114 protein-coding genes, 1 tRNA gene, 1 other RNA gene and 1 riboswitch (1 of these 117 running past the window's edge) are annotated in these 115,343 nt (G+C 35.6%); of the genes, 34 read left to right on the top strand and 82 right to left on the bottom strand.

Annotation, left to right across the window (positions count from 1 at the left end):
- A protein-coding gene (locus K332_RS0100600) for a M20 metallopeptidase family protein (RefSeq protein WP_026905676.1) crosses the window boundary here: on the top strand, positions 1-610 show its 3' portion. The gene continues 557 nt to the left of window position 1, outside the view; the window shows 610 of its 1,167 coding nt (coding positions 558-1,167); its start codon lies off the left edge, out of view; the stop codon is at positions 608-610.
- A gap of 43 nt (positions 611-653) precedes the next feature.
- Here K332_RS0100600 and K332_RS0100595 read toward each other — a convergent pair whose 3' ends face one another.
- Positions 654-1,868: an ABC transporter permease gene (locus K332_RS0100595; RefSeq protein ID WP_026905675.1), complete on the bottom strand. Its 1,215-nt coding sequence runs from the start codon at positions 1,866-1,868 to the stop codon at positions 654-656.
- Positions 1,861-2,604 (bottom strand): ABC transporter ATP-binding protein, encoded by a 744-nt coding sequence (locus tag K332_RS0100590; RefSeq protein WP_026905674.1) that lies wholly within the window; start codon positions 2,602-2,604, stop codon positions 1,861-1,863. Before K332_RS0100590 ends, K332_RS0100595 begins: the two co-directional genes overlap by 8 nt.
- A gap of 610 nt (positions 2,605-3,214) precedes the next feature.
- On the opposite strand from K332_RS0100590, the gene K332_RS0100585 reads away from it, so the two are divergent.
- The 3 genes from K332_RS0100585 (at position 3,215) to K332_RS0100575 (ending at position 4,827) form a co-directional block, all read left to right on the top strand.
- Entirely contained in the window at positions 3,215-3,643 is a 429-nt protein-coding gene (locus tag K332_RS0100585) for an HIT family protein (protein ID WP_026905673.1), read from the top strand.
- 150 nt (positions 3,644-3,793) lie between these two features.
- Positions 3,794-4,306, top strand: a complete 513-nt coding sequence (locus tag K332_RS0100580; protein ID WP_026905672.1) for a tryptophan transporter — start codon at positions 3,794-3,796, stop codon at positions 4,304-4,306.
- Positions 4,307-4,452: 146 nt separating this feature from the next.
- Positions 4,453-4,827 carry a YtxH domain-containing protein gene (locus K332_RS0100575; RefSeq protein ID WP_026905671.1) on the top strand — a complete coding sequence of 125 codons (375 nt, stop codon included), beginning with the start codon at positions 4,453-4,455 and terminating at the stop codon, positions 4,825-4,827.
- Positions 4,828-5,408: 581 nt separating this feature from the next.
- Here the strand turns inward: K332_RS0100575 and K332_RS0100570 are convergent.
- The 4 genes from K332_RS0100570 to K332_RS0100555 all read right to left on the bottom strand — a co-directional run bounded on the left by K332_RS0100570 (position 5,409) and on the right by K332_RS0100555 (position 9,502).
- Positions 5,409-6,308, bottom strand: a complete 900-nt coding sequence (locus K332_RS0100570; protein ID WP_036687752.1) for a glycine betaine ABC transporter substrate-binding protein — start codon at positions 6,306-6,308, stop codon at positions 5,409-5,411.
- A 130-nt stretch (positions 6,309-6,438) separates the two neighbouring features.
- Positions 6,439-7,362, bottom strand: coding sequence for a glycine betaine ABC transporter substrate-binding protein (locus tag K332_RS0100565; protein WP_026905669.1), 924 nt, complete (start codon positions 7,360-7,362; stop codon positions 6,439-6,441).
- A 96-nt stretch (positions 7,363-7,458) separates the two neighbouring features.
- The gene (locus tag K332_RS0100560) at positions 7,459-8,310 is read right to left on the bottom strand and encodes an ABC transporter permease (protein WP_026905668.1); all 852 of its coding nucleotides are present in this window, start codon (positions 8,308-8,310) and stop codon (positions 7,459-7,461) included.
- The gene (locus K332_RS0100555; protein WP_026905667.1) at positions 8,303-9,502 is read right to left on the bottom strand and encodes a quaternary amine ABC transporter ATP-binding protein; all 1,200 of its coding nucleotides are present in this window, start codon (positions 9,500-9,502) and stop codon (positions 8,303-8,305) included. Before K332_RS0100555 ends, K332_RS0100560 begins: the two co-directional genes overlap by 8 nt.
- Positions 9,503-9,790: 288 nt before the next feature.
- Here K332_RS0100555 and K332_RS0100550 point away from each other — a divergent pair, with 288 nt between their 5' ends.
- Complete coding sequence (locus K332_RS0100550; RefSeq protein ID WP_425414434.1) at positions 9,791-10,282, top strand: GbsR/MarR family transcriptional regulator; 492 nt, start codon at positions 9,791-9,793, stop codon at positions 10,280-10,282.
- A 12-nt stretch (positions 10,283-10,294) separates the two neighbouring features.
- Here K332_RS0100550 and K332_RS0100545 read toward each other — a convergent pair whose 3' ends face one another.
- The gene (locus K332_RS0100545; protein WP_036687749.1) at positions 10,295-10,630 is read right to left on the bottom strand and encodes a DUF1878 family protein; all 336 of its coding nucleotides are present in this window, start codon (positions 10,628-10,630) and stop codon (positions 10,295-10,297) included.
- Between the two features lie 193 nt (positions 10,631-10,823).
- Here K332_RS0100545 and K332_RS0100540 point away from each other — a divergent pair, with 193 nt between their 5' ends.
- The 3 genes from K332_RS0100540 (at position 10,824) to K332_RS0100530 (ending at position 12,720) form a co-directional block, all read left to right on the top strand.
- Positions 10,824-11,363 carry a DUF3267 domain-containing protein gene (locus K332_RS0100540; RefSeq protein WP_026905664.1) on the top strand — a complete coding sequence of 180 codons (540 nt, stop codon included), beginning with the start codon at positions 10,824-10,826 and terminating at the stop codon, positions 11,361-11,363.
- A 172-nt stretch (positions 11,364-11,535) separates the two neighbouring features.
- Positions 11,536-11,721, top strand: a complete 186-nt coding sequence (locus K332_RS0100535; protein WP_026905663.1) for a hypothetical protein — start codon at positions 11,536-11,538, stop codon at positions 11,719-11,721.
- Between the two features lie 120 nt (positions 11,722-11,841).
- Complete coding sequence (locus tag K332_RS0100530) at positions 11,842-12,720, top strand: peptidylprolyl isomerase (protein ID WP_026905662.1); 879 nt, start codon at positions 11,842-11,844, stop codon at positions 12,718-12,720.
- A 94-nt stretch (positions 12,721-12,814) separates the two neighbouring features.
- Here K332_RS0100530 and K332_RS0100525 read toward each other — a convergent pair whose 3' ends face one another.
- From K332_RS0100525 to K332_RS0100485, 9 genes are all read right to left on the bottom strand, one after another.
- A complete protein-coding gene (locus K332_RS0100525; protein ID WP_026905661.1) occupies positions 12,815-13,006 on the bottom strand; it encodes a sporulation YhaL family protein in 192 nt (63 codons plus the stop codon).
- A 73-nt stretch (positions 13,007-13,079) separates the two neighbouring features.
- A complete protein-coding gene (gene yhaM / locus K332_RS0100520; protein ID WP_026905660.1) occupies positions 13,080-14,024 on the bottom strand; it encodes a 3'-5' exoribonuclease YhaM in 945 nt (314 codons plus the stop codon).
- A 78-nt stretch (positions 14,025-14,102) separates the two neighbouring features.
- On the bottom strand, positions 14,103-14,648 hold the full coding sequence (locus K332_RS0100515; RefSeq protein WP_026905659.1) for a GbsR/MarR family transcriptional regulator: 546 nt from the start codon (positions 14,646-14,648) through the stop codon (positions 14,103-14,105).
- A 114-nt stretch (positions 14,649-14,762) separates the two neighbouring features.
- Positions 14,763-17,741 carry an ATP-binding protein gene (locus tag K332_RS0100510; protein WP_026905658.1) on the bottom strand — a complete coding sequence of 993 codons (2,979 nt, stop codon included), beginning with the start codon at positions 17,739-17,741 and terminating at the stop codon, positions 14,763-14,765.
- Positions 17,742-17,750: 9 nt separating this feature from the next.
- Complete coding sequence (locus tag K332_RS0100505; RefSeq protein ID WP_026905657.1) at positions 17,751-18,974, bottom strand: metallophosphoesterase family protein; 1,224 nt, start codon at positions 18,972-18,974, stop codon at positions 17,751-17,753.
- Positions 18,975-19,761: 787 nt separating this feature from the next.
- Entirely contained in the window at positions 19,762-21,003 is a 1,242-nt protein-coding gene (locus K332_RS0100500) for an ABC transporter permease (RefSeq protein ID WP_026905656.1), read from the bottom strand.
- Positions 20,996-21,895: an ABC transporter ATP-binding protein gene (locus K332_RS0100495; RefSeq protein ID WP_026905655.1), complete on the bottom strand. Its 900-nt coding sequence runs from the start codon at positions 21,893-21,895 to the stop codon at positions 20,996-20,998. Before K332_RS0100495 ends, K332_RS0100500 begins: the two co-directional genes overlap by 8 nt.
- Before the next feature lie 14 nt (positions 21,896-21,909).
- Complete coding sequence (locus K332_RS21730; protein ID WP_051359301.1) at positions 21,910-22,227, bottom strand: DUF2178 domain-containing protein; 318 nt, start codon at positions 22,225-22,227, stop codon at positions 21,910-21,912.
- Between the two features lie 36 nt (positions 22,228-22,263).
- A complete protein-coding gene (locus K332_RS0100485) occupies positions 22,264-22,482 on the bottom strand; it encodes a helix-turn-helix transcriptional regulator (RefSeq protein ID WP_026905654.1) in 219 nt (72 codons plus the stop codon).
- 171 nt (positions 22,483-22,653) lie between these two features.
- Here K332_RS0100485 and K332_RS0100480 point away from each other — a divergent pair, with 171 nt between their 5' ends.
- A complete protein-coding gene (locus tag K332_RS0100480; protein WP_026905653.1) occupies positions 22,654-22,839 on the top strand; it encodes a YhzD family protein in 186 nt (61 codons plus the stop codon).
- Between the two features lie 96 nt (positions 22,840-22,935).
- Here the strand turns inward: K332_RS0100480 and K332_RS0100475 are convergent, their stop codons facing one another.
- Both K332_RS0100475 and K332_RS0100470 read right to left on the bottom strand, forming a co-directional pair.
- Positions 22,936-23,709, bottom strand: coding sequence for an enoyl-CoA hydratase-related protein (locus K332_RS0100475; RefSeq protein WP_026905652.1), 774 nt, complete (start codon positions 23,707-23,709; stop codon positions 22,936-22,938).
- A gap of 236 nt (positions 23,710-23,945) precedes the next feature.
- Entirely contained in the window at positions 23,946-24,296 is a 351-nt protein-coding gene (locus K332_RS0100470) for a YlbF/YmcA family competence regulator (RefSeq protein ID WP_026905651.1), read from the bottom strand.
- Positions 24,297-24,563: 267 nt separating this feature from the next.
- Between K332_RS0100470 and K332_RS0100465 the strand changes: the two genes are divergently transcribed.
- Together K332_RS0100465 and K332_RS0100460 are read left to right on the top strand one after the other, a co-directional pair.
- Positions 24,564-25,445, top strand: coding sequence for a PucR family transcriptional regulator (locus tag K332_RS0100465; RefSeq protein ID WP_026905650.1), 882 nt, complete (start codon positions 24,564-24,566; stop codon positions 25,443-25,445).
- A 128-nt stretch (positions 25,446-25,573) separates the two neighbouring features.
- Positions 25,574-26,671, top strand: coding sequence for an ABC transporter ATP-binding protein (locus K332_RS0100460; RefSeq protein ID WP_026905649.1), 1,098 nt, complete (start codon positions 25,574-25,576; stop codon positions 26,669-26,671).
- Between the two features lie 199 nt (positions 26,672-26,870).
- On the opposite strand, the gene K332_RS0100455 is transcribed toward K332_RS0100460, so the two are convergent.
- From K332_RS0100455 to fumC, 4 genes are all read right to left on the bottom strand, one after another.
- Complete coding sequence (locus tag K332_RS0100455) at positions 26,871-27,065, bottom strand: alpha/beta-type small acid-soluble spore protein (RefSeq protein WP_026905648.1); 195 nt, start codon at positions 27,063-27,065, stop codon at positions 26,871-26,873.
- An 82-nt stretch (positions 27,066-27,147) separates the two neighbouring features.
- On the bottom strand, positions 27,148-27,342 hold the full coding sequence (locus tag K332_RS0100450) for an alpha/beta-type small acid-soluble spore protein (RefSeq protein ID WP_026905647.1): 195 nt from the start codon (positions 27,340-27,342) through the stop codon (positions 27,148-27,150).
- Between the two features lie 248 nt (positions 27,343-27,590).
- The gene (locus K332_RS0100445; RefSeq protein WP_026905646.1) at positions 27,591-27,785 is read right to left on the bottom strand and encodes an alpha/beta-type small acid-soluble spore protein; all 195 of its coding nucleotides are present in this window, start codon (positions 27,783-27,785) and stop codon (positions 27,591-27,593) included.
- A gap of 202 nt (positions 27,786-27,987) precedes the next feature.
- Positions 27,988-29,373, bottom strand: coding sequence for a class II fumarate hydratase (gene fumC / locus K332_RS0100440; protein ID WP_026905645.1), 1,386 nt, complete (start codon positions 29,371-29,373; stop codon positions 27,988-27,990).
- Between the two features lie 210 nt (positions 29,374-29,583).
- On the opposite strand from fumC, the gene K332_RS0100435 reads away from it, so the two are divergent.
- Positions 29,584-30,495 carry a zinc dependent phospholipase C family protein gene (locus tag K332_RS0100435; protein ID WP_026905644.1) on the top strand — a complete coding sequence of 304 codons (912 nt, stop codon included), beginning with the start codon at positions 29,584-29,586 and terminating at the stop codon, positions 30,493-30,495.
- A 26-nt stretch (positions 30,496-30,521) separates the two neighbouring features.
- Here the strand turns inward: K332_RS0100435 and K332_RS0100430 are convergent, their stop codons facing one another.
- The 5 genes from K332_RS0100430 to K332_RS0100405 form a co-directional block, all read right to left on the bottom strand.
- Positions 30,522-30,746 (bottom strand): hypothetical protein, encoded by a 225-nt coding sequence (locus K332_RS0100430; RefSeq protein ID WP_026905643.1) that lies wholly within the window; start codon positions 30,744-30,746, stop codon positions 30,522-30,524.
- A gap of 169 nt (positions 30,747-30,915) precedes the next feature.
- A complete protein-coding gene (locus K332_RS0100420) occupies positions 30,916-31,479 on the bottom strand; it encodes an AAA family ATPase (RefSeq protein ID WP_026905642.1) in 564 nt (187 codons plus the stop codon).
- A 70-nt stretch (positions 31,480-31,549) separates the two neighbouring features.
- A complete protein-coding gene (locus K332_RS0100415; protein WP_084287594.1) occupies positions 31,550-32,821 on the bottom strand; it encodes an MFS transporter in 1,272 nt (423 codons plus the stop codon).
- A 71-nt stretch (positions 32,822-32,892) separates the two neighbouring features.
- Complete coding sequence (locus tag K332_RS0100410) at positions 32,893-34,353, bottom strand: methyl-accepting chemotaxis protein (protein WP_026905640.1); 1,461 nt, start codon at positions 34,351-34,353, stop codon at positions 32,893-32,895.
- 189 nt (positions 34,354-34,542) lie between these two features.
- Complete coding sequence (locus tag K332_RS0100405) at positions 34,543-34,776, bottom strand: IDEAL domain-containing protein (RefSeq protein ID WP_026905639.1); 234 nt, start codon at positions 34,774-34,776, stop codon at positions 34,543-34,545.
- Between the two features lie 228 nt (positions 34,777-35,004).
- Between K332_RS0100405 and K332_RS0100400 the strand changes: the two genes are divergently transcribed.
- The gene (locus K332_RS0100400; protein ID WP_026905638.1) at positions 35,005-35,874 is read left to right on the top strand and encodes a cation diffusion facilitator family transporter; all 870 of its coding nucleotides are present in this window, start codon (positions 35,005-35,007) and stop codon (positions 35,872-35,874) included.
- Between the two features lie 51 nt (positions 35,875-35,925).
- Here the strand turns inward: K332_RS0100400 and K332_RS0100395 are convergent, their stop codons facing one another.
- From K332_RS0100395 to map, 3 genes are all read right to left on the bottom strand, one after another.
- Positions 35,926-36,222, bottom strand: a complete 297-nt coding sequence (locus tag K332_RS0100395) for an AzlD domain-containing protein (RefSeq protein ID WP_026905637.1) — start codon at positions 36,220-36,222, stop codon at positions 35,926-35,928.
- Entirely contained in the window at positions 36,222-36,950 is a 729-nt protein-coding gene (locus K332_RS0100390; RefSeq protein ID WP_026905636.1) for an AzlC family ABC transporter permease, read from the bottom strand. The genes K332_RS0100395 and K332_RS0100390 overlap by 1 nt, the downstream gene beginning before the upstream one ends.
- A gap of 562 nt (positions 36,951-37,512) precedes the next feature.
- On the bottom strand, positions 37,513-38,265 hold the full coding sequence (gene map, locus K332_RS0100385) for a type I methionyl aminopeptidase (RefSeq protein WP_026905635.1): 753 nt from the start codon (positions 38,263-38,265) through the stop codon (positions 37,513-37,515).
- 201 nt (positions 38,266-38,466) lie between these two features.
- Here map and K332_RS24640 point away from each other — a divergent pair, with 201 nt between their 5' ends.
- Both K332_RS24640 and K332_RS23485 read left to right on the top strand, forming a co-directional pair.
- Positions 38,467-38,604, top strand: a complete 138-nt coding sequence (locus K332_RS24640) for a YjcZ family sporulation protein (RefSeq protein ID WP_084287591.1) — start codon at positions 38,467-38,469, stop codon at positions 38,602-38,604.
- A gap of 43 nt (positions 38,605-38,647) precedes the next feature.
- Positions 38,648-38,746: a YjcZ family sporulation protein gene (locus K332_RS23485; RefSeq protein WP_084287590.1), complete on the top strand. Its 99-nt coding sequence runs from the start codon at positions 38,648-38,650 to the stop codon at positions 38,744-38,746.
- A 67-nt stretch (positions 38,747-38,813) separates the two neighbouring features.
- Here K332_RS23485 and K332_RS0100370 read toward each other — a convergent pair whose 3' ends face one another.
- The 8 genes from K332_RS0100370 to K332_RS0100335 form a co-directional block, all read right to left on the bottom strand.
- Positions 38,814-39,572 (bottom strand): (S)-benzoin forming benzil reductase, encoded by a 759-nt coding sequence (locus K332_RS0100370; RefSeq protein WP_026905634.1) that lies wholly within the window; start codon positions 39,570-39,572, stop codon positions 38,814-38,816.
- A 21-nt stretch (positions 39,573-39,593) separates the two neighbouring features.
- A complete protein-coding gene (locus K332_RS0100365; RefSeq protein WP_026905633.1) occupies positions 39,594-40,574 on the bottom strand; it encodes a phosphotransferase enzyme family protein in 981 nt (326 codons plus the stop codon).
- 58 nt (positions 40,575-40,632) lie between these two features.
- On the bottom strand, positions 40,633-42,003 hold the full coding sequence (locus K332_RS0100360; protein ID WP_026905632.1) for a dipeptidase: 1,371 nt from the start codon (positions 42,001-42,003) through the stop codon (positions 40,633-40,635).
- Between the two features lie 319 nt (positions 42,004-42,322).
- Positions 42,323-43,459: a bifunctional cystathionine gamma-lyase/homocysteine desulfhydrase gene (locus K332_RS0100355; protein WP_026905631.1), complete on the bottom strand. Its 1,137-nt coding sequence runs from the start codon at positions 43,457-43,459 to the stop codon at positions 42,323-42,325.
- 1 nt (position 43,460) lies between these two features.
- Positions 43,461-44,396: a PLP-dependent cysteine synthase family protein gene (locus K332_RS0100350; RefSeq protein WP_026905630.1), complete on the bottom strand. Its 936-nt coding sequence runs from the start codon at positions 44,394-44,396 to the stop codon at positions 43,461-43,463.
- A 16-nt stretch (positions 44,397-44,412) separates the two neighbouring features.
- Complete coding sequence (locus K332_RS0100345; protein ID WP_026905629.1) at positions 44,413-44,871, bottom strand: S-ribosylhomocysteine lyase; 459 nt, start codon at positions 44,869-44,871, stop codon at positions 44,413-44,415.
- Positions 44,872-45,017: 146 nt separating this feature from the next.
- Entirely contained in the window at positions 45,018-45,662 is a 645-nt protein-coding gene (locus K332_RS0100340; protein WP_026905628.1) for a class I SAM-dependent methyltransferase, read from the bottom strand.
- 193 nt (positions 45,663-45,855) lie between these two features.
- On the bottom strand, positions 45,856-46,488 hold the full coding sequence (locus tag K332_RS0100335; RefSeq protein WP_026905627.1) for a YhcN/YlaJ family sporulation lipoprotein: 633 nt from the start codon (positions 46,486-46,488) through the stop codon (positions 45,856-45,858).
- 172 nt (positions 46,489-46,660) lie between these two features.
- Here K332_RS0100335 and K332_RS0100330 point away from each other — a divergent pair, with 172 nt between their 5' ends.
- Complete coding sequence (locus K332_RS0100330; RefSeq protein ID WP_026905626.1) at positions 46,661-46,897, top strand: YhdB family protein; 237 nt, start codon at positions 46,661-46,663, stop codon at positions 46,895-46,897.
- A gap of 39 nt (positions 46,898-46,936) precedes the next feature.
- Here the strand turns inward: K332_RS0100330 and K332_RS0100325 are convergent, their stop codons facing one another.
- The 5 genes from K332_RS0100325 to K332_RS0100300 all read right to left on the bottom strand — a co-directional run bounded on the left by K332_RS0100325 (position 46,937) and on the right by K332_RS0100300 (position 53,865).
- Positions 46,937-48,124, bottom strand: coding sequence for an anti-sigma-I factor RsgI family protein (locus K332_RS0100325; protein ID WP_026905625.1), 1,188 nt, complete (start codon positions 48,122-48,124; stop codon positions 46,937-46,939).
- On the bottom strand, positions 48,121-48,849 hold the full coding sequence (sigI, locus tag K332_RS0100320) for an RNA polymerase sigma-I factor (protein ID WP_026905624.1): 729 nt from the start codon (positions 48,847-48,849) through the stop codon (positions 48,121-48,123). Before sigI ends, K332_RS0100325 begins: the two co-directional genes overlap by 4 nt.
- 386 nt (positions 48,850-49,235) lie before the next feature.
- Positions 49,236-50,057 (bottom strand): S1 family peptidase, encoded by an 822-nt coding sequence (locus K332_RS0100310; protein ID WP_026905623.1) that lies wholly within the window; start codon positions 50,055-50,057, stop codon positions 49,236-49,238.
- A 23-nt stretch (positions 50,058-50,080) separates the two neighbouring features.
- On the bottom strand, positions 50,081-52,117 hold the full coding sequence (locus K332_RS0100305) for an ABC transporter ATP-binding protein (RefSeq protein WP_026905622.1): 2,037 nt from the start codon (positions 52,115-52,117) through the stop codon (positions 50,081-50,083).
- Positions 52,117-53,865 carry an ABC transporter ATP-binding protein gene (locus K332_RS0100300; RefSeq protein ID WP_026905621.1) on the bottom strand — a complete coding sequence of 583 codons (1,749 nt, stop codon included), beginning with the start codon at positions 53,863-53,865 and terminating at the stop codon, positions 52,117-52,119. The genes K332_RS0100305 and K332_RS0100300 overlap by 1 nt, the downstream gene beginning before the upstream one ends.
- A 934-nt stretch (positions 53,866-54,799) precedes the next feature.
- On the opposite strand from K332_RS0100300, the gene K332_RS0100285 reads away from it, so the two are divergent.
- From K332_RS0100285 to K332_RS0100270, 4 genes are all read left to right on the top strand, one after another.
- Positions 54,800-55,354, top strand: coding sequence for a beta-class carbonic anhydrase (locus tag K332_RS0100285; protein ID WP_026905619.1), 555 nt, complete (start codon positions 54,800-54,802; stop codon positions 55,352-55,354).
- A gap of 107 nt (positions 55,355-55,461) precedes the next feature.
- Complete coding sequence (locus K332_RS0100280; RefSeq protein WP_026905618.1) at positions 55,462-56,988, top strand: spore germination protein; 1,527 nt, start codon at positions 55,462-55,464, stop codon at positions 56,986-56,988.
- A 7-nt stretch (positions 56,989-56,995) separates the two neighbouring features.
- Positions 56,996-58,111 (top strand): GerAB/ArcD/ProY family transporter, encoded by a 1,116-nt coding sequence (locus K332_RS0100275; RefSeq protein ID WP_026905617.1) that lies wholly within the window; start codon positions 56,996-56,998, stop codon positions 58,109-58,111.
- Entirely contained in the window at positions 58,108-59,247 is a 1,140-nt protein-coding gene (locus K332_RS0100270) for a Ger(x)C family spore germination protein (protein ID WP_026905616.1), read from the top strand. Before K332_RS0100275 ends, K332_RS0100270 begins: the two co-directional genes overlap by 4 nt.
- Positions 59,248-59,290: 43 nt before the next feature.
- Here K332_RS0100270 and K332_RS0100265 read toward each other — a convergent pair whose 3' ends face one another.
- The 3 genes from K332_RS0100265 to K332_RS0100255 all read right to left on the bottom strand — a co-directional run bounded on the left by K332_RS0100265 (position 59,291) and on the right by K332_RS0100255 (position 62,439).
- Complete coding sequence (locus tag K332_RS0100265) at positions 59,291-60,499, bottom strand: quaternary amine ABC transporter ATP-binding protein (protein ID WP_026905615.1); 1,209 nt, start codon at positions 60,497-60,499, stop codon at positions 59,291-59,293.
- Positions 60,499-61,350 carry an ABC transporter permease gene (locus K332_RS0100260; RefSeq protein WP_026905614.1) on the bottom strand — a complete coding sequence of 284 codons (852 nt, stop codon included), beginning with the start codon at positions 61,348-61,350 and terminating at the stop codon, positions 60,499-60,501. Before K332_RS0100260 ends, K332_RS0100265 begins: the two co-directional genes overlap by 1 nt.
- Positions 61,351-61,446: 96 nt before the next feature.
- The gene (locus K332_RS0100255) at positions 61,447-62,439 is read right to left on the bottom strand and encodes an ABC transporter substrate-binding protein (RefSeq protein WP_026905613.1); all 993 of its coding nucleotides are present in this window, start codon (positions 62,437-62,439) and stop codon (positions 61,447-61,449) included.
- A gap of 545 nt (positions 62,440-62,984) precedes the next feature.
- On the opposite strand from K332_RS0100255, the gene K332_RS0100250 reads away from it, so the two are divergent.
- From K332_RS0100250 to K332_RS0100235, 3 genes are all read left to right on the top strand, one after another.
- A complete protein-coding gene (locus K332_RS0100250; protein ID WP_026905612.1) occupies positions 62,985-63,425 on the top strand; it encodes a MarR family winged helix-turn-helix transcriptional regulator in 441 nt (146 codons plus the stop codon).
- A gap of 4 nt (positions 63,426-63,429) precedes the next feature.
- Entirely contained in the window at positions 63,430-66,570 is a 3,141-nt protein-coding gene (locus tag K332_RS0100245) for an MMPL family transporter (RefSeq protein ID WP_026905611.1), read from the top strand.
- A 204-nt stretch (positions 66,571-66,774) separates the two neighbouring features.
- The gene (locus K332_RS0100235; protein ID WP_026905610.1) at positions 66,775-67,317 is read left to right on the top strand and encodes a hypothetical protein; all 543 of its coding nucleotides are present in this window, start codon (positions 66,775-66,777) and stop codon (positions 67,315-67,317) included.
- A gap of 235 nt (positions 67,318-67,552) precedes the next feature.
- Here the strand turns inward: K332_RS0100235 and K332_RS0100230 are convergent, their stop codons facing one another.
- Positions 67,553-68,563, bottom strand: a complete 1,011-nt coding sequence (locus K332_RS0100230; RefSeq protein ID WP_026905609.1) for a DUF3231 family protein — start codon at positions 68,561-68,563, stop codon at positions 67,553-67,555.
- 135 nt (positions 68,564-68,698) lie between these two features.
- Positions 68,699-69,769: an undecaprenyldiphospho-muramoylpentapeptide beta-N-acetylglucosaminyltransferase gene (locus tag K332_RS0100225; RefSeq protein WP_026905608.1), complete on the bottom strand. Its 1,071-nt coding sequence runs from the start codon at positions 69,767-69,769 to the stop codon at positions 68,699-68,701.
- A gap of 116 nt (positions 69,770-69,885) precedes the next feature.
- Between K332_RS0100225 and K332_RS0100220 the strand changes: the two genes are divergently transcribed.
- The gene (locus K332_RS0100220) at positions 69,886-71,262 is read left to right on the top strand and encodes an MATE family efflux transporter (RefSeq protein ID WP_026905607.1); all 1,377 of its coding nucleotides are present in this window, start codon (positions 69,886-69,888) and stop codon (positions 71,260-71,262) included.
- Positions 71,263-71,325: 63 nt separating this feature from the next.
- On the opposite strand, the gene K332_RS0100215 is transcribed toward K332_RS0100220, so the two are convergent.
- From K332_RS0100215 to K332_RS0100175, 8 genes are all read right to left on the bottom strand, one after another.
- Positions 71,326-72,513 carry a NupC/NupG family nucleoside CNT transporter gene (locus K332_RS0100215; protein ID WP_026905606.1) on the bottom strand — a complete coding sequence of 396 codons (1,188 nt, stop codon included), beginning with the start codon at positions 72,511-72,513 and terminating at the stop codon, positions 71,326-71,328.
- Between the two features lie 480 nt (positions 72,514-72,993).
- Entirely contained in the window at positions 72,994-74,241 is a 1,248-nt protein-coding gene (gene odhB / locus K332_RS0100210; protein ID WP_026905605.1) for a 2-oxoglutarate dehydrogenase complex dihydrolipoyllysine-residue succinyltransferase, read from the bottom strand.
- The gene (locus tag K332_RS0100205) at positions 74,238-77,093 is read right to left on the bottom strand and encodes a 2-oxoglutarate dehydrogenase E1 component (protein ID WP_026905604.1); all 2,856 of its coding nucleotides are present in this window, start codon (positions 77,091-77,093) and stop codon (positions 74,238-74,240) included. Before K332_RS0100205 ends, odhB begins: the two co-directional genes overlap by 4 nt.
- A 616-nt stretch (positions 77,094-77,709) precedes the next feature.
- Complete coding sequence (locus K332_RS0100195; protein WP_026905603.1) at positions 77,710-78,183, bottom strand: tRNA (cytidine(34)-2'-O)-methyltransferase; 474 nt, start codon at positions 78,181-78,183, stop codon at positions 77,710-77,712.
- A gap of 54 nt (positions 78,184-78,237) precedes the next feature.
- On the bottom strand, positions 78,238-79,083 hold the full coding sequence (locus tag K332_RS0100190; RefSeq protein ID WP_026905602.1) for an amidase domain-containing protein: 846 nt from the start codon (positions 79,081-79,083) through the stop codon (positions 78,238-78,240).
- Positions 79,084-79,125: 42 nt separating this feature from the next.
- Positions 79,126-79,638: a methylated-DNA--[protein]-cysteine S-methyltransferase gene (locus K332_RS0100185; protein ID WP_026905601.1), complete on the bottom strand. Its 513-nt coding sequence runs from the start codon at positions 79,636-79,638 to the stop codon at positions 79,126-79,128.
- 12 nt (positions 79,639-79,650) lie between these two features.
- Positions 79,651-80,802 carry a tRNA epoxyqueuosine(34) reductase QueG gene (gene queG, locus K332_RS0100180; protein ID WP_026905600.1) on the bottom strand — a complete coding sequence of 384 codons (1,152 nt, stop codon included), beginning with the start codon at positions 80,800-80,802 and terminating at the stop codon, positions 79,651-79,653.
- 149 nt (positions 80,803-80,951) lie between these two features.
- Positions 80,952-81,025: transfer RNA gene (locus K332_RS0100175), tRNA-Gly, on the bottom strand.
- Positions 81,026-81,378: 353 nt separating this feature from the next.
- Between K332_RS0100175 and dat the strand changes: the two genes are divergently transcribed.
- From dat to K332_RS0100160, 3 genes are all read left to right on the top strand, one after another.
- Entirely contained in the window at positions 81,379-82,251 is an 873-nt protein-coding gene (gene dat, locus K332_RS0100170; RefSeq protein WP_026905599.1) for a D-amino-acid transaminase, read from the top strand.
- Positions 82,252-82,342: 91 nt separating this feature from the next.
- A complete protein-coding gene (locus K332_RS0100165) occupies positions 82,343-82,861 on the top strand; it encodes an AAA family ATPase (RefSeq protein WP_026905598.1) in 519 nt (172 codons plus the stop codon).
- A gap of 84 nt (positions 82,862-82,945) precedes the next feature.
- Positions 82,946-84,943, top strand: coding sequence for a S9 family peptidase (locus tag K332_RS0100160; RefSeq protein WP_026905597.1), 1,998 nt, complete (start codon positions 82,946-82,948; stop codon positions 84,941-84,943).
- Between the two features lie 479 nt (positions 84,944-85,422).
- Here the strand turns inward: K332_RS0100160 and K332_RS0100155 are convergent, their stop codons facing one another.
- The 7 genes from K332_RS0100155 to K332_RS0100125 form a co-directional block, all read right to left on the bottom strand.
- Positions 85,423-86,379: an alpha/beta hydrolase gene (locus K332_RS0100155; RefSeq protein ID WP_026905596.1), complete on the bottom strand. Its 957-nt coding sequence runs from the start codon at positions 86,377-86,379 to the stop codon at positions 85,423-85,425.
- Positions 86,380-86,518: 139 nt separating this feature from the next.
- Entirely contained in the window at positions 86,519-87,628 is a 1,110-nt protein-coding gene (locus tag K332_RS0100150; RefSeq protein ID WP_026905595.1) for an ABC transporter permease, read from the bottom strand.
- On the bottom strand, positions 87,625-88,881 hold the full coding sequence (locus tag K332_RS0100145) for an ABC transporter permease (protein WP_026905594.1): 1,257 nt from the start codon (positions 88,879-88,881) through the stop codon (positions 87,625-87,627). The genes K332_RS0100150 and K332_RS0100145 overlap by 4 nt, the downstream gene beginning before the upstream one ends.
- A 13-nt stretch (positions 88,882-88,894) precedes the next feature.
- On the bottom strand, positions 88,895-89,827 hold the full coding sequence (locus K332_RS0100140; RefSeq protein ID WP_026905593.1) for an ABC transporter ATP-binding protein: 933 nt from the start codon (positions 89,825-89,827) through the stop codon (positions 88,895-88,897).
- Positions 89,828-89,984: 157 nt separating this feature from the next.
- On the bottom strand, positions 89,985-90,794 hold the full coding sequence (locus tag K332_RS0100135; protein WP_026905592.1) for a cytochrome c oxidase assembly protein: 810 nt from the start codon (positions 90,792-90,794) through the stop codon (positions 89,985-89,987).
- A gap of 107 nt (positions 90,795-90,901) precedes the next feature.
- Entirely contained in the window at positions 90,902-91,531 is a 630-nt protein-coding gene (locus K332_RS0100130; RefSeq protein WP_026905591.1) for a response regulator transcription factor, read from the bottom strand.
- A gap of 3 nt (positions 91,532-91,534) precedes the next feature.
- Positions 91,535-92,623 (bottom strand): sensor histidine kinase, encoded by a 1,089-nt coding sequence (locus K332_RS0100125; RefSeq protein ID WP_026905590.1) that lies wholly within the window; start codon positions 92,621-92,623, stop codon positions 91,535-91,537.
- 142 nt (positions 92,624-92,765) lie between these two features.
- Here K332_RS0100125 and K332_RS0100120 point away from each other — a divergent pair, with 142 nt between their 5' ends.
- Entirely contained in the window at positions 92,766-93,866 is a 1,101-nt protein-coding gene (locus tag K332_RS0100120; RefSeq protein WP_026905589.1) for an SDR family oxidoreductase, read from the top strand.
- Positions 93,867-93,958: 92 nt separating this feature from the next.
- Positions 93,959-94,159: a hypothetical protein gene (locus K332_RS0100115; RefSeq protein ID WP_026905588.1), complete on the top strand. Its 201-nt coding sequence runs from the start codon at positions 93,959-93,961 to the stop codon at positions 94,157-94,159.
- Positions 94,160-94,230: 71 nt separating this feature from the next.
- Here the strand turns inward: K332_RS0100115 and K332_RS0100110 are convergent, their stop codons facing one another.
- From K332_RS0100110 to K332_RS0100095, 4 genes are all read right to left on the bottom strand, one after another.
- Positions 94,231-95,112 carry a TIGR01777 family oxidoreductase gene (locus K332_RS0100110; protein ID WP_026905587.1) on the bottom strand — a complete coding sequence of 294 codons (882 nt, stop codon included), beginning with the start codon at positions 95,110-95,112 and terminating at the stop codon, positions 94,231-94,233.
- A gap of 567 nt (positions 95,113-95,679) precedes the next feature.
- On the bottom strand, positions 95,680-96,183 hold the full coding sequence (locus K332_RS0100105; protein WP_026905586.1) for a DNA-deoxyinosine glycosylase: 504 nt from the start codon (positions 96,181-96,183) through the stop codon (positions 95,680-95,682).
- 5 nt (positions 96,184-96,188) lie between these two features.
- Complete coding sequence (locus K332_RS0100100; RefSeq protein WP_026905585.1) at positions 96,189-96,755, bottom strand: DJ-1/PfpI family protein; 567 nt, start codon at positions 96,753-96,755, stop codon at positions 96,189-96,191.
- A gap of 139 nt (positions 96,756-96,894) precedes the next feature.
- Complete coding sequence (locus K332_RS0100095) at positions 96,895-97,173, bottom strand: DUF4190 domain-containing protein (RefSeq protein ID WP_051359300.1); 279 nt, start codon at positions 97,171-97,173, stop codon at positions 96,895-96,897.
- 142 nt (positions 97,174-97,315) lie between these two features.
- On the opposite strand from K332_RS0100095, the gene K332_RS0100090 reads away from it, so the two are divergent.
- The 3 genes from K332_RS0100090 to K332_RS0100080 are packed head-to-tail and all read left to right on the top strand — an operon-like array spanning position 97,316 to position 99,017.
- Entirely contained in the window at positions 97,316-97,924 is a 609-nt protein-coding gene (locus K332_RS0100090; protein WP_051359299.1) for a Maf family protein, read from the top strand.
- 51 nt (positions 97,925-97,975) lie between these two features.
- Complete coding sequence (locus tag K332_RS0100085) at positions 97,976-98,542, top strand: nucleotidyltransferase family protein (RefSeq protein ID WP_026905582.1); 567 nt, start codon at positions 97,976-97,978, stop codon at positions 98,540-98,542.
- 10 nt (positions 98,543-98,552) lie between these two features.
- Positions 98,553-99,017 (top strand): GNAT family N-acetyltransferase, encoded by a 465-nt coding sequence (locus tag K332_RS0100080; RefSeq protein WP_026905581.1) that lies wholly within the window; start codon positions 98,553-98,555, stop codon positions 99,015-99,017.
- Between the two features lie 269 nt (positions 99,018-99,286).
- Here the strand turns inward: K332_RS0100080 and K332_RS0100075 are convergent, their stop codons facing one another.
- The 6 genes from K332_RS0100075 to K332_RS0100060 all read right to left on the bottom strand — a co-directional run bounded on the left by K332_RS0100075 (position 99,287) and on the right by K332_RS0100060 (position 102,636).
- A complete protein-coding gene (locus tag K332_RS0100075; protein WP_026905580.1) occupies positions 99,287-99,721 on the bottom strand; it encodes a VOC family protein in 435 nt (144 codons plus the stop codon).
- A gap of 139 nt (positions 99,722-99,860) precedes the next feature.
- Entirely contained in the window at positions 99,861-100,364 is a 504-nt protein-coding gene (locus K332_RS21725) for a histidine phosphatase family protein (RefSeq protein ID WP_245604611.1), read from the bottom strand.
- Positions 100,361-100,813: a GNAT family N-acetyltransferase gene (locus K332_RS23165; protein ID WP_051359297.1), complete on the bottom strand. Its 453-nt coding sequence runs from the start codon at positions 100,811-100,813 to the stop codon at positions 100,361-100,363. Before K332_RS23165 ends, K332_RS21725 begins: the two co-directional genes overlap by 4 nt.
- Positions 100,814-100,955: 142 nt before the next feature.
- The gene (locus K332_RS0100065) at positions 100,956-101,912 is read right to left on the bottom strand and encodes an alpha/beta hydrolase (protein WP_036687901.1); all 957 of its coding nucleotides are present in this window, start codon (positions 101,910-101,912) and stop codon (positions 100,956-100,958) included.
- 99 nt (positions 101,913-102,011) lie between these two features.
- Positions 102,012-102,137, bottom strand: a complete 126-nt coding sequence (locus tag K332_RS24635; protein ID WP_281170882.1) for a hypothetical protein — start codon at positions 102,135-102,137, stop codon at positions 102,012-102,014.
- 130 nt (positions 102,138-102,267) lie between these two features.
- Positions 102,268-102,636 carry a VOC family protein gene (locus tag K332_RS0100060; RefSeq protein WP_026905578.1) on the bottom strand — a complete coding sequence of 123 codons (369 nt, stop codon included), beginning with the start codon at positions 102,634-102,636 and terminating at the stop codon, positions 102,268-102,270.
- A 148-nt stretch (positions 102,637-102,784) separates the two neighbouring features.
- Between K332_RS0100060 and K332_RS0100055 the strand changes: the two genes are divergently transcribed.
- Positions 102,785-103,561 (top strand): alpha/beta fold hydrolase, encoded by a 777-nt coding sequence (locus K332_RS0100055; protein WP_026905577.1) that lies wholly within the window; start codon positions 102,785-102,787, stop codon positions 103,559-103,561.
- A 48-nt stretch (positions 103,562-103,609) separates the two neighbouring features.
- Here K332_RS0100055 and ssrS read toward each other — a convergent pair.
- The 9 genes from ssrS to K332_RS0100015 all read right to left on the bottom strand — a co-directional run bounded on the left by ssrS (position 103,610) and on the right by K332_RS0100015 (position 113,895).
- Positions 103,610-103,795: non-coding RNA, 6S RNA (ssrS, locus tag K332_RS23480), on the bottom strand.
- Positions 103,796-103,877: 82 nt separating this feature from the next.
- The gene (locus K332_RS0100050) at positions 103,878-104,126 is read right to left on the bottom strand and encodes a hypothetical protein (RefSeq protein WP_026905576.1); all 249 of its coding nucleotides are present in this window, start codon (positions 104,124-104,126) and stop codon (positions 103,878-103,880) included.
- Positions 104,127-104,140: 14 nt separating this feature from the next.
- Entirely contained in the window at positions 104,141-104,281 is a 141-nt protein-coding gene (gene sspL, locus K332_RS23475) for a small, acid-soluble spore protein L (RefSeq protein ID WP_084287587.1), read from the bottom strand.
- Between the two features lie 314 nt (positions 104,282-104,595).
- Positions 104,596-106,209, bottom strand: coding sequence for a fatty acyl-CoA synthetase (locus tag K332_RS0100040; RefSeq protein ID WP_026905575.1), 1,614 nt, complete (start codon positions 106,207-106,209; stop codon positions 104,596-104,598).
- 323 nt (positions 106,210-106,532) lie between these two features.
- On the bottom strand, positions 106,533-106,997 hold the full coding sequence (locus K332_RS0100035) for an RDD family protein (protein WP_036687735.1): 465 nt from the start codon (positions 106,995-106,997) through the stop codon (positions 106,533-106,535).
- A 12-nt stretch (positions 106,998-107,009) separates the two neighbouring features.
- On the bottom strand, positions 107,010-108,002 hold the full coding sequence (gene sppA, locus K332_RS0100030) for a signal peptide peptidase SppA (RefSeq protein ID WP_026905573.1): 993 nt from the start codon (positions 108,000-108,002) through the stop codon (positions 107,010-107,012).
- Positions 108,003-108,301: 299 nt separating this feature from the next.
- Positions 108,302-108,913 (bottom strand): 3'-5' exonuclease, encoded by a 612-nt coding sequence (locus K332_RS0100025; protein ID WP_026905572.1) that lies wholly within the window; start codon positions 108,911-108,913, stop codon positions 108,302-108,304.
- 112 nt (positions 108,914-109,025) lie between these two features.
- Positions 109,026-109,802, bottom strand: a complete 777-nt coding sequence (locus K332_RS0100020; RefSeq protein WP_026905571.1) for a Cof-type HAD-IIB family hydrolase — start codon at positions 109,800-109,802, stop codon at positions 109,026-109,028.
- Positions 109,803-110,415: 613 nt separating this feature from the next.
- Positions 110,416-113,895, bottom strand: a complete 3,480-nt coding sequence (locus K332_RS0100015) for a hypothetical protein (RefSeq protein WP_051359296.1) — start codon at positions 113,893-113,895, stop codon at positions 110,416-110,418.
- A gap of 148 nt (positions 113,896-114,043) precedes the next feature.
- A riboswitch (SAM riboswitch) is annotated at positions 114,044-114,146 on the top strand.
- 105 nt (positions 114,147-114,251) lie between these two features.
- On the opposite strand from K332_RS0100015, the gene K332_RS0100005 reads away from it, so the two are divergent.
- Positions 114,252-114,989 (top strand): cyclase family protein, encoded by a 738-nt coding sequence (locus K332_RS0100005; RefSeq protein ID WP_026905569.1) that lies wholly within the window; start codon positions 114,252-114,254, stop codon positions 114,987-114,989.
- Positions 114,990-115,343: the final 354 nt, after the last annotated feature.

Raw genomic sequence — 115,343 nt, 5'->3', positions numbered from 1 at the left:
CAGATTCGAGATTATTATCCAAGGTCAAGGTGGACACGGCGCTTACCCGCATGAGACAAAGGATTCCATTGTTATAGGTTCTCAAATCGTAACCCAACTCCAACAAATAGTTAGTAGAAGACTCGACCCACTCGAAACTGCAGTAATCACAGTCGGTATGTTTGAAGCAGGTAATGCGTTTAATATAATTGCTGATACCGCTAAGTTAGTTGGTACTGTACGTCACCTGAATACTGAAATACAAGAAAAGGTAATCCAGGAAATGGAAAAGATTATTAAAGGTGTTTGTCTGGCTAATGAATGTACGTATACCTTTAATTATGATAAAGGTTACCCTCCTCTTGTAAATCACCCTGCTGAAGCAGAACTTGTCATGGAAGTCAGTAGCAAAGTACCTGAGGTGGAAAAAGTAGAAGATATTATCCCGGTAATGGGTGGTGAAGACTTTGCTTATTATATGCAAGAAAAACCAGGAGCATTTTTCTTTACAGGCGCAGAAAAAGAAGGAAATCACTATCCACATCATCATCCCAATTTTGACTTTGACGAAAGAGCAATGCTTATAGCAGCAAAGACATTAATCGGAGCGTACTTTGCTTATCAAGATTAAATAATTAAAGGGGTCACTGGAATGCTTCCAATGACCCCTTTCTCTATGCCAACTTCTGCTTTACATACCCATTTGTAAAAAGATAAGTAAATAGAATTCCACCTACTAATGTAACGACAAATCCCAAGTATGCCCCAGTAACCAAAAATACAATTGCATATATAATAGTTTGTATAATCGCCAACTGCACCAACCATTTTATTAATGCTTTCCTTCTACTTTCTACTTCCACTGGGTACAAATCTAACCACATAATCGTCCTATGATGTTGATACAACGTCATCATTTGAAAACTACTCATATACACAAAAAGGATAGCAAAGATTACTTTTATCCATATATTTGGAATGAAGTATATAAATAATCCACCTAATACAATTAATCTAAGATACATGGATAAGTAATCCCCACCACGTATAAACGTAATTCTGTATAAGTAATCGTACGTATTTTTTCTATCAAATGGAATTCGTTTGTTTATAATAGATACTAACCAGTGACGGGATTTTATTCGATTTTTCAGATGTGGTACATCCGTAAATAAATTAGCAAAACGATAAAATGACTGCGCACGATTTTGGTCCTTTTCAAGAAGTAATTCCCATGCAAGTCCTGTTTGTTTACGTGATAGGCTTAGGTCATATAAAAAAACAATGACAAATAAAATCGTCGTAATTCCAGCTACTAGCACTTCTCCACTAATAAGGAAATAAATTACGGCTATATTTAAAAGTAACCTCGCAATTTGATCAATGGTACGAATACTTTTTTCCCGAATTCTTAACATCCACCAATTCGCTATTAGATTCCACAGTTTAAAAATAAGAACTACAGCAATCGTCAGCAAATATGTATCACCAGAGCGTTCTGGATAAGAAGCAAAGTATAGTGGACCAAACGCCGCTACAACAATTGCAACCATATAGAGTTGAATGACAAAACTATAAATAAGCGCATTCCGAAAATAGGCACCCATTTTATGCTCCGCTGGAATAAGGAATACTAAATCCGGCTCTTTTAATAAGGTACGAACAGGACTATAGCTAACAACTATCCCTAAAACAATTCCCATGATCCATGCCGTTGGAAAATTTTCTGGTAGTGTGGATAACCACTGCTGATAGTAATAAGCAAGTGCCGCAATAAAAAACAACATAGCAAACGCAATATGGCCATTGAATATATACTTTAAGTACCTACTCATATCCTTTAAATGCGTGTTAAAACGTTTCATAAATAGGTCATGTGAATTAAACATGGCTATCTTCCTTTGTTAGCTGCACATAAAGATCATCCAGTGTGGCCTGCGGCATATCAAACTGCTCTCTTAATTCCTCTAACGTTCCAAGTGCTCTTACTTCCCCATCATGAAGAATAACAAATCGATCACAATACCGTTCTGCTGTTGCCAGGATATGAGTTGACATTAGTATTCCAGACCCATTCTGTTTCATTTCATCCATTAATTGCAAATAAGACTGGATTCCAAGTGGATCTAATCCAACAAAAGGCTCGTCCACAATATAAAGTGGTGGTTCAATTAAGAATGCACACATAATCATTACCTTTTGCCGCATTCCTTTTGAGAAATGAACTGGGAACCACTTTAATTTCTTTTCTAGACGAAATTCTTTTAATAGTACTTGAAGTCTTTTTTCAAAGACATCCTCTGGAATATTGTAAGCCATCGCAGTTAAACGAAGATGCTCATATAATGTTAATTCATCGTAAAGAATTGGCATCTCTGGTATGTATGCTAACTGATTACGGTATTCTGATGGGTTTTCTTTAAATGTTTTCCCATTTACTGAAATGGAGCCTTTTTTCGGTTGCATTAATCCAATAACATGCTTAATGGTAGTACTTTTACCGGCACCATTCAGACCGATTAATCCAACAATCTCGTTAGCATTTACATCAAATGAAACACCATGGAGAACATTTTTATGGGTATAGCCCCCAACCAGATCTTTAATATGTAATAACGGTTCCACAAGCTTTCCCCCTACATTTTTCACTTGTTTAAAATTTTATCATTTAAGTGTACAAATTCCAAAGGAAACTCTCATACGATTTTCGACACTTTTTTAAAAAGTTGTGTATAGAAATTTTAAATTGGCTCAAAATACTAGTGTAGGGTCGAGGAAGCAACTAACCAATTGTTAGACACAAATGAGGTGTTAGTGTTGGAAAATGATGATGCTAAACTTAAAATGTGTTAAAAAAACAAATGGGGTGTTGACGAAAGATAATCTAATGAAATAAAACCCTTTTGTTAGAAGATATCTCAACGCCAAGGGATACTAACAAAAAGGTTTTTGTAAACCAGTTAAATTGCAATAAGCGAGATAACGGTAATTACAAGTCCCCACATTAGTTTATGACCTCGGCTCTATAACAGGCTCGTCCTATGGACGATGCCTGTTTTTTTGTATTTCACTTTTTATTTTATTAGAACCGACACATGTGTTTTAGATTTATGGGCTCACGAGTCGAACTTATGCATGAAACATGACTGTACTACTATCTCAGTAATTAACATATAACTTTACATCCAACTCCCCAACTATATACAATAGAAGAAAATGTTAGGAGCTGACGACAATGGCACATGAAGATTGTATTTTTTGTAAAATAATTGCTGGAGAAATTCCATCAGCTAAAGTGTATGAAGATGATCAAGTGTATGCGTTCCTAGATATTAGCCAAGTAACGAAAGGACATACATTGGTTATTCCTAAAAAACATGTAAAGAATATTTACGAAACACCTAGTGAAGTCGCTAGTGAATTATTTGCACGTGTTCCTCGAATTGCGAATGCTATTAAAGCAGCATATCAACCTGTAGGGATGAACCTACTTAATAATAATGAAGCACCTGCTGACCAGTCCGTTTTCCATATTCATATCCACCTTATTCCACGTTATGGAAAAGGAGATGGATTTTCTTCTAATTGGAAGGTACATACAGAAGATTATACATCTGAAGATTTAAAAGTAATTGCAGCTGATATTTCCAATGAAATGAAGTAGTCCAAAAAAACAAACAATTTATAAATAAGTTCTTTTTATTTCATATAATGTTTGTTATACTAAAGTTAAGTTCCTGCAACTGACAACGAGTGTACAGTTGAGGTACTAAACTATAAGAGCTTAGTAAAGCTTAGCCGAGGAGAGGTATAAATGAATACAAGGATTTTAGTCATTCTGTCACTACTTGTGGGGATGGGTGCTGTGTTGCACTTTGTCATGCCACCAATCTACGGAGTAACTCCAGATATGATGTTGGCAATGATGTTTATAGGAATTATGTTATTCCCTAAGTTAAAGTATGTGGTTGTTTTAGCAATAGCTACTGGCTTATTATCAGGACTACTTACAAACGCACCAGGTGGTCAAATCGCTAACATAGTCGAAAAGCCGATTACAGCTTTAATTTTTTTCGCCCTATTCTTATTAGTTAACAATAGAGTAGACACTAAGATTAGTGTTCCTTTTTTAACTGCAATTGGAACAATGATTAGTGGTTCGATTTTCTTAACATTAGTTTTTTATGTAATTGGTTCAATGGAAGGTGCATTACTCTTAGCCTTTCCTGCTGTAGTACTAGCAGCAGTCTTAAATACCATTTTATTGGTTATCATTTACCCCATTGTTCAACAAATATTAAAAAGATCGAATCCAATTACTGTCTAAAGAATGATATAATAAAGTCCTCTGGCATGGTCTGTCAGAGGATTTTTTAAACTAGTTAATCCACAATTTCCTTAGGATTAACAACATACATAAAAATAGAGAAAACAAGGAAAAACTATAGTAAGTGGGAAAGGAGCGGGATTATTTTGGCAAGTGGGAAATCATTCGCTTTAGGTATTATAGTTGGAGGTGTAGTCGGGGCCACCGCAACATTATTAAGTACTCCAACATCCGGAAGAGAACTGAGAACGAAAGTAAAAGATCAAAGTTTAGAATGGAAAGAGTTACTAGAAAATCTTAAACTAGATGGGCTACGCTTAAAGAATCAAATTGCAGCTACATCTAAAGAAGGGGTTTCATTAATTAAGGATTTAACGCATGAAATGAAAAGTTCAATTGTAGAATGGAAAGAATCAGTAGAGCCTCATCAAAAGAATATCCATCAATATCTTGAGCAAATTGAATCCAGTTTAAAGGACTTAGAAGAAAAAGTTAATGAAAACAAGAATAAAGAAGCTTAATTTAAAACACCAACACTTGATAAGTGTTGGTGTTTTTGTGGATCAATTCTATAAGAATATATGGTACTAATATATATTTCAACAATAATTGATATTGTTATTTTTAATTTAAAGGTTGTATTCTGAAAGATTGTTGATAATTAACAATTTGTATAAAGTGCGCATAAATCGGGCCCATGATTTGCATGGAAGGTCTAATGTTTTCCTGAATCGGTCGCATGTCCTGACTGTGAGGGCCCATGTTTTCCTGAATCGGTTACATGCTCTGACTGTGAGGGCCCATGTTTTCCCGAATCGGTCGCATGTTCTGGCTGTGAGGTCTCATGTTTTCCTGAATCGGTTACATGCTCAGTATAAGAGGGATCATGTTTTCCTGATTTAGTTGCATGGTCTTGCGCGCCCTTAGACCTAAACAGCGGAAATCTGTATTTTTATAGGGAAATTTCAGCTGAAAAATGATTAGTAGTTACTTCACACTTTCCATCAACTGCGAAATTAAAAAGCAACAAACTTTACGAAAACAGCCAATTTTAAAAGGATTTTCCGGCGCTATTCCCCAAGAAAACCTTTTACACTTATTATTATTTCGCTTCAAGATCTTCTATCGAATCAATCTCCATATAAGCTGGAACCACAAGACCAATTTTTGCACCTTCTAAGTTCGCACCTAGGTCTATAAAATCATTTTGGTAGCTCTCATAGAAATCTTTATGTGTTATCGGCATCCATGGGGCTAATGACGCGTCACCATCTCCATTAGCAATGGATTCAAAAACAACAGCAACATCTACTGGTGTAACGGTCACTTTAAAGCCTTTCTGCTCCATTGCATACTTTACAACATTTGCTGAAGCCCGTTCAGAATCCCATGGTGTAGATACAAGTTCTATTTCAACACCATCTACATCATTAACTCCTTCTAACCATTCATCAACTTTGCTTTGATTATCCGCTACCCACTGTTCAGCAACCGCAGCAATATCGTCACCTGATTCCTTTGATTCATACATTATCCATTCCATATCTTCTACTTCCCAATTAAACTGATCGAGCAGCTTAAATGCCTCTGGCTTTTCTTCTTCTAGACCTTTTCGAGCTATAGTTTTAATTTCTTCTACGTCACCATATACACCTTTTGTATCCTCTAAATATTTCATGTCAGGATATTTAGCGAATGTCCAATGAGGATTCCACCCGGTAATAATGATGGGTTCTTCATTTTCCATTGCTTTATCTAATTCTGCTGCCATCGCTGCCGTAGAGGATAATTCGACCGTCCAGCCGCTTAAAGACTCATATTCTTCTATTGCCTTTTCTGTTGTAACACTGATACCTGCTCCAGGCTCAATCCCAATAATCGTATGGTCAACCGCCTCACTATAACTTGTTTCACCATTTTCTACTTGATCTGAAGAATCATTACTACAACCTGCTAAAGCCAGTGCAGTAGTCAATCCGATTGTCAGTAAAATCTTTTTCATATTTATGAAAACCCCTTTATTTTATTATTTCATTGACACCATCTTACAAACTAACTGATAATTAATAGTTTTCTATTAATTATTCCAATAATAAAAGCAGGCATGAAAAATGCCTGCTCTTTTATTGTCATTACTTAGCTTCTAAATCTTCAATAGAATCAATATCCATATAAGCTGGAACAACTAAACCAATTTTTGCACCCTCTAGATTTGCACCAAGATCTACTAATTGATCCTTATATTCCTCATATAAGTCACCATGTGTTCCAGGCAACCATGCAGCTACCATACCATCAGCTTCCCCACTTGCAATAGCTTGCCACATAACACCGTTATCTAGTGGCGTAACAGTTACCTTAAAACCAAGGTCCTCTAACACTTTAGCTACAACATTGGTAGATGCAACCTCAGTATCCCACTCAACATATACTAATTCGATTTCTTTACCATCAACTTCTTCAACACCATCTGTCCACTCTGCAATCTTCTCAGGGTTTTCTTCTACCCAAGATGCAGCAACATCACTTGGAGTTCCACCATTAGAGATTTCTAACATAACATCGTTCATATCTTGTTCTGTCCAGAAGAATTGATCCAACACTTTATATGCATTTGGCATATCTTCCTCTAACCCTTGACGAACCATTGTACCAATAATTTCTGCGTCACCGAAAGTTCCTTTTGGATCTTCTAGATATTTTAAGTCATACTTAGCAAATTTCCAGTGTGGTGACCAACCAGTAACAATAATAGGTTCTTCATTTTCAATTGCCTCTCCTAATGCTGTTGCCATAGCACCACTTGAAGAAGCTGCAACTTTCCAGCCATCAAGACCATATTCCTCAACAACTCTTTCAGATGCCTGGAATACTCCTGCACCTGCTTCAATACCCGTAATCGTATAATCTACTGCTTCACTGTAATTTACTTCCCCATTACCTTCAGTTGATGATCCATCAGATGAACCTTCATCATCCGATCCACATCCTGCTGCAAATAATGTTAATGAAAGTCCTAGAGTTAAACCAAGACGTTTCCAATTATGCTTTAACATATACTATTTCTCTCCCTTTTTAATGATATATATATGGAACTTCTCATCAAAGAAAAGGTACCAACTTAATAAAGAAATCTTTTAAAACAAATGATTTTATTGTTCCTTTTTCGAATTGGCACTTTGTGTAAAACGATCAATTATAATTGCCAAAATAACAATACCAATACCAGCTACAAACCCTGTTCCTACTTGGGCACGTTGTAAGGATGATAGTACTTCTCGTCCAAGACCTGGTGCCCCAATCATAGAAGCAATAACTACCATTGACAAAGCAAGCATAACGGTTTGGTTAATTCCTGCCATAATCGTAGCTTTGGCCATTGGTAATTCTACTTTTAATAACTTCTGAGTTCCGGTACTTCCAAATGCCTCGGATGCTTCAACAAGCTCTTTAGAAACTTGGCGAATACCTAAGTTTGTAAAACGCACTGTTGGTGGTGTTGCAAAAATCAGTGACGCAAATATACCAGGTACCATCCCAATTCCAAAGAAAGCAACCGCCGGAATTAGATATACGAATGCAGGCATTGTCTGCATAAAATCTAATATCGGTTTAAAAATAGCTTCAGCAGTTTTACTTTTAGACATAAGAATCCCGATAGGAACGCCAATAATTACAGATAATAAACTAGCAATTAATACTAAGGTAAACGTGCTAATTAAATGTTCCCAATAGCCTTGATTATCAATTAGCCATAAACCTACAACGGAAAAGGCTGCGAGTCCTAGCTTCTTTCCACTTAAAAAGAATGCAATTATTGCAACAACAATTATAATAACGATAGGCGGAACTAGCATTAATGTTTCAGACGAAAAGTCCAAGAAATTACCAAAATGTTCTTTTATCGGATCGAATAAAAATGCAAATGTTTTAGTTATTAAATCTGTTACCCATTCCGTACCTTCTGCAATCGGTATTCCCTCTGTAAACCATTCCTTAAGCATGGTCTAAATTCACCTCACTATCTCCTGCAAGTGCAGCAATGACAGCACCCCGTACAATAATACCTACTAGCTTTTCATTTTCCACAACTGCAACAGGTATCGGTGAACCATTGATTACATTAAATATTTCTTGCATGGATGTTTCTTTATCTACTTTCTTAATATCTGTTCGTAATATTTCTTTAAGATCACGAATTTCTTTCTTTCTTGCATCTGAAGCATCATCAGCAGTGACATATCCCTTCAGATTTCGTTTACTGTCCACCACTAAAATACTTGATATTCCAGTTTCCTTCATTCGTTCTAACGCAACACGTGGACCATGTTTCTCAATATTAATCGTCTCTGGGCGTTTCATAATATGCTGTGCAGTTAGAACCTTCGAACGGTCAACATCCTCAACAAAGCGTTCAACATAATCATTTGCTGGATTCATTAAGATTTCTTCAGGTGTACCAATCTGTACAATTGAACCGTCTTTCATCAACGCGATTCGATCACCTAAACGTAATGCCTCATCTAAATCATGCGTAATAAAAATAATCGTCTTTTTCATAGTAGATTGTAGATCAATTAATTCATCTTGCATGTCCTTGCGAATTAACGGGTCAAGCGCAGAAAACGCCTCATCCATTAATAACACTTCTGGGTCATTAGCTAAAGCTCTCGCTAATCCTACACGTTGCTGCATACCACCAGATAGTTGATCTGGCTTTTGTTCTAGATACCCTTCTAAGCCAACCATTTTTAGTGCTTCGGTTGCTTTCTTTGTTCTTTCCTCTTTTGGTACCTTTTGGATTTCTAAGCCATATTCCGTATTTGCAAGGACAGTTCGATTAGGAAATAGCGCAAAACGCTGAAACACCATTCCAAGTTTTTCACGACGAACTTGACGTAATGATGGTTTATCCATTTTCGCTAAATCCTGACCATTAATTAAAATACTACCCATCGTTGGTTCGATTAGTCGGTTGATAAGTCTAACCAATGTTGACTTACCACTACCAGATAATCCCATAATTACGAAGATTTCACCTGGTTCAACTGTAAAAGATGCTCTATTTACACCAACTGTACTTCCTGTTTTCTTTAATATTTCTTCTTTGGATAATCCTTTATCCAAAAGTTCTATTGCCTGTTTTGAATTTTTACCAAAAACCTTCGTGAGGTTTTTCGCTTCTATTATTGGCAAATTCTTCACCTCTTTCGTCATACATGTAAATTGTAGATTCATAGATTGTATGAAAACGAACCGTACCGCATGGCTTACTTGTAATACTATACACCTTTTTATATGAACTGGACAAACTTTGTATTCCTTTATTTTCGATTATATTTTTTATACAGTTTAAACTGTACGAATCAAACGGGTGTTTTCCTTATAAATACTCCATATTACTCCAAAATGCCTATCAACTATCCATTTTTCAATATTGGATGACTATTGTAACCTTATAGTAGGAGAGTTTAGGAGGTTTATGTGTTGGATAACAGCAATGTAAAGGTAAAAAATGGAATGTTACTAGAATTTGCAAAAACCGTTGAATTATTTGATTTAACTCCAATCGAGGCAAGAGTTTTTGCCTATCTATATGTAGAGGGAACACCTTTAACATTAGATGAATTGAGTGAAGAACTAGGAAAAAGTAAAACCTCGATAAGTACAAGTATGCGTAGTTTAGTAGAATTAAACCTCGTAAAACGAGTATGGAAAAAAGGGGTTCGAAAGGATTTATATCAAGCAAATAATCATTTATATAAACAATTTTTAAGCTTCTATACGAAGAAATGGAAAGATGCTACTGAAAATCGGAAAGAATCCTTGTTGGAATTAAAAAACGAATTTGACCAAATACAAAACGATATAAAGGATCCCCAAATTCAGAATAAACTTGATGATTTACTAGATTTTCATAATAGATTAGATTGCTTCTTTAAAGAAGCATCCGAAATCAAAAAAGATGGCTTGTAGGATAGTACATATCTACAAGCCATCTTTTTCTAGTAATTTGATAAACTCTGCTAATAAATCAGGATAATAACCTTCTTTATGTAATGCAAAGATTGTTACTGTTGGATCTAACTTTTCGTTTAACATTCCCGCGAACTTTACTAAGTTGGATGAATAATTAAGCAATCCCTCTTCCTTTTGTTGTACATATTCTTGATTTGTGACTTCTAATAAGGTAAAAAGATCATTATATTCATCTTCTGTCAACTTATACTCCATAACAAGCCTGGTAAAAGGGTATTTATTGATGTCGATTATTTTAGATAATAATTGTAATTGAAACGTAGCTAAATTGTTATCCCAAGCCATGTACAACATCCTCCTTTACCCCATCCGAATAATGATTATCAGAATATTATTCATTATAAACAGTATTGTAAAATATATTTTTTCAGTAAAAAGTATTGCATTTTTCTTAGCAAGATACTATCATCAATAAGGCTTTAAAAAATGCAACTGATTTTCTAAAAAATTTCTTTGAAAGAATAGGAGGGACAATGAGATGAACTGCTGGAAATCTGTTAACTTAGATAAACAATATGGATTAAAATGGATCAACCTAATATCTATATTTACAGCATTATTGTCATTTATTATATTAAACGTACCATTTTCTATATTCCATCAAGTAAACCAGGTTAACGATTCAGGTATTATCCTGTTTTTATTGGCAATCATTTTATTGCCAACCCTTCATTCTTTTATGCATATTCTACCATTATTTTTGTTTAAAAGACGAATAAATTTAATTATACTAAGAAAAAAAGCGTTACCAGTGTTTACTTTCTATACCGATACTCATATTAGTAAGAATGCTTTTATCATTTCAGCATTGGCACCAACATTGATAATAACTATACCAGGATTAATTGCTACATTAGTATTTCCAAATATCTATATCTATTTTCTTTTAATTACATCATTAAATATTGGGATATCCTTTTTAGATTATCTAACTATTTTTCACCTTATCAAAGCACCTAAAAACGCATTTATTGAAAATGGTAATGAAGGTTTTGATATCCTACTTAAAGCAAATTAGAAGGAGTGTTTAAAACACTCCTTCTTTTTTTACTATCCATAAAATGAATTTTTTGTTACAGTATTTTATAGGTAACTAGTTTGCTAGTTTTAACTCAGTTGCATGATATTTATGTATTCTGCATAAATATCTCTGTTAGAATATTTAGGTTCCTTTAGGAGGTTGATAAGATATGATTATTATTTTTCTATTTTATGCATTCATCATTTTATTCATTTTCAATACGTTAGCAGATAAATTTTGTAAGAAGTTAGAAATGAATGCAACCAAACAAGCAAGGGTATTCCGTGTAATCAATGTAATGATGCTTATCTTACTGGTCTCCTCCTATATAAAAGTATTAAATGTCATGGTTTGATGACGAACAATAAATGTGTAAAATGTAAGTAATTCACCATTAAGCTATTATTTTTCATCAAAACTGTGGTATATTAATCAATAGCCAAGAGGTAACAATATGATTAGGAGTGTGGCTTAAATGAAAAAATTATCAATTGCAGCAACAATCACAGCTGGGGCTTTACTACTTTCTGCATGTACTGCCGATAATGATGAATCTAAAGCAGATTCAGAAGTAATCGTAGAAACAAAAGTAGGAGACGTAACTAAAGGAGATTTCTATGCTGAGATGAAGGACTATATTGGTGAAAGTGCACTTTACAATATGGTTGTTATTAAGGTATTAGAAGATAAATACGAAGTTACAGATGAGGAATTAGATAAAGCTATTCAAGATGCGAAAGACGCACAGGGTGAAATGTTCTCCATGTGGTTAATGCAACAAGGTTACCCTGACGAAGATGCATTCCGTGAACAAACGTACCAAAGACTACTTCAAGAAAAACTTGTATATGAAGATATTGATGTTTCAGATGAAGATGTAGAAAAGAAATTCAACGAGAAGAAAGAAAATGGTGAACTTGAAATCCGTGCAAGTCACATCCTAGTTGAAGATGAAGCAAAAGCTAAAGATTTAAAGAAACAACTTGATGAAGGTGCTGACTTTGCTGAGCTAGCAAAGGAAAACTCTACTGATGGTTCCGCTTCTCAAGGTGGAGACCTAGGTTTCTTTGCTAAAGGTAAGATGGTTAAAGAATTTGAAGATACTGCATTTGGCCTTGGAGAAGGAGAAATTAGTGAACCTGTTAAATCCGAATTTGGATATCACATCATTCAAGTTACAGAAATTCCAACTCTAGAAGATAAGAAAGAAGATATCCGTAAAGAAATAGCAACGGAACAAGTTGATTATGCAGCTGTTCAGGAAAAAATGGACAAACTTTTAGAAGATGCAAAAATTGACGTTAAACTAGATGAATTCAAAGATCTTTTCACAAAACCTGAAGCACAAGGTTAATTTTAAAGAGATGGACAAGGGTCTGATTCCCAAATTAGGGGATCAGACCCTTTTACGTTTAGATTAACTCGGAGTAGGTACTTTCTAGTAAAAATTAATTCGTTGCTTCATTTTTATGTCGTTCTTCACGCTCTTCTTCCATTCTCTCTATATATACTTGGCCTTCTCGCTCAATATAGTGTCTTTCAAGTTCCCTTTCTGCGCGCATTGCACGAAAAGACATATAACCACTAAAGAAAATGAATAAGATCATCATGAAAACCCACCATGGCATTCCCAAAATCATGTTTTTAACCCCCTTGTCCATAACTACTTATTTCATGTATATGTACAAGGAATTTGAATCATTACAGGAAAAATTATTCTTCAAATGTAGGCTTATAGAAAGAACGATTATCCATCGCAAATAAGCGATCCGTAAACTCTCCAGGCTTCACTTTATCTAAAGCTCGATTCAACATATTCATTTTTGCATCAATTAAATCAATAAAGTGTAATAATTCGGCCTCTCTAACTAATGGTGGTGTTGGACTTCCCCATTCTGCCTTTCCATGATGACTCAGAACCAAATGCTGTAATATTAATACTTCTTCCCCTTCAACTTTTAACTCTCTTGCCATCTGGCCAATTTCTTCTACCATAATTGGGATATGACCTAATAATTTCCCTTCCAATGTATAGGTTGTAGATATAACACCAGAAAGTTCTTTTAACTTCCCGATATCATGTAATATAACCCCCGCATATAATAAGTCCTTATTAACTTGAGGATACAACTGACATAGCTCACTAGCAATTTTCAACATGCTTACAACGTGATGTGCTAGGCCCGAAACATATTCGTGATGATTTCTAGTTGCAGCTGGATATAATAGCAATGGTTCCTGATATTTTTTGATAATCGCTCTAACAATTCGTTGTATCGTAGGATTTTTCATTTCAAAAATAGCTTCGGTTAACTTTACCATTAATTCTTCCCGTTCAATCGGTGCCTTTTCAATAAAGTCAGATACTTGTACACCGTCCGTTGTTTGTGCTAAACGAATCGAACTAATTCTCATTTGGGCTTTGCCGCGAAACTGATTTAGTTCCCCAGTAATTCGAATAATTTGTTCTTGAATAAACGTCGTCTCATCTTCCTCCGTTATATCCCATAACTTTGCATCAATTTCTCCGGTAGAGTCGCGTAGTATTAACGTTAAAAAAGGCTTTCCATTACTTGTCGTTCCTTTTGTTGACTCTTTAATGAGAACGAATCCTTCAAAGGCATCGCCAATTTGATGATTTCCAATACCACTCTTCATAAACTGTTCCTCCCCATTAACAGAAATGAGATTGACTTACTCTAATTAGCGATCAGTCAATCTCATGCTGCATATTAATTATTTATTTTTTGGTATATATTCAAATATCTTTCCAGATTCAATAACCTGAATAAATTTTATCAACCAATCATAATAATTTTCCGCATATTCTAATCGTTCCATGTCACGAGTTATACGCTCTTTTAATTCTTCATCATCTGTTTTGTCTAAGATTTTTTGCAATTCTTCCATTGCTTCATCTGCTTCCTCGATATTCGATTCTGTCTGCCTTCTCCAGCGTCCCCCAAATAAAGAGGTAAATGACTTGTACCAATCTTCTTCAGAAGTGTAAAGGTCCTTACGGATTCCTTTTTTATACGTAGATTCAACCATCTTCATATCGGAAAGTGTTCTAACCCCTGTTGACATACTCGTTTTGCTCATTTCAAGCGCATCTCGCATATCATCTAGTGTCATTGGTTCATCAGAGAAATATAGTACACCATATAATCTACCTATCGATGATGTAACACCATACAAACTCATATTTTTAGCAATGGTTTGGATAAACTTTTCAATGGTTTCTTCGTGTTTTTCCCATTCTTTGCTCTTTTTATTTTCCATCCAAGGATGCCCCTCCATTAGCTAGATGTACAAAACCTTAAATACGTATATTTGCTATATCACTTCAAGTATTTTCGTACAATCCAGTTCACTACAGAAAAATTACTTTTTCATTTACCACTCATTTTCTACTAATGGTAGCCTGTTTGTCAACTGGTGTAGGCTTTTGTCATGAATTTCTTCTAAAACCTCCTGCTTACAAGTAAATAAGAGGACTTGATGACGCTTAGCTATTTCTTCTAAAATAGTCATGATTCGTTTTCTTCGGGTATCATCAAAATGAACAAATGCATCATCAATCATAAACGGAAGATGCATCGATTCACTCATTACCTCACTAACTGCTAATCGTAATGAAACATATAATTGATTTATTGTTCCTTGTGACAATTCTTGAACAGTAAAACGAAACTGATCATCCCGCTCCACTGTAAAAGGTTTGTCACCAATCGGAGGATCAACTTTGGTATAATTACCACCTGTAATCTGTTTGAAAAAGTAATTTGTTTTTGCAATAACTTTTGATAAATACTTATTACGATAATTAACCTTTGTCACCGCTAGTAAATCCCTCGCCGTTTTATACACTGCCCACTGCCTTGATAATGTAGTTAACTTTTCTTTTTCCAATTGAAACTTATGTACCATTTTAGAGTAGGTTTCAGAGGATTCTAGACTTTGAAACTCCACTGTTATATTCGCTAGTTTTTGTCGGTTCCTATCCTGGCTTTCTTCCAACTCTCTAATTTCATTTTTTATCTCATTTATTTCAAGTTCTAAAGTACTTTTCTTAGGAGGAGCCATAACAAGATTCTCCCACTCTTCTTTTGAAAAATAACTAGAGTACTTACTAAAAATTTTCTCTGACGAAACACGCAATTCAGCTTGAATTTTTAATTCTTTTGCCCTTTGGTAAAATTCTTCTTCATTTTGAACGTTAGCAAAATCAAACAAGGCTTTAATTTCCTTTTCTACTATTTCACATTTCGTCAATAGTTCTTTAAGTTGTTTAGAAGTATCATCCAACATTTTAGTAGTCTTCGAAATTTCCTTTTCTCGACCTAGATAAGCATTAATTTCAAATTCAAGGAAGTCTAGTTTACTAACTAAAGATTTTGCGTTATTTTCAAATCCATAATCCTGTAAAAAGGTGTCAATATTATTGTGATATCCTGTTAATTCCGCTTTAAGCTCGGCTTCTTTTATTTGCAAGTCAGCAATATTCTTACCTAATTGCAATAGTACTTTTAATGAACGATAAAGCTCCGGCCAAAAAACAACATCTACACTTTCTAAAAAGGAGTAATTTATCCTTTGTTCCGATATTCTTCTTTGTAAATCTGCTTCTCTTTCAACTAATAGTAACTTTTGATCGTGTAATGTTCTCAATTGAATAGAAATATCTTTAAGTTTATTCTCTAAAAACTCTATTTCACGAGTACTTTCCTGATCAATACGAAGGTGATGTTCTGCTCTCTCGATTTCATCCTCTGTTACTAGTTCTACTGTTTGAGGAGTTGAGGATTCTTTAAGCATAGTCTCCATACTTTTAATAGACTTCTTCCCCAACATCCATTGAGTAATTCCAAGAACGATAGCTACTGCAGAGATATTAATCATAAATGGTATTTCTAGAAGTAAGCCAATTACTCCAAATACGATACCTATTAGAATACTAGCGCCAAGCCATAATCCGATTCTCTTAGTCGTTTGTTCTCTTGTCCTGGTCCATTTTTTATGTTTATGAGAATTTTCCTGTTGCAAAGCTTCTAATAATTTATTTTCCTTATAGGTATCAATTCGTTTCTTAAGTTCCAATCTTTTCTCATTCGATAATACACTTACCTCGATGTGCTCCAATTCTTTTTCAATGCGATTATTTTCGGATTGTTGTAATTGGGTGTTTTCATTGTTGGTTAATCGATCATGCTTGATTTCCTCAAATTCCCTTTTAAAATCCTCCCATTGCTTTTCCAGATTAAAAGGAAGGTATATGTCTTCTATAACCTCTTTATCTAAACTGATATTCAATGCCATAATTTCCATATTCAATGTTTTATCTTGTTCATTAATTTGTTTTTGAATACGAAGGAGTTCTCGCTCATTTTCCTGGTAGTTAGTATATTGCGCATAAATAGTTCTAGCTTCATTTAGCGGGAAAATATTATTTTCGGCTTCCAGTTCCTTTTTTTCCTCTATGAAATTATTTTTATTGTTTATTCTTAGCTTAATATCACTTTTCAACGGTAAGAGTTTTCCTTTTAAAACTTCATAGCGGTTCATACCATCTTCCGGAAAAGAAATACGGTCAGGGAATGCTTTAAGTCGAGTTTGGTAATTAATATACTCCTCCACTTCAGGTAATGATTGAATCACTTTTTCTAATTGATATTCTCTTCCTTTTTCACTCTTTATTCTTCCTGTAAGTAATTCAATTTCGGATTCTAATTCTAAAATAGCATTCTTTTTTACCCGATAAGTTGACTCTTCTTGTTTAAGCTCCAATAATTCACGCTGGAGTTCATTTAGTTTAGCAAGTTGTTCATTTATGATGGGAATTTTCCCATTCGGTTTAAAGTAATCACCAAGCCTTTGATCGAGTTTTTTTTCAGCTGTATGTATTCGAGTTGAACCAGTTAGACCAATTCCTAATAACACTTCACTTATATCTTCCTCTTTAACGTCTTGTAATTTACTTAAGTCAAGTGCGGAAAAAGAAAAAATAGACCGATATGTTTTTTCATCTATCCCAGAAAGTCTCGAGCGAAGCCAGGATTCCTCATATTCTTCCCCATCTGGGGTGTAACATTGTGCTGCACCATTTCGTGTATCTCCTAGTCTTTCAATAGTATACTCGCCTATTTCATCATCTTGAATGGTTAATCGTCCACCCATTTTGCTACTGTTCTTAGGCTGATAAAACTTCCGTTGTCTTGGTGGCATTCCAAAAAGTATAAATAACAAGAAACGCTGGATAGTTGTTTTACCAGATTCATTTTCCCCATATATTGCTATAAATGATTGATTAGAAAAGTCAATATCGTAATCCACCCATTTTCCAAATCCATAAATAGTTGCCCGAAGTAGTTTCATAGTGTCACCTCATTCCTTTAAAAGTTCGTGCAATAGTAGTTGCTTTGCTTCATTCTTTATTAACTCTTCCTCTTCTATTGAAAGGGAATCAATATAAATTCTTGCTTGCTTATGTTGAAATAAATCACTTATATGGTCGCGAATAGGAGATTCCTCTAAATTTGCTATTAACTCTCCTATAAAATGTTCACCCATTAAACTACTATCCTCTATTGTAAATGTCTCAATAATTGTAGTTCTAAATATGTGGAGCCAGTTTTTTTGGCTTTGAAAACTATCATTAACGATTTCAATGATTTCTTCTAATAAATTCTCTGTTTTCCACCCTACTAAATTGGATTCTTTCCCTTTAAGGGTAACGTCCAATAATTGTGGAACTATTGAATGTAAATTTCTTAACTCTTCCGTAATGACTAGTTCAACTTGATGGATTGTTTCACAATTAGAAACGTCTATCGTTAATTGATTGTATTCAATAGCTTGAAGTGGGATAAATTCAACAGTCTGTTTTCCTTCAGCCATTTCCACGAAATAACAACCTTTTTCACCTAACTCTTTCCGGCTTCTTCCTTGAATATTCCCCGGATAGATAATAAATGGATTTTCTTTTAGTATTTCTCGTTTATGTATATGGCCTAATGCCCAGTAGTCAAAGTCTGAATCCATCAGTTCGCCCACCTGAAATGGTGCGTATGTATCATGCTCCGTATTACTTTCAAGACTTCCATGAAGAGTTGCAATATGGAATGGGATATCTCTATTAATCTTCTTATATTCATACACCTTTTTTGAAGTCACAGCTCGATTCTCATAACTAAAGCCATAAATTGCTGCTAACGGACCATTCTCTTTTTCAAAAGTAAAGGAACGAACCTGCTCATCTGGAAAAACATGAACATTCTCAGGATAGACAATTGGATAAATATTACCTTCTATATAATCATGATTACCATAGGATAAATACACTTTAATACCATGTCGTTGTAATTCTTCAAAGGCATTTCGCAAACTGATTTGTGCTTTCAAGCTTTGTTTCTCATTATCAAATAAGTCTCCAACTAGTAATACAAAATCTACTTTTTTCTTAATTGCTGTTTTTACTAAGTTGTCCAGAGCATTGAATGTGCTCTTCCTTATTTCTTGAAAAAGTGATTCGCCAATATTTGATAAGCCTTTAAATGGACTGTCCAAGTGTAAGTCTGCTGCATGAATAAAGGTTATTTTTTTCTCCATCATTATCCCTCCTCTTTTGTTTTATTTTACCAGAAACGCATTACGAATGCACGTTCGTTCCACTGCTATAAGTTAGGCTTTATTCTAAAAGAATATTGTTAACTTTGCAGTTTGTATAGACTGTGCGGTAACTACTGTATAATGCCGTTCGAATTTAATGAATGGAGTGGATGAACTGCTATGCTACCGCTCCGGCAGAATACTCCGCTTTCCACGGGCACGGCCTCAGCCTCCTCGCGGAAAGTTCGCCGCTGCGGGGTCTTCGGACACGTGCTGTTCCCGTAGGAGTCTACGTATTCTGCCTGCGCTAGTTAGAGTTTCCTAATTATGTATTGTTTTATCACATGGTTTCATTAATAAGTGCTTTCAATCTTTTTCAATATACATCAGCGGGGGAAATACACGTAGACTCCTGTGGGAGGACAGGCCTAGGTGAGACCCCGCAACGACGAAGGAGTGAGGAGGCTCTCCAGCCGCCCACGGAAAGCGAAGTGTATTTCCCCCGCGGGTGCGTTGCTCAACTAAAAATAATTAGTTACCGCGCAGTTTCCATCAACTATGAAAATAAAAAATAACTTTCATCAAGTAAACAATCTTAAGTTAACTATCTGCACCTACAAATCTTACTAAATCTTCCTAGTTAAAATTAGAGCCCGAATACACTTCACTTTCAGCAGGTGGCTCATGAACCTCCCACTGGTGTCTACGTGTATTCGGGCTACTCAGTGCTAATATATACTTTTCTTATCTATTTTTCGTTAGTTTAAATCATAGCATTGTGAAAACATTAATCTTTTTTCGTTAATTGTACTGCTTTCTTAATATCCTTAAACGGATTAGAATTTCCGTATAACAGTACACCGCCTTTATATACTTTCGCCCCAATAATAGCTAATAGAATAATCGTCCCTACTAGAATTCCTACCGAGATTAATACTTCCCAGATAGGGACGTCTACAAGTCCTACACGGAGAAACATTAAAAGTGGTGCAAAGAATGGAATATATGATGTTATAATAACAATCTGTGATTCAGGTGCATTCATTCCAAATATCGCTAAGAAAAACCCAATTGCAATTAAAAAAATGATTGGGGTAACAATTTGGTTTGCCTCTTCCACACGACTAACAAGAGATCCTAGCATTGCAGCTAGTGTTGCATATAGGAAGAAACCAAGTAAAAAGAATAAAACTCCATATAATATAATAGATATGGATGCATTATCGAGACCAAACGATACAATCAAGCCACCAATTTGTTCGGATTTAGATTGTAACATAATAAACGCAACCACTATTAAAATACCAATCTGTGTTAATCCTAACAAAGCAATCCCAATTATCTTAGCAAACATATGTGTTATTGGTGGAGCACTAGAAACTAATATTTCCATGACTCTTGAAGATTTTTCAGTTGCTACGTCTGTTGCAATCATGGAACCATACATCATCACAAACACATACAGTAATAGCAGCATGGCATATACAATTCCCATGGCCTGATTCCGTTCTTCTTCTGTCTTTACATTTTCATCTAGAGCCACTTTATGAATAGTGATAGGAGAAAAAACCTCATGTATAGCAGCTTGATCTATCCCTAACTGTGATGAAGCAAGTGTAACTTTTACCTGTTGTAGCTGTTGTTGAATACTTAATTGCAGCTCTGAATCTGTTATATTCTTCGAAAAAAATGTTGCTTCTGGTAATCCCTCGTCATTTAATTTAACTGTAACAAGAGCTTCATATTCATCCTCTATTACTAGAGATTTAGCATCCTCAACTGAATCCGAAAATGGTTCTAGTATTAATTCACTATCACTAGTCTGTAAGTTTATATAATTGAGTAGTTCACCAGATTCATCGATGATAGCTACTTTTTGTTCTTCTTCACCACCAAATGCTTTAATAATAGATTCGAAGTTTACCATCACCAATAAAAATGCAAGAATTAAAACCGTGCTAATATAGAATACCTTAGTTCTTAACTTGGATAGATAAGTATGTGTCATAATAATCCAAAACTTATTCATAACTCGCACCCACTTTCTCAATAAAGATATCATTTAAGGAAGGTTCTTCTAATTCAAATTTCCGAACAAATCCTTTTCCTTGTAGTTCATGAAAAATCTCTTGAGAAATATTTTCATTTGAAATCTGCAAAATACACCCATTCATTGTTTGTTTAAATTTCGTAACACCTTCAAAAGTCTTTAAAAAGTCCAGTGGCATATCAGCATGAATAAGAAGATTTTTCTTACCAAATGAACGTTTTATTTCACGTAAAGATCCTTGAACTACCGGATTTCCTTTTTGTAAAATACATAAGTGTTCACATAATTCTTCAACATGTTCCATTCGATGAGAAGAAAATACGATCGATGTACCTTGATTTTTCAGGTCGATAACTGCTTCTTTTAACATCTCAACATTGATCGGATCTAATCCTGAAAATGGTTCATCTAAGATTAGAAGCTCTGGTTTATGAATGACTGCTGAAATAAATTGGATTTTTTGCTGATTTCCTTTAGATAGTTCCTCAACCCTTTTATCCATATATTCTGGAACCTTAAAACGTTCCAGCCACTTTTCCAGTTCTCCTACTACTTCCTTTCTTTCCATTCCACGTAAACGCGCTAAATAGATGATCTGTTCTTTTACTTTTAATTTCGGATAAAGACCACGTTCCTCAGGTAAGTATCCTATAATTCTACTTTTTCCATAATTTATTTTTTCTCCATTCCAAGTTATCTCACCTGAAGTCTTTTCCAACAACCCAAGAATCATTCGAAAGGTTGTTGTTTTGCCTGCACCATTTCCCCCTAAAAATCCAAACATTTCATTTTCTGGGATTTCTAAAGATAGGTTATTTACTGCAACATTTTTTCCAAATTGTTTTGTTAAATTTTTTAATTTTAATGTCATTTCTTTACCCCTTTCTATTCCTTACTATCATAATAAGCAGCTGCAAATCCCCAAATCGAAACATGTAAGATATAAAGAATATTCAAAAAGAAAAATGCAAACTTTATTCCATCGAATATAATAACTATCGGATTAGCAATTAACATGATAACAAGCATAATATCCCAGGTACGTCCTTTTGCACGGTTATGTACATTATAATATCGCTCGTCATATCGATAGTTTTTCTTACCAACTCTTCTCTGGATATAAAATAGTGCCAGCAAAAAGAGATAGTTTCCGATTAATATCAAGATAACCCATGGTGATTCCAAAAATGATTCGCTAAACATGATATTCCCCCTGTACTTGAGATTGTAGATACGCTATCAGTGTAATCCCTGAATATTTTCATCGCCCTCAAAAATAAATAAATCTTCTATACTACATTCAAAAATCTGTGATAATTTATGTGCAAGAACAAGTGATGGCTTATATTTTCCTTTTTCCAACGAGATAATGGTTTGCCGTGATACTTGTAATGCTTGCGATAACTCTTCTTGTGTCATATTTTTCTCGGTTCGTTTTTCACGGATTAACGTTTTCATTTTATCTCCTACTTTTTTGTAAAGTTAACTTTACGTAAAGCTTACTATACATATACATCGCATGTCAAGGTTACTTTACATATATTTTTGTTATTTACAAAGAAGGATTTTCTTGAAAAAGGTCGAATATAACCAATAAGAACGATCATTACTTCTGGAGGTAATCAAAATATGAAAACGTATGTATTAACAGTTTTTGAAAAATCTGGGGAAACATTATTGGATGAATCATTCCAAGCAGCTAATGACCAAGAAGCTAAGAAGCTAGGAGAAGAACGATTAGCTAAGGAAGGCTATCTTGAACATACCCATCGATGTGTGTCACCAGAGGCAAAGTTAGTTTTATTCCACCGATAATAAAAGGGCTGTCATTTAGGTTAATAAGCCTATTGACAGCCACTTTTCTAATTAGGGGAATAAATTTCCTAACTTAGCCCCATAAATATAAGCATATTATTTCCCTTTAAAACTTGGCTTTCTTTTTTCTAAAAATGCATGAACACCCTCTTGATGATCTTCTGAATACCTGAGTTCCCATTGGTTTTGTTTTTCTTTTTGAAGGAAATAATTCAACTTTTCTAATCTCTCTTCATGATAAGTCATTTTTGTTTTTAACATAGCTTCTAAAGGGGAGGCTAATAACATTTGCCCTAACTTTCCGGCCTCTTGAACAACATCTTCGCCCGTGAGTAAATCAACTAAACCCATATGTTTCGCTTCTTCACCTTTTACCTGCCTTGGATTTCCCCAAATAAACTGTTTTGCCCGTTGTATACCAAGACGTTGCTCAGCCCAGAAGTGCCCACCACCATCAGGCGCAAGCCCTACACCAATAAATAACATTCCAAATTTAGCTTCTTGATGTGCAACCACATAATCTGCTGTTAGAGCTAGACTAAGCCCTAATCCTGCTGCTGAACCTTGCACCGCAGAAATAACTAACTTTGGCATCATATAAAGCTTGCGGACAATACCAGCTATCGAATCCATAACAGAATCAAAAAATTCTTTATTTCCAAAGTCCTTCATCATGGCGATATCTCCACCAGCACAAAATGCGTTACCTTCTCCACGAAGTACTACGATACGATCTTCATTTTTATCAACCATATCCACTACGTCATATAGCTCTTCTAACATTTCTTTGTTAAGAGCATTATAGCGGTCTGGACGATTCAGACTTATGAATGAAATTCCATTATTACTTTCATGTTTTACAAAGTTCAAACTAACTCCCCCTTAATTTAATTTCTCCACCTGAATATATTCGATATGGAAATACATAATTCCTTCTTATCATTACTTATAAGGATTATGGGTGATTTCATAACTTGGAAGTTTTGAACAGCGTTATCTGTTTTCAAACCGAAACCTCGAGCATGCGGTTAAGAACGTACAGAATGGAGTGTGCTAAGGACAACAAAAAAGCACAAGGAAATGATATCCTTGTGCTTCCTATGTATTTACCCTTGATGGGATCCGTACAGTTCCTCTAAAGGTTTTGTAATAATTTGACTTAATTCATTAATTACCATGTTCAAGCGTTGTTCTTGTTCCATTAGAGAAGATATCGCTTCATGCTGTTGAACAAGCTCTACCACTTGACGAGCGTTTTCAACTTCTTCTTCCGTGATGTCTTCACCCTGCATTTGTTTTTGTTGAAGTTCCATTTGAGTGTCACGGAAATCTTCAAATGTTTTCTTTGCTGTTGGGTCGCTCATTACTGCTTCAAATGCAGCTTTTAATCCTTTAAACTCTTCACTTTCTCGAATTGCCTTTTCTAAATCATAGGCACTATCAAACATATTTGACAAAACAAATTCCTCCTTGGATAGGTTACTACACACTATAACAAACGAAATGCTTGATGTACACTGATAGCAATCACCTTTACAATAACTTTTCTTATATAATCCATATTGAATACACCTCGCTTTTAAACAAAATGACAGAAGCAATAGTTATTCTATAGGCGTGAAAAGATTTTTTATACTTTCCTAGCCGTCTGACGTACACTTACTTTATAAAATAGTATATCTATTGCTATAATGAAAAAAACACTATTAAAAGAGGTTTTCCTATTGATTGAAAAACTAAAAAAGTATTATCCGTCTCTTCTGCATTACGAAACAGTACCTATCGAAGTTAACTTAGATTTTAAATGGTTTCAAATGGATAATGGACATTTGGTTGGGATTCATCCATCTGAACTTGAAGAAAAAGATCTACTACTATTACATACATTTTTAAAACCGTATCGGAATCGCTTTCCGATAATGACAGAAGAAGAACAAAGGTGGAAACAGTGGATTGAAATAGACAGTAACTATCCAGAGATAAATAATAGTTTTCGTTTTGTGTATTTTAAAATCCCTTCAAACCAAATTGAACCACAGGACTTTAAAGATGCTATTATTCAATTGTTTGAAAAGGAAACAACTGTTTTATGGGAAAGTGAAACAGAAGGGGTTATTGTCGACTATCAACGGAGTGACCTAGAAGAAGAGATTTCATATAACGAGATAATTGACATTTTAATGAGTGATTTATATATAAATATACAATTTTTTGTCGGACCATATCTCTCTACTCTTCAAGGGATTAAAGAGCATTACTATCAACTAATCCAAGGAGCACATACCGTATTTACTTATTCAGAGAAGAGTGTTGTTTCCTATATAGAAGCAATTCCGTTTCTATTGATTGAACAGACAAGTCCTCATTATAAAATGGATTTACAAAACCTTATTCTTCAAGACTTTCAAAATGATGCTGCGTTTTTAAAAATCATGGAAGTTTTTTTTGAAAGCAATTTAAATATATCTGTTGCTGCAAAAAAATTGTATATGCACCGTAATAGTTTACAATATCGAATTGATAAATTTTACGAAAAAACAGGTATAGATATCCGTACGTTCCAGCAAGCACTTTCTGTTTACTTGGCTTTAATAGCAAAAAAATAATCGTATTTGTAAACATGCACAAAGAGCCCATCATTCTTTGTGCATGTTTACTATTTAGCCTAGTTTCATTCTTTATTATAATAGAATCATAAAGTAAAACGCTTTCACAAACTAAGGAGGACATACACATGGCAGAATTACGATTAGAACATATTCAGAAAAAATATGACAAAGATGTTATTGCAGTAAATGATTTTAACTTGCATATTCAAGATAAGGAATTTATCGTTTTTGTAGGACCATCTGGTTGTGGAAAGTCGACAACTCTACGGATGATTGCAGGTCTAGAAGAAATTACTGAAGGTGGACTTTTCATTGATGATAAGAAAATGAACGATGTTGCACCGAAAGACCGAGACATCGCAATGGTTTTCCAAAACTATGCATTATATCCACATATGAATGTTTATGATAACATGGCGTTTGGATTAAAATTACGTAAATTTAAAAAAGACGAAATTGATAAGCGTGTACAAAACGCTGCAAAAATCTTAGGTCTTGAAGCTTATTTAGATCGTAAGCCAAAAGCACTTTCTGGTGGTCAGCGTCAACGTGTTGCTTTAGGTCGTGCTATTGTTCGTGATGCAAAAGTATTCTTAATGGACGAACCATTATCAAACCTAGATGCAAAATTACGTGTACAAATGCGTGCAGAAATTCAGAAGCTTCATAAACGTCTACAAACAACTACAATTTACGTAACCCATGACCAAACAGAAGCTATGACAATGGCTACACGTCTAGTTGTTATGAAAGATGGTATTATCCAACAGGTAGGTGCACCGAAAGAAGTTTATGATAACCCTAATAATGTATTCGTTGGTGGATTCATTGGCTCACCTGCTATGAACTTCTTAACTGGAACGATTAAAGAGAATAACTTTGTAATGGGCGACATTAAAGTACGAATCCCTGCAGGTAAATTAAAGCTATTAAAAGAAAAAGGCTATGTTGATAAAGAAGTTATTCTAGGTATTCGTCCAGAAGATATTCATGATGAATTAATATTTATTGAATCAACTCCAGATACTAAAATCTCTGCTTCAATTGAAGTTGCAGAATTGATGGGTGCCGAAACTTTCCTATATTCAAAAGTTGCAGATCAAGATTTTATTGCACGTATTGATTCACGTTCAGATATCCAAGGTGGAGAAACACTTGATCTAGCTTTAGATATGAACAAAGCACATTTCTTCAATGCTGAAACAGAAGAAAGAATTTACTAATTAACGATTAATAAGGGGGCTAGTAGCCCTCTTTTTTTGTTCTTTAAAATTATTTATATTTCACTCTTGTGATACAAGAATGAAATACTTTTGTTAATTAAAGGGAATTATTTCTATAAAGTTGTAAATAATACTGTTATCAATATTTTAAAAGGGAAAGCCCATAAGCTTTCCCTTTCCAATAGCCATAGATATTCAATTATTTACCAGCAAATTGTTGTTGAGCTGCTTGAACAAGTCGCTTAGTAATTTCTCCACCTACTGAACCATTAGCACGAGAAGTTGTATCAGCACCAAGATTTACTCCAAACTCAGAAGCGATTTCATATTTCATTTGGTCTAAAGCTTGTTGTGCACCGGGGACTACTAATTGATTTGAGTTATTATTTGCCATATTCTATTACCTCCTGTTTGATAATTATAAGCGCTAATCTATTGTCATTAGAAAGCTATATTAAAGAATAAACTCAATCCTCTTACTTACCATTTAATTGTTGTTGAGCAGTTTGAACTAAACGCTTAGTGATTTCTCCTCCAACCGAACCATTTGAACGAGAAGCACTTTCACCACTAAGGTTTACACCAAACTCAGAAGCGATTTCGTATTTCATTTGATCAAGGGCCTGTTCAATTCCAGGTACAAGCAGTTGGTTTGAATTTTTGCTTGCCATTCTATCACCTCCTGTAAGAGTATTTTGAGCAGAACAGCATATTCTTATCACAAGAAATCATTGGAAATTCATATATATAAAGATTTCTCCTCTAAATTTGGCATTCTATATTCGGTTAGAAAAACACCTAATCCAAATTTTATAGAATAAATTATTTTTCTAGTTCTAAAAATAGGGACATAAAAGGGAAAGTCTGATGACTTTCCCTTTCTACAAGGGGCTTATTACCCCAATCCATAACTATTAAATTAATGACCACCTAATTGTTGTTGAGCAGCTTGAACTAGACGCTTAGTGATTTCTCCACCAACTGAACCGTTAGCACGAGAAGTTGTATCAGCACCAAGGTTTACTCCAAACTCAGAAGCGATTTCATATTTCATTTGGTCTAAAGCTTGTTGTGCGCCAGGCACTACTAATTGGTTTGAATTGTTGTTAGCCATGTTTTATCACCTCCTGTGATATATATTGTGAACAGAACAGAGAATCTTATCACAAAAATCCACTGGTAAATTGTGGGTTGCCATTTAGGAGCCATTGCTTTTAAGTATTTATAATCGCAAGGTTTGTCTTTTCAATGTTCTATTGACCTAAGAACAAAAAGAATCCTACCATTTAATAATCTGGTAGGATTCTTTTTGTTTATTATTTAGGATATGTCATTTCTCTTGGATTTACATACTGATCAAATTCTTCAGCAGTTAATAATCCTAATTCAACAGCAGTTTCTTTCAATGTCGAATTATCAGCAAAGGCTTTTTTCGCAATTTTAGCTGCATTTTCATAACCAATATGTGGATTTAATGCTGTAACAAGCATTAGAGAATCATTTAGGTTCTTTTCAATTTGTTCTAGATTTGGCTCGATACCTTGTGCACAGCGTTCATCAAATGAAAGAATGCTATCTGCAAGTAACTCACAAGACTGTAAGAAATTATAAGCTATTACAGGTTTAAAAACGTTTAGTTCAAAGTTACCTTGGCTAGCAGCAAAGCCAATTGCCGCATCATTCCCCATTACTTGTGCTGCAACCATTGTAACAGCTTCACTTTGAGTCGGGTTAACCTTACCTGGCATGATGGAACTACCTGGTTCATTTTCAGGAATTGTAATCTCACCTATTCCACAACGTGGACCACTCGCTAACCAACGAACATCATTGGCAATCTTCATTAAGTCAGCTGCAAGACCTTTTAATGCCCCGTGAGCGAATACAGTTTCATCATGGCTTGTTAGTGCATGGAACTTATTTGGTGCAGAAACAAACTCTTTTCCAGTAAACTTACTAATTGCCGCACATACACGATCAGAAAACTCTGGGTGGGCATTTAATCCAGTACCAACAGCAGTTCCACCAATTGCTAATTCCTTTAAATAAGGTAAGCTGGATTCAATCATGCTTTCGGATTTTTCTAGCATGCGATGCCATCCACTAATCTCTTGCCCCAGTGTTAGTGGTGTTGCATCTTGTAAGTGTGTACGGCCTATTTTAACAATATCTTGGAAAGCATTCATCTTTGTATTAAATGTTTCTTTTAACTTACGTAATGCTGGTAAAACAACCTCTTCAAGCTTCAATACTTCAGCAACATGCATTGCTGTTGGATAGGTGTCATTTGAGCTTTGTGATTTATTTACATCATCATTTGGATGAAGGACTAACTCACTACCTTGCTCCTTTAACCAGTCATTTCCAACATGTGCAATTACTTCATTCACGTTCATGTTGGACTGAGTACCACTCCCCGTTTGCCAAACAACTAATGGAAAATGGTCATCTACTTTTCCATCAATAATATTTATGGCAGCATACTCAATAGCTTCTGCCTTTTTTGCATCCATGAGGCCCAAATCACTGTTAGCTTTTGCAGCACTCATCTTTAAAATTGCAAACGCTTTTATTATTTCAGTTGGCATTTTTTCATTTCCAATTGGAAAGTTTTCCTTACTACGTTGTGTTTGCGCACCCCAGAACTTATCCACTGGAACTTTTACTTCACCAAGCGTATCATGTTCAATACGAAAATCCATATGTATTTTCCTCCCCAATGTTGATTGTTATAATAATCCCTCTCTATTGTATCAAATTTTAACAAAATGAAAATCAAATTCACCTTTACCCTACAAAAAATTATTAATTTCATACGTATTAGGTTGAATTCACAAAATTGTAATGCCTATTCACCTAAATTAGCATTATACTAGTATGTATCATAAGGATAAAGTTAGGAGGACTTTACAATGCCTAATATTTGGACACACATGCTTTTTTGTGAAGATGTAATAGACGCAATTGGAAGTCCCAAGTCTATTCCCAGGCAAAGTTATATTTTAAATTTAGGTGCACAAGGTCCAGATCCATTTTTCTACTATAATTTTTGGCCATGGATGAAAGATAATCCTGTCAATCGTATTGGAAACAGAATTCACACCGAAAATTGTGGTGAATTCCTTATGTACTTAATTGATGAGGTTAAAGATAAATCTGATGAAATGAAATCCTATGTTTTCGGTTATGTAACACATCACATTTTAGACCGGAATACACATCCATATATTCATTACCGTGCTGGCTATGAAGGAAATAATCATTCAAAATTAGAAATTATAATCGATACCTTGATGATGGAACGATATAAAAACCTTAAAACCTGGAAAACACCGGTTTATAAAGAAATTCATCTAAATCAAACCGTTAAGAATGAAATTGCAAATTTATTACATCAGACTATTAAAAAGCACTTTCCAGAGATAGAAAAGGATTCATCAAAGTATATAATAAAAGCTTTCAATGATATGAAATTAGCTCTTAAATTGTTAGCTGATCCAAATGGTTGGAAAAATAGATTACTACCTACAACCGTATCTTCTTTTTCACATCAACCAATTGTAGATCACAAGGATTATTTAAATTTAGAACATTCCACATGGCTTCATCCTGCTACAAGGGAACCTAGCAAGAAAAGTTTCATTGACTTGTATGAACAAGCAAGAATTCAAAGTATAGACATTATGAAAAAAGTGATTGGGTATTGGAGAAATGATGGTACGGTACGAGATGAATTAATAGAAATCATTGGGGATATATCATACGATACGGGCTTACCTCTTGAGAGGAATATGCAAAATCAATTTTGTGAACCAATTTTGTAAAAACATTAGTTTATCAACTTTGTAAATTACGTAAAGGAACCTTTATTTAACAAGGTTCCTTTACCTTTTTTATAGCCATATTGAAAACTATAGCCTATAATTATTAAAATGAATACAATCTCAAACAACAGTGCAATGGATAATGCGATTGGCTGGTCTTTTGTAAGTGGGATAATCAATAATAAATCAAAAATAATGATTATGCTTAACCCACCTATTATTGATACGATTGTAAAAAGCTTTGATAACATTTGTTCCCCTCCTATCTTTTATTTGCTCTTTCTGATAATAAAAGGTTCCCAAATCACTTAATAATAATACTTTTTTTCTTGGAAAAACCTCCAAAATCTTCTGGTAATTTTATTATTCTTTCTATACGTAGTGAAGTCAAAATATGAAGAAATCCAAACTTTCAACCTCCTACATTCCTTTTGCAATTGCAACTACCCTTTCAACAATAACATCAACTTCCCTACTATCTTTAAGCACAAATAAATAATCCGCTTCTTCCTGAGTTGGACTAATTACGTCTTCCCTTGCATCATCTGTTTGTTGACGTGCGAGAACCTGTTCAAAGTTTACTGCACTTCTAAAAATAGTTGTTTTACGTTTACTTTGCTGAATCCTTGCAAGTAGAATATGATCAGGAATGTCAAAATGAACAAGAATCCGTATATAATCTTTCGCAGGAAATAATTGTTTCAATAAATAACCTCGATCGTTTATACTTCGATTGGAATTACAAATAATTAAATGAAAATCAGTATTTTCCTTTGTATAGTCTACAACCAATTTGGAAATTGCATGTTTTAATGTATTAGGGCCTTTTTTAGGTTGTAGCTTTTTATAATAGGTATTAATGAATTCAGCATGATTATCTTGGTCCATCACGATAGAATTGTCCAATTTACGTTCTAATTGTCGTGCAAAAGTTGTCTTCCCACTATGTGTTTTGCCAACTGTTATAACTACGATTCTTTTCATTTTTTGTCCCCCTTATGAAACAAAACCGCACAGATAACGATCCCTGCGCGGCTTTTTCTACATATAGAGTTTACGAAGAATGGTTCTTTGCAGCCTCCGCACCCTTTTGTACATTTACAAAACTTAAAATAATAATACCTGCAATAAAGAAGAAGATTAAAGACAAGATCCCATATCTACTATTCCCTGTTAGTTGGCCCACAAATCCAAATAAGAAAGGTCCAAATACTGCCGAGAATTTGGATGAAATTCCATAAAATCCATAGAATTCACCTTTTTTATTGGCTGGAACCATTCGTCCATAAATCGATCTACTTAATGCCTGAGCACCACCCTGTACAAATCCAACAATAGTTGCTAAAAGGTAGAAATGTAGTGCCGAATTCATAAAGTAACCAATTATTACAATTCCTAGGTAGACAAACAATGTTATCATTAAGGCCCTTTTTGGTGAAATCTTTCCTGCCAACCAACCAAAGAAAAAGGTAGACGGGATTCCAACAAATTGAGTGACTAATAAAGCCACGATTAAATCATTTTGACCAATACCAATCTCTGTACCATAAATTGTAGCCATTCGAATTATGGTAGAAATTCCATCGTTAAATAACCAAAAAGCAAATAAGAAAAGTAACAATTGCTTAAACTGTTTAATTTCCCTAAAGGTACTTCCAATCCTAGTGAAACCTATTGCAATATATGCCTTATCCTTCTTAATAGGCTCTCTTTTTTCATCATGTATGTTTTTCAGTAATGGAATAGAGAATATAAGCCACCATATACCAACCATTGCAAAAGATACCTTCATTGCCCCAACAACATCTAAGCCGAACATTTCAGGCTTAAGTATCATCACTACATTGATTAAAAGAAGAATTCCCCCACCAACATATCCTAAAGCAAATCCTTTTGATGATACTTTATCAATATCACTTTCATCTGCGATTTCTGGCAGAAACGCATCATAGAAAATATTAGCACCTGAAAAACCAATAGAGCCAACAATAAATAACGCTGCAACAAAAATATAATCTCCTTCTCCAGTAAATGCCAGAGAGACACTAGCAATCATCCCCATAAATGCGAAGAAGCGAAGAAACTTTTTCTTAGCAGCTGAGAAATCGGCAATTGCTCCAAGTATTGGCGCTAAGATAGCTACAATTAATACTGCGATAGAGTTTGCATAGCCCCAATAACTGGTTGCTAGGCCATCGTCTATATTGTTTGCAGCAACACTTGAATAAAATATTGGTAGAATCGCTGCTAACATCGTTGTAGCAAAGGCTGAATTTCCAAAATCATAAAGAGCCCAGCTCAGTTGTGTTTTCTTATCCTTTTTCAAAAACAAACACTCCCCTCATGCTTAGCATAGCAAAATGAAACGATTGATTTTGTAAATATTTTGTAATTTTTTTATACCCTTTCTAAAGATGCAGCAGCTTCATTTGTTGTTTCAATAGCACGAACTAAAATAGTCATACGATTCACTTGCTCATCAACCATTGCTTCTAACCCTTCAATAGTTGCCGTATTCTCCTCAATAATCGATGCTAATTGATCGACAGACTGTTCTATATTTCCAGATGAACCTTTAATTTCATTGGCTTGTTCATTTAAATATTGTAAGTACTTAATAAAGCTTTGTAATTGCGTTGTGATTGTCTCGAAATGCTCCTTTGAAGCCATTGTATGCTCCGTACTGATTGATAATTTCTCTTTATTTTCATTTACTTCCATTTGTGTACTTTTTGCATCATGCTCAATCATCTCAAGATTTTCACTCATTTGTTTTGCAGTTACTTGAGATACTTCTGCTAATTTTCGAATTTCTGAAGCTACAACGGAAAATCCTTTTCCATATTCTCCTGCTCTTGCCGCTTCAATACTAGCATTCAGTGCTAATAGATTTGTTTGTTTCGCAATATCTTGAATCTTTTCCGTATTGGAATTATTTTCATCGATACGTTGAACAAGATTTTCCATATTCATTGTTAACTGATCAAATGATGCTTGGAAGTCATGTATAGTCTTTGCCAATGTATCCATAGAGGCTGTACCTTTTGTTGATAAATTGATTAATTCCTCACCATCAGCAACACTATTCGAAAAGGATACAATCATTTTATTTAATGCCTGATTGGTAGAATTGGTGGACTCAGAGATTTCACTAGCAGTTTCTGACTGTTGTTGACTTGCCTTAGCTATTTCCTGAAATCCTTCAAGCATTTCTTTCATTTGTTGCTGATTTAAACTTGAGTCCTGTTCAAGTATATTCATTTGTTCTCTAACATCTATTGCACTAGCTTGTACAACTTTAGTTCTCTCTAATTCAATCCTAGACTTTTCCTCTATTTCACTGAGACTTTGTTCCATAGTTGTGATAAATCCTCTTGAAACACGTATTTGAATAAATAGCACAATGAATATCAGTGAAAAAAACACTAATGTGATTGCTGCTGAACGAGTATCAAATCCAACGACTTCTCCCTTAACAGCAATAAAGAACCCTAGTAAAGATATCCCTAAAATTCCACCTGTTGTTAGTACCGCTTTCGAAAGTGATACAGCTGCAACAGCTAATAAAAAGAAAGTAAATAGCATATTAGTTACATAGTCAGAGCTTAACATAACAATTAGTGACACACCTGTTAAACAAACAATAGCAAGATATGGAACTACATTACTAAAAATTCCTTTATAACTGAAGAAAGCCATTAACCCAATTGAAAAGACCCCACCTAACCCGATAGCTAACATATTTTCAAGTGGTGCACCAACTATAACTTCAGCACCCAAACCAAGTAACATGGCAAATAATAATATGTAAAGTAGTATTCGATTTTGTCGTTTTAGAATAGTTTCATCTATCTTCATAAGACCCTCCTAATTTTACATACCCGGTCAATCCGTACATTAGAAAAACTCGCATTCGCTCGTCCTTTAGCGAATGTGTTAGTTTTTCTTATGTCGGCGGAAAGTTTTTTATACTCCCTCTATATACTTTCCTAACTACCAAAAATAGCCTTACCAAACAGAGGCAAGGCAAATGAAGAATGCATACGTTTATTCCCAAATATACTGCATATATTCTTCGCGAACACTTGCAAATTCTTCTTTATTTCCTTTTTGAATGGACTGATTTATTTTTTCTTCTAACATCTTTTTATTCCAGTTAAAGCATAATTCATCTAGTATTAGTCGTGAAGTTAGTCGAATTTCAAAGGATATTTCTCTTCTTGCGTTAAGGACCTTTCCATCATATGGACAAAATAGGTAATTCACCTTTTCCTTTTTCATTGGGATACGCCCTTTCTGCACCTTTATTACTATTATCCTAAATTTTTAGAATTATTGCAATGGAAATTTTATTGAACCAATAATATAACTAATTCATATTTCTTGGACATGGGAAACATACTTATAGCATGTCAATTAAATATCCTTGGCGCTTATCTTTTTCTCTAGACCCACCAATATCTAATTTGATAAACTTGATAAGCTAATGTTATAAATGGAGGCATATAGATGAATCAACCACTAGATATGAAAAGTGGTGAAAAAGGTGCTTGGATTAGTATTTTTGCATACCTTTTTCTCGCTGGTACAAAACTTATAGTTGCATACATAGGAACATCAGATGCCTTATGGGCAGATGGGTTAAACAACTCAACAGATGTTGTAGCATCTATTGCTATATTAATTGGACTGCGTATCTCCCAAAAACCACCCGACCAGAATCACCGCTACGGGCATTACCGCGCAGAAACAATTGCATCCTTATTAGCTGCATTTATTATGGTAGCAGTTGGTATACAGGTCATATTTTCAACTATAATTAAAGTATTTGAGGGTAATACTGTAAGACCTGATATGTTAACGGCATGGACCGCCCTTGGTGCAGCATTGGTGATGTATGTTGTATATAAATATAATCTTTCTTTATCAAGAAAAGTAAATAGTAGTGCATTATATGCTGCTTCACAAGATAATCGTTCCGATGCTTTAGTCAGTATTGGAGCTTTTATTGGGATAGTTGGAGCGCAATTTGGGATTTTTTGGCTTGATCCTCTTGCTGGTTTTATTGTAGGTGTAATTATTTGTAAAACTGCATGGGAGATTTTTAAGGATTCCACCCTTATGTTAACGGATGGATTTGATGAGGAACGTCTAAAAAAAATTAAAGAAGAAATTTCTAAATTCCCCGAAGTAAAAAAAGTGGAAGATATTAAAGGCCGTGCACTTGGAAACCAATCTGTACTAGATGTCACTATCAAAGTTGACCCAGAACTGAATGTTAGACAAGGCCATGATATTACCGTGAATATTGAAGAAAAGCTAGCTGATAAACATGGTATCTTGTACACACATATTCATATTGAACCTTATAATGAGTAATGCTGTAAGGGAGGGTACCGCAGTCTGGTAGTACTGCGACCCTCCTTTTTTCTATAACATTGTTAACAAAAATACTGAAACTATTGCACCAATTACAACAAAAATAACATTTAATCCGATATATGCTAATATTACTGCCACAAGTCCTCCCACTAATCCGATATGTGGTTTATCAGCATTAACTGATAAAATACCAGGGAATATAAGTGCTCCTAATGCTGCATATGGAATCGCATTAAGCCACCGATTCACCCAATCCTTGAATTGTAACTTGTCTACTATAAAAGTAGGTATTACTCTTGGGAGCATCGTCACAACAGACATTCCTATAATTATTAAGAGAATCATCATGCTCGCTCCTCCTTTAATATAAATAGTCCACTTAATCCACCTAGAACCGTACCTGCAACAATTGCCCATCCACTACTCATAAATTGTAAACAAATAACATTTATCAACATCGCTATAATAGCAATGAATCCCACTCGTAACTCTTTTTTCACAGATGGAATTAATAGACCAATAAACATAGCATAGAGGGCAATCCCCATACTTTGACTCAATTTTTCAGGAATGACTTCCCCTAACACTCCACCTAAAAAGGAGCCAACTACCCAGGAAAGATACGCTATTAAAGTAAGAGCACTATAAAAAAGAAATCCCTTATCTTCCTTCGCTTCTTTCGGATGTAAGGATGAAACGGCAAAAGTTTCATCTGTCAATCCTAAGGAAAGTGGTATCTTCCACTTTAAATCAACTGTTCGCAATCGATTCATAAAGGAAAGACTCATTACAAAGTGGCGAAAGTTCAAAACAAAGGTCGCTATAATTATTTCCACTGCTCCTGCTCCCAGTGCAATCATATTAGCACCCATAAATTGACTTGCACCAGCAAACACTAAAACACTCATTAAAGTAAGCTCAGTAAGTGATAGACCAGCTTGCTTTGCTAGAACGCCGTACGTAATAGCAATAGGTATGTATCCGAGCATAATTGGAAAGCCCACCGCTAAACCGCGTTTAATCCTCAAAGCGGATGATGATGTTGTCTGTTTATTTTTACTGACTGTTTCCATGTTCGCCTCTCCCCTGAATTAAATTTCTAATAATTATAACTTATTTCTGATTATGTGAGAACAGAAGAGTCTTTAATTATTAGAAATCCACCGGAGAGTAACATTGCTTCATTGAACAATTACACAATACGAACTAGTAATATCTGCTAGATCTATGCATAAGGATAGTTTTACATTACCTTAACTACCTAAAGACCAAAAGCGGAAGTGCCCGGTTAGGGACTACGGACTGGACTGTGCCCTGCCATGCAGGGTGGGACTGCGTTGCCACGCAAAGTGGGGGTTTTATCAGTCCATTCCCCGGAGGAGATAAAGGAAACACGTCGACCGTAGGGAGTCGATGTTGACTTTCACCACAAGGGTATAAGTGCGACTAAGCCTCTGTCAAAGCCAATCGGCAAGTCTTCTTTATCGTGTCATGAGGTGAGGGAAGTCTCGCTAGTCCCTGGGCGCTGAGTGAGACGTGGCCGTTAAAATAGTGATATCCACAGGCAGTTACTTTTATAATTTCCTAAGTAATAAAAAAGGAGATTTGCAACTATGTACAAATTCTCCTTAGAAGTTATTTATCCTGTTCTGTTAAAATTATCGGATCTCCATCTGTAATTACTATTGTATGCTCATACTGAGCTGAGCGACCGCCATCGATAGTTCTAGCAGTCCAATTATTGCTGTCCACCTTGCTACCCCATTCCCCTTCATTTAGCATCGGTTCAATAGTAATAACCATTCCCGGCTTTAACCTGAGACCTTTATTTGGCAAACCAAAATGTGGAATATGAGGATCTTCATGAATCGTTGGGCCAATACCATGACCAGTAAAGTCACGTACTACAGAAAACCCTTCTCCTTCAGCATATGTTTGAATAGCGTGGCCGATATCACCTATGCGATTGCCTGCTCTCGCTTGCTCAATCCCGATATAAAGGGATTTCTTAGTAACATCCATAAGGCGCAAACCTTTTTCATCTACATTTCCTACTGCATAGGTCCAAGCTGAGTCAGCCAACCCACCATTAAGATTTACAACCATATCTATTGTTACAATATCTCCATCTTTTAATTTTTCTTCGCGAGGAAACCCATGGCAAATTTCATCATTGATGGATGCACAAGTAGCATATGGGAAACCATTGTACCCTTTTTGTTCAGGAATTGCTCCATGTTTTTCAAGGAATCGATCGACAAAAGTATCGATTTCTAATGTACTAATTCCAGGCTTAATAAGTTTAGCAATTTCTTTATGAACCTCAACTAATAAGTCAGCAGCCTGTTGCATTTGTTCTATTTCTCGTTTGCTTTTTCTGGTAATCATGTAATCGTCCTTTCTATTTATCAGTATAAACTGTTAGCTATAATATATTATTTTCCATTTCCTAAGTGTACCATATTTTCACGACACTTTCATTCACATGGACTATTGAAAAAAACCAATTTTTTAATCTTGTTCACCTGTGCATTCGCCCTGTCACCAATTAGATCCACACATACATTGTACTAGAGGAGGTGGCAATAAATGAGTAAAGAAAAAGGTTATGGAGCCGGCTTTGCTTTAATTGTTGTGCTATTTATCTTGTTAATTATAGTTGGTGCTAGTGGTTATAACAACGGTGGTGGCTATGGTTATGGATACGGTGGCGGTTGGAATTTTTAAATTCCAACCCTTATAAAATAATTGAATTATAGGAGGTGATATAATGAGCCGTGGATTTGAAGGCGGATTTGCGCTAATCGTTGTTCTATTCATCCTGCTTATCATTGTTGGTGCAGGTGGATATGGTAGAGGATTTTACTAATATAGAAATGAAAATGCCTTGACGGGAGACTTTCCCATCAAGGCATGCTTTATGTCTTACCATTTTTTTAAAAATACTCATTAACATCATAAATCTTGCCATTCTCAATGCTTGCCTCATCATTTAAAATATCAATCAATATACCAGCAACCATGTCCGTATCACGCAATTGTTTATTTTCCTTATATCCTTTAAATTTGTCAATTTCTATAAAAGATTCCTTTGAGGATGAACGAATCGTTTGTTGCATAGTCGTATCCATTATACCTGGATTAAATGCAATAATCTTTTGTCCCGTTTTCAAATTGACTTGTTCAAGTGCTACGGTTTTTGTATACATATTAATACTTGCTTTTGAACTACAGTAAGCACTCCAACCATAAACCGGGCGTTCCGCTGCACCTGAAGTAATGTTTACACCAATAAAGGTGGTGTTCGAACTACTGGAATAATTGAGCATTTGATTCATTAATATCATAGGTGCAACGACATTTAATTGAAAATGATAAGCTAATCTATCATTTTCTATCTGAGTTACTTGATGAATTGGATCAATAACTGCTGCATTATTAATCAAATAGAATAAAGATGGATTGAGCCTATTCACATCTTCCTGAATCTTTTCGATAACATTTTCTAACTCACTTATATTACTGAGATCACAAGGATAATGCTCGTAGTTTACATTGTTTTTAGTAGCAATTTTAACTAAACGACCATTTGAATTCCTTGAAATACCAAGAACATGAATACCTGATTCTAAAAACAATTTTGCTAGTGCCTCACCTAAGCCTTTTGAGACCCCGGTAATTAAAGCTATCTTCATGTTTTACCACCCTTAGATTCTTTAAGTAATTGACACAATTGCTTCTTTCCTTTCAATTCTTTCCTTTATTTGCTGCATACTCTTCAGTAAGTCCTCATTACGATCCTTTGGAGGAATTTTCTTATTTAAGGCAGCGTAAAGAGTAATATCACGAACCTCCAAGAAAAGTGTTAATAACTTTTCCCAGTCCTTAGGTGGTTCCTTTTCCTCGGTATACCCTTTCATGAAAGCCGTAAGAAAATGCTTAGCAAAATTCCTTTTCTCTTCGATTCTTGTTTTATCCGAGAACAAGGAGTAGCAGGAATAGTATAATGGGATAGCGATATCTGAGACATTCCAAAAGTAACAGGCATCATCAAAATCAAATATATGAATTTCAATTCCATCATAAAAGAAATTTTTGTTATGAATATCATTATGTATAAGCCCAAAATCCTCTTGAGGTAATTCTTTTAACACTTGTATTACTTCTTTTGTTCGTTCAATAACCATTATTTCTTCGGGTACATACTTTTCGATTTCAAATAGATCATCTTCATACCAATTTTTCCGGGTAACTTTTTCTGGTAAGTAATTTTTGGTTAATCGATGTAATTTACCTGTTTCTTTCCCCCAGCTTTCAAATAATTTAGCATGAAACTCTTTATCATTTGCTCGAATTGGTCTACCTTTTACCTTTGAAAAAAGGCTACCAAAAAAAATAGATTGATCAGAAGCAACTTGTTTTTCAACTAAGTTATTATCATTCGAAGGAAATACAACCGATACATTAGCTCCATGGTTATACAAATAATTCATCCATTCTATTTCTCCAACTATTTCATTTTCATTGCGGTGAGAGCTATGGGTTATTCTTAATATATAGGGCTTTCCTTCTTTCATTACTTCATACACATAGTTTTCGAAGTCACCTAGAACTTTGTAAGTTGGTTCTAAGTGATATACTTTAAGAAATCTATTAATTATTTCTTGGCTGTACACTGCCTCTACCGCTCTTTCCAATTCCCTCACCCCCAGTAAGCTAATTTCCTAGAAAAATACCCGGGAAATTAACATGAATCTATTTCTTTATTACTTCATTCCAATAATATACTAATGTTTCCATCCCCTTATCATAACTATCAAGTGGAAAGCTTTCATTAGGTGAATGTAATCTATCTTCTGGGGTCCCGAATCCTAGTAAAACAATGGGAATATTATAGATATCCTCTATCCATTCTACAACCGGAATAGATCCACCCATACGGACATAAACGGTTTCTTTCTCAAATGCTTTCGTGTAGCTTTCTGCTGCTTTTTGTATTAATGGATGATTCGGTTCAACCTTATAAGCTTTGGCTGACAACTTTTCTTTCTTCACTTCAACCGTTACACCTTTTGGAGCAACCTTGTGCACATGACTCTCAAGTGCCTGTTGAACACTAATTGGATCCTGACCAGGTACTAGCCGACATGTTATTTTTGCTGTTGCCGAAGTAGGGATGATTGTTTTGGTTCCTTCGCCTTGATAACCACCATAAATACCGTTCACTTCAAATGTTGGTCTTACCATTGTATGTTCTTTTGCCGTATACCCTTCTTCTGAAACAGTCTCTGTTATTCCAGTCGCTTGAACAAAGTCTTCACTCGGAACCTGATCAATTAATTCCCTTTCCTCATCAGTTAGATCTTCCACTCCATCGTAAAAGCCGTCTACTGTTACAACCTCATTCTCGTTTTTCATAGATGCAAGTATATGGGATAATGCCATAATCGGGTTTCGAACAGCACCACCATACATTCCAGAATGCAAGTCATGATCTGGACCTGATACTGTAATTTCTATTCCAGTAAAACCCTTTAGTCCATAAAGAATAGTAGGCTGGTTTTTGGCAACCATTCCAGAGTCCGAGATAACGGCAAAATCCGCTTGAAATAAATCCCTTTTCTCCTGAAGCATGGTATAAAGATTTTCACTACCAATTTCCTCTTCGCCTTCTAAACAAACCTTTACATTTAGTGGAAGCTTTCCTTCTGTTTTCATAATGGCCTCAAAAACAGCCAAATGCATAAACACTTGTCCTTTATCATCACTAGATCCACGAGCATATAGACGTCCATTTCTTACTTCAGGCTGAAATGGATCACTCTCCCAAAGTTCAATTGGATCAACTGGTTGGACATCATAATGCCCATATATAAGTACAGTTGGTGCGTCCGGCTCTGCCATCATATATTCTGCATATACAATTGGATGTTTCTTTGTTTCAACTAGGTGAACATTTTCAAAGCCTGTATCAGTTAGATAATTTTCTAAAAAATTCGCTGCTTTTCTAACATCTTCCTTGTGTACACTATCTGTGCTAACACTTGGAATTGAGAGAAAGTCATTTAATTTTTGTAATAAACGGTTTCTGTTTTCTGTTAAATAAGCTAAAGCCTTTTCACTCATATTTAGACTTCCCTTCTTTGTTAATATTGTGTCTATTTTAGCATATATTTAATAGGTTTAATATTAGTTTTATAAAATGTGAAATGGTATCTGTGTATTCTGGGCAAGGCTTCGATTTGGCGGGGGTTCGTTCTAGCATTTGGGCTCATGTTCTAGTCCAAATGGGTGTATGTTTCTCGGACTTGGGCTCATGTTCTAGTCCAAATGGGTGTGTGTTTCTTGGACTTAGGCTCATGTTCTAGACCAATGGGCGTATGTTCCTCGGACTTGGGCTCATGTTCTAATTCATATAAAAAGGCAGCCCCGTGAGCTGCCCCGATTAATCACATAAAGCCTGTTCTAAATCTTCTATTAAATCTTGCACATCTTCAATACCAACAGAAACACGGATTAATCCTTCTGTTATTCCAAGCTCTCGTCTTCTATCTGCAGGAATAGAAGCATGGGTCATTTTTGCTGGTAGAGAGATTAAGCTTTCGACTGCTCCTAAACTTTCAGCTAGGGTAAAATAGTTAACTTTTTTTAATACTTCTTCTGCTAACTCTCCACTTCCAACATCAAATGAAATCATTCCTCCAAAGCCAGTTGATTGTCCTTTTGCAATTTCATAACCAGAATGAGATTCTAATCCTGGATAAAAGACTGATTTAACCTTATCATGCTCGACCAAATACGATACTAATTTCCTTGTATTCATTTCTATCGCTTCCATCCGTAGAGCTAATGTTTTTATTCCTCGCATTAAAAGCCATGAATCTTGTGGACCTAAAACCGCCCCAACAGAATTTTGTAGAAAATGAATTTTTTCAGCTAGCTCATCAGATTTAACAGCAACAAGACCAGAAACAACATCACTATGTCCACCAATGTATTTGGTAGCACTATGCAGTACAATATCTGCCCCCAAATCAAGTGGTTGTTGCCAGTATGGCGTTGCAAATGTATTATCAACGATGAGTAATAGATTATGTTTTTTCGCTATTTCAGTCATTTTTCTTAAATCTGTTATTTTTAACAGAGGGTTCGTTGGTGTTTCAATATACAAAGCTTTTGTATTTTCTTGAATAACTTCTTCCACTTTTTCAGGATTACTAGTATCTACAAACGTATTCTGTAAGTCAAATCGTTCTAAAACTTTTGTCATCAAGCGAAAAGATCCACCATAAACGTCATCCGTCATTACGACATGGTCTCCAGATTTGAGCAACATCATTACGGTTGTAATGGCCGCCATTCCAGAACCAAAGGCAAATCCATGGGTACCGTTTTCTAAACTGGCAATTACCGTTTCTAATGCATGCCGAGTTGGATTTCCTGTTCTCGAATATTCATAGCCACGAAAATTCCCAACTCCATCTTGTTTATAAGTACTCACCTGATAAATTGGAACAGACACAGCTCCAGTCTGCTCATCACCGGTAATTCCTCCATGTACCATTTTTGTTTTTGAACGCATGTTATATCTTCACATCCTTTACTTTAGGGTAAATATTTTTACTCAAGTAACGATCACTACTGTCCGGGAATATTATTACAATGGTTGATCCATTTTTTGCTACTTTAGCTTCCTCTAAAGCAGCATACATTGCTGCTCCCGAAGAGCTTCCTACTAATAATCCTTCATTTCGAGCTAGCTTCTCCACCATCTCAAAAGCATGCATATCCTCAACCGTATAAATTTCATCAAAATACTTAGGGTCTACAAATGTTGGTAAAAATTCCATACCAATACCCTCCGTTCGATGGGGACCAGGTTTTCCTCCAGCAATAACCGAACCCTCTGGCTCAACAATGACTGTTTTAACCTTAGAATTTTTTTCCTTAAAATACCGAGAACAGCCCATAAAAGTACCACCTGAACCAGCACCTGCAATAAATACGTCCAATTCGCCATGAAGTTCCTGCCATATTTCAGGTGCAAGGGTTTTATAATAGGTCATAGGATTAGCTCGATTTGCAAATTGCTCTGGAGAATAACTATTTGGAATTTCTTTTAAAAGCTCCTCTGTCTTATTAATTGCTCCAACCATCCCCGATTCCCTGGGAGTATGAACAATATTTGCACCAAGGGCCTGCATGATCATTTGCTTCTCCATACTAAAATGTTCCGGAACAACAAAGATGACCTTGAGCCCTTTTTCCTTTGCAGCTATAGCTAAGCCAATTCCTGTATTTCCAGCAGTAGGCTCAATTATGGTACCGCCTCGACTGATTTTTTCGGTACGCAGTGCTTCTGAGATAAGTTCAACACCTAATCGGTCCTTAACACTTCCACCTGGGTTGTAAAATTCTAGTTTGGCATACAAGTTAACATTGTTTGGTATATCAAAGTTATTAATCCTTAACAAAGGAGTTTGGCCAATTAGTTCGTGTAACGATTGATATAATGCCATTATGTCACCCCATTAATTAAAAGACTTCTTTCCACTCGTCTTTTCTAGCCAGCATTTCTTTGGCGATTTCCTTAGCACCCTCTAAACTATGATTCGCAGCCCATCCACATTGAACTTCATTACAAGCAGGTACTTCATTCGCAGCTAGAACATCTTGCAATGTTTTTTCTAATGTGACAAGGACTTCGTCATAGGAATCATTGTTAATAATGGATAAATAAAAACCAGTTTGGCAACCCATTGGGCTAATATCTAGAACATTATCCATATGGTTACGAATATTTTCTGCCATTAAATGTTCAATGGAGTGAAGCCCAGCCATTTCCATATGCTCTTTATTTGGCTGTTTAAAACGAATATCGTATTTATAGACCTTATCTCCATTAACACCTTCTGTCACGCCAACAAGTCTTATATATGGCGCCTTTACTTTTGTATGATCTAAATTAAAGCTTTCTACATTCATCTTTTTCATTTCTCCGATTTCTCCTTTTTCTCTTATTTAATATATTGGTATTGTGCTCACAGCTAAAAACTATGCTTTTCATAGCCTAGATATTCTGGATGTATTACAACTCTTAGGAGCCGCGAGAAGTTAATTCCCAGAAAAGTTAACACTAGTCATTCATGTAGTTTCTTAGCTATGATTAACCAAACAAATTCATTCATTTGTTTGAATTCAATAGTAAAATTATTTGTTATAAATATTCGCTCAATCGTTTCCGTGAGTGGATAATATTCCCGTCTCAAATCTTCTGCCAAGTTAGTAAAACCCGCCTCATCTGCTTCATTTATTTTCTGTTGCATCTTCTGTTCAGATACAAACATTGTATCAGCGAAAACAACCTTGCCACCTGTTGCTAAAACTCTTGAAAAATTTTTCACTGCAGATTCCTTTTCAACATCTGTTAAATGATGAAAAGCATACGTACTAACAACCGTATTAATTGGTAGATCTAATTTCGGATAATGGAGAAAGTCCCCATCCAAAATGATGGTCTCAGGTAGCTTTGCTTTAGTGACACCTCTCATGGCACTAGAAGGTTCAATACCTATTACACGGTGCCCTCTTTCTAGGAACTTCGCTGTTAAATTGCCTGTTCCTACACCAAATTCAAGAATATTTCCAAAGGAGTTATTCGTTACTTCTTGCAAAATATTATTATAGTCTCGGAAAACCTCTTTATATTCAGGATCCATTCCTGCTACAGATTTATCATAATCCTCCGCCCAATTCTCAAAAATCTCAAGAAATTCACGTCCCATATATATTCAACCCCATATAAATTCAATTCATAGTAATCCACTATGTTTAATAAGAATTATATGTAATAGGATATCATATGTTGAATGGTTTTTAAAATAGGTCTTTAGTATTAGTATTAGTATTTAACTCACATTGAGCTAATTCCCATTATCAAAAAAAAGAAGTCGACAGGTTTAACACCTGTCGACTTTCTTATCTATTTTGAGGAAAAACGCGCTCAATCATATTACCAATTTCATCAAAGAACCCTTCTACTGGTTCACCATTATCAATATCATTTGAATAGTTATTTACTAAATCCATAAAATCTGGATTCGTTGATACATAAACATTATCAATATCATGGTCAACCGATTTCACAATAGCAGCTATCTGTTCTTTAACATCGTCTGTTAACTGCTCACCATCTTTGTTATTGTTTCGGTTACCACTGTCTGTATCTAACTCTGCAGCAACATAGGCATTATTGTCAGTAGTTAATACATATGCGTTATCAATAACATCAATCTTTTTAGTGATTAACTCAGCTGCTTCATTTGCAACATCATAACGATCAGTACTATCGCCATCACGATTTGCTTCCCCATTTTTTTGATCTCTTATATTATTTATATTTCTTGTGTTGATATCCGTTCGGTTCGGCTCTTCCAAGTCACGTTGAAGTGTGTAGTTTCGATTGCGTTCCAGGCCATCTTGGTTATTTTGATACCTTACTGGCTCAATATTTTGATTCGTTGTACCTTGCTGGCCTTCTTCATTATCAGCACCACAACCTGAAGCAATAATTAGAGCTGCTGCAGCAATACCTACTAGGTGTTTTTTCATTTTTGTTCAATCCCTCCCTTTCATTTTTTTAGTATGTATCAGCAAGAACTGTTTATCCTAATGAAGGCTCGCCTAAAATTGGAAAAAACACCAAATTTGTTATGGGAAAATATATATATAATACGGGGAAGCTATAACTACCCTTGTAAGTTTTTAAGGAGGGGAATTCAGGATGGACATACCAGACTACGACAAGGCTCTGTACTATACGTTATGGGGACAATGGGATGACTTACTAGTACTAATGGTCCGCACGAAGGATGACTTATTATCCAAAAGAATACAGAATTTCCTGCACGCTTACCATTACTCTTTAGACGATAAGAAAATTGTTGCATCACATGAAGATCTTCTTTATTATATTGACCACGCAATGAAATACACACCATCCGCAATAATGGAAGTTTAATGAAAAGGGCATAACTCAAGTAAGTTATGCCCAAACACCTTATTTATAGATAGAAAAATCATTGTTTTTATTTTTTTCATTGCCATCCCCATTGTTTCTCTTATTGTCGTGGCCTCTACCGTTATTGTTTTTTTGCTTTTTATCTTCTTTTCCTTTTCGATCCTTTTTATCCCATTTTTCTTTTTTATCTTGTTTATACTTGTGCTCATCCTTATGTTTGGACTTATCTCCACTGTGATTTTTTCTATATTCGGATTTATCTTTATTCCTATCATTTTTATTTTTGAACGTATCATTTTTTCTATCTTTATCATGTTCTTTTATTTTTCCGTTGTGATGGCTGTTTCCATTCTTATCCGAATGAGCGTCACCATTTTTCCCCTTAAGTTCCCTAGGGTGTCTTTCATCATTAAATGTATTTCTGTTATCATTATTTTTATCTGTTACAGTATTTGGTTCCATTACTTTAGATGAATTATCATTGGTTATTTCAACATCAGCTTTACTTTTATTAAAAAATGATTGCAATACTTCTTTATCTTCTTCTGTAATAGTTGTTTTTACTCGATTACTTGATTGGTCTGTAACAGAATTTGCCAATGCCTTGTTCATAGATTGTTGGTTTTCTTTCGCTTTTACTCTTACATCTTCCGGAATTACAACAGTAACAACTTCCCAATCTGTGGGTTGCGTATCAAAATGTTCTTCAATAGTTTTAATAATGGGATCCTTTTCCTCGTCATTCAGATAATGAACCCCAATTAATACATTTTTTGCAGCATTTATTAATCCCTTTTCTTCGCTCGTATTGATAATAATTTCAATAGCGTCCTCGATATTTTTACCCTCTATCTCCCCAATTTGATTTAGTAATAGTTCGGCATCCTCATTAAAAGGTATAATGGCGGTCACTTCTAAATCATTATCTATTTCAAGCTCCATACTAGGATTAATATCAATATCAACATATGCAAATGTTTCATTACTATTTGTTACCATATAAACAGGCAGCAATGCAAGTAGAAATACGCATGCTAAAGCAGCAATACGTATCGTGAAAAACTTTTCTTTAAAACTTGTTAACCACGCTCTTTGTTCAAGTGGCTCATAATCAACTTCACAGCCAATATCAGCATCTATAAGTGGATAAGCTTTCTCAATTAAACCATCTGTTGTCATCACAATGGTAAACCTACGATGCTGTTCCATCACAATCCCTTTTTTCACTGGCCCAACCCTTTCAAATAATCATTTAGAAACACATAATCTTCTCCCAGCACGATAAATATTGCTAGGATAAACTTTCTGTTCCGTTCCAAGGTTTTTTTACTAACATCTACTATTTTTGCTAATTCTTTGATTGGAAGCTTTTTCTTTTGTTCAACAAAATCACTAAGCTTCGGATTATCCCGGAGTATTCTTGCAACTTTAACAGCACTATCCCGAGCATCTCGATGTTTAGGTGCTACTTCAGAGAGCTCTAGTAGTGTTAATTTATAAGTAGCTAACCTTTCCTTAAATTCCAATATTTCTTGTCTGCGATACCAAGATTCTTGTTCCAATCGATAAATATCATTAACAGCTTCAATTTCCGTAGGATTCTCCATTTTTTCTGCATCATAAGTTTCATCAAGTGAAATTGATATTGGATACTTATTTTGTGATCGAATATAATCAATCACTTTACGTTTAATTACCAAATTGGCAAAAGTTAAAAAGGAACTTCCTCTGTCCTTCGAAAATAAGCGGATTGCTTCATTAAAAGCAGACAACCCGATACTGAATTCATCATCTCGCTCTGGATCAATATATCTTTTACAAACTTCCGATACACATTTTGCAATAAAAGGCTGATAGTTTTTTAATAGGAAATTTTGGGCAGACTCATCCCCATTCTGGGCATTATCTATTAATTCCTCTAAAGGGATGTCTTTTAGGATTTCACCTGTCAAAGAAGACCACCCCTAACATTCATATATTTCGATTGTGTTACAGATTTTTTGGGTGTTTCATTTATTATATTTATTAATTTACAGCGATTTATAGTTAAACAGGTCATGATAAACCCACCATTACTTTAATATTTTTCATTTTCATGAATATGACTATATTATCGTACAAGTATTACAGGGAGTATCACATCTGGATTACATTTTGTTTAAGATTAGGTAACCACCCTAAAATAATTTCTATTCTATTATACCCACTACCAAATACTCCATCCTTTGTGTATTCGAGTCGAATAGTCTGTTTACCAAAATTCTGTCCTAATCCAATAATACTTTTATTATTAAAAATCGCATACATACGTGCGGGAAGTTTATCTATTTGTGAAACACTATTCCGTATAATTATGAAAATAGTCGATTGGGATAAATAGACCGACTTTTCCGTGGGCATCATGCTTTAAAGTGGCGAAAATAACTCCTATTACTTCACCGTCTTTATTAATAATTGGGCTACCACTATTCCCACGGTATACCGGCGCTTCAATCATTAGTACAGGTTCATCCCAGCTTTTTAATTGGGTATAACCAATAATGGTACCTTGGTTAGCAATCCCATTGAATGCAAGGGGGTTTCCTATAAATGATATTCTTTCATTTTCATTAAAAATCGTTTGTTCAGCAAGATTAAGATAAGGAAGTTCTATATCACTCTCTGTTTTTAGTAAAGCTAAATCGATTTCAGGATACTCTTCGATAATTTCTGCATGAAAGAGACCTTCTTCTGGAAAAGCTGCAGAAATAGTTGTTCCTTCATCAATGACATGGTAGTTAGTTAAAATATAACCATCACTTGATATGGCAAAACCAGTTCCTTTACTTTCTCCGGTTTCAATAACAACAACTGCCTTTTTATAGTCTTGTATTTCATCATTGCCTGATAGTTTAGCTGAAGTTTTTAAAAATTCAATAGCTGGAATAGAAAAAGTTGACGGGAGAATAGCAATGACATTTAATATCATTGCAATAGCAATAAGCCAAAACACCCATCTCGGAAATGGGCGTTTCGGCTTTTTAGTATTATTTTCAATTGTAGCTCTAATGAGTGCATCTTTTCTCGCCTGTTCTACGATCTCATAAAGCTCCTCATCATCGAATTCTTCATATAAATCTTCATCAATAATGTCAGGTTTTTGCTCTTCATTCTTTTCCACTAGCTCTCACCCCACATTGTGTACTAGATTATACTGCCTTTCTGAGAGATTCCTTGTTGCATTTTGTACATTTGATAATAAGTACCTTTTTCTGCAATTAACGATTCATGGTTACCTTCTTCTATAATTCTACCATGTTCTAATACAAAAATGGTATTAGCTTGTTGAATTGTTGAAAGTCTGTGAGCAATAACTAACGTCGTTCTACCTTGTTTTAATACTTCTAATGCATGTTGAATAACTGTTTCAGTTTCTGTGTCAATATTTGCCGTTGCCTCATCCAAAATTAAGATAGCTGGATCAAAAGCAAGGGCACGGGCAAAGGAAATTAGTTGTCTTTCACCTAATGAATAGGTGCTTCCACCCTCTGTCACTCGTTCATCATATTTCTTAGGTAATTTCTCAATAAAGCGATCAGCACCAACTGTTATTAATGCCTCTATTGCTTTTTCCCTCGAAATCTTCGGATCATTCATTGTTATATTGGATAGAATAGTTCCCGAAAATAGGAATGGATCTTGTAAAACTATCCCCATATGACTTCTCACTTGTTGTCTTGACCAGTTGCTAGTATTATGACCATCAATCGTAATGTTACCTTTTTGTGGATCATAGAAGCGAAATAAAAGATTCATAATGGAGCTTTTTCCTGAACCAGTATGACCAACAAATGCAACTGTTTCGCCTGATTTAATGGAGAAGGATATATCCTTTAGAACATATTCTTCTTCATCATAAGCGAATGTTACATGGTCAAAGTTAACATTCCCCTTGTAACGTTCGATTTCCTTTGGATTCACTTCTTCACCCTCTAAATCCATTAAGGCAAACACACGTCCACCTGCAACACGTGCTTGTTCTAACAGTGGTAACTGATTCACGATATCACTTACTGGTTCGAACAAACGAGTTAATAAATCAACTATTGCATAAAGCATCCCTATGGAAATGATACTATTTAAATCAAATGATGCAGACCCAAAATACCAAATGAATCCTACAAATGCTAGATTACGGAACACCGTAACCAGGTTATACTGTGTCAACGCACTTAGTTTTAAAAGCTTTCGTTGGTAACTAAAATGGCGTGTATTTAATTCTTCAAATTCTTCCTTCGTTTGCTTTTCTCTACGAAACGCTTGAATAATCGTCATTCCTTGTACAGCTTCACTGATTTTACCATTAATTTCACTTATCGTAGCACGGATTACTTTATTGTATTTCGTACCATAATACTTATAAAACTTCATCCACATAATAATCAATGGCACTAGTAATAGGAACCATACTGCTAGCTTTGCATTGAGGATGAACAAGGCAACAAATATCCCAGCCATATAGATGGCACTCGTCACAATAATACTTAATACTCGCTCATATAGATCACGAATGGCTTCTGTGTCATTCGTAACTCGTGCAACAATTGTTCCAGCAGGATTATCCACATAATAATTGATTGGAATTCTCTGGGTATGTTCAAATATATCATTACGCATTTTTTTCACTATCTGATTTGATGCCTTTTGAAGTAGGAAGGTTTTATAAAACTGGAAGACAGCTGCAATTAACAGTAATCCAACATAAAGTCCTAACAGTAAAAAGATTGGTCGCTGCTCGGGTTGAAAAAAAGAATAAATAGTACTGATGGAAATCTTCTCCCCATTGAAACTCTCTTCGCCTATCTGTGATTTTATAGTAATGATATTATCTTCCACATTTCTTTCACCAGTCAGTGGAATCTCTCCATCTGCAAGATAATATTCTCTTTTAATTTGTAGCATGGTGAATGTGGTGACAATTTCATCGTCCTCATCTACACGGTCAGCACGTTTAAAATAGTTATCTTTATATTCCACTGTATTTCGATCATCATTCTCACTAACTTGATACCACGGGCCCTCAACCCCAACAATATGCTCATCAATTATCGTTTTCGCAATTATTGGCCCTGCCAATTCCAAAGCTGTCGCAATGATTAGAAATACAATCCCAATGATAATTTGCTTTTTGAAATGTAAGGCATATTGGAAAAGCCTTCTTTCTGTCGATCCCTTCTTCATTAGGAGATCACCTCCTCATCATCTAGTTGTTGTTGTTCATACTGCTCCTTATACCATCCACCATTTTTCATTAATTCTTCATGTGTACCTCGTTCTACAATTTTTCCATCCTCTAACACAATTATTTGGTCAGCATGGGTCACTGCCGATAAACGATGGGCAGCAATTAAAGTAGTTTTGTGTTTCCGTTCTTCTCGTAAATGTTGTAAAATCTTTGATTCTGTTTTTCCATCAACTGCGGATAAAGAGTCGTCAAGAATCAAAATCTCTGGATTCTTAATAAATGCTCTGGCTAAAGCAACTCGTTGCTTCTGGCCACCAGATAGAGTTACACCACTTTCCCCTACTTTAGTGTCTAAGCCTTTTGGTAATTGCTTAATGTCCTCTACAAACTGTGCTAGCTCCATAACACGATAGATTTCCTCATCACTCGCATCACTTTTACCAAATTGAATATTTTCTCTAACACTCTTAGAGAACATCACTTGATCCTGTGGAACATAGCCAATCCAAGATCGTATTTGCTCTAAACTAATCGTTTCAATATTAACGTCAGAAATATTAATTTGACCTCTTACACCCGGGTATTGCCTAAGCAATAATTTAAATAAAGTAGTTTTACCTGCACCGGTTTTACCTACTATCCCGATAGTTTGCCCCTTCTTAATATGAAGTCTGATATCTTCTAATTGGTTAATTTTTGTATTAGGATAGGAAAATGAAACATTGTCAAAGACCACCTTTTCAACCATCGATACTTCTTTTGGATGATCCGGATTTTTCACGTCTGCTTCATAGCTAATCGTTTCATTAACACGGTCTAATGAGGCATTCCCCCGCTGTAACACATTAATTAATTCTCCAACAGCAAACATCGGCCAAATTAGCATTCCTAGATATACGTTAAATGACACGAGGTCACCTAAAGAGATAACATTTTGAAAAACAAGTACCGTCCCATACCCAAGACCAATAGTATAGGAAATTCCAACAAGGATTTTCATCGTCGGTTCAAACATCGCATCAATTTTTGCTACAGAAATATTCTTTTGGTACACATCTTCTGTCATCTTTTCAAATCGATCTTTATCTTGTTTTTCCTGTACAAACGCACGAATTACTCGTACCCCGCGAATGGATTCCAATACTTCATTATTCATATTTCCGAAAGCAGCTTGTGCTTCTGTGAAACGAGCATGAATAGCTGCTCCATATTTATTCATAATAATTGCCATAATTGGTAGCGGAATTAAAGCAGCGAGTGTCAACTTCCAACTAATCGAAAAGCCCATCATCGCTATTAACATGAACATAAATGTGGTAGAGTCAACTAATGTTAAAACACCAAATCCTGCTGTTTGGGCTATGGCTTTTAAGTCATTTGTACTCCTTGCCATCAGGTCACCTGTTTTGTATTTGCCATAGAAAGTTGGCGTCATTTTCAAGTAGTGATCAATTAAGTTAGAACGAGTCCATCGTTCCAAAATCACAGCACCACTAAACAGGGTATAATCCCATAAAAATGAAATACTATAGTGGACTACAATTAAAACAAGGTAACCAACTATAATAATAGTTAATATTTGCGATGTTAATGTCTCATATTGGATCTGGTCAATCGCATATCCCAGTAATCTAGGAGGAATCAAACCTATCGCACTTGCTACCATCAAAGCAATAATCGCAAACGTATACCGCTTCCAATAATGTTTAAAAAACCAATCTAACTTCTTAAAAACCGAAAACATTTCCATCACCTTCTCTATCTCTTTGGTTGTTATTATTTTGTATGGGTTTTTGTCTATGAAGCGAAGAAGTAATAGGCAAAAACCCAAAAAACACAAAAATGCATGCGCCAATGACGCATACATGTAAAATTGCAGAAATAAAAAATGATATTTCTCCCATATATTACAAAAAGGCCACAGCACATGGTAGCCTTTAATAACCAATAGAATTATGTACCAAATTTAGAACACACTTCTCCGCTTATCAGAGGCCACATGAAATATAAAATTGTACCCAGTTAAATTAACAATTACGTTAACGTTTTCCATTTTTATGCCCTCCTTTACGTTTTTTAAGTACCTTATTATTATAAATTGGTAAATTTAAGAAGTCAACAGCGTTTTTACAAAATAAATAGTTTTCTAATATTTCATTGTTTTATAGAAGTCTTTGAATGACGGAAGAATTCGATGATTCGCTCGACACAATCTGGTGTTAGACTTGTACCTTGCGATATTTCATCTAAAGTTGCGTAATGATGTTTTTTTATATATGCACTCACTCGATCCAGTTCAAACAAACAATCTTGACACATATAAAATGTACTGAATTTCATTTGCGTTTTGCACAATTTGCATATTCGTATATTATTAGTCATCGATTTCCCTCCCACAAAAATATTTATTATTTTGTATATTATTCGATAACTGATATAGTTTTTTATGGGGTATATAAATAAAAGAGTGCAGTGTACCCATTTAGCGACTTTCGAACTATTAGCTGGAATTAGTCTAGTCGACCCTCCTTCTAAATCTTGAGTCAATGTTGACATTCCTAACAAAGGTACAAGTACGTCTACGTCCATTGGCAAGTCTTCATACTCTTGTGAATTAACGAGGGAAGTCACGCTAGTAGTTGGTGTCTGGAGCTATACAAGGAAAAGGAGTGAAAGATATGCATCTGGATGACATGTTAGCTTATAATAAGAAATTTGTAGAAGGAAAAGAATATGAAAAATATGCAACTGATAGTTTCCCAAATAAAAAAATGGTAATTTTCACTTGCATGGAATCCCGTTTAGTCGAATTATTACACAGAGCTTTAAATATCCAAAATGGCGATGTGAAAATGGTTAAAAACGCTGGTGCAATCATTCGAAAACCGTTTGATAGTATTATGAAAAGTATTTTAGTAGCAATTTACTCTCTAAAAGCGGAAGAAGTCACTGTTATCGGACACTATGATTGCGGGATGTCCAAAGTAGATATTAAGACTTTAACCGAAACGATGATTGAAAAAGGAATTCCAGAGGAAACGATTCAGACTTTGCAAAACGGTGGAATCGACTTTAATGAAGAATTTCACGGTTTTGAAACAGTTGAGGAATCTGTAGTTCAAAGTGTAGATTTAATAAGAAATCATCCATTATTGCCACCACATGTAAAGGTTCACGGATTAGTCATTGACCCTGGTACAGGTAAAGTGGATGTTGTTACTAGAGAGGATTAATCCTCTCTTTTTTTTGCTTTCACTTCCATTTATCCCCTCTCACACATATTTTTAACTATTTTCCATACACTAAGGCCTACTAGTTATTTATATACTTGGAGGTTCTTATGTGGGGTAAAAAGTCTAAAAAAAATAAAGAATCTAAAGGAACAGCAATATTCCCAATCAAAATTGACACTCTAGAACAAATTTTATCGGATAAATTTGAAAAAAATCCTGATTTAAAGTTCTCCCATTATAAAATATTCGATACAAATGTTGCAGTTTTCTTTATTGACTATCAAATTGATGTCGATAAATTTCAAAATTCTTTATTAGACCCCCTAGTTAACTTTGAAATAAATCAAGAAAAGCTAACAAATCAAAATCTGCTTAATGAACTTCCGTTAAATTCAGGGTCTGTTTATGAAGATTTAGAATCTATCCTTTCCAATTTAATTATTGGTGAAGTATTTATCTATATTGAGGGAGAAAAAAAGGCCCTTGGTTATCAATTGCCAATGAAAGAAAGTCGTTCACTTGAAAAAGCCGAAACAGAGTCCCTCGTACTCGGGCCAAAAATTTCTTTCACAGAATCATTATCAAAAAATTTGAACATTATACGGTGGATCATTAAGTCAACCGATCTAGTTATGGAAGAATTTAAGATTGGAAAAGTATCACCAAAGGATGTCCGTCTTGTTTATATGAAGTCCATCGCTAATGAAGTTGATGTCCAAACAATGAGGCAACGTCTAAAAGAAGTAGATACGGATCAGGTTGAAGATGCCATCATTCTGAAACAATATTTAGAGGATTCCCAAACAAACTTCTTTCCGCAATTTGACATAACAGAACGTCCGGATCGTTTCACTTATAATGTTTTACAAGGAAAACTTGGTGTCCTAGTTGAAAACAGTCCTGCTGGGTTTACAGCACCTGCAACCTTATTTAGTTTCTTGGAATCCACTGAGGATTTATATATGCGATGGCAGGGTGGAACATTTTATCGACTATTACGTTTCTTTGCAATGTTTTTTTCGATTATTATTGCACCAACATATGTTGCAGCTCTGAGTTATCAATACGCCATTATACCTACTCAACTTCTTATAACAATCGGTCAGTCTCGAGCAGCGGTTCCATTCCCACCAATATTTGAAGTATTACTATTAGAATTTATGCTGGAGTTGTTACGAGAAGCTGGTGCAAGATTACCAACAAAAGTCGGACAAACAATGGGTATTGTGGGTGGTATTGTAATCGGGCAGGCAGCAGTTGAGGCAGGCTTAACAAGTAATATCCTTATCATTCTTGTTGCGATGAGTGCTCTGGCAAGTTTCGTCACCCCTAGTTATTTATTTGGAACCTCTATCCGACTTGTTCGCTTTCCATTAATTATTTTGGCAGGATTTTTTGGATTAATTGGCATTGTTTTTGGAATAACCTTACTTATTATTCATGTTACTCGACTAACATCACTTGGAAGGCCATATTTAGTACCATTATATCCTTTACGTTTAAAGGATTTTAATAAAGTTTTTTTCCGAACACCATTTAGTCATAACAATAAACGTGCTAGATCCTATCGACCAAAAATTCTTAAACGGTACAGTGAAAAAGATGCTAGTAAGATACGAGATATTGATGAGTAGGTGAAGTATGGAGATTAATCTAAAAGTAAAACCAGGTAATCAAATTCAAGCCTTTTATTTATTTTTTATTATTACCAGTTTACAAATTGGAGTTGGAATTATTGGTGCTCCTCGTTTTATTTACATGGAAGCAGGGCGTGATTCTTGGTTATCGATACTAATTTCTTTAGTCTATATATGCATCTTAGTTATGTGTATGTTTTATATTTTAAATCAATATGAGAACACAGACTATTTTGGAATTCAGGTAGATATTTTTGGGAAGTGGTTAGGGAAATTATTGGGTACTATTATAATTTTACATTTTGGGTTTAGTTTCTTTTCGATTCTTTTAACCTATATAGAGGTAATACAGCTATTTATATACCACGCCTTACCAAATCTACTCATCGCGATATTAATTATGATTCTTGTACTTTACACAGTATTCGGTGGTATTAGAGTAATTGTTGGGATTACTTTTCTCTTATTCCTTTCAACTTTTTGGTTGTTATTAGTACTATATGATCCAATATTACGGGTGAATTGGTTAAATTTACTACCAATTTTCCAGACCTCTTTTACAGATTTATTAAAGGGATCTAGAGCGACTTCCTATACATTAACAGGCTTCGAGATTTTAATGGTGATATACCCATTTATCCAAAATAAAGAAAAAGCCAAATTGCCAGTATTTCTAGGATTAATATATACAACAATCATGTTACTTATTGTTACGATAATATCCATCGGCTACTTCAGCCCAGAAGGTTTAAAATCTATTGATTGGGCATTATTGATTTTGTATAAAAGTGCATCATTTACATTCATTGAACGTCTTGATTATATAGTGGTTACTGTTTGGTTAATGGTAATCTTACCTAATTTAGCATTATCATTATGGGTCATGTCTTATGGTATGAAACGATTATACAAAGTACCACAAAAAATAACATTATGGATCATTACGATACTAATCTTAATCATCGTTAACTTCTTTCAATACGACTACCAAATTTCTGATATGACAAATTTTGTTGGAAAATATGGTTTTTGGATTACATATGTTTACCCATTTATTTTACTTCCAATCGTATTAGTGAAGAAAAGAAGGAAGAAAGATAAAGGAAGTGATACCACTTGAGGTATATTTATGTAACTATTTGGCTCTGTGCACTACTGTGTTTAAGTAGTTGTATACACCCCCAACAATTAGAAAACCTTGGGGTTATTTTAAGTCGTGGAGTTGATAAATCTGGAGAAGAGGATATTGAACTTACCATGGCTATATTGCAATTTCAGAAAGATACTCCAAGTGCAACTAAAACAATTTCAGGAACTGGTAAAACGGTTAAAGGTGCGGTAGATGATGCAAATAAAAGGGCTAATCAAGAAATTGTTATTGGAAAAATAGATTTAGAAATATATGGAAAAGAAATTGCCGAAGCAGGATTACATCCTTACACTGATACGCTTCGCCGTGATGCTAATATCCCAAGTACATTATTACTTGCCGTTGCAGATTCAAAAGCAAAAGATATTTTTAATGTTCAAGAAGAAACGATTGATACGAACTTGGGGGAATATTTACACGGTCTACTGGAACCTGGGGTGGAGCAACGATTATTCCCAGCAATTCAATTCCCTAAATTCGCTTACGCCATAAAGAATCCAGGAATTGAACCAGTCTTGCCAACCATGGGGATGAGGGATGGAATTCCTACAATTACTGGTCTAGCCATATTTAAAGGTGATAAGATGGTTGGACAACTTTCCTTAGCTGATGCACAGTTATATAAGTTAATAGAGGGAACAGTAAGTGATGAATATATGGAAATCACCCTCCCTATAGATCCTTTAAGCGAATTTATGTCTAACAGAAAAGAGATAGAAAAAAAAGATGATATAAATATTATATTTATCATTGAAAAAGGACGGGGGACGACATCTCTTACTAGCAAAGAAAATTTAAAATTCGATACAAACGTTGAGTTAATATTAAATTTACAAGAGATTTCGGAATCGTACCATTTAGATGATAAAAAAGCCATACAAAAACTAGAAAAAGAGGTAGAAAAAAAAATAAAGAAAAAATTTGAAACCATTTTAGCCAAACTAAAAGAACTTAACTCCGATGTTTTTGGATATGGCGTCTTATATAGGATTCAGAATAAGGACGGTAAATTAAAGGACGAGGAATGGGATAAACTTTTTCCAAAAATTGATGTAAACTTTAATGTAAAGGTAAAAATAATCCGACATGGCGAGGTTCACAGATAAGCTGGATGTCTTAAGGGTTCTAGACCCTTAAGACACCGTTTTCTTAATAATAATATTCATCACTTTCCACAACATCTTCTGACACAAGGCCAGAAAGCACATGAACACGCAATATAAAACCAATTAATTTCTCTTCATCATCAACAACTGCCAATGGATACTTCGATTCCAATGCCTTTGGAATCAAATCATTAATGTATTCATCTTTTTTTACGATAACAAAATCATCACGTAAAATATCTTCTAAGGATTTTTTATCCTGCTTTGCTTGAATAGCATCATCAATTGTTACAATTCCCTTCACTCGACGACCACGATCTACTACAAATACGCTCGAAATACCGTTCTCTTCCATTTCCTTTTTAGCAACATTGAGTCCATCCTTAATCGAAACTAATGCATTTGGTTTAATCATGATATGTTCAGCCTGAAACACTTTAGAACGATCGATATCCTTAATAAATTCTGAAATATAGTCGTTTGCTGGTTCTTCAATAATTTCTTCAGGTGTACCAACTTGAACAACATGACCATCTTTCATTACTGCAACACGGTCCCCCAATTTAAATGCTTCATTGACGTCGTGCGTAATAAAGATAATCGTTTTTTGTAGCCGATTTTGAATATCTAAAAGCTCAAGCTGCATTTCACGACGTATTAGTGGATCAAGAGCACTGAAAGGTTCATCCATTAATAATATGTCAGGATCATTTGCGAGAGCACGGGCAAGACCAACACGCTGTTGCATCCCCCCAGATAATTCATCTGGAAATTTATCCTCATATCCTTTCAATCCAACAAGTTCAATATTTCTAAGTGCAATAGCATGGCGTTCCTCTTTCGATATTCCGCGTATTTCTAGACCATACTCCACATTTGCTAAAATCGTTCGATGACTAAACAGACCAAAGTGTTGGAATACCATGGCAATCTTTTCTTGTCTTACTGTTTTAAGTTCTTGTTTTTTATACTGAACAATATCCTCACCATCAATATAAATGGAACCATTCGTAGGCTTGTTTAATAGGTTGAAGCATCTAATTAAAGTAGACTTTCCACTTCCCGATAAGCCCATAATAACAAATACTTCACCCTTGTTAATTTCAAAGGAAGCATTATATACCCCTACCGTATGACCAGTCTGTTCAAGGATTTCACTCTTTGACATTCCTTTTTTAATCATAGGAATGATAGACTTAGGCTTCGGACCAAATATTTTAGAGACATGATCAATTTTAATCTTGGTTTCCATTAGTTAACCCCCTTTTGAAACTTAGCTGCAATCCCATTAGTAATACGGTCAATAATAATGGCTAGAAATACGATACTTATACCTGCTTCAAACCCTAATGCAATATCAATACGGTTAATGGAAACAAGTACTTGTTCTCCTAATCCTTGAGCCCCAACCATCGAAGCAATAACAACCATTGCTAAAGCCATCATCGTTGTCTGATTCACACCAGCCATAATAGTTGGAAGTGCTTGTGGCAGCTGTACCTTTCGTAACATCTGCCCTCTTGATGAACCGAAAGATTGTGCAGATTCAATTACCTCTTTATCTACTTTGCGAATAGCTAGTTCAGTCAATCGAATTACAGGTGGTAAGGCATAAATTAATGTCGCAAAAATAGCAGACACGTTACCTAAACCAAAGAAGAAAATTGCTGGAATTAAATATACAAAACTTGGCATAGTCTGCATCGCATCAAGTAATGGGCGCATGACATTGGAAAAGCCCTTACTAAACGCCATCCAAATTCCGATCGGTATACCAATAAGTAAACAAATAATAACAGCAGTTAATATAATAGCAATCGTAGTCATCATGTCTTCCCAAAGCCCAAAAGTACCAATGAGAAAAATAAAGAATCCATATAATACTCCGGAGAAAGTAGATTTAAAATACCATCCTAATAAGAATATAATCAAGATAAAAATCCACCAAGGCATTGCAACCAATGAATCATCCAAAAAATTAATCGTTCTTGATGAAACAAAAAAGATAAAATCAAAAAACCCCTCTAATGTTGTATCTAAAAAACTAACTAAATGATCAACATAATCACCTAGATTAGTTCGTAAGTCAGGAAAACTATCCATAAGTAGACTGCTAAAGCAGCCCTTCACCTCTCTTCCGTATATTTGTTTTCAGGAAAGAAAAGCAGCCAACCCAAACTGGCTAGCCGCTTACAATCATTACTTTAAAGCTTCTTTCACTTTTTCAGCAACCTCGTCTGTTACCCAGCTAGTCCAAATATCCTCATGCTGCTTCATCCACCATATTGCCGCTTCTTCTGGTTCCGCACCATTCTCATCCATATAGTTTAGTGCTTCCTCAGTTAGTGCACTGCTAGTTTCATAGTTTTGTAGAAATTCGTAAACTTCTGGTGCTTGTTCAGGGAAGTCCTTATGAACAGCTACAACAACATCATTTGGTGGAAATTCAGTTGCTTTCGTATCATTCCAAACTGCTTCATCATATGCAGGTTCTTCTAGTAACGTTAGATCGTATTTTGCAGTGATAGCTGTTGGTGACCAATAGTATCCAACCCATGGCCTTCCTGCTTCATAAGCATCGACTAAATCAGCAACGGCCGCTGCATCTGAACCTGGCATGAAATTATTCATTGTTTCATCCAATCCATACGCTTCAAATTTTGCATTAATTGCATCTGCTACTGCCCAACCACTTGGAGCATTTAGAATACGTCCTCGACCAGGATCTTCCGGATCAGCAAAAATCTCTGGATATTTTTTTAAGTCCTCCACCGTTTTTAAATCAGGAGCAGCTGGCTCGATGCCTCTTTCCTCGTCTCCTTCAATCACATAAGTCGGTACATATAATCCTTGTTTATTGTCATCAAAGTTTACCGAAGCAGTTTCAATATCACCCGCTTCTGTTGCTTCTTCATAAACTTCTTTAACATTATCCGTCCATAACTCCATGTACACATTGATATCACCTTGGCGTAAACCTTGAATAGTTGCTGCTGTTGAGCCAGCGGTTACCTCTGTATCATAACCAAAGCCCTCTTCCAGAATCATTTGAGCAACACTATTGTGAACACGAATACTATCCCAACCAGCATCTGCTAGCACCACTTCTTCTAAATCACTACTAGACGCAGAACCACAGGCAGATAGAATCATTACCATAATAACAAACAAACTTATTCCAATTTTCTTCATCAAAATACTCCTTTAAATCTTATTTTTGATGGAATTTAACCATGTTCAATAAAATTCCCAATAATCCAAAAACTCAATTGACAAAAATCCTTAAATTTAACATAGTGAACTTGATGGGATGCTAAACTATATTAAGTATCGCGAGGGGACAATAAAAGGATAAATGCAGATTGGAGCTTTTCTTGTAGAACATTATTAATGTTACAAAAGTATTGCAGATCTATCAAACCGTGTATTATTGGAAATAACTGCTTATTGTTCGAAAAAAATGACTCTAGTAAACAATAGCTTATCAACATAGCCTAATTGCCACTTATACTTTAATTTACTCTTATATTCTATAATTTTGGCTATTCCATATAGTAAAAGTCCCCCTTTCCTGAATATCCCTAAATGATTAATACCCAACTACACCCCGAATTAAACAGAAATTCACAGGAAAAAATAATTGCAAGCTTCTAGATACCTTGGTATGATAATATAGTTCAATAAGTGAACTATTCATCAAGTGAACTATCAATCAACACTTGGAGGTGAAGCAAAACATGGAATTAAAAGAACTAGTAGAACGTTATCAAACCGCTATAAATCAAGTTTATCGTAGGGTAAATGGCATATTAAAAGATAAAATGCATTCGGATATCACAACCGATCAATTCTCCACATTACATTTCATTTTTAAACATAGTAAATGTACCAGCACAGACATTGCACATGAATTTGGTGTAGGAAAAAGTGCTGTAACCGCTCAAATAAATCGATTAGATGAAAAGGGGCTAATTGTGCGCGAACGTGATGAGAATGATCGGCGGGTTGTATACCTTTCTGTAACGGATAAAGGGACTGATTTCGTTAACTATACAGAAAAAGCCATTTTTGAAATATTGGGAAGTTACTTAAAGAGTTTTGAAAAAGAGGAAATCTATACATTTATTCATTCCTTAGAAAAGTTGGCAAAAATCATGAATGAGGATTTGGGGGAGTAAATTAATGAAATATATTATTCGCTTCAGATGGTTAATTGCAGTTATATGGATTGCTACAGCGGTGTCACTATTTGTTTTTGCACCGAATTTACAAGAGCTTGTTCGGGAAAAGGGGCAAATTGCGGCTCCCGAGGATTCACCATCCGTTGAAGCACAACAGCTCATTGAATCCATGTCATCTGGTCAATCCGGGAATCAAACTAGTTCCGTACTTGTTTTTCATGAAGAAGATGGCTTTGACCAACAAGAGAAAGATGAAGTTATTAAAGCTATTAGTATCTTGGAAGAAAATAATGAGACTTTAGGAGTCTCTGATATACTATCCTTTAATTCTGATCCAGCAATCGAGGAACAAACTGTTTCAGCTGATGAAACAACGATTATCGTACCTTTTCAAGTCTCCTTAGAAAACAGAGAAGTTGACGAGGCACGTGAATCAATAAATTCCATACTGGATGATGTGGAGATTGAACATTATTTAACAGGTGAGGCATTTATTTCCCAGGATATTATTACAAACTCTGAAGAAGGATTAAAGAAAACAGAAATCATTACAGTTGGGTTAATACTCGTTATTTTATTTATTGTGTTTAAATCCTTTGTCGCACCATTTATCCCCCTATTAACGGTAGGAATATCCTATTTAGCTGCACAAGGAATTGTATCTATTCTAGCAGACAAGATAGATTTTCCACTTTCAACATTCACGCAAATCTTTATGGTTGCTATCATGTTTGGGATTGGAACCGATTATTGTATTTTACTGATTAGTAGATTTAAAGAGGAACTTTCAGAAGGTGCTCCCATTAAGGATGCTGTCCTTAACACATATAAAGCTAGTGGCAAAACAATACTATTTGCGGGTATAGCCGTATTAATTGGATTCTCCACCATTGGGCTTTCCACCTTCTCATTATACCAATCTGCTGTTGCGGTTGCGGTTGGGGTCGCAGTAGTGATGATAGCACTTGCAACATTAGTGCCATTTTTCTTAGTCGTTTTTGGTAAAAAGTTGTTTTGGCCATTTGATAAATCGGTATCCCATAAGGAAAGTAAATTATGGGGATCAGTTGGAACTTTTGCATGGGCAAGACCTACACTCGCACTACTCATCGTGGCAGTGATTGTGGTCCCTGCATTAGTAAGCTATGATGGCGATAAATCCTATAATTCTCTTGAGGAAATAGGTGATTCCTATAAGTCTGTTAAAGGTTTCAATTATATTTCTGATAGTTTTGGACCTGGGCAAACTATGCCAACAACAGTTGTATTAGAATCAGATAATCCAATTGACACCGTAGAAGAATTTCAGCAAATGGAACGCATTGCAGAAGCCCTCGCAAAGCTAAATGGCGTTGACCAAGTAAGAAGCGCAACCAGACCAACAGGTTCCATTATTGAAGACTTCAAGGTGGATAGATTTACTGGACAATTAGCTGATGGAATTGGAAAAAGTACAGATGGAATAACAGAAATTCAAAGTGGCTTACAAGAAGCTTCTAGCGAATTACAAAAAGCAGGACCACAGTTAGAGGAAGCACAAGATGGTGTGGAACAATTGCTGGGTGGCACAGAGGCTACTAAGTCTGGAGTTCAAGATATCCAATCTGCCTTACAAAAAATTGAAGATGGTATTGAAACTGGAGCATTGGGTGCCGGTGAAATAAAAGAAAATTTGCAGACTATCAAAGATAATTTAGATCAAACGATAGCCGGAAGTAAAGAGTTACTTAGTGGTTATCAGGCTATCGAAGAAGGGCTAAATAACTTTGGAAATGGTGTCTCATTAGATGATAATCAAATGACACAGTTTGACCAATTGATTGAAGGTTTAAAAGGAATTAGAACCCAATTAGACTATGTTAATCCGTCTGATGAAACTAAAACTGTATTAAGTGATGCAAAATCAAACTTAGATAATGCCATTCTTAGTGCAGAAACTGGTATAAATGATTTAAAAGACAAATTAAGTGGGTTAACAAGTATAAAAGAAACATTGCAAACAACAGTAATTTCTCCACTAAATCTATTAAATGATAATTTAAGTAAAACTATATCAGGTCAAGATCAGCTTTCAGCAGGAATTGGTGAATTAATAGCTGGCATCGAGGAACTTGAAAATGGTTTAGAACAAGCAGCTGGTGGCCAAGGTCAAGTAGTCTCAAACATTCCTAGCCTTCGCGATGGTTTATCTGAGCTTTATGGTGGACAGGAACAACTGAAAACCGCATTCCAGGAAATGCAAGATCAACTTGGACAATTATCATCTGGTTTGGCAGACGGTGCCGATGGATTACAACAAATTGGTGATGGATTAAATGAAGTCCAAGGATATCTAAGCGATATTGAAACAGACGAAAGTAATCCAATTGTTATGATTCCAGAAGAAGCTTTAGAAAACGAAGCATTTATGGAAGGTGCAACTATGTATCTTTCAGAAGACAAGACAATCGCTAAATTTGATGTTGTCCTTGAATTTAACCCTTATTCAACGGAAGCATTAAATATGATTGATCAAATTCAGAATAAAGTAGATGAGACAAAACATGATACTATTTTTGAAAATAGTGAAGCATTGTTAGGTGGAATAAGCAGTACGAATAATGATCTCCAAAATGTATCGGATGAAGATTATTCCAGAACTGTCCTTTATATGATTGCAGGTATATTTATTATCTTAATCATTTTGCTTCGTTCCATTATCATGCCAATCTATCTAATCGGTTCATTGGTTCTTACTTACTTTACGTCAATGGCATTTAGCGAAATCATTTTCGTTAATATAATGGGTTATGATGGGTTAACATGGGCGGTACCATTCTTTGCTTTTGTTATGTTAACCGCTCTTGGTATTGACTACAGTATCTTCTTAATGGATCGATTTAATGAATACCGTGATGGTAATTTAAAAGAAGCGATGCTTACAGCGATGAAGAAGATGGGTACAGTCATCATTTCTGCTGCTGTTATTTTAGGAGGGACTTTTGGAGCAATGCTTCCATCAGGGGTATTATCCATTTTACAAATAGCCACAGTCGTATTAATTGGTTTATTCCTTTATGCATTTGTTATGCTGCCATTGTTTATTCCAATTATGGTTCGCCTATTTGGTAATGCAAATTGGTGGCCATTTAAACAGAAATAATTAATGCTTTAAAAAGGAACAGAGAACATAAATTAGATGTTGCCCACTTGTCTTTTGTTTAGGGAGGATATAGTGGGCTCTCTTCTTCTCTCTTTTATAACCTTCTAACCCCAAGCTTCCCAACTTCATTTACATATTATCTTCCTATTAACAAATAATAACAATTATGACTATCAATTATTAGTGAATAGAAGGAATTTTATTATGGAACTGGAACAAAAATATGAATATAAATCCCCGATTGCTGCTTTATTATGGTCCATTATGATGACTGGGTTTGGTCAATTCTATAATGGGCAATATATCTTTGGTACATTACTTTTCTTATTTGAAATTATCGCAAACGGATTTTCCAGTATAAATACATCTATTTTACACTCTTTCCATGGAGACACAGAATCTGCTCATGACATTTTCAATCATCAATGGGGATTATTCTACCCGTCAACCTATGCTTTTGGTATTTGGCATGCTTATAACAAAGCTATCATTTTGAATTCCAAACAGGAGAATAAAGCTCCAGTAAAAAGAACCCATTTAACAGGATTCTTTGTAGCATTTGTTATCGGAATGAATATTGGTATTTATTATCACCACTTACTTGATAAAATCCCCTATTTATCATTATTGTCCAGTCCAATATTTAACGGATTATTGTGGGGAATTATTTTGGGTTGTTTGGGTCATTTAGTGGAAAGATGCGTAAGAAATTCGAAAATGTATAATAGAATTAAAGTGAAAGAGTAATCATAATTTGATTTTTATTTAGAACATTTCTAGGGAAAAACACTTCTCCCTTTCAATTTAGTTTGAAAAACCATTCTCATTCACCTATTCTAAATAAAAATATAGGTGACTCAAATGTCCAATTATGCACCATCCCTGAGTCACCTCCATTTTTATAAGAAACACTAGACTGTTTTATTCAGAATTCCTAGACCATCACACAATTTAGTTCAATTGGAATTCCAGTTTTGGAAACTTAATCTTTTTCTCGAGCCAATTTATTTCGGTCATTTGTACCCGGTGGTTGTTCAAGCCAACTGTTTTGAATCATAATATCTGCTCCACTTTTCGAATACTTAGCAACTTCTATTGACAAGCGTTCATAGTTAATCATTAGATCGGACCGCTGACTGGCTGCCGCTGCGGTTGCATAATTTCCTATTCCCGCTTGCATCAAAAGGGATGTGTGGAACATCATCAATTTATCGGAAAAAGTCCATGTTGTAGAATCACTTACTGCCACATCTGGAACCTGTGGAGCCTCAATGTCATCCTTCATCAATGTATCAGCAAAAATTTTAATATGTTTTTTGGCTATATCCTTCCCTCGAATCATGAATTCTTGAACTTCTTTATTAAAAGAAGTTTGGGCAAAGGACATACATAATTTCACACCTATTGAGTTAGTTGCAATATTCATATAGAGATAAGCTATTTCAATAGCATTCAAAGGGCGTTTTTCATTAAACGGATTGAGTCCACTTAGATATTTTTTACTATCAATAAAATCAGTTTCTTTTGGAACTGTAATATAAGGGGGTCTAGCATTAACTCCCTTTAATAGAGCTGTTTCAGTTGAACGATTATATAAAACTGTTGTTTCTTTAATGGCCTGAGAAAAATATCCCCTTACATCCTCTCTTATACTCATTGAAAGAAGCCCGAAATAGGATACTCCTCCAATCCTCGCCATATGATTTATATACGTTAGACAAAAGATATCAGTAAACAGCCAGGGTGCATCTGGATTTACATCTTGCTCAGTAAACCCATTAGGTAAAGAAAATTCTTCCTTATTAAGAAGTTTTTTTAATTCTTCAATATGATTTGTAGAAAGATCATATGCATATTGTACTACTGGCTTAATATCAGAGTCTGATACATACTTCAACATATAACCCAGCATTTGTTTAGATAAACTATCACTCATATAGGTTGTCCATAAAGATGCAATCTCGCCCGAGGTTAGATTTATAGTTCGACTCACAAAATAGCCTCCTAAATTATCATTTATAGCATTATTATTTACTAATTACTGATAAATTATCAAATGTCCTTATTAACTCTTCCTATAAAACAAAAAATACCTTTCTAGATTATTAAACCAAGAAAGGTATTCCCATTATTTTGTAGATTCTTTTATTATCTCTATTACTCGGTCACGTGACTTTTCACTTTGATACTTTTTCATTTGATCCATTATAATTGGTGCTTGTTGAACTAGCTTATCTAGTTCTTTATTGAGTGTCTCTTCCGTTAAATTTTCTTCCTCCAAAACTCTTGCATATGTTTTTTCTTGGAAAGATTTTGCATTGATAATTTGGTCTCCTCTACTGGCTTCCTTTGACAATGGAATGAGTAACATCGGGATATGCAATGCAAGAAATTCAAATATAGCATTGGATCCAGCACGTGATAAAACAAAATCTGTTATGGAAAAAATATCTTTTAGCTCTTCATTCACATATTCAAACTGAACATAACCTTCTTTTTGAACTGACTCATCTACTTTTCCTGTCCCACAAATATGCACAATTTGAAACTTATCCAACAATGTAGCAAGTGACCCACGAACGGTTTCATTAATCTTATGAGCTCCACCACTTCCACCCATAATCAATAGAACTGGCTTCTCCCGATTAAATCCACATAATGCAAGTCCCTTATTTTTGTCGCCAAGGAAGAGCTCCTCACGTACGACAGCCCCAACATATTCTGCTTTTTCCTCTGGCAAGTACTTTACCGTTTCTGGAAAAGTTGCTAGTATTTTTTTCGCAAAAGGAATCGCTAATTTATTCGCAAGTCCTGGGGTAAAATCGGATTCATGAATCACTGCTGATACTCCTCGAAGCTTGGAAGCAAGCACAACGGGTACAGACACGAAACCTCCTTTTGAGAATACAACAGCTGGTTTCCGTTTCCCTATAATTTTCCAGGATTGCAATGTTCCTTTCACTACTTTAAAAGGATCCTTTAAATTTTCAATAGACATATACCGTCTTAATTTCCCAGTTGATATTGCATAGTAATTTACATTATCTAATTGTCCAATTAAATCCTTCTCTATACCATCTCTTGATCCAATATAATCAACTTCCCATCCCTCACGTTGGAATTCAGGAATTAATGCCAAATTGACAGTAACGTGACCTGCAGTTCCACCGCCAGTGAACAGTATTCGTTTCTTTTTCATAATATCTTTGTAGTCCCCTCTTTCCAATTACAGCACATAATCGTATAATAGCATAATGCATGTAATTCTGTTACCTCTTTATCCTATTAAAAATTAATCAAAAAAGGAAGCATAATATGTATCAAACAAATTCATTAAAACAAAAAATCACGTTATTCTTCATCATTTTCTTCCCTATTTTAATTACACAGGTTAGCTTAAACTTGATGACCTTTTTTGATACGGTTATGTCAGGTCAAGCAAGCGCGGTGGATCTAGCAGGTGTAGCAATTGGCTCTAGTCTTTGGGTACCTGTTTTCACGGGGATAAATGGAGTGTTACTAGCCATTACACCTATAATTGCACACTTGCTTGGTGCAAGGGAAAAGGAAACAATCAGCAAAAAGGTACAACAAGCTATTTATTTATCGATTGGATTGGCATTTATCATTTTACTGATTGGTTTATTCACTCTTAATCCAATTCTTAATACGATGGACTTAGAATCTGACGTACGACATATTGCCAAGTACTATCTTATTACCTTGAGTACTGGTATTATTCCATTATTTATTTTCAATACTTTACGTTGTTTCATGGATTCCTTAGGTCAAACGAGAACATCGATGATTATCATTTTAATTGCATTACCAATTAACATATTCCTTAATTATATTTTTATCTTTGGGAAATTTGGGTTCCCCACTATGGGTGGAATTGGTGCTGGGATTGCGACCGCACTAACCTATTGGATTATCTGTGTTATTGCAGTAGTTATCTTAATGTATGTAAAGCCTTTTCGTAATTACAGAGTATTTTCTACTTGGGAAAAACCGAAAGTATCCGATTGGTTTGAACAATTAAGAATAGGTATTCCGATTGGTTTTGCTATTTTCTTTGAAACAAGTATTTTTTCAGCGGTAACGCTTTTAATGAGTGAATATAATACAAATACTATAGCAGCACACCAGGCAGCAATGAACTTTTCGGCATTACTCTATATGATTCCATTAAGTGTTGGAATGGCTTTAACGATAACAGTTGGATTTGAAGTTGGGGCAAAACGTATGCACGATGCAAAAGTTTATGGATACATTGGTATTGCTGGTGGTATTTTCATTGCATTATTTAATGGTGCTATCCTTTTTCTCTTCAATGATTTCGTTGCTAGTCTATATAGTTCAGACCCAGATGTTATTGCATTAACCGTTCAATTTATTGGCTTTGCCATTATTTATCAACTGGCAGATGCTTTCGGGGCACCAATCCAGGGAGCACTTCGTGGATACAAAGATGTCAATATGACCTTAGTCATTGCGCTTATATCCTATTGGGTAATTGGTTTACCAACAGGTTGGATACTCGCAAATCACACGACTCTTGGACCTTTTGGTTACTGGGTAGGGATAATTGCAGGTTTAAGTATCGGTGCTATATTCTTATTGATTAGGCTCGTGTTGATTCAAAAAAAATACAGTAAGGTAATAATACAACAAAACTCATCCGCAAGTTAAGTTCACGGATGAGTTTTTTCTTTATGAGGGATAGTCCCTCAAACACACTAAAGTGCTAAATTTTTAAATGAATAATCCTGCAATTGTTGCGGATAAGATAGAAGCCAGTGTTGCACCTAATAAAAGCTTCAATCCAAATCTCGCAACCTCTCCACCCTTTTCCCTATCAATTCCTTGTACCGTACCAGCGATAATTCCAATGGAAGAAAAATTCGCAAATGACGTTAGAAATACGGTAACAATCCCAACTGTTTTCTCGGAAACATGATCCATCAAAGTTTGAAATTCCAACATAGCTACAAATTCATTTGTAACGATTTTTGTTCCCATGATACTACCAGCATCCAATATTTCACTTGTAGGAATACCCATGAGAAAAGAAATTGGATATAAAATATACCCTAGTATCTGTTGCAATGTAATTCCCGAGAAAATTGCTTGAATAACCCAGTTCACAAGCTCTAGTGATGCAATAAACGCAACTAACATTGTTCCTACAATAAGAGCAATTTTTCCACCTTCTAGCGCACCATTTCCCATTGCTTCAAAGATACTTTTTTCATTAGAGATATCCGTAATATCAACCTTATCCTCTTCCTTAGGGACTTTGACAGGAGCTATTATCGAAGCAACAATTAAAGCACTAAACATATTTAATGGTAGAGCAACTAAAACATACTTTGGTGGAAGCATTTGCATATAAGCTCCTACAATGGAAGCAGATACAGATCCCATTGCTGAGGCACAAACGATATACAGACGATTCGCAGTTAAATGATGAAACTGAGAGCGAACAGCAATTAATGCTTCTGATTGTCCAAAGAAAATACTATTCACTGCATTAAATGATTCAACTTTCGGAAGACCAGTTATCTTAGATATAATTGCGCCAATATATTTAATGATAATTGGAAGAATCTTCAAATACGTAAGGACTTGTAAAATCGTTGCGAAAAAAATGATAAGTAGAAGTACATCAAAGAAAAATATCCCACCTTCTCCTCGCAAAACACCACCAAGTATAAAATTAACACCTGCAGTTCCAAATTCAATTAACTTATCAAATACGGCTGATATTCCATTAATGACGGTTTGTCCAAATGTAGTATTAAACATAAACCAGGTAGTAAGGAGCTGAGCTAAAATCATAATCCCAATTCCTTTGAAATTAATAATCTTACGGTTGTTCGATAGGAAATAAGATAGTCCAATTACAACAATAATGGCAAGAATACCAAGAAGAATGTCCATAGATGTGCCTCCTAGATGTTAATCATACTACTCTTTAGTAGTACCCTAAATTATATAGATTAATGCTATTTGCCGTAGATAAAATAAAGTAGAAAAGTAATGAATCTTTTTAAAAATATGTACCCAAAAGATATATGACTCAGCCATTCGTATATCATTAGAATTTTTCCCACAAAAATCACGACAAGTGTTATCATATCCTTTTTAATAATAAAATTCCACCTAAAAGGTCCATAACAACGGCTATTATTTATTTTGCAAAATATAAGAATTTATCCAAATTTACTAACCCATCTAAACTATAGTTTCTACACAAAAAAAAGAACCAAAGTAGGGTATCGTTCCCAACTTTGGTCCATCAATTATTAACTATTAGTATCAATGAATCTAAAATCTTTAATAAATATCTTTCCTAATAAGGTAGCAGATAAAGCTAATCTGCTAATTAGGACAAAATTTATAAACTTAGGTTATCGAATATTAACCTTCTAATAATAAATCATATGGGTCTTCTAATAGTTGCTTCACACGAACTAAGAATTGAACCGCCTCTTTACCATCAACAATTCTATGGTCGTAAGAAAGTGCTAGGTACATCATTGGTCGGACTTCAATAGAATCATCCGGCATTGCGACTGGACGTTTAATGATATTATGCATTCCTAGGATACCAACTTGAGGTGCGTTCAAGATTGGCGTGGAGAGCATGGAACCAAATGTTCCGCCATTTGTTATCGTGAAAGTCCCACCTGAAAGATCATTTAAACCTAATTCCTTATTGCGAGCTTTTTTACCTAAGTCAGCAATTTCACGTTCTACACCAGCGAAATCTAGACGGTCAGCGTCACGTACAACCGGAACAACTAGACCATCATCTGTAGACACTGCAATACCAATATCATAGAACTTCTTAATTAATAAATCTGTTCCTTGAATTTCAGCATTTAGTAGTGGGAAGTCTTTTAAAGCACCTACCACTGCTTTTGTAAAGAATGACATGAAACCAAGTTTAACACCATGCTTATCTAAGAACTTATCTTTGCGCTCTCCACGAAGCTTCATCACATTGGTTAGGTCTACTTCGTTGAATGTTGTAAGCATTGCTGCAGTTTGCTGTGCTTCAACTAAGCGCTTCGCAATTGTTTGACGACGACGAGACATTTTCACTACTTCAACCGGCTTGTTGAACTCAGTTACTTGCGTAGCTTTAGTGGCTTCTTTCTTAGCAGGTGCCGCTTGTTTAGGTGCACTTGCAGCAGCCTCGACATCTTCCGGACGTACGCGACCAAGTGGATCACGAGTTGCTACAGTACTTAAATCAATATTAAGTTCACGAGCACGTTTTCTAGCAGCCGGTGAAGCAATTACATCACGATTAGATGTTTCTTCTTCTTTCTTAGCAGCTGGTGTTGGTGCAGCTTTTGACTCTTCTTTTGGTGCTTCTTCTTTCACTACTGGCGCTTCCTCTTTTACTGGTTCAGGAGTAGCTCCACCCTCTTCACTTGCAACGGCTATAACATCGCCAACGACAACATCTTCGCCTTCTTCTTTAACGATTTCTGTAATAACACCAGAAACCTCCGAGTTAACTTCAACGTTAACTTTATCTGTTTCTAATTCAACGACAGGATCACCTTTTTCTACTTTATCCCCTACTTTTACTAGCCATTCAGCTATTGTTCCTTCTGTGATGGATTCGGCAAGTTCTGGTACTTTAATTTTACTCATTTGGATTCTCCTCCTAATGTCGGGTTAATTGCTTTTTCTATGATTTTCTCTTGTTCTGCCTTATGGACATTTGGATCACCAACGGCTGGTGCAGATCGATCAGGACGTCCAATATAACGAAGTGTTTGACCCGGTTTTAACAATTCCCGTAAATAGTCATCTACAAAATCCCATGCTCCCTGATTTTTAGGCTCTTCTTGAACCCAAACAATTTCCTCAAGATTTGGAAGTTCTTTTACAATACCCTCCATTTCTTTTGTTGGGAAAGGATAAATTTGTTCTAAACGAACAGCACGTAGCCAATCTAATTTCTCATTAGAACCATCCATTACTTCTTCAATATCAATCATAACTTTACCAGAACCAATTAATAAGCGTGTTGCATTCTTCTTGCTTACTTTTAAGTTTGGCTGGTTACGAATAGCCTGAAATTTTCCTTCAGTAAATTCTTTGGCCTCTGAAGCAATCCGCTGATTTCGAAGCAAACTACTCTTCGGTGTCATTAATACTAATGGTCGAGCTTCCTCTTTACCACGCAATGCGGCTTGACGGCGCATTAAATGGAATAATTGTGCCGATGATGTTACATAAGCTACAATCCAGTTATTTTCAGCAGACATTTGCAAGAAACGTTCTAATCTTGCACTTGAGTGCTCTGGTCCTGCTCCCTCATGACCATGTGGAAGTAATAGCACCATGTTGGACTTATCTCCCCATTTTGCACGAGCTGCTGACATAAACTGATCAAAAATCGTTTGTGCTACGTTAGCAAAATCCCCAAACTGTGCTTCCCAAAGAACCAGTGTATTGGGAGATTGAACACTATATCCATATTCGAATCCTAATACAGCAACTTCAGAAAGTGGGCTATTACGAATATCAAATGACGCATTGGCATTTAACCCGTGGAAAATACTGTACTTTTCATTAGTAACAGCATCATTTAAAACCGCATGACGATGAGCAAATGTACCACGCTCAGAATCCTGACCAGTTAGACGAATCGGGATACCGTCTTTCAAGATTGAAGCATACGCAAGTGCTTCCCCAGCACCCCAGTCAACTAAGTTACCATCTTGTAAAGCCTCTTTACGGCGTTTGAAAATTCTTGCTAGCTTTTTATTTTCCGTAAAGCCTTCCGGACGGTTAAATAGTCCGTTATTCAGTTCCTCTAGTTCTTCCATTGATACTGCAGTTTCATATTTTTCCAAATCAGTATTTAAAGCATCTGGCATAGGCTTACATTCCACTTTAGCAATTTCAGTTTCATCCATGCCTTCAATAATCGTCTTTAAATTTTCTTCAACACTTGTTACCATTCGGTCAAATTCTTCTTTAGTGATGACACCTTTTTCTGCTAATTCATTTGCAAAAACATTAGCAGCAGTTGGATGCTTATCAATCAAACCATAAAGCTTAGGCTGAGTAACCCTCGGCTCATCCATTTCGTTATGGCCATAACGGCGGTATCCGACCAAATCTATTAAAATATCCTTATTAAATTTCTGACGATAATCGTAAGCAAATTTAATCGCGGATACACATGCAATTGGATCATCTGCATTTACGTGCATGACTGGAATTTCAAATCCTTTTGCTAAGTCACTAGCATAACGAGTCGAACGTCCATCTTCTTGGTTAGTTGTATAACCCAGTAAATTGTTTGCAATAATATGCAATGTTCCACCAGTACGATATCCAGGTAGGTTTGCAAGGTTAAGTGTTTCAGCAACTACACCTTCCCCGATAAAGGCAGCATCCCCATGAATCAATACCGGAATAGCTTTTGAAACATCTTGTTTTGGATAACCATTTTCTGAACGGTCATCCTGTGCTGCACGAGCAAATCCCTCTACTACCGGATTAACAAATTCTAAGTGAGACGGATTATGTGCAAGTGTAATTTTTATCCTTGTTTCTTCGCCGTCTTTTACATCTTTAACAGCACCAAAGTGGTATTTAACGTCTCCAGTCCATCCATACGTAATCCCTCTAGAACCTTCAGAAGGCATTAATTCCTTATTCGGAGAATGGTGGAATTCAGAGAAAATTTTATCAATTGGTTTCCCTAATACATGAGCCAACACACTTAATCTTCCGCGGTGTGCCATACCCATCATAATATTTTCAACTTTATCTTCTGTTGCATACTTTACAATGTGGTCCAGCATTGGAACCATTGCTTCTAGTCCTTCAATTGAGAAACGCTTTTGACCAACAAATGTTTTTTGAAGGAATCCTTCAAACCCCTCTACATTTGCAAGACGGTCTAGTAATTGTTTTTTCTCGTCATTAGATAGGTTTAAGCGAGCTTTTCCAGATTCAATATAATCAGAAAGCCAATCTCGCTCCTCGTCACTATCTACGTGGTCATATTCAAATGTAATCGTGCCAGTATAATATTTCCTTAATTCACGTACGACATCAAGTGCATTATCTACACCAACTGGCGCCTTTTCCCATACCCAAGCAGCAGGAATCTCTTTTAAATCTGCTTCTGTTAAACCATAATTTTGTGGGTTGAGTAATTCGGATTTTCTTTCTTCTTGAATACTCACAGGATAAATATCTGCTTCTAAATGACCGAAACGACGAATAGCCTCAACTAATTTAACTGTTGAGGTAATTTTCTTGACATCATTAATAGAAGTACTTCCAGAACCTACTAGTACTGTATCAGTTGATGAGCTCAACCAAGTAGGAGCTCCATGTTGATCGAACAAATCTTTTAAAGATGGATCAACTGTTTGAGGGTCCTCTTTATACAGCTCATATTGTTCTTCTAAATATCCTATATTAGGACCATGAAACTCTCCCCAGAATCTTTGTGAAGATTCATCATTTTGTGCCACGTCTTATACCCCCATTAGAAGTTAACTTTCTCCGTTTGAAAACGGTTTTATGTTTGCATTTCTTATTATAGAACCGACATCAAACTTCATCAACTAATATACCTTATTTTCTTTAGCGAAACAATAAATCTTATTTGCCTTTTCCTAGAATTGTATCAAATTAATAATATAAATAATTTTCACACTTATTCGTTCATGTATTTGTAACCATTCTTAGTTCCCTTTCTATTAATTTTTCGTTATAATGGGAACAGATATAATAAAGTGTATGTTACATATGGATTTACTTAAAGGAGGATAACATAATGAAATTAGCACTTCTTATTGGTGTGATAGTTACATTCATAGTATCAATCTTTGCTTCTGGTTATGAAGCTAAACCAGGGGTACCAAAGAAAAATCAATAATGTATGAGGAACTAGCTCTTGTATGAAGAGCTAGTTTTTTTGTTTTGGAGTGGGAAATAGCTTCCTGGTACGGAAGAATTTGGTGAGTTAAGCATGAGAGCGTTATCGTGAGACAAGTGCCTGGAAACCTGGAGCATGGGACCAAAACCCAAAACCATGCTACCCACTCACATAAAAAACGCCACCCACTTAAGTGAATGACGTCAATATTACGTTAAATGTGGAAAACCTTGTTGTCTCAAAACTTCATAAATTATAATTGCCGCAGTATTTGATAGGTTCAAGGAACGAACTTTATCATTCATATGAATTCTTAAACATTGATTCTCTTTTCCAACTAGTAAATCCTTAGGTATTCCAGAAGATTCTTTTCCAAATACAAAGAATAAATCTTCATCAGAATTACTAAAGTCAAAATCAGTGTAGTGCTTTGTCCCAAAGTTCTCAATATAATAAAACTTACCCTCTGGAAACTTATCATACAAATCGAATATTGATTGATGCTCCTCGATATCAACATCTTTCCAATAATCTAATCCTGCTCGGCGAACTGCTTTATCTTCAGTAGAAAATCCTAGTGGATGAATTAGATGAAGCTTAGTATCAGTCGCGAGACATGTTCTTCCAATATTCCCGGTATTTGCTGGGATTTCTGGTTCAAATAATACAACATGTACACTCACAATTCATTTCTCCTTGCTCTTTTCCTTTGCATAATCAACTTTACTATTATATCACTATTCGCCAATACGGAAAAACTTATATTGGATATTCGGTGTATATGCAGTAGAATCCTCATAAGACCAGTAACGATGACGACTATTGGATGTATGTGCATTAACAAGTGGCATGCCATTTGCATCCATTGCTACTACAATTGTATTATGGTTCCATCTACCGTCCCCTTCAAAATCATAACAGATAACATCACCTGGCTGTAGTTCTGATGGGGATTCTACTTCTGTTGCTTTTAATCCTTGTGTGGATCCTGTTAGATACCATCTTAATGAATGGGCAACTGCCCAGCTATAACTCCAATTACTTCCCGAATACCACCAACCCTGGTTTCGATTTGGTGCCCCCCGCATTGGAGCACCACCTGCTCGTAAACATTGGGAAATGTAATTCGTACAATCCACTTCAAACTTGTGATACTCAGGATTATAACTATTCCACCATCTTTCTGCATACTGAACAGCTGCACGGCGATCATAGGTAAACCTTTCCGTACTATTACTTTTCAATGTATCAGGTAGTAATTTGTCCAATTGTTCTTCTTGTCCACCATACTCTGATTGTCTATGGTCAATAATCTTTCCAGATTTCAATAAGAATTCATAAGGAATGACCCGCTCTTCTCTTATAAAATGTTTACCCTGCTTCATCAGTATAGATAGGTGAAGATGGTAATAAACTTTCTCTTCTAGACCATAATCCAAACGTTGGTATATATGGCCCCTCCCATTCACCTTAACTATCTTCACATTTCGTTTTTCATTTAATACCTTTTTTCTTTCCCACCAGTCTGCGTTAGACACTTCCGATTCGATGAGTTCTTCCCAAAACCTACTTAACGATTTCATAAATATCCCCTCCATTAGGATATATATGGAGGGAATGCATGTCTAAAGCAATATTTCTTCATGTTTCAGTAAATATTCTTTTTTATCTAAACCACCATTATAACCGATTAATTTCCCATCTGCTCCCATCACCCGATGACAAGGAACAACAATTGAAAAAGGATTTTTATTAACAGCCCCACCAACCGCACGAACTGCTCTCGGATTTCCAATCGCAATAGCAATTTCTTTATAGGATTTTACTTTACCAAATGGAAGTTCATCGACTAATACCTGCCAAACATTCTTCTGAAAGTCTGTACCGTAAAAAGAATATTCAAAGTCAAACTCTACTCTTTCTTTGCGAAAGTACTCATTTAACTGCTTGTTAACATGAGATACTTTATCTTCTGCATGGGTTAGTTGGACATTTTCCAAAAATCGTTTCGTCCATTTTATTAAGCTTTCTTCATTTTGAGAAAAACCACCATAATCAATTCTAACTAATCCTTCACCGTCACTTACAGCTAGCATCGTACCAATAGGTGTTTTGATTTCCCCATAATATAGGTTCAACAATACTTCCCCCTATTCTTTTATAAGTTGAACTTCCTGAAAGGCTAAACCTTTATCCATTTCGAAAAGTACATCCGTATCCTTTTCTTTAAGCATTGCTTCTTGAATGGCCGAAAATGCTTCTTCCGTCCCAATTTTCCCTAAGGACCAAGCAGCTGTACCACGAATCACTGGACGAGGATCACTATTCATAATGTTTATAAGTTCATCAACAGCTGTCTTGTCTTTATAATGACCAAGACCAATTATCGCATTTCGTTGCAGTGGCTTCTTACCACGCCATGCACCAGCAACATGTCCAAAGGTTTCTCTAAATTCACGGTTAGACATAGTTAGCATTGGCTTTAACTTCGGTTTAGCAACATCATCTTCCGGCTCAAGCTCAGGGTGTAGATGGAAATCCTTTTTTAAATTATACGGACACACTAGCTGACATGTATCACAGCCATAAACTCTGTTACCAAGCTTAACGCGAAATTCATCGGCAAGAAAATCCTTCGTCTGAGTAAGGAAACCAATGCAACGTTGCGCATTTAATTGCCCTCCCTGTACAATTGCATCAGTAGGACAAGCATCAATACATTTCCTACAATCTCCACATCCGTCTTCTACCCGTGTATCAGGTACGAATGGAATATTAGTAATCAATTCACCAAGGTAAACAAAGGATCCATATTCTTCAGTAATCAGAATGGTGTTTTTCCCAACAAAACCCACACCTGCACGCTCTGCAACTGCTTTATCCGATAGTTCACCAGTATCCACCATAATCTTTGTTACAGCACCCTCTACTTTTTCGTGAATAAATACCTCTAATTTTCGCAATCGTTCCCTGAGTGCCTCATGATAATCCATTCCCCATGATGCACGACAGAAAAAACCCCTTCGTTCTTCTTTCGTACTTTTTGGTGCATCCTTCCTCATCCGTGACGGGTAGGCAACTGCAATTGAAATGATAGATTGTGCTTCTGGTAAAAGTCGTCTCGGTTCGGTGCGTTCTTCATTAGAACCTTTTTCAAAACCGGATTGATAGTTCAATTCTTGTTGTCGGATTAGCCGTTCTTTAAGCTCACTAAATATATCGGCAGTTGTGAAACCAATCTTATCAATTCCAATTTCTTTACTGTATTCAATGATTTCTTGTTTTAATTGATTTGTATTCATGGACAGTGCCTCCCTTCAAGTTTTATGTTTAACTAACTATAAGATACTATTTGGAAATAAATTTGTTAAGTCATCTGAGGTTTTTTGATGAAAAGGAAAAACGCAACACTTCGTAAGTTATTACGAAATACTGCGTTAGGACATATGTATGGAGCGGGTGATGGGAATCGAACCCACGACATTAGCTTGGAAGGCTAGAGTTTTACCATTAAACTACACCCGCATTGATGAATAGAATTTTTATTTAATTTTATTGACCGAGCCCAATGTGGTCTATTAGACGGAAGTATTGCTCGTTACTATACCTACTATTTTCTGGCTTTTGTTGGTCCCGTAGTCTGTTATCTTAACTTACATTATTTTTGGAATGCAAGAATTAGTATAACAAGAATTTTGTCGAAATGCAAGAGATATTTTTGTGTTTTTTTATTTTCCATTTAATTTACGTTATCTTTAAATTCCTATTTCCCACACCCAATAACAGTATAGATACAATAAGAATAGTATATAAAAACAATCATTTACAACTACTTACAGAAGTATTAAAATAGTCATAATAATAAGGAGGCGAAGGGATTGTCTGTCTTTCCGGTCATTTTGTCACAAGATAAATTTGTACATCGTGACAGTTTAAAATTCCCATTAGAAGAGCGTGCTCTTCAGTTTGGTGATGGAGTATATGAAGTAATTCGTATTTATAATGGTAAGTATTATTTATTCAATGAGCATGTAGACCGACTATACCGTTCTTCAAAAGCTATAAAAATAAAACTCTCTTATTCGAAAGAAAAATTGAAAGAATTGTTACTAGAATTATTGAATCGAAATAAAATGATAGAAGATGGAAAGGTGTACATGCAAATATCTCGAGGTTCTGCACCAAGAGATCATGTTTTCCCAGAAGGTGTGGAACCAAATATTTATGCTTATGTTCAATCTTTACCTCGAAATCTATCAACCATTAAAAAAGGCGTTAGCGTAATTACACACCGCGATATTCGCTGGGAGAACTGCTATATTAAAAGTCTTAACTTGTTACCGAATCTTATGGCAAAGCAAGAGGCAAAAGAAAATGGATGTTATGAGGCAATCCTACACCAGGATGGTCTTGTTACCGAATGTTCCGCTTCTAATGTTTACTTAGTAAAGGATGAAAAAATATTTACCCATCCAACAACAAGAAATATTTTACATGGCTGTGTTCGGATGGCAATTGAAAGATTTGTTGAAGAACTTCAAATCCCATTAGTAGAAGATGCATTTCTCCTTAACGATATCTCAGATGCAGATGAACTATTTCTATCAAGCAGCACATCTGAAATCACACCGATAGTATCTGTGGATGGTCATCCAGTTGGAGATGGTAAACCTGGAGAAATCACAAGAAAACTTCAAGATGCATATGAAAAGGATGCTAATATACAAGAAAACATAATTGCAAATGCATAATTGATGGCTGTCTTACACTAGGGTCCCCCTAACGAGACAGCCTAAATTTCTTGTCTACCATTCAGAATATTTCAATTCAAAGGAGGCCAATATGAAGAAAATTGCCATTCTAGGAAACCCTGGAGCAGGAAAATCAACTCTAGCCAAACAATTAGGGAAATTATTAAATATACCTGTCCATCATATGGATGCTCTATACTGGGAATCTGGTTGGACACCCGCAGAGGAGTCAATATTCATAGATAGACATGATAAGATTCTAAACCAAGAAAACTGGATTATTGATGGAAACTACAGTATTACATTGCCAAAAAGGCTGAAAGATGCCGATACCATTATCTTCTTAAATTACTCTACTCTCCGCTGTTTATATGGAATTACTAAAAGACGTATCATGTATCGAAACAAATCAAGACCAGATATCGGAAAAGATTGCCCAGAAAAATTAGATTGGGAATTTATTTTATGGACCAAAAATCACAACAAAAATAAAGCTTCAAAAACGTACGATAGACTTGCAAAATTAAACAATAAAGCTATACATATTTTTAGAAACCGTAGGCAATTAAACACGTTCTTAGTTGGTTTAAAACAAAATCTAAAAACCTAGCATTTTCTAATTGCTTCGCATCCCGAAATAGTTTAGAATAAGAACAAGTTTTCAAAATAATACTTATATTTGGAGGTTTTTTAGATGGCTAAACGCGCTATATCTACTAAAGACTTTATGAATCTTGATGTTTTCAGCGATCCACAGTTTTCACCTGATGGTACAGCTTTCGCTTATGTTTCTACAAATGTAAATGAACAGAAAGAATATGAATCTAATTTATTTGTTCAACGTGTGGACGATGAGACTTCAAAACAATGGACATTTGGTCATGATAAAAATAGCAATCCTCGTTTTTCACCTAATGGAAAATCTGTTGTGTTCCAATCTACTCGCAGTGGAATTCCACAGCTTTGGTTACTTCCACTTGATGGTGGTGAGGCTAAACAGCTTACTACATTTAAAAATGGTGCAGTAAATCCAGAATGGTCTAAAGATGGAAAGTTCATCGTCTTCACCGCTTCCCTAGAACAAGATGATGATGTTACCGTTCAAAAGGAACTTTCAAAAGAAGAAATGAAAAAAGAAAAAGAAGAAAAAGGTAAGAAGCCACTACATGTAAAAAACTTACGCTATAAATCAGATGCACAAGGATTTTTAGACGAAAAGAAATCACAAATCGTGCTTTATGATGTGGAAAAAGAAACTTTCACTCAGTTAACTACTGGAGATTTTCATCACGGATTCCAAGATATTTCTCCTGATGGTTCGACTATTTTGTTTTCCGCAAACCTGAGCATTGAGGAAGAATATGAGTTAAAAAGTGATGTTTATACATTAGATGTATCTACTAAAGAAATTACTAAACTAACAGATGGTGAAGGTTCTTACTATACTGCGAGTTTCTCTCCTAGCGGAAAGAAAATTGCATATCTTGGTCATAAACAAGAATACCTAAATGCAACGTTAACCAAACTTTATATTTATGATGTGGAAACAGGAGAACACACTTGTTTAAGTGAAGGCTGGGATATTCAAATAGGAGATATGATTGCTGGGGATACCCGCCTAGGTTCTTCAGAGAATGGACCTGTCTGGTCTCAAGATGAAAACCGTGTATTTTTCATTGGATCTGACAAGGGAGCAACAAACCTATATGAGGTAGGGATGCAGGGTGAACTAAATGAACGTTACAATATGGATAGCCATGTTTTTGGATTCTCTTATGACCCAAGTAAAGATTCTTTTGTTGTTGGTGTAAGCACACCTACAAATCCTTGTAATTTCTATTTATTAGATGCATCTTTACATGCAACACAACTAACAGATGCAAATAGAGATTTTCTTGATGAAGTAGAGGTAGGCGAACCTGAAGCGATTTCCTTTAAAGCTGAAGATGGTTGGGATGTTCATGGATGGCTTTTACGTCCATATGGATTTGAGGAAGGAAAGAAATATCCAATGGTTCTAGAAATTCATGGTGGACCACATGTGATGTACGGTCAAACATTCTTCCATGAAATGCAACTTTTAGCAGCACAAGGATATGTTGTTCTTTACACGAATCCACGTGGTGGACATGGTTATGGACAAGAATTTGTAAATGCTTGTCGTGGCGATTATGGTGGCGGAGATTATCGTGACCTAATGTCTGCAGTTGATTATGCCGTTGAAACATTTAACTTTATCGACAAAGATCGTCTCGGTGTTACTGGGGGGAGCTATGGTGGCTTTATGACAAACTGGATAGTTGGTCATACAAATCGCTTCAAAGCAGCTGTTACCCAACGCTCTATCAGTAATTGGTTAAGCTTCTACGGTGTAAGTGATATTGGTTACTTCTTTAACAAATGGCAGCATGGACATGATTTACTAGATGACCCAGAAGCATTATGGGATATCTCCCCGTTAAAATATGCAGGTAACGTAGAAACACCACTATTAATCTTGCATAGCGAAAATGATTACAGGTGTCCTATCGAACAAGGGGAACAATTATTTGTGACTCTTAAACACCTAAAGAAAGAAACTGAATTTGTCCGCTTCCCTGGTTCTAATCATGAGTTAAGCCGAAGTGGTAAGCCTGAACTGCGTGTAGAACGATTAAATTATATTTGTGATTGGTTTGAGAAGTATCTATAGAATAAAAACACGGGTGTCTCTTGATTTTTAGAGACACCCGTGTTTTTATTGATTTCCATTATTGGAAACCCTTGTGTGATTATACAGCGTTTCATGAATAGGAAAACATGGGCCCGATTCGGAAAAACATGAGACCGCCTAATCAGATCATGGGCCCAATTCAGAAAAACATGATACCGCCTAATCAGATCATGGGCCCAATTCGGAAAAACATGAGACCGCCTAATCAGATCATGAGCCCGATTCAGAAAAACATGGACCCCCCCTAATCAGATCATGGGCCCGATTCGGGAAAATATGAGACCGTCTAATCAGATCATGGGCCCAATTCGGGAAAACATGATACCGCCTAATCAGATCATGGGCCCAATTCGAAAAACATGGACCCGCCTAATCAGATCATGCAATGTTTTAAATACCCCAGTTAATAAAATAGGGATACAAATCTGATGATTCGTATCCCCTAGTAAATTGCTAAACTATCTATCCAAATTGTCTTCTAAGAACTTATTCAACACCTGAATATATTTCTCCTCATCCATCACAAACGACTCCCCATGATTCGCTCCTTCAAATGTAACAAGCTCTGCTTTACTATTCGTGTTTTCATAAAGCTCATGAGCCATTTCTGTCGGAACAAATGTATCAGCGTCTCCAGCAATATAAAGAATAGGAACTTCTGCTTTTTTCACTTGCTTCAAGGCAGATGCCTCGGTCAAGGAATAACCAGCTTTAGCATTCGTAACAATACTAGTTGAGTGAATAAAAGGAAACGGTGGGAGTTTAAACATTCTTTTAATCTGGTAAGAGAATAAATCATAAACACTTGTGTATGGGCTATCTGCAATAACTAATTTCACATTATCCGGAAGTTCTTCCCCAGCAGTCATTAGGACGGTTGCAGCGCCCATGGATAGGCCATGTAATATAATCTCCGTATCTGTTCCAAGTTTTTCGATCAAGGCATTAATCCAATCGACATAATCAAGTCGATCAGGCCAACCGAAACCGATGTAGTCCCCTTCACTTCTTCCATGTCCGCGGGAATCAGCAGTAAAGAAATTGTAGCCTAATTCCTCATAATAATATTGACCATATAAACCCATATCACTTCCACGACCAAGATATCCGTGTGCAGCTATAACTAGTTTATTTGTTGGTTCTTTCGCTTCGAGGAAATACCCCTGAAGGAGTAATCCATCTCTTGAGGTCATTTCTATATGTTCAAATTCCTGATTGGCAACCCAATCACGCCAACCGCCTTCAAGCAAAACCTCCATGGTTTCAGCTGATACTTCCAAATCTTTATTACCACTTAGGAAATCCTTTGGTCCGCGATTAATAGCCAAGTCATAAAAATAAAAGCTTGCAATAACATCTATAATCAACAGGACAACAAAAAATCCTGCTACAATTTTTAGTATCTTTTTCTTCACCTTTCTTCCCCCTAGGATGCTGCTCGTGTTGTAATCTATAATACTATTATACTAAAAATTTTCACACTATTTCATTGGTAGATATTTGAAAAGCCACCATCTATTATGAGATGGTGACTTTTTCTAACAAGCAATCCGATCAAATATGCCTTCTCTCCATTAAATGAATTCCTAGTCCCGTCATAACAACGCCCATTAATATCAGGATACTAATTGGAAACAATAGCTCCTCTAATGGATATCCATAAACTGCCGCCCCTTGTAATACTTCCATTCCATAGGTTAGTGGATTTATTTTTGCCAACATAAGTAATAGTTTCGATTCGACAATTTCGATTGGCCAATAGGCACCACCAATCATTGCCATACTCACTGCAAGTAACGGTAAAACAGCATTGAACTGTTGTGAATTCTTGACAATTGCAGAGATTAGAATAGTGAGTGCAACAACAGAAAATACATACGGGATGAGGAGTAATAAAGTTTCAAGAAATCGTCCATGAAAATCTACCCCTATAACATAACGGAACATTGAAAAAATAACAAGAACTTGAAAGTATCCTGTAATGAAGCTATATAATAAATTGGCTACATACATTTCTGATTTTTTTAGAGGAGATAAAATCATTCGGTCCCAAATACCATCTCTTTTTTCGGTTAGAATTGGTAAAACATTATAAGCAATTGTGTAAATGACAAAGAATAACGAAAAGCCAAATATGCGGTGTAAGGAATTATCATATACAAAAGCACCTTCTCCTCGAAAACTTGCTGATTCAAGATTAAAAATTGGCCTCTCCATCACTTGATCCATTTCACTTAAAATATTTCCTTTATCAGAAACATCCTGTCCTGCAGCTAATAGAATTTGTTCCCGTTCTTTTTTTTCATGATATATACCTAAAATGATTTGTTGTACCAAACTCGTATTAAAGGAATCTACCCCAACGATAATGTTAAAATCATTTTCTTGTAAAATAACACCTATTTCAGCATTTCCTGTCTCAATCTTTTCCTTTAATTCATCTTCTGTCATCCAACTAAATTGGAAACCTTCCTGTTCCTCAATTTGCTGACCAATAAAGGAATCTTTTATCTCATCATTTACAGCATGGATAGGAACATAAGCTTTATCAACATTTGCTCCTCCGAATATAAAAGCAAAAAACATCGACATGCCTGTGAAAATTAGAAAGGTCCAAGGATTACGAATAAAGCTTTTTAGTTTCGCTAATAAGATTCCAATCATGCAGCCACCCCTCTCTTAGGAAAACATATTGCTGCCACGATGACTGTCAGTAACGAAAACATTACTAGAAACATCAGATTATCGGTGATTCCTGCAATACCATCTCCCCTTAATAAGGTTAAATAAGCTGTTAATCCTGCACCATTTGGGGTCATATTCCCAATCGTTTGAATCAATGGTGAAAAATCCCCGATTGGATAAAAACTTCCCCCAAGTACCGCAAGCAATGTGGCAATAATATTCATAAAAAAGTTTGTAATAGTCTCTGAATTTAGTCGATAACTTAAAGCTGACAGTAAAACTGCTAGACCACCAACTGACAAAGAAAATGAAAATGTAACAATAAGGAAGTCAACGATATTCGGGAAACTAATTCCATAAACAAGCCATGAAAAAGTAAAAATAATCATTGTTTGAATAAAGGCAAAAATTGTCCCCGCCGTCAAAATTCCCATGAAATAAACCCATCTGGAAACATTTGCTAAAATAATCCGATTAAAAACGTTTAATTCCTTTTCATGAAATGCATAATAAGCAATTGCTCCTGCTAAGAACAAGACATTCATTACCGTCATTCCAATAGTATAATAAGAACTAGCCGATACAGGATTTTTCTCATTAATAGAAATTACTTGCCCCTTAATTGGCTGAATTTCAATTGTATATAAATCAATACCGTTTTTGCCTAAAAAGCTTCCTTTTGTAAGCTGTTCTTGGAATTGAGTAAGAAAGTTAGAAATAATACTTGTTCTAACCTGTTGTTCCTCGTTATAGGTTACTAGTAGTGTGGGTGGTTCTGTTTTTTCTAGGACTATCGATTCCAGTACATCATAAGAAAAGCTTTCAGGAACCTCTATAATAGCGGTATAGGAGTCGTCATCTTTTATTTCTTCTTTTTCGGATGACCCGAAGTGGTTAACCTCCAAAAAGTTACTAACTTCTTCACTTTCCAATACAGACCGTAAACTCCTAATAGGTGCCATAGTATCGATAGTGTTTTCAATCGCCACGACCGCTTCTGTTGGAAGTTTCTCATGCAAATCAGCAAGAAATTGTTCTATTTCTTTTTGTTCTTCTCCATGCTCTAGTAATGCAACCTTCATCTTAATTGGGCTACTTTCATTTTGAAAGTCACTGCCTAAAGCAGCTCCTAAAATTGCAATTAAGATAATAGGTAATGCAAGAAAAAGAAGTAGCTGTTGGGGGTTACGCCAAAATAACAGTCCCTGTTTTTTTATAATTTGCCATATCATGTTCCCATCACCCCTAATCCCTTAAAGCTCTACCAGTTAAATGTAAGAACACATCCTCAAGAGTAGGTGTTTTATTATCAACCGAAAGTAACTCAAGACCAGTAGATTCTGCTAGTTTAATAATTTCAGAAAAGACATTGGCTTCGCGAGGAACGAGAATGGTAACTTCTTTTTCTCCAATAGTTACTCGATTGATCAATGAGTGTTGTTCTAATGCTTCAACAAATTTCCCGTTTATTCTATCCGCTCTAATTAAAATTGTTTTCTCAGAAGAAAGTATTTGTTTAATCTCATCCTTTGTACCAGATGCAATAAGATTCCCTTTGTCCATAATATAGATACGATCACAAAGAAACTCTACTTCCTCCATGTAATGACTTGTATACAATACAGTCATACCTCTTTCTTCATTAAGCCGCTTCACTGTCTCTAGAATATAATTTCTAGACTGCGGGTCAATGCCAACGGTTGGTTCATCCATGATAAGCATTTCCGGATCGTGTAACATCGCGACACCAATATTAAGTCTTCGCTGCATTCCACCAGAAAAATTCTTCACCACATCTTTCCTACGGTCAGTAAGCCCAATTTGTTCTAGCACTTCATCTACTTTCCTATTTAATTCCTTCCCCCCTAATCGATAGATTCTCCCGAAAAACAACAAATTTTCTTCAGCAGTAAGATCCGTATATAATGCAATATTTTGTGGTACCATACCAACAATTTTACGAAAGGCTGCTGGATTCTTTAAAATACTTTTATTGTCAAATCGCACATCCCCTCCTGTAGGCTCAACAAGAGATGAGAGCATCGATATCGCAGTCGATTTCCCCGCACCATTTGGTCCTAATAAACCAACAATCTCTCCACGTTCAATAAACATATTTAAATTTTTCACTGCATACATTTGTTTAAATTTCTTTGTTAAATCCACTAATTCAATCATTCGTATCCCCTCCTACTATTAGAATAGGATAGTTTATATCGTATAAACACTATCCGGAGTCATGAAAGTATGGTTTTAAGACATGACTAGAGTCACTTATTATTCAGTAAGTTGCAGCACACAAAAAACCCCTCTATGTAAAGAGGGGCTCTTTATGTTATTTAGTTATCATTCTTCTTTTTGCAAATAAAGAAATCATCAAGATAATGAGTCCTGATATTATCCAAACAATTCCACCGATGTGCTGTTCTGCGACAGGTTCAAATGGTAAGAGTAGCAACACTAATTCAGGTGAGAGTGTTTCACCTGCCGGTAGACAAACCTCTAATGCCTGCGTAAATGTTGTTAAATCGGTATAGGCTTGATAAAGAATTTCTTTTGATAAAACTAATATACCACCAAGTGGCAAGATTAAAGCCATACATATCAGATGATACATGGTAGTTGACTTTAGAGTCGCTTTCTTTGAGATAATTGGTATCCATAATAGAATACCAGTTATAAATAACAGGAATAAATACAAATAATTCCCGTACAAATCAACTCTTGCCTGATCAAAGATTGGTGGATGATGGTAGCCGTATAAAGCCAAAAAGAATAATCCAATCGTGCAATATGGTTTAATGATAAAATTAATTAGTTTAGCGAGAAATTTAACCTGTAAAGCTAGAACAATAATTTTCCGCTTCATCCCAATTATTAACAATGGTGGAGCTATCAATACTAGCAAAACAACCTGTATGATATGTGCGCTAAACTGAATTCTACCAATAATATTTAATGGACTAGCTGCACCAATGAATACGACAACAAGTCCAAGGAAGAATACAATCTGTTTCCATAGTGGATGGTCCTTCTCCTGTGGTAGTATAAATAAATAGATAATTACTGTAAACGCTAGAAAAAGAAATATTCCTGAATTCCAAAGGGAGGAAAACGGAAATTCCTCTAACATAATGTCAAGCATCTAGAACACCTTCTTATTTTATGTTTCTTAATGTAAGTATAAAGGATAAAAGTACTTCTTTTAGGTCCTAGATATTACAAATTATCGAAGCCTTGCTTCTGTACCTTTCATATATCATGCTTAACAGCATAGATTGCTAGTTGTGTTCTGTCTCGTAATCCAGTTTTTTGTAACACTTGAGTCAAATGATTTTTCACAGTTCCAATCGATAAATAAAGCTCGTCTGCAATTTCTTTATTTGTTTTTCCCTCACCTATTAACTTCGTGATGGATAATTCTCTAGGAGATAAATAAACAGATACAGTTTCCTTTTTCTCCCGTCGAAGCAACCTAGGCAACACTTTTGCCGCCACCTCATCATGGATTGTTAGACCACCACTCATACAACTATAAACAGCATCAATTAACTTTCCTGAATCTGCAGTCTTCAATAAAAAACCATTTGCACCTTCTTTTAAAGCTTGCATGGCATATTCATCATCATTAAATGTAGTTAAAATTAATATCTTCACAGCCGGCCACTGTTTTTTGATTATTCTTGTAGCCTCAAGGCCGTTCATTACGGGCATTCTAACATCCATCATGACGAAATCAATAGAATACTTTTGTAAGATTTCAATTGCTTCCGCACCATTACTAGCCTCATGCGTTACCTTAATATCCTCATCTTGTTCAAGAATCACTTTCAAGCCCTGCCTCACAATAGCTTGATCTTCAACCAATAGTACTTTCCACATACTTTATCCCCCATTCACAGTTGGAATAATACCAGAAATGGTAAAGCTACTTTCTTTTTGATATACATCCAATCGACCATTTATTTCTTCTACTCTTTTTTTCATATTCGTTAAACCAAACCCAAATTCAAAAGGCTTTTTCTCATAAATAGTATTCGATACCTCAAACGTTACATTGCCGATAGCTGATTTTCCTAGGATTACCCGTACCTCTCTTGAATGACCGTGACGCATAGCATTCGTCAACGCCTCCTGAATAACGCGATATAAAACCACACTATTTTGATTCGATAAAGGAACAGTTAGTACCCCTTGTTTGATGGTAAACTGAACAACTATCTGACTCTCTGCTTCAAGGCGCCTAATGAGATTCACAACCGTAGCAATTCCCTCACTATCTTTAGATTGCAGAGCTTTTACCGCATGTCGTGTCTCCCCTAAACTCTCCTCAGCCATTTTCTTTAAATCACGATAATCCTCATTCTTCGTTTGAATTGCTAACATTTCAAGCTTCATAATTAATGCCGTCAATCGATGCCCTACAGAATCATGAATATCTCGTGCAATTCTATTCCGTTCTTCTGTCCTCGCGTCTTGTTCCGCTAGTAATACAACCCTTTTTTGCTTGCGATATTCCCCTAATAATTGTTCATATAGCTTACGTTGCTCTGTTAACGATACATTAGACTCATTCAATGCCAAAATTAGAAAATAAAGCATTACCATAATGAGCGTCAGTCCAATGATAGTATATCCCTGATAAAAGCCGATAGTGATGGAGAGAATAAAATTAACAATCAGATAGACTTTTAACTTAGTTTCCTGTAGTCGTAAAGATGCAATGATAGATACATAAAATAATAGAATAATAGTTAAAAGATTTCCCTCAGTGACCAATAAATCATGCACTACGATAGAAAACGATAAAAGTATGTATAAAGAAATAAAGGCCTGCTGTAAGGACAAAAAAAAGAATACGCCCAATGTCGCTGCAAAAAACAAAACACTTAATCCATAATTATCACTGTATTGAATAATGGAATAGGACCATAATGCAACAAACATGATAAAACGAAACCAAAATTTTTTCATAATACCCTACTTTCCTAGTCTTATAATATTATAAATAATTACTATAATTTTAACATAGACCAGAATTATTAAATTGTAAAATTTGCCCAGAAAGGAATTTTGCATGTATTTGTCGAATTAAAATAGATAAGGAGGAATTATAATGTATTATTCATTTTTTATTACCGGATTTCCAGGGTTTCTTGCTTCAAGTTTGATAAAACAGATGATACATGACCACCAAAAGAATATAAAACATATATATTTATTAATATTACCTAGTCAAAAGTCACTAGCCGAAACTACATTAGAAGAGATTATTAACCAAGCCGGGCTAACAAGGAAGCAGTTTACTATCGTGATTGGGGATATAACTAAAGAAGGTCTTGGACTAGAATTAGAGAGAATGGACCCCTTGAAGGAACAAGTCACCCACGTCTTTCACCTAGCCGCCATCTATGATTTAGCAGTTCCAAAGGATATTGCTTATGAAGTGAATGTTAATGGCACAAGGAACGTAAACAACTGGTTATCCAACCTCAATAATCTTAAACGATACATTTACTACAGTACTGCATATGTTTCCGGAAAACGCGAAGGAAACATCTACGAGCACGAACTAAAAAAAGGACAAGAATTCCGAAATCATTATGAACATACTAAATACTTAGCAGAAATCCTTGTTCAAGATAAAATAGAAACGATTCCAACAACAATTATTCGTCCAGGAGTCGTAAAAGGCCACTCTAAAACAGGTGAAACGATAAAATTTGATGGACTATATTTTCAGTTAAATGTATTGGAAAAATTAAAGTTCTTACCCGTAATTCCTTATTTCGGAAAAGGAACGGCAGAAGGAAACTTTGTCCCTTCTGATTATGTGTTGGAAGCAACTAGTTATCTAGCAATCCATCCAGTCGGGGAAGGTAAAGTTTATCACTTAACTGACCCGAAACCCTATAGGATGTGGGAACTCCAAATGATGCTTACAGAGGAATACTTAGGAAGAAAACCAAAAGGTCGAGTCCCACTTTCAGCAACAAAAGCATCCCTACGAATAAAAGCAATAAGGAAGTGGTTACAAGCTGAGGCTGAGGCAATGGATTACTTTACAATCCATTCTTCTTATGACTGTAGTCAAGCTTTACATGACTTAGAAGGATCCGATATTAATTGTCCAGATTTTAAAGATACCCTCGGTCCCATGGTTCGTTTCTATCATAACTATAAAGATGATAGTAGCAAGCATATAAAAATAAATTAGTGAAAGTTGCTTAGAAAAAATCCACACCAAGTAATCTTTAAAAAGCATAGTATTATATTTGTAACTAATATCATAGTAAGGAGGAAAGAATTATGGAAGAAGGGATCGAAGTAGCTATACACTATACGAATAACTATCATGAAACATACACTATCGATAAAGAAAAATTGGTTTTAATAAAAAAGGAAGTGACTGATGAAACCTCTAGTACCTTTAACATAAATGACAAAGTATTTTTAAAAAGTAAAATTGCCTCAGTAGTTGTGGGTAATTTTGGGGTTCAATATTATTAACAATTATAAACATAAGTTTTAGCGTGTCACCCTACATTAGCCATTAATGTAGAGTGACACGCTTTCCATCCTCAAATAATATCCTTCAACGTACTATCTAATTCTTTATAGATGAAATCAAAATCAGCTTGGTTTAACCTTTCAGGAAGCACCCAACGACTCTTCAAAACCAGTTCCGATTCTGTTCTAATTACAAATGCCCCTAACTCTATCATCCATTTTGACGCAGGTATTCCAATTTTCTTCCCCATGCACTTTCGAATTGACCTCATGAATTCTTCATTACTTATCGGATTTGTAGAAGAACAAATGAATGTACCTTCTAGATCTGGTCTATTTTGAAGGAAATGAACAATCCGGAATAAATCTTCAATATGAATCCAACTTATTTTTTGCTTACCATTACTCTGCTTTCCACCAAGCCCAAACTTTACTAAATTTCGATAAGGGGTAAACGCACCACCCTCCTTTCCTAACACAATAGCTATACGAAGGGCAATTTTCCTTGTGTTAGGCAAGTCAAATTTATTAAATTCTTCCTCCCATTTAGAGGCAACGTCGACTGAAAAGCCTGTACCAATTTCACCATCAGTCTCTCTCATCGGTCGATCATCAGCATCTCGATAAATAGTTACCGTACTCGAATTCATCCAAACCTTTGGTGGGTGCTTACAAGCTAAAATACACTCTCCTAGTATCTTCGTTGTTGTAATTCTTGAATCGATAATTGCTTGTTTATTCTTTTCATTATATCGACAGTTAATTGATTTACCAGCGAGATTAATGACCATTTCAGCATCTTCAAGTGCCACAATTATTCCTTGTTTATCATCCCAAGTAATGTGCTCTCTCTGCCTAGATATGATCAAGACAGTATACCCGAGCTTGTTAAATCTATTCTCAAAATATTTCCCAATAAATCCTGTTCCTCCAGCTAAGATCACTTTCTTCATAAAACCCATCTCCCAGTTTATTTTCTGTTCTATTTTTCCTTTAAAATAGCACTAGCCCTATAGCCCCTCACACGACAAATTTCTATGAATAACGATATGGGTAGGTATTTTTGAGTAGCAAACTAAAATTATGAGAATATTTTACCATTTCGCAATAATCTCGATACGAGACCCCTTCATATGTAGTATAATAAGGTGGACAATACTGTAGGCTGAGAACCGACTGAGGAAATTGGAGATAGTGGCGGCTTCAAAAAAATCCCCCATGAAAGGGGCTGAAGCTTGTGATCCCAATTGACAAGACCATTGAGCTAATGATTATGTTCTCAACACTTGTATTGTTAGTTGTGAACACCCGTGAAAAAAAGTAATCACCCTGAATCTCACATGAAACCAGGATAATTACCTTTTTCACCAAGAAAGGAAGTCGCCGCAGCCTACGAAATTGTCCGAGTCGTAAGTTGCAGCTTACGACTCACCCTACTTATAGCTAACGACTCTCCCAAATTCAATTATACCGAATTAATTATGTCCCATACAATACTTTTTTGAAAATTACATTTTTTTCTATAAATATCTTACTATCTGCTTCCATATCTCAAGCTTCTCTTCCAAGTTTTTATTAAATTTTCCAGGGATGGGACTAGAAGATGGAAGCTTAATTACCGGTATATTGAATAGCGACTCCGGCAAATAGTACTTTTTCAACGTATGAAAGGATTTTGTTCCATTACAAGCAATAAGTCGTATCGAGGGGAATTCATTAATCAACCTTGGAATATCATTTGGCTCTTCGCCCTTTATGGCCGAATCCAAACTCCCATCCCGATAGCAGGTCCCAATTGTATCCCATAGTGCAATTCCCTTTTCTTTTATAAATTCAATTTTATCCTCATAATTCTCTACAGTTGTTCTGTCATATAATCCAAAGATAATCTTCCAAAAATGATTACGGGGATTCCCGTAATATTCTTGATGCGTAAGTGAAAGTACACTTGGCATAGAACCTAAAATTAATACCTTTGAATTCTCTTTAATCACTGGTGGAAGTCCTACAATTTTTTCAGGCATTTGATTTAAACTTCTCCCTTACAAAATTTCATTGCACCTTCCCGCTGATCTTCACTATTCCATAATTCTAATTGATCTGCTACTGCTAATGTGAACTCTGGAAATGCTGTTCCTTTAGCGGTGACGATGTTCTCCACAACTTCTATTCGATTTCCTGTATATTCTGCACCGATAAAAACATCCTTAAACGATTCATATGTATTTGGAGTACATGTGAATTTTTCACCTGATAATAATCCTGCCTTCCCAAGCAGTGTAGAAGAGGCACATATAGCTGCAATTGGTTTCTCATAATGGTTAAATTCCTGTAGAATTCTTTGTAATTGAACATTCTCTAAAACCTGCGAAACCCCATCTCCACCTGAAATAAGAAATAAATCATAATCTAGAGGATTCACTTTAGATATGGCTATTTGTGCATGTGTAATAAGGCCACCAAGACTTTCAACCGGTTCTCCATCTACAGTAGCTGTTGTCACCTTAGCCTTTCCAAGCTTCCGTAGAAAGAAAAGTGTATGTCCGATTTCAAAATCTGCATACATTGGATAAGCAAAAAATAATACGTTTACCATTTTATCCTCTCCCTTTTTGGTTTATATAAAGGCTTATCTAATCTTTTTCAACGGTTTCCAAACACCATTAAATTGTCAAACATTAACAAATTTAAGAAGACCCCACAAAGAGGTCTCCTAAGAACAAAACGAAATTGAATTAATACCAATAATATGGATCTGAAGCAAATAATATCAAACCAAGAATAATAAAGACAATAAGAATTCCCCAAATACAAACACCGACAATGCTTGTTACTCTCCCAGCTATTGCCATGCCTCTACCGCCCTGATTAGTTACAGTAATTTCCTTTAGGCTGCCACTTGCCAAAATTAGTCCAACAATTCCTAGTATCAATCCAAGATAAGGAATTACCACAGACAAAATCCCCAGTACTAAAGCAGCAACTGCTTTTCCATTTGTTTCTTGTGTCTCCACATTACTCCCCCTTTTCCCTCTGTAAATAACATTAATATTAAAATATCAAAGTTTGTCGATTATGTACATAGTAAGTTTATCTTCCTATAACCTTATTTTCATAATGACGCTCATTTGAGTATACTAAATGTAAGAAAAGTTTATGTTAGTTTATAAAGGAGGGTATCACTTGAAGTCTGAATTAATTTTAGCTTCTACATCACCACGGAGAAAAGAACTATTACAACTAGCACAAATTCCATTTGTTATCCAAAAAAAAGGTATCGATGAATCTGTTATAATCACAAATAATCCAGCCAAAAAAGCAGAGCAACTTGCCATACATAAAGCAATGCATGTTGAGTTAACGAACCAACATGATGTAATCTTAGCAGCAGATACTATTGTGGCATATAATGGAGACATTTATGGAAAGCCTAAAAATTATGAAGAAGCTTTTAACATACTATCTAATTTAAGTGGTGAAAAACATGAAGTATATACAGGAGTAGCTATCCACTCAAAAGATAAGCAACTATCATTTGTAGAAAAAACTATTGTAGAATTTTGGCCGCTAAGCACTGAAGAAATTAATGATTATATATTGAGTAATGATCCGTTCGATAAAGCTGGGGCATACGGCATTCAAAGTAATGGAGCTATCCTGGTAAAACAAATAATTGGTGATTACTATAATGTTGTTGGTCTACCTATTTCTCGTGTAGTTCGAGAATTAAAGAAATTCAATATTAACGCTGTCTCTAACTTGTAGTGCTAAAGGCAATATGATTCACTAGTTTGAATGAATAAGAGGGGAAATTAGATGCTTAGAAATAAACAAAATATCATAGAACTCTTTAATAATGATAAGCAAATGATAGCTATTCTTAGAGCTGTCCAAACGTTAAATCTGCCAGACTGGTGGATTTGTGCAGGATTCGTTCGTTCCAAAATTTGGGACGTACTACATGGGTTTTCTCACCCAACCCCGACTGATGATATAGATGTCGTATATTTTGACCCACTCCATACGGAAGAGACCATGGAAAAAGAGTTCGAACAAAAACTTAAAAGTAACTTTCCAAACATACCATGGTCAGTAAAAAACGAAGCTCGAATGCATCATATCAATGGATTAGAACCCTATAAAAATACAATTGATGCTATTTCCAAGTTTCCTGAGACAGTAACTGCTTTAGGAATTAAGCTAGATGAAAATGAGGAACTCAAATTGACAGCTCCACATGGCCTAGAAGATGTCTTGAACATGATCGTTCGTCCAACCCCTTACTTTATAGAATCTGAAGAAAGAATGAAAATCTATTATCATCGTTTGCAGAAGAAAAAATGGCATGACAAATGGAATAATGTTACTTATTTAATAGAGTAGGAGAATGAAAATGACAATAAATATCCAAGCAGTAACACAAGATAATATTAGAGATTGTGTTCGTTTAGAAGTTTCAGAGGATCAAAAGGAGTTTGTAGCTCGTAATATTGCAACCATCGCCTGGGCCTATGTCGACAAAACCTTCACACCCTATGCTATTTATCACGAGGATACCGTTGTTGGAGTTGCTGCTATTGAATATATTCCTGATAATGATACCGAAGATAAACATTGGATTCCACGATTTATGATTGGAGAACAATTCCAAGGTAATGGTTATGGAATCCTTGCCATGAAAGCATTAATTGAGATGATTGCAAAACACGATGATTGTGAGCGAATTCGTTTATCCGTCGTCCCGGAAAATAAGGGAGCGATTGACTTTTATAAAAAAGTTGGATTTCTTTTAACCGAAGATTTGCTAGAAAATGAATTGGTGATGGAGTATTTTGTTAAAAAAGCAATCCAAAGATAAAAGGGCCCAAGCGGCCCCTTTATCTTTGCTTAGGAAATTATAAAAGTAACTGCCTGTGGATATCACTATTTTAACGGCCACGTCTCACTCAGCGCCCAGGGACTAGCGAGACTTCCCTCACCTCATGACACGATAAGTCAACACCGACTCCCTACGGTCGACGTGTTTCCTTTATCTCCTCCGGCTCAGTCCAGTCCGTAGTCCCTAACCGGGCACTTCCGCATTTGTTCTTGAAAAGGTATCAATTAGTTGAATAAGTATTTTAGAGATTACTTGTCATTTTTTTCCTTCCAAAGGCGTATACGTTCTTCATGACTTACTACTTTGTGTATCTGGTGTAACATCCAAATATAACCAAAAGAGTCCATAAACATTGCGTTTGAAATTCCGTAATCAGGTAAATCAGTAACTGGTTGTATCTCTATACAACCCAAACTCATTGCTTTATTATAAGTTTCATTAATATCTGGAACAGAAATATTGAACCAAACTGTTTTTGGATTGTCTTGGGTTGGCGCTATCAGCTCGAATGTTGGATTTTCATCTAACATGTGAAAGCGCGCACCGTAAAGAATAAAGACCGCTTCATTTTCCCCTCTTGGTAAATCCGAAACTTCAACACGTTCAATTTCAAATATTTTTTCATATAATTCCAATGCTTTTAAGCTATCCGAAACAACAAAATCGATTTCGACTCCAATCATAATGGGTACACTCCTTTTAATAAATTCCGATAATTACCCTTTACTTTACCATTTCCCTCTATTTGAATTCTATTATACCTAATCGAATTATATTAAACCGAAAATAGGATCCTTAGGACAACTATCAACGACATTTTCGCTATGCAAATCTCCATAATCGATCAACTTTCACTAATTCTTCCCCATCAAATTCCATTCTGTAAATATCTGGTTTTGATATATGGAGTAAAAAGTCTAAATCATATTTACTATCATAATACCCCATCACTAATGTCATGATTACTGCATGAGTTCCTATTACTACCTTCTGACCACGATATATTTTTAGTATTCCTTTTATTATCTCCATAGCTCTTCTCTGACAGTCCTTATTTGACTCCGCTTCAGGAAAACTGAAATTCGGGTCAGAAAATGATGTCCGTATTAATGGTAATAATTCCTTATCATCTATTCGCTTTTCCTCTCGAATAAACACTCTCTCCTTAAGATCTTCAATAACCAAAACTCTTTGTCCCAGTCGTTCTGCTAATTCCTGTACAGTTAAGACTGCCCGTTTGTATGGACTGGAGATAACAGTGTCGATATCTTCTTCTAATAAGACTTTAGTTATTTGTCTCTTATCAGAATGTCCTTGTGTAGTCAAATCCCTAATTCTTTCATCCCCAACTTTTTCTTTTCAAGAACAACCTCATCTTCCATGTTGTAATCACTACACAAATATGTATGAATTGCTGCATTATTTCTCTTTCCGGTCAATATCCTTATACTTGTAACTCCACGTTCAACAAGCTTTTTCTCTAATAAAGCTATCATCAAGCTCGCAAGCCCCATTCGTCTTGTATTTTCTTCCACATACATCTCAGTAATTTCACCATGTCCGTTCGCATAACAGAAGGACTGAACACTTTGTGCACATGCAAAACCTACCAATCTATCATTTAGTGTTGCTACTACAATTATTTCATCGTTGTTCCGCATACTATCCCTTATCATATCGGGATTTACTCTTTCTCCACCATTAAATTCTTGATTTAGTCTAGAGAGTTCCGCTGCGTCCTTTTCTGTTGCAAGTCTTATCGTTTTGATTACCATGTGATCCTCCATATGTTTTTATTCATAGCTTTTTTAACGTTGCAAAATCCCACTTCTAGAAAAAGATTTCACAACCCAACAACAAATAATTAAATAGAACTAGCAAATATCATAGGATAGCGTTGCCCAAAAGTAGCTTCCACTAGTTTTCCATAATTTTATCAATAAACTCTTGTAATCTTTCCTGAAACTCCTCTGTAGCAATAGAATATGCCTTTGTATGTCCAGCATCTGGCACAATCCAAAGTTCCTTCTCTCCACCCGCAGCCTCGTATAGTTCATATGCCATTTCGGTTGGTACTAACTCGTCCGCGTCACCATGGATAATGAATAATGGTCTTGTATTCTTTTCTACCTGTTCAATTGCTGAAGCTTCACCGAAGAAATAGCCTGCTCGAACCTTGGTAATCATGCTAGTAACATCTAAGATTGGAAATGCAGGTAGGTGATATAAATGTTTTAATTGATGTTTCAACTCTTCTTTAACCATTGTATAACCACTATCAGCAACTATACCTTTTACCTTGTCCGGCAGTTCTTCCCCACTTGTCATTAGTACTAAAGAAGCCCCCATTGAATTTCCATGTAATACTATTTGCTCTGCACCGTGCTTTTCAATTAGTAAATCAATCCACTTTACATAGTCAAGTCTATCATGCCAACCATAGCCAATATAATCCCCTTCGCTTTCCCCGTGACCTCTGGAATCAGGCATTAATACATCGAAACCTTGATCATAATAAAATTTCACCAAATCATCCATATGATCTCGGTTCCCACGGTAGCCATGAGCAAGAATTACAACTTTCCCTGTATCCATTTCATTTTCAAAAAATCCAGCCTTTAATCGTAAATCATCATAGGAAAGAATCTCCAAGATTTCCGGGTCCTGATTGGAATACCATTTTTCTGCTTCTTCAATGATAGATAGATCGGTTTGACTTGCTGCAGCATTTACTGTTTCCGATTCACTATGTAATTCTACTTCGGTACCACGCTTTATGCCTTCACTATAAAAATAATTCCCTCCTATGAATAGTCCAATAATAAATAATCCTACAATACTCCCCAGGACAACTCCTAATTTCTTCTTCAACATATTTCCCCCTGATAATGCAAATAATAGTAACTTTTCTAATAATTCTACCATGTAAAAAGGGATTTCTCATTATATAAAGAGAAATCCCTTTTTTATTATTTAGGAAATAATAAAAGTCTCTGCCTGTGGATAATTAATCAGGAATGGCCACGTCCAGCTCCAGCACCCAGCGACTATTGGACTTCCTTCACCTCCGTACGATAAGTCAACATCGACTCTCTTCATTCGTCTTGTTTCCTTTATCTCCTACGGGGAATGGACTGCTAAATCCCCCACTTTGCGTGGCAACGCAGTCCCACCCTGCATGGCAGGGCGCAGTCCATACGTCGCTAACCGGGCTCTTGCGCTTTTGTTCTTATTCCCACTCTAAAAACTCTAACCGATTTCCGAATGGATCATACAAATAAAATCGATTTGCACCAGGGAGTTCCATATCCACTTGATACACGACTCGTTTCTCATCCAAATACTTTTTCATTTCCTCAATATCCTTTACTCTAATTGCTGGATGTGCTTTCTTTGCCGGTTGAAAAGGTTCTTCAATTCCAATATGAATGGGAATGACACCATTTGAAAACCAAACCCCACCACGCCTTTTCAAATTCTCTGGCTTTTCTATTTCGGAAAAACCAAGTAAGCCCTCATAAAATTTGCGTGCCTCTTCTTCCCCATCTTTTGGAGCAGCCAACTGTACATGGTCCAATTGTTCATAATGAAAATTCATCCAATCCCCTCCCTTATTAATTTAATCATATATGTTTATGAAGATAACTTAAAATACTAAAAACGAATACCACTTGAAAGATTTTACTTATCACTTACTATTCAGAGAACTATGATAAGATAAGAGTAGTAAATTTGTGAAGGTGGACATCAAATTGGACTATAAAGAATATGGGAAAGAAAATGTACCACTGATGGTATTTCTCCACGGTGGTGGAGTGAGTGGCTGGATGTGGGATGAACAAATTAAGTATTTTTCCTCAAGTTATCATTGTTTAGTTCCAGATTTACCAGGGCACGGATTAAGTAAGCATGAACATTTTTCAATAAAAGATAGTGCAGAAAAGATAATGGAATTGATCAATCACAAGAGATCTCAAGAACCAGTTATAGTAATCGGATTCTCTTTAGGAGCTCAAATCCTAGTTAAAATGTTAAGTTTAGCTCCGGAGTTAATTAACTATGCAGTGATCAATAGTGCTCTTGCGAAACCAATGAAATCTAGCTTCAACATACTAAAGCCGTTGTTCAAATTATCCTTTCCTCTGACTAAATTAAGATCATTCGCAAAGCTTCAATCAAAGGTTCTATACATACAAGAAAAGCAATTCGAATTTTATTATAAAGAAAGTAAGGAAATTACATTAGATACTTTCATGCAGGTTATGAAAGAAAATATGTCCTTTCATGTTCCCGGACAGTATTCTGTTACAAAAACTAAACTACTTGTCACAGTCGGAGAAAAGGAAAAGAAAATAATGCATAGGTCATGCATTGAACTTATACAAAAAAATTCTAATAGCACGGGAATCATCATTCCAAATGTTGGACACGGTATCTCATTAGCCAATCCGGATTTTTTTAACAAAATGGTAAAAGATTGGATCACAACAGAAACCTTACCTAACAACATTAAAGAATTGTAAACAAAAATGACCAGTCTCCCGTAGGAAACTGGTCGGCTTAATTCTTTAGTAAGAGCCACCTATGCCGTATTTGTCATAAAAAGTTTTAAACCACCACTTCACTAAGTGGGTGTTCGCAGAAACCTTCCTGCCTTCCGCTAATTCAAGCGGCACGGCATTAGAGCTTCAATTTAAAACTCCCTATTATTACATTAGAGGTTAAAACTTAGTAAAATACGTACATCGTAGCTTGTACTCTTATATTACTATTTTGGTTGCAAAATATCAATGCCAATGTTATCCAATTGACTAAAATAGGCTATTCATCCTATGCTTACTAAAAGATGAGTTCATATACTTCACGTAACTGCTCGACCCGAAGATCATCTTGAACATTTTCAGCATAGCCAATTTCACGTTCTAGGATTTTGTTTAAATACTGCATTTCCCTATCGTCTAAATCCTCAACAAATTCTTCTTCACTTTGATAGTCCTTATTTTGTAGTTTTTGATGAATAGACTGACTCCACTCATTACCCTCGTAATTGGATAATGATTCACGTAAGTATAGAAGTGTATCGTCGATTGTCCTCACCTGCTTTAAACTTTAGTATTCTTTTTCTTTGCTCGATCTTCCAACTGCGACTTAGGACGGTGATCTGCGGTTTCTTCAGTTAGACCTTGAGGATTAACACTTGAAACAGCACGTTTCTTACTCCAAACATCACTTTTTTCTGCCAATTAGGACACCTCCATTTATTATTATTACTAAAATGGAGTGGTTTATCCAAATTGATCATAGAGAATTTGTCAAAAATAAATCTGATATTGTCTTTAATAAAGTTGCGTTTCCCATTAACAAATTATGCTAGTTTTTTCTAAAACGTTCGTAATATGGGTTATTATCTGTATTCACCTCAGCGTGTTAATGAGAATAATCCTAGGTATTTAGAAAAATAGGGGTACAAGTTATATACCCTTTCTATATTACATTAAACATACCTCCTAAAAAAAGAAGCAGGACCATTATGTATGGTCCACGCTCCTTACTCCGTTTACTCTTCTTCACCTAACCCCTCATATTCATCACGCAACTCACGCTTTAACACTTTTCCACTTGGATTCTTAGGAAGTGAATCAGCAAATGCAACATATTTTGGCACTTTAAACTTAGACAACGTATCACGGCAAAATTCAACTACATCCTCTTCCATTAGGCTAGTTCCTTCTTTCACAACAATAATCGCTGTTACCGCTTCAATCCAATACTTATCAGGAATCCCAATTACTGCAACCTCCGAAACCCCTTCTAGCTGGTAAATTGTTTCCTCAACTTCTCGACTGGAGACATTGACACCACCAGTATTAATCATATCTTTTTTCCGGTCTACAATAGTAATATATCCTTCTTCATCCATTACACCAAGGTCTCCACTATGGAACCATCCACCACGAAATGCTTCTGCCGTTTTTTCTGGATCAAATAAATAACCCTTCATAGCATGGGGTGTACGGTGCACAATTTCACCTATCTCCCCACAAGGAACCTCTTGATCATTTTCATCCACAATTTTTGTTTGCATATTTAATGTTGGTTTTCCAGCAGAACCAAGTTTGCTTAATTGGTCCTTAGGTTGCAATGCAGTTGCAAGTGGAGCTACTTCTGTTTGCCCGTAGAAATTCCAGAATCTCGCATTTGGTAGTCGAACAGATAGCTCCTTCAATATTTCCATTGGCATAATTGCAGCACCATAATAACATTTTTCCAAAGTTGATAAATCACGCATATCAAATTCAGGATGTCTTAACAAGGCAATCCAAACTGTCGGTGGACAAAATAGCTGTGTTGCCCCTTCCTTTTCAATGGTACGTAAAATCACTTCCGGACTAGCCCCATCAAGAATAATTCCACTTGACCCCAAATAGATGCTTGGACCCAAGAAACAATGTAGTTGAGCACTATGATACATTGGCAAAGCATGAATCAATACATCACCTTCAGCCATATTCCCATCCACAATGCAACTAACATATTCACTAACAATACTCTTATGTGTCAGCATAACTCCTTTTGGCCTTGATTCAGTACCACTTGTATATAAAACATGAGCCAAGTCGTCATCAGATAAATCAGCATCTACGAAGTTAGTTGGTTGGTCCATACGAATATCACGTAGCGCTATCCATTCTTCAAGTCTTCCGTCAAGTATATCTGATTCTTCTATATCCATTAAGTAACGAAAGCGTATATCCATCCCGTTAGATGCCTGATCAAGTACTTGTGCATATTCTCCCGAAGCAATTAACCCACAAGCTCCTGCATGCCCTAATATAAAAGCAACAACGTCATGTGTTAGCATATAGTTGATTGGAATCATAACTGCTCCTATTCGAGCAAGAGCGAAATTAACTAGAACAAAATCTAAGCTATTCTTTGACATGACGGTAATCATATCGCCTTTTTTCATTCCTTGATTTTGAAAAGCTTGGGCAGTCTGATTCACTAAGTCATCTAATTCTTCGTAATTCAAGCGCTTGTCCCGATATGCAAGGGCAAATTTATCGGGCATCCTATCTCTTGTTCTCGCCAGTAGATCTCCTAATGTATTTCTACGGGCACGTTCAAGTAACCTATCGAGTCCATCAAAAACATTTGAATCTGTGTTCATCTCTCCCAACTCCTCCAAATAGTTTGTTGTTTTATCTACATAAGATTCTATTTATTATTTTAATTCAGATAATTACTAGTAGCAATACTCCTGTCAAAACTTCATGATATTCGCTATATTTCGAGCTTACAAGCCACTCTATTTCAGTCCGGATTTGATGGGAAACGATGTATAGGAGTGTTTCATTCTTCATTTCAGCCGGGAACTGAGTACGAAATTATGTATTAGATTCCCTCCCCTTCAAATTACTGCCAAACTACCCTTGAGATATTATCTTATTAAAAAGATAAGAAGACACGGCCTTATCAACCGTGTCTTCCCTTCTATCTATCATATATAACTCTTGTATCTGCAATCATATCGTGCAATCCTTGCTTTTCATCCATAAATCCAACAATGATATACAATACCATTAGGAACCAAAATGCTCGATAAATAAATCTGCCAACCAGCTCCCTAAATAGAACATCACTCCATCTAAGTGGCTCTTCATTTTCACGAACGACCTTTATGCCAAGAATCATTTTTCCAACAGTTTGTCCAAAAAACTTTGTCATCAATACAAAGTATGCATAAAAGACAATGGCACTAACAATCCCGGGAACCGTCCATATCCCAACACTTATTGCAATACCTTCGTTGACAAATTTAAATGGCGAAAGCAAAATACCGTTCAAGCTACTTATAACAATTAAATCAATGAGAAATGCCCAAAGTCGCATCCAAAACCCAGCATAACGTTGCTCCGAAACACGGGCCTCATTTGCATATATCACATGTTCACTCAAAATAAGCCCTCCTTAATTAGAGTACAAATACATCGCTCTTGGTGTATTAGATTCCTGAACAATTTCTAGCATGTTAACTAATTCTTCATCTTTACCAATAATGCTTTGTACAGACATTCCAAATACACTTTCCCAACCAAGTGGGTTATTATATTTTACAACTTCAGCATTACCCAGTTCATAATCTTCTTTCATCAAGGCAATCGTATCATCTAAAGAACCCAGTTCATCTACTAACCCATTTTCCTTCGCTTGGTTACCAGTGTACACTCGTCCATCGCCAAGTTCACGTACCTTCTCTTCAGACATACCTCTTCCATCGACAATTACCTGAACAAAATCGCCATACATATCATCGATCATTTCCTGTAGTAGCACACGTTCTTCATCTGTCATTTCTCTAAAAGTAGACATGATGTCTTTATATTCTCCACTTTTAATTGTGTTAAATTCAATCCCCAACTTATCCGTTAAACCAGAAAGATCATATCCTTGCATGATGACACCAATTGACCCCGTTAATGTTGCAGGATGCGCAATTATCTTATCTGCTGGGGCAGAAATATAATATCCACCCGATGCTGCAGTATTCCCCATCGACACGTATATTGGCTTTTCATATTCTGCTTGAATCTCTAAAATTTTGTCATGAACCTCAGCACTTTCCACAACACCACCACCTGGTGTGTTCACTCGTAAAATAATCCCCTCCACATTGGAATCCTTTCCTGCCTCATCAAGCATTTCTAAAAACTGCCTGTGATTGTAGGAAGTTGTATTGATTAAACTACTTGGCGCTGTATCTTGAATTACTCCATCTAGATTTAGTACAACAATTTTGCCATTCATTCCCTCTTCAATTACTTCCTCTTGAAATTTACTTTCTGGAAAAGCAAATAATTGTTCAAAATTTGTACTTGCAATACTCGTCATAAATTGAAATCCCATCGAAACAAAAAATAAAACAGCCGCAGCAAGTATCGCAAACCAACGTTTCTTATTCATGAAAAATCCTCCTATTTTACCAAAAATATGTATAGTACAAAGAATACACTATTTATTTACGGATTTCTAATTATTGCTCAGCTAGCATTTTCTAAAAACTATTTAGACAATAATAAATAATCATTTTACAAAATGGGACAATTAAATTACGCCATTTATAGTCTGAAACTGGATAACATGATTTGGTCATATATCAGGTACGATCAATCCTAGTTGAATCAAGGTACTGATTTATAAATTGAAATTAGAAAAGTTATATATAATAAAGGAGAAGCGTACCCTATTACGCTTCTCCTTTATTATATATACAACTTCGTATGCTTTTTCGTCCGCTTTACCTTAGGAGGATAATATCCTCTATCATAAATCCTACCTTTTGTAATTTTGCAACGTTCTAAAAATAATTCAATCGAATCCACTTCAAAAGATTCCATCGCTTTCTGCATCACCTTAGCTGCAACCCTGGCATCCTCTAGTGCATCATGGTGCTTAAATAAAATACCGTGATGTGCTGCCAATGTATTCAATTTATGATTCTCCATCTCTGGCCAAACTTGCTTGGCAATATTTGCTGTACAAAGATAATCCATCTCTGGATAAGATAGTCTGTCACGGTCTAATGTTTGACGGATAACACTCATGTCAAAACTTGCATTATGTGCAACAACAAGATTACCTGCCAAATAGCTATTCATCGTTGGCCAGAGCTCAGAAAATGTCATCGAATCCATAACGTCTTCTTCATGAATTCCATGTACACGTATATTGAATGGATTAAAATATGTTTCTGGATTTATTAAACTATAATATTCATCTAGTATTTCCGTTTCATTCGCAATAACTATACCAACCGCACACGGACTACTTCTTTTTTCATTTGCAGTTTCAAAATCAATAGATACAAAGTTCATCGCACGACATTCCTTTTCGTAAAAAAACTTTACATTTATCATAACATGTCTTGTACTTTACCGTAACCCAAAAAATGCTACCACTCAAAAAGCGAGCGGTAGCATTCCAATTTTATAGTAATCCAACCATCTTCAACCCGTGATAAATTCCGTCCTCATCAACAGACTTGGTCACATATTTCGCACAAGCTTTAGCTTCATCTACCCCATTTTCCATAGCAACACTATTCTTTATCATGGAAAGCATTTCTAAATCATTTAATCCATCACCAAACGCATACACACGCTCTGCAGGAATTTGCAACTTTTCTAATGCCTTTTTTATCCCATTAGCTTTAGAACCACCACTTGGCAAGACATCTGTTGAAACGGAATGCCAACGAATAAAATCAAATTCAGGAAAATCATCAATATATTGTTTCTCTTCCGCTTCTCCACAAAATAAGAGGGTTTGGTAAATATCATTATCCTGATAATACAACGGATCATGTGTTGGCAAACCAACCTTTAACGTGGAAACACTTTCTGTGATATATGGATGCTCAGGAACATTTGCCTTCATCACCTCTGGATCTAAATAAACAACTGGATGACCATTCGCTAAGGCATCATCAGAAAGTTTTTTCAGAGTAGATTTAGAGAGTGGATTAGCATAGACTACTTGTCCTTCTACCACTACATACTGCCCGTTATAGCTTATAAATGAGTTAATTCCTAACTTTTCTCGAAGTTCTTTGTACATAAAGGGGCCTCGACCTGTTGCAATTGCGACAATGTGCCCCTTCCTTTTCAACTCATGAATAGCTTCCATAGTAGAACTTGGTAATTCCTTATTTTGATCAAGTAACGTACCATCGATATCAAAGAAAATAACGCTTTGTTGTGTCATTGATATGCTCCTTTTTATCTTCTTATCATACTATCCCTCATTCTAACCTATGAAAGGCTTTTCAAGTCAAATAAAACTAAAAGAAGCTTGGAAAACCAAGCTTCTCAATAAATTAAATGGCTGTTTAATAAGATCGTTGTTTAATTACTCTTTTTGTATAGACTGTGCGGTAACTTTTTTAGGATAGTGCTATCATACCGCTCCGGCAGAATACTCCGCTTTCCGCGGGCACGGCCTCAGCCTCCTCGCGGAAAAACCACCGCTGCGGGGTCTTCGGACACGTGCTGTTCCCGCAGGAGTCTCCGTATTCTACCTGCGCTCGTTAGAGTTTCCTAAGTATTTATTGTTTTATCACATGTTTTCAGTAATAAGTGCTGTCAATCTTTTTCAATATACATCAGCGGGGGAAATACACGTAGACTCCTGTGGGAGGACAGGCCTAGGTGAGACCCCGCAACGACGAAGGAGTGAGGAGGCTCTCCAGCCGCCCACGGAAAGCGAAGTGTATTTCCCCCGCGGGTGCGTTGCTCAACAAAAATAATTAGTTACCGCGCAGTTTCCATCGACTGCGAAAATAAAAAGCAAAGAAACTTTATGAAAATAGCCAATTAAATTATTCCCACTTTTTAATTCGATCAATCACATTTTTCTTAAACTTTGCAACCAAGGTCTCTTTTCCTTCTGAGCTTTTTTGCTTTTGCCATTCATTATAGCTTGCAACAGCAATTAATATGGAACCCGCAATGAGTAGGTAACCCCACCAAGGTAGTTTCCCCCAATATGGTCTTGTTTGCATGAAGACATTGAATAAAAGTACCCCTGCACCGATAAAGAAGAAAGATTTCATCTGATACATCATTCCGGCAAGAAGTGATGCTAGTGATAGCACACCAACAATTAATGCATCGTAAATCGTGTTACTTGCTAGACCGTCTTGAACAAGTAGTAATGCAACAATGACTAACACGGCCCACTGAATATATCCAGTAACTGCTTTGTTATCCTTCATAACATAATTCTTGAGGCCAATGACAACGGCAATCCAAGGTAAGACATAAAACTCTCTTTCAAACAATGCAGGTAGTTCGAAATGTCCGAGCATGGCATAATATGGCTGTAACAGATAAACAAATGCAGCAAATGTCAGCCATTTGGATGGAATATCTGCAACCCTTTTCCTATTCAAGAATAACAGTGTGACGATTAAAATACCTGGTAGTATCTTATTTATTAAACCACCATCATAACTAAACTGATAAAGATTATAGAAAACTAGTACCGCTAAAATAGTATACCAATCGATTTTAAAATAACCTTTCTTTAATTGATACAACGAATTATAGAGTACCCTTCCCATAATCATTAAGACAACACCAAATAGTGCATGTTGAATAGATATCTCATAATCTGTCCAATATTCAGCAACATCAAAATTCGCCACCGCAGCATAGAGTAATAACAATGGAATAATTGATAAAACATCCCATTTCATTCGATGAATAACGAATAATACAAGTACCCCATACAGAACCGTTATGATAAATAACAATAGGTCATAAGAATAGCTGATAATAAAACTCAACATACCTATACTTGAAAACGGAAGGAAATAATAAATAATACGTTTCTTCCAAATCTCACTACCCGTAAACCAACCAATGAATAACAGGATACTCATCATTAAGAAAGTATATGAAATATAATCCTGCCACTCCAGTTTAGTAAAGGCTAATAAAATAAATAACCATAATGTCGAACAACCCGCATAAAAGAATGTGTTAATTTTCCATTCAGATTTCATCAATCTGACAGTCATTCCATACGTGATAGTTGCAATTAAAAATGCCCATATTGCATCTTCCCCGCTACTAAGCAAACTCAACAATAACGCAATTGGCATAAATAGTTGACCAACCCAATAAAATGCTTTTGTTAGTCGTTCTTCCTTATTTCCAATAGCATGCCCAATTCCCAATAGCATGAGTGCTCCAACTACAAATTCAACCCAATTAAACACCTCAGGAATTTGATTAGATTGATCATGAACTAGTATTAGTACACTTAGGTAAAAGGTCATAGTCATACCACTTATTACATAAGGAATAACAGGCCAATTTGTTTTTCGGTAAAGTAGATATGCCATTCCAATTCCACCAAGCGTAATCAAAGCTCTCATACCTGGATCCGTTCCAAATCCAAGACTAAATAGAGTACCGAATCCATAGAAGATTTGAGAAATATAAAAACTACTAGTTGAGAAACTATCTTTTTTCTGCATTTTCCAAAGGTAACTTGCAGCTAACACGATTAAACTCCCTAGAATGACTTCCTCAACAGTAATAGGACTAACCATATACAACATTTCATTCTTTATATTGAAATGATGGTATAAAGTTGTCGCCGCTAATCCCAGAGTAACTCCATGCATCCACGGTGCAATTTGTACTAATGCATCGCGAGTTTCATATCGTTCCATAATAATGGCTAAGCCAGCAAGTAGAAATAGCATGATACTTAAATCTAGCCTCGTTAAATCGATGGCTCCAATCAATAAACTAAATAGAAGAATTAAACCACTAATATCCCTAGTGCTTACCATTAATGGCTGCCATAATTTTATTTTCACCAAACAGCCTCCAAATAGGTAAAGTACTACTAATAGTATAAAAAACGGCAGGATGATAGATTCATATCCAAACCATTCCTCACCCAGTAAAGCTAGCTGATACATAGCACTAACTAAGAAGATTGGACTTAAATATGCGAAAAGCTGATTTCTCACAGTGGAAGCAAGATAAGCAAAGTTTAATGCAATAATGACATAAGAAATCACTAATACAATAGAACCTTCCTCCATATGGATTAGCATTCCTTCAAAACTGATATATGTAAATGCTAACGAAGATACAATTGCACTAGTAATTTGGAAAACTTTCTGTAAAGAACCACTGTCTTTTACAAGTTTTGGTATGCTTAAGAAAATTATCCCGAGTAATGCATAAGCTATCTCTCCTACACCTTCCAAAATTGAATTTTCTACTAGTTGATACGCACCATATATAATCATAGCTGTGAATACAAAATGATAGGATTTATGATTTGTTACAAAGATCATCGAGAAATAGATAATAGCAGTTAACAGTAAGTTAAAACTATACATTAATTCATTATCATAAAATACTAGCATTAATAAGGTAGATAGAATAAGATTAACCTGAATAAAAGGGATAAACTCATTCACAAATTGCTTTAGCTTCTTCGTGTTTCTAAGGCTTCTATAGACAAAAATAAGTACTGCGTTATACAGCATAATCCCTAAATAAAAACCATCTATTGGAGGGTACAATGCTGCAATTAATAATCCAGTAAAAACACTTAAAGATATGTACGAAAACCATACATACATTCTTGATGATAGTTTTATAGCAAAGTAAACATAAATAGGTAATAGGATTAGGGTCCCGATTGCCCCGAATAGGAACTTCCCTTCTCCTGAAAAGGACAAATAACTACCAAACAGTTCAAAATACCCCGCAGACACTACAACAATTGGTAAGAATAAGCTACCTAACACTAAGAAAGCAAAAGCAGTCTTCTTTATATGAAGAACACGATTCGTTAACCATGCCAAGGCAAAAAACAGAACAGAAACCGCTGTAATTAATCCAGTTTTCATCCAGTTCCCTAGAATATCCCATGTACTGGTTGCTAGCACTAATCCACCCAAAAGAACAAGAATTACTCCTAGATTAAGTGCCCAGGTAATATTTCTTTCCCGCGCTTGTTGTTCTGTTAATGTTTTCTTTGTTGGTTTACTTACTGGTTGAATGACAGGTTCAGAAATAATTGGTTCTTTGGAGGTATTTTCCTCCACACCTTGTTTTACTACATTAACTTGAGGCTCGACCTTTGGTTGTTGTGGTTTCTCTATTTCCTGTTTAATCTGATTTACTTTAGGCAAACTTTTATAATACTTTGTATGAGCATTAACAAGTTTTGCAGCAATATCCATCGATATGTACCGCGCTTTTACCAAACGATGGAGCTCTTCACGAACGATTTCCCTTTTTTCTTCCGGACTAAGCTGTGTCACTACACACCCACCCTTCATTAACTTTTCTACATTTATCATATCAATATATCAAAACATATTCACTATAATTTTAAATTTACGGAAATTTCACTCTTGACATTATTCACTCAAAGGGATAAAGTGAATTCTAACAATTAAATTACCGATACTCTTATCAAGAGAGGTGGAGGGACTGGCCCTTTGAAGCCTCGGCAGCGGACTCATTATGAGTACTGTGCCAATTCCAGAAGTGTAATGCTTGAAGATAAGAAGGGGACCCATAATATGATTTATAAACCTCTTCTTATTCTTGAGAAGAGGTTTTTTGATTGTAAAAAAATTATGAGGTGATATTGATGTCAAAAGAGATTGTTAAAATTTCAAATGACTTATTAAAAGCAATTGCGTTATTGAAAGAGAAAGAATGGGTTGATCTAACACATACCTTTGGACCTGAGTCCCCACATTTTTCTGCATTTCAGTCTGCAGAATTTAAAACCTTATTTACGCATGATGATGGATTCTTTGCCCAAAGTTTTACATTTCCAGGGCAGTATGGCACTCATTTGGATGCACCTATCCACTTTGTTCGGGAGCAAAGATATCTAGAAGACTTAGAATTGAAGGAATTAGTTTTACCGCTAGTTGTTATTGATAAATCCAAGGAAGCTTCGATTGATAATGATTTTACCCTTTCTGTAGAAGATATCCATTCTTTTGAAAAAGAACATGGGGAGATTGAGTCCGGTAGCTTTGTAGCACTACGAACAGACTGGAGTAAACGCTGGCCAGATCACGAATTATTTAATAATAAAGATGAAGAAGGAAATGCCCACGCACCAGGTTGGGGATTAGAATCCCTAAAGTTCCTCTTTGAAGAAAGAAAAATTAAAGCCGTGGGGCATGAAACATTTGATACAGATTCCGCAATCGATTTTCAACAAAATGGCGCTCTTTTAGGTGAATACTATGTACTGGAACAAGACACTTACCAAGTGGAGCTACTTACCAACCTAGACAAGGTACCCGCAAAAGGAGCCGTAATTTTCAATATTGTTCCAAAAGCTGAGAAAGCATCTGGATTTCCAGTAAGATCATTTGCATTATTACCGTAATTTTCACTAATTATCTATGTCCGTTTTCGTAAAGTTTATTGTTTTTTCACAGTTGATGGAAACTATGCGGTAACTTAACTTAGGATTTTGAGTTGAGCATCTAACTCCGCTCCGGAAATACACTCCGCTTTCCGCGGGCGGCTGGTGAGCCTCCTCGTGCTACGCACTGCGAGGTCTCACCTATGCCTATCCTCCCGCAGGAGTCTCCGTGTATTTCCTACGCTGGTAGTGAATTAGAATTATTGTACGTAATTACTGAAAAAATGCGTTACAAACAATCCATAACTCGGAAACTCTAACTAGCGCAGGCAGAATACGTAGACTCCTACGGGAACAGCACGTGTCCGAAGACCC

The organism is Paucisalibacillus globulus DSM 18846, from assembly GCF_000482485.1.
Taxonomy (GTDB): Bacteria; Bacillota; Bacilli; order Bacillales; family Amphibacillaceae; genus Ornithinibacillus; species Ornithinibacillus globulus.
This window is presented reverse-complemented; position numbering and strand designations above follow the sequence as displayed.

What these genes read in the sequence shown, in the direction of transcription:
- sppA (WP_026905573.1), bottom strand. Translation starts at nt 108,002, where the DNA reads ATGAATAAGAAACGTTGGTTTGCGATACTTGCTGCGGCTGTTTTATTT.
- K332_RS0100140 (WP_026905593.1), bottom strand. Translation starts at nt 89,827, where the DNA reads ATGATTGAATTAGTGGATTTAACAAAGAAATTTAAACAAATGTATGCA.
- K332_RS0100450 (WP_026905647.1), bottom strand. Translation starts at nt 27,342, where the DNA reads ATGGCAAGCAAAAATTCAAACCAACTGCTTGTACCTGGAATTGAACAG.
- K332_RS0100220 (WP_026905607.1), top strand. Translation starts at nt 69,886, where the DNA reads ATGTATCAAACAAATTCATTAAAACAAAAAATCACGTTATTCTTCATC.
- K332_RS23485 (WP_084287590.1), top strand. Translation starts at nt 38,648, where the DNA reads ATGAGCCGTGGATTTGAAGGCGGATTTGCGCTAATCGTTGTTCTATTC.
- K332_RS0100455 (WP_026905648.1), bottom strand. Translation starts at nt 27,065, where the DNA reads ATGGCAAATAATAACTCAAATCAATTAGTAGTCCCCGGTGCACAACAA.
- K332_RS0100135 (WP_026905592.1), bottom strand. Translation starts at nt 90,794, where the DNA reads ATGCTTGACATTATGTTAGAGGAATTTCCGTTTTCCTCCCTTTGGAAT.
- K332_RS0100430 (WP_026905643.1), bottom strand. Translation starts at nt 30,746, where the DNA reads ATGTTATCAAAGCTTTTTACAATCGTATCAATAATAGGTGGGTTAAGC.
- K332_RS0100260 (WP_026905614.1), bottom strand. Translation starts at nt 61,350, where the DNA reads ATGGATAGTTTTCCTGACTTACGAACTAATCTAGGTGATTATGTTGAT.
- K332_RS0100275 (WP_026905617.1), top strand. Translation starts at nt 56,996, where the DNA reads ATGGAGATTAATCTAAAAGTAAAACCAGGTAATCAAATTCAAGCCTTT.
- K332_RS0100040 (WP_026905575.1), bottom strand. Translation starts at nt 106,209, where the DNA reads ATGAACACAGATTCAAATGTTTTTGATGGACTCGATAGGTTACTTGAA.
- K332_RS0100445 (WP_026905646.1), bottom strand. Translation starts at nt 27,785, where the DNA reads ATGGCTAACAACAATTCAAACCAATTAGTAGTGCCTGGCGCACAACAA.
- K332_RS0100250 (WP_026905612.1), top strand. Translation starts at nt 62,985, where the DNA reads ATGGAATTAAAAGAACTAGTAGAACGTTATCAAACCGCTATAAATCAA.
- K332_RS0100400 (WP_026905638.1), top strand. Translation starts at nt 35,005, where the DNA reads ATGAATCAACCACTAGATATGAAAAGTGGTGAAAAAGGTGCTTGGATT.
- K332_RS24640 (WP_084287591.1), top strand. Translation starts at nt 38,467, where the DNA reads ATGAGTAAAGAAAAAGGTTATGGAGCCGGCTTTGCTTTAATTGTTGTG.
- K332_RS0100565 (WP_026905669.1), bottom strand. Translation starts at nt 7,362, where the DNA reads ATGTTAAAGCATAATTGGAAACGTCTTGGTTTAACTCTAGGACTTTCA.
- K332_RS0100100 (WP_026905585.1), bottom strand. Translation starts at nt 96,755, where the DNA reads ATGGTAAACGTATTATTTTTTGCTTATCCAATGTATGCAGATTTTGAA.
- K332_RS0100060 (WP_026905578.1), bottom strand. Translation starts at nt 102,636, where the DNA reads ATGAATTTTCATTATGAACAATTGGACCATGTACAGTTGGCTGCTCCA.
- K332_RS0100585 (WP_026905673.1), top strand. Translation starts at nt 3,215, where the DNA reads ATGGCACATGAAGATTGTATTTTTTGTAAAATAATTGCTGGAGAAATT.
- K332_RS0100525 (WP_026905661.1), bottom strand. Translation starts at nt 13,006, where the DNA reads ATGATTTTGGGAATGCCATGGTGGGTTTTCATGATGATCTTATTCATT.
- K332_RS0100235 (WP_026905610.1), top strand. Translation starts at nt 66,775, where the DNA reads ATGGAACTGGAACAAAAATATGAATATAAATCCCCGATTGCTGCTTTA.
- K332_RS0100285 (WP_026905619.1), top strand. Translation starts at nt 54,800, where the DNA reads ATGCATCTGGATGACATGTTAGCTTATAATAAGAAATTTGTAGAAGGA.
- K332_RS0100360 (WP_026905632.1), bottom strand. Translation starts at nt 42,003, where the DNA reads ATGAGTGAAAAGGCTTTAGCTTATTTAACAGAAAACAGAAACCGTTTA.
- K332_RS0100350 (WP_026905630.1), bottom strand. Translation starts at nt 44,396, where the DNA reads ATGGCATTATATCAATCGTTACACGAACTAATTGGCCAAACTCCTTTG.
- K332_RS21730 (WP_051359301.1), bottom strand. Translation starts at nt 22,227, where the DNA reads ATGTTTAGCGAATCATTTTTGGAATCACCATGGGTTATCTTGATATTA.
- K332_RS0100130 (WP_026905591.1), bottom strand. Translation starts at nt 91,531, where the DNA reads ATGTGGAAAGTACTATTGGTTGAAGATCAAGCTATTGTGAGGCAGGGC.
- K332_RS0100085 (WP_026905582.1), top strand. Translation starts at nt 97,976, where the DNA reads ATGCTTAGAAATAAACAAAATATCATAGAACTCTTTAATAATGATAAG.
- K332_RS0100570 (WP_036687752.1), bottom strand. Translation starts at nt 6,308, where the DNA reads ATGAAAAAGATTTTACTGACAATCGGATTGACTACTGCACTGGCTTTA.
- K332_RS0100495 (WP_026905655.1), bottom strand. Translation starts at nt 21,895, where the DNA reads ATGACATTAAAATTAAAAAATTTAACAAAACAATTTGGAAAAAATGTT.
- K332_RS0100080 (WP_026905581.1), top strand. Translation starts at nt 98,553, where the DNA reads ATGACAATAAATATCCAAGCAGTAACACAAGATAATATTAGAGATTGT.
- K332_RS0100165 (WP_026905598.1), top strand. Translation starts at nt 82,343, where the DNA reads ATGAAGAAAATTGCCATTCTAGGAAACCCTGGAGCAGGAAAATCAACT.
- K332_RS0100125 (WP_026905590.1), bottom strand. Translation starts at nt 92,623, where the DNA reads ATGAAAAAATTTTGGTTTCGTTTTATCATGTTTGTTGCATTATGGTCC.
- K332_RS0100355 (WP_026905631.1), bottom strand. Translation starts at nt 43,459, where the DNA reads ATGCGTTCAAAAACAAAAATGGTACATGGAGGAATTACCGGTGATGAG.
- K332_RS0100390 (WP_026905636.1), bottom strand. Translation starts at nt 36,950, where the DNA reads ATGGAAACAGTCAGTAAAAATAAACAGACAACATCATCATCCGCTTTG.
- fumC (WP_026905645.1), bottom strand. Translation starts at nt 29,373, where the DNA reads ATGGATTTTCGTATTGAACATGATACGCTTGGTGAAGTAAAAGTTCCA.
- K332_RS0100090 (WP_051359299.1), top strand. Translation starts at nt 97,316, where the DNA reads ATGTTAGTTTATAAAGGAGGGTATCACTTGAAGTCTGAATTAATTTTA.
- queG (WP_026905600.1), bottom strand. Translation starts at nt 80,802, where the DNA reads ATGAATACAAATCAATTAAAACAAGAAATCATTGAATACAGTAAAGAA.
- K332_RS0100395 (WP_026905637.1), bottom strand. Translation starts at nt 36,222, where the DNA reads ATGATTCTCTTAATAATTATAGGAATGTCTGTTGTGACGATGCTCCCA.
- yhaM (WP_026905660.1), bottom strand. Translation starts at nt 14,024, where the DNA reads ATGAAGAGTGGTATTGGAAATCATCAAATTGGCGATGCCTTTGAAGGA.
- K332_RS0100020 (WP_026905571.1), bottom strand. Translation starts at nt 109,802, where the DNA reads ATGACACAACAAAGCGTTATTTTCTTTGATATCGATGGTACGTTACTT.
- K332_RS0100580 (WP_026905672.1), top strand. Translation starts at nt 3,794, where the DNA reads ATGAATACAAGGATTTTAGTCATTCTGTCACTACTTGTGGGGATGGGT.
- K332_RS0100560 (WP_026905668.1), bottom strand. Translation starts at nt 8,310, where the DNA reads ATGCTTAAGGAATGGTTTACAGAGGGAATACCGATTGCAGAAGGTACG.
- K332_RS0100120 (WP_026905589.1), top strand. Translation starts at nt 92,766, where the DNA reads ATGTATTATTCATTTTTTATTACCGGATTTCCAGGGTTTCTTGCTTCA.
- K332_RS0100300 (WP_026905621.1), bottom strand. Translation starts at nt 53,865, where the DNA reads ATGTTTTCGGTTTTTAAGAAGTTAGATTGGTTTTTTAAACATTATTGG.
- K332_RS0100145 (WP_026905594.1), bottom strand. Translation starts at nt 88,881, where the DNA reads ATGATATGGCAAATTATAAAAAAACAGGGACTGTTATTTTGGCGTAAC.
- K332_RS0100420 (WP_026905642.1), bottom strand. Translation starts at nt 31,479, where the DNA reads ATGAAAAGAATCGTAGTTATAACAGTTGGCAAAACACATAGTGGGAAG.
- K332_RS0100025 (WP_026905572.1), bottom strand. Translation starts at nt 108,913, where the DNA reads ATGAACTTTGTATCTATTGATTTTGAAACTGCAAATGAAAAAAGAAGT.
- K332_RS0100225 (WP_026905608.1), bottom strand. Translation starts at nt 69,769, where the DNA reads ATGAAAAAGAAACGAATACTGTTCACTGGCGGTGGAACTGCAGGTCAC.
- K332_RS0100065 (WP_036687901.1), bottom strand. Translation starts at nt 101,912, where the DNA reads ATGTTGAAGAAGAAATTAGGAGTTGTCCTGGGGAGTATTGTAGGATTA.
- K332_RS0100075 (WP_026905580.1), bottom strand. Translation starts at nt 99,721, where the DNA reads ATGATTGGAGTCGAAATCGATTTTGTTGTTTCGGATAGCTTAAAAGCA.
- K332_RS0100530 (WP_026905662.1), top strand. Translation starts at nt 11,842, where the DNA reads ATGAAAAAATTATCAATTGCAGCAACAATCACAGCTGGGGCTTTACTA.
- K332_RS0100335 (WP_026905627.1), bottom strand. Translation starts at nt 46,488, where the DNA reads ATGAAAAAACACCTAGTAGGTATTGCTGCAGCAGCTCTAATTATTGCT.
- K332_RS0100435 (WP_026905644.1), top strand. Translation starts at nt 29,584, where the DNA reads ATGCCTAATATTTGGACACACATGCTTTTTTGTGAAGATGTAATAGAC.
- K332_RS0100480 (WP_026905653.1), top strand. Translation starts at nt 22,654, where the DNA reads ATGAAAACGTATGTATTAACAGTTTTTGAAAAATCTGGGGAAACATTA.
- K332_RS0100515 (WP_026905659.1), bottom strand. Translation starts at nt 14,648, where the DNA reads ATGGAAAATAAAAAGAGCAAAGAATGGGAAAAACACGAAGAAACCATT.
- K332_RS0100265 (WP_026905615.1), bottom strand. Translation starts at nt 60,499, where the DNA reads ATGGAAACCAAGATTAAAATTGATCATGTCTCTAAAATATTTGGTCCG.
- K332_RS0100535 (WP_026905663.1), top strand. Translation starts at nt 11,536, where the DNA reads ATGATTATTATTTTTCTATTTTATGCATTCATCATTTTATTCATTTTC.
- K332_RS24635 (WP_281170882.1), bottom strand. Translation starts at nt 102,137, where the DNA reads ATGAAGAGAGTCGATGTTGACTTATCGTACGGAGGTGAAGGAAGTCCA.
- K332_RS0100255 (WP_026905613.1), bottom strand. Translation starts at nt 62,439, where the DNA reads ATGAAGAAAATTGGAATAAGTTTGTTTGTTATTATGGTAATGATTCTA.
- K332_RS0100110 (WP_026905587.1), bottom strand. Translation starts at nt 95,112, where the DNA reads ATGAAGAAAGTGATCTTAGCTGGAGGAACAGGATTTATTGGGAAATAT.
- odhB (WP_026905605.1), bottom strand. Translation starts at nt 74,241, where the DNA reads ATGAGTAAAATTAAAGTACCAGAACTTGCCGAATCCATCACAGAAGGA.
- K332_RS0100150 (WP_026905595.1), bottom strand. Translation starts at nt 87,628, where the DNA reads ATGATTGGAATCTTATTAGCGAAACTAAAAAGCTTTATTCGTAATCCT.
- K332_RS23165 (WP_051359297.1), bottom strand. Translation starts at nt 100,813, where the DNA reads ATGGTAATCAAAACGATAAGACTTGCAACAGAAAAGGACGCAGCGGAA.
- K332_RS0100190 (WP_026905602.1), bottom strand. Translation starts at nt 79,083, where the DNA reads ATGAAATCGTTAAGTAGGTTTTGGGAAGAACTCATCGAATCGGAAGTG.
- K332_RS0100105 (WP_026905586.1), bottom strand. Translation starts at nt 96,183, where the DNA reads ATGCCTGAAAAAATTGTAGGACTTCCACCAGTGATTAAAGAGAATTCA.
- K332_RS0100280 (WP_026905618.1), top strand. Translation starts at nt 55,462, where the DNA reads ATGTGGGGTAAAAAGTCTAAAAAAAATAAAGAATCTAAAGGAACAGCA.
- K332_RS0100485 (WP_026905654.1), bottom strand. Translation starts at nt 22,482, where the DNA reads ATGAAAACGTTAATCCGTGAAAAACGAACCGAGAAAAATATGACACAA.
- K332_RS0100245 (WP_026905611.1), top strand. Translation starts at nt 63,430, where the DNA reads ATGAAATATATTATTCGCTTCAGATGGTTAATTGCAGTTATATGGATT.
- K332_RS0100540 (WP_026905664.1), top strand. Translation starts at nt 10,824, where the DNA reads ATGAACTGCTGGAAATCTGTTAACTTAGATAAACAATATGGATTAAAA.
- K332_RS0100500 (WP_026905656.1), bottom strand. Translation starts at nt 21,003, where the DNA reads ATGAATAAGTTTTGGATTATTATGACACATACTTATCTATCCAAGTTA.
- K332_RS0100215 (WP_026905606.1), bottom strand. Translation starts at nt 72,513, where the DNA reads ATGGACATTCTTCTTGGTATTCTTGCCATTATTGTTGTAATTGGACTA.
- K332_RS0100510 (WP_026905658.1), bottom strand. Translation starts at nt 17,741, where the DNA reads ATGAAACTACTTCGGGCAACTATTTATGGATTTGGAAAATGGGTGGAT.
- K332_RS0100340 (WP_026905628.1), bottom strand. Translation starts at nt 45,662, where the DNA reads ATGGGACGTGAATTTCTTGAGATTTTTGAGAATTGGGCGGAGGATTAT.
- K332_RS0100505 (WP_026905657.1), bottom strand. Translation starts at nt 18,974, where the DNA reads ATGGAGAAAAAAATAACCTTTATTCATGCAGCAGACTTACACTTGGAC.
- K332_RS0100330 (WP_026905626.1), top strand. Translation starts at nt 46,661, where the DNA reads ATGGACATACCAGACTACGACAAGGCTCTGTACTATACGTTATGGGGA.
- K332_RS0100345 (WP_026905629.1), bottom strand. Translation starts at nt 44,871, where the DNA reads ATGAAAAAGATGAATGTAGAAAGCTTTAATTTAGATCATACAAAAGTA.
- K332_RS0100370 (WP_026905634.1), bottom strand. Translation starts at nt 39,572, where the DNA reads ATGAAGATAGCTTTAATTACCGGGGTCTCAAAAGGCTTAGGTGAGGCA.
- K332_RS0100545 (WP_036687749.1), bottom strand. Translation starts at nt 10,630, where the DNA reads ATGGCTTGGGATAACAATTTAGCTACGTTTCAATTACAATTATTATCT.
- K332_RS0100595 (WP_026905675.1), bottom strand. Translation starts at nt 1,868, where the DNA reads ATGTTTAATTCACATGACCTATTTATGAAACGTTTTAACACGCATTTA.
- map (WP_026905635.1), bottom strand. Translation starts at nt 38,265, where the DNA reads ATGATTACCAGAAAAAGCAAACGAGAAATAGAACAAATGCAACAGGCT.
- K332_RS0100160 (WP_026905597.1), top strand. Translation starts at nt 82,946, where the DNA reads ATGGCTAAACGCGCTATATCTACTAAAGACTTTATGAATCTTGATGTT.
- K332_RS0100305 (WP_026905622.1), bottom strand. Translation starts at nt 52,117, where the DNA reads ATGAAGAAGGGATCGACAGAAAGAAGGCTTTTCCAATATGCCTTACAT.
- K332_RS0100460 (WP_026905649.1), top strand. Translation starts at nt 25,574, where the DNA reads ATGGCAGAATTACGATTAGAACATATTCAGAAAAAATATGACAAAGAT.
- K332_RS0100405 (WP_026905639.1), bottom strand. Translation starts at nt 34,776, where the DNA reads ATGAAAAAGGAAAAGGTGAATTACCTATTTTGTCCATATGATGGAAAG.
- K332_RS0100115 (WP_026905588.1), top strand. Translation starts at nt 93,959, where the DNA reads ATGGAAGAAGGGATCGAAGTAGCTATACACTATACGAATAACTATCAT.
- K332_RS0100410 (WP_026905640.1), bottom strand. Translation starts at nt 34,353, where the DNA reads ATGAAGATAGATGAAACTATTCTAAAACGACAAAATCGAATACTACTT.